The 115,343-nt window shown below is 37.1% G+C and carries 121 protein-coding genes, 1 tRNA gene, 3 pseudogenes and 2 riboswitches (2 of these 127 cut by a window edge); of the genes and pseudogenes, 80 read left to right on the top strand and 45 right to left on the bottom strand.

All coding sequences use genetic code 11. From position 1 onward, the window contains the following. The 8 genes in view from BZK16_RS02310 to BZK16_RS02275 are tightly spaced (at most 16 nt apart) and all read right to left on the bottom strand, a layout consistent with a single transcriptional unit that may run on beyond the window. Positions 1-426: the 5' portion of a D-alanyl-D-alanine carboxypeptidase family protein gene (locus BZK16_RS02310; protein WP_077927273.1), read on the bottom strand. 741 nt of this gene lie to the left of the window's left edge; 426 of the gene's 1,167 nt are visible here — the first part of the coding sequence; the start codon lies at positions 424-426; its stop codon lies beyond the left edge, outside the window. A gap of 16 nt (positions 427-442) precedes the next feature. Beyond that, positions 443-1,285, bottom strand: a complete 843-nt coding sequence (locus BZK16_RS02305) for a septal ring lytic transglycosylase RlpA family protein (protein ID WP_077927272.1) — start codon at positions 1,283-1,285, stop codon at positions 443-445. A gap of 3 nt (positions 1,286-1,288) precedes the next feature. Then, positions 1,289-2,338, bottom strand: coding sequence for a lytic murein transglycosylase B (gene mltB, locus BZK16_RS02300; RefSeq protein ID WP_077927271.1), 1,050 nt, complete (start codon positions 2,336-2,338; stop codon positions 1,289-1,291). Beyond that, positions 2,335-3,477, bottom strand: a complete 1,143-nt coding sequence (rodA, locus tag BZK16_RS02295) for a rod shape-determining protein RodA (protein ID WP_077927270.1) — start codon at positions 3,475-3,477, stop codon at positions 2,335-2,337. The genes mltB and rodA overlap by 4 nt, the downstream gene beginning before the upstream one ends. Then, positions 3,477-5,396, bottom strand: a complete 1,920-nt coding sequence (gene mrdA, locus BZK16_RS02290; RefSeq protein ID WP_077927269.1) for a penicillin-binding protein 2 — start codon at positions 5,394-5,396, stop codon at positions 3,477-3,479. Before mrdA ends, rodA begins: the two co-directional genes overlap by 1 nt. A gap of 6 nt (positions 5,397-5,402) precedes the next feature. Beyond that, a complete protein-coding gene (gene mreD / locus BZK16_RS02285) occupies positions 5,403-5,885 on the bottom strand; it encodes a rod shape-determining protein MreD (protein ID WP_077927268.1) in 483 nt (160 codons plus the stop codon). Continuing rightward, a complete protein-coding gene (gene mreC / locus BZK16_RS02280) occupies positions 5,882-6,763 on the bottom strand; it encodes a rod shape-determining protein MreC (protein ID WP_077927267.1) in 882 nt (293 codons plus the stop codon). Before mreC ends, mreD begins: the two co-directional genes overlap by 4 nt. A 6-nt stretch (positions 6,764-6,769) precedes the next feature. Continuing rightward, on the bottom strand, positions 6,770-7,819 hold the full coding sequence (locus tag BZK16_RS02275; RefSeq protein WP_096777480.1) for a rod shape-determining protein: 1,050 nt from the start codon (positions 7,817-7,819) through the stop codon (positions 6,770-6,772). A 152-nt stretch (positions 7,820-7,971) separates the two neighbouring features. Here BZK16_RS02275 and tpiA point away from each other — a divergent pair, with 152 nt between their 5' ends. The 15 genes and pseudogenes from tpiA (at position 7,972) to BZK16_RS02190 (ending at position 19,231) form a co-directional block, all read left to right on the top strand. Next, positions 7,972-8,721: a triose-phosphate isomerase gene (tpiA, locus tag BZK16_RS02270; RefSeq protein WP_077927266.1), complete on the top strand. Its 750-nt coding sequence runs from the start codon at positions 7,972-7,974 to the stop codon at positions 8,719-8,721. Positions 8,722-8,736: 15 nt separating this feature from the next. Continuing rightward, entirely contained in the window at positions 8,737-9,048 is a 312-nt protein-coding gene (gene secG / locus BZK16_RS02265; RefSeq protein WP_077927265.1) for a preprotein translocase subunit SecG, read from the top strand. Between the two features lie 189 nt (positions 9,049-9,237). Then, positions 9,238-9,323 (top strand) — tRNA-Leu (locus BZK16_RS02255). Positions 9,324-9,350: 27 nt separating this feature from the next. Beyond that, positions 9,351-10,568, top strand: coding sequence for a type II secretion system F family protein (locus BZK16_RS02250; protein ID WP_077927264.1), 1,218 nt, complete (start codon positions 9,351-9,353; stop codon positions 10,566-10,568). Positions 10,569-10,584: 16 nt separating this feature from the next. Further along, positions 10,585-11,520 (top strand): prepilin peptidase, encoded by a 936-nt coding sequence (locus BZK16_RS02245; protein ID WP_077927396.1) that lies wholly within the window; start codon positions 10,585-10,587, stop codon positions 11,518-11,520. Then, positions 11,520-12,128 carry a dephospho-CoA kinase gene (gene coaE, locus BZK16_RS02240; protein ID WP_233145153.1) on the top strand — a complete coding sequence of 203 codons (609 nt, stop codon included), beginning with the start codon at positions 11,520-11,522 and terminating at the stop codon, positions 12,126-12,128. Before BZK16_RS02245 ends, coaE begins: the two co-directional genes overlap by 1 nt. Positions 12,129-12,149: 21 nt before the next feature. Next, on the top strand, positions 12,150-12,863 hold the full coding sequence (gene zapD / locus BZK16_RS02235; RefSeq protein WP_077927262.1) for a cell division protein ZapD: 714 nt from the start codon (positions 12,150-12,152) through the stop codon (positions 12,861-12,863). A gap of 11 nt (positions 12,864-12,874) precedes the next feature. Next, a pseudogene (locus BZK16_RS14455) lies at positions 12,875-12,985 on the top strand (SDR family NAD(P)-dependent oxidoreductase); the annotation flags it as partial. Positions 12,986-13,083: 98 nt separating this feature from the next. Further along, positions 13,084-13,818 carry a 3-oxoacyl-ACP reductase FabG gene (fabG, locus tag BZK16_RS02225; RefSeq protein WP_077927260.1) on the top strand — a complete coding sequence of 245 codons (735 nt, stop codon included), beginning with the start codon at positions 13,084-13,086 and terminating at the stop codon, positions 13,816-13,818. Positions 13,819-13,922: 104 nt separating this feature from the next. Next, entirely contained in the window at positions 13,923-14,162 is a 240-nt protein-coding gene (gene acpP / locus BZK16_RS02220; RefSeq protein ID WP_077926727.1) for an acyl carrier protein, read from the top strand. A gap of 123 nt (positions 14,163-14,285) precedes the next feature. Beyond that, positions 14,286-15,527, top strand: coding sequence for a beta-ketoacyl-ACP synthase II (gene fabF / locus BZK16_RS02215; RefSeq protein ID WP_077927259.1), 1,242 nt, complete (start codon positions 14,286-14,288; stop codon positions 15,525-15,527). Then, a complete protein-coding gene (gene mltG / locus BZK16_RS14515) occupies positions 15,527-16,717 on the top strand; it encodes an endolytic transglycosylase MltG (RefSeq protein ID WP_233145152.1) in 1,191 nt (396 codons plus the stop codon). Before fabF ends, mltG begins: the two co-directional genes overlap by 1 nt. A gap of 2 nt (positions 16,718-16,719) precedes the next feature. Beyond that, the gene (gene tmk / locus BZK16_RS02200; protein ID WP_077927258.1) at positions 16,720-17,337 is read left to right on the top strand and encodes a dTMP kinase; all 618 of its coding nucleotides are present in this window, start codon (positions 16,720-16,722) and stop codon (positions 17,335-17,337) included. Beyond that, positions 17,334-18,284, top strand: coding sequence for an AAA family ATPase (locus tag BZK16_RS02195; RefSeq protein ID WP_077927257.1), 951 nt, complete (start codon positions 17,334-17,336; stop codon positions 18,282-18,284). The genes tmk and BZK16_RS02195 overlap by 4 nt, the downstream gene beginning before the upstream one ends. Positions 18,285-18,673: 389 nt before the next feature. Next, entirely contained in the window at positions 18,674-19,231 is a 558-nt protein-coding gene (locus BZK16_RS02190) for a pilin (RefSeq protein WP_077927256.1), read from the top strand. Positions 19,232-19,314: 83 nt separating this feature from the next. Here the strand turns inward: BZK16_RS02190 and uvrB are convergent, their stop codons facing one another. After that, complete coding sequence (gene uvrB, locus BZK16_RS02185; RefSeq protein ID WP_077927395.1) at positions 19,315-21,309, bottom strand: excinuclease ABC subunit UvrB; 1,995 nt, start codon at positions 21,307-21,309, stop codon at positions 19,315-19,317. Positions 21,310-21,466: 157 nt separating this feature from the next. Here uvrB and lon point away from each other — a divergent pair, with 157 nt between their 5' ends. The 8 genes from lon (at position 21,467) to BZK16_RS02145 (ending at position 34,768) form a co-directional block, all read left to right on the top strand. Next, positions 21,467-23,941, top strand: a complete 2,475-nt coding sequence (gene lon / locus BZK16_RS02180; RefSeq protein WP_077927255.1) for an endopeptidase La — start codon at positions 21,467-21,469, stop codon at positions 23,939-23,941. A 106-nt stretch (positions 23,942-24,047) separates the two neighbouring features. Further along, a complete protein-coding gene (locus tag BZK16_RS02175; protein ID WP_077927254.1) occupies positions 24,048-24,356 on the top strand; it encodes an HU family DNA-binding protein in 309 nt (102 codons plus the stop codon). A 111-nt stretch (positions 24,357-24,467) separates the two neighbouring features. Beyond that, entirely contained in the window at positions 24,468-26,579 is a 2,112-nt protein-coding gene (gene cstA, locus BZK16_RS02170) for a pyruvate/proton symporter CstA (RefSeq protein ID WP_077927253.1), read from the top strand. Between the two features lie 59 nt (positions 26,580-26,638). After that, the gene (locus tag BZK16_RS02165; RefSeq protein ID WP_077926717.1) at positions 26,639-26,836 is read left to right on the top strand and encodes a YbdD/YjiX family protein; all 198 of its coding nucleotides are present in this window, start codon (positions 26,639-26,641) and stop codon (positions 26,834-26,836) included. A 23-nt stretch (positions 26,837-26,859) separates the two neighbouring features. Next, the gene (locus tag BZK16_RS02160) at positions 26,860-27,870 is read left to right on the top strand and encodes a CobW family GTP-binding protein (RefSeq protein ID WP_077927252.1); all 1,011 of its coding nucleotides are present in this window, start codon (positions 26,860-26,862) and stop codon (positions 27,868-27,870) included. 54 nt (positions 27,871-27,924) lie between these two features. After that, complete coding sequence (gene hrpA, locus BZK16_RS02155) at positions 27,925-31,905, top strand: ATP-dependent RNA helicase HrpA (RefSeq protein WP_077927251.1); 3,981 nt, start codon at positions 27,925-27,927, stop codon at positions 31,903-31,905. Positions 31,906-32,052: 147 nt separating this feature from the next. Further along, positions 32,053-33,180: a hypothetical protein gene (locus tag BZK16_RS02150; RefSeq protein WP_077927250.1), complete on the top strand. Its 1,128-nt coding sequence runs from the start codon at positions 32,053-32,055 to the stop codon at positions 33,178-33,180. Positions 33,181-33,454: 274 nt separating this feature from the next. Beyond that, positions 33,455-34,768: an MFS transporter gene (locus tag BZK16_RS02145; protein WP_077927394.1), complete on the top strand. Its 1,314-nt coding sequence runs from the start codon at positions 33,455-33,457 to the stop codon at positions 34,766-34,768. Positions 34,769-34,831: 63 nt separating this feature from the next. On the opposite strand, the gene BZK16_RS02140 is transcribed toward BZK16_RS02145, so the two are convergent. Continuing rightward, positions 34,832-35,503, bottom strand: a complete 672-nt coding sequence (locus tag BZK16_RS02140) for a tetratricopeptide repeat protein (RefSeq protein ID WP_077927249.1) — start codon at positions 35,501-35,503, stop codon at positions 34,832-34,834. A gap of 143 nt (positions 35,504-35,646) precedes the next feature. Between BZK16_RS02140 and BZK16_RS02135 the strand changes: the two genes are divergently transcribed. From BZK16_RS02135 to BZK16_RS02100, 8 genes are all read left to right on the top strand, one after another. After that, positions 35,647-36,099: a DUF441 domain-containing protein gene (locus BZK16_RS02135; RefSeq protein ID WP_077927393.1), complete on the top strand. Its 453-nt coding sequence runs from the start codon at positions 35,647-35,649 to the stop codon at positions 36,097-36,099. Between the two features lie 45 nt (positions 36,100-36,144). Further along, positions 36,145-36,411 carry an accessory factor UbiK family protein gene (locus BZK16_RS02130; protein WP_077927248.1) on the top strand — a complete coding sequence of 89 codons (267 nt, stop codon included), beginning with the start codon at positions 36,145-36,147 and terminating at the stop codon, positions 36,409-36,411. Between the two features lie 4 nt (positions 36,412-36,415). Then, positions 36,416-36,991 (top strand): disulfide bond formation protein B, encoded by a 576-nt coding sequence (locus BZK16_RS02125; protein ID WP_077927247.1) that lies wholly within the window; start codon positions 36,416-36,418, stop codon positions 36,989-36,991. Between the two features lie 56 nt (positions 36,992-37,047). Further along, positions 37,048-37,431 carry a rhodanese-like domain-containing protein gene (locus BZK16_RS02120; protein WP_077927246.1) on the top strand — a complete coding sequence of 128 codons (384 nt, stop codon included), beginning with the start codon at positions 37,048-37,050 and terminating at the stop codon, positions 37,429-37,431. After that, positions 37,431-37,799: a glutaredoxin family protein gene (locus BZK16_RS02115; RefSeq protein ID WP_077927245.1), complete on the top strand. Its 369-nt coding sequence runs from the start codon at positions 37,431-37,433 to the stop codon at positions 37,797-37,799. The genes BZK16_RS02120 and BZK16_RS02115 overlap by 1 nt, the downstream gene beginning before the upstream one ends. A 236-nt stretch (positions 37,800-38,035) precedes the next feature. Continuing rightward, positions 38,036-38,653: a histidine phosphatase family protein gene (locus BZK16_RS02110; protein WP_077927244.1), complete on the top strand. Its 618-nt coding sequence runs from the start codon at positions 38,036-38,038 to the stop codon at positions 38,651-38,653. After that, complete coding sequence (locus tag BZK16_RS02105) at positions 38,646-39,353, top strand: M48 family metallopeptidase (protein ID WP_077927243.1); 708 nt, start codon at positions 38,646-38,648, stop codon at positions 39,351-39,353. Before BZK16_RS02110 ends, BZK16_RS02105 begins: the two co-directional genes overlap by 8 nt. A 68-nt stretch (positions 39,354-39,421) precedes the next feature. Then, a complete protein-coding gene (locus BZK16_RS02100) occupies positions 39,422-40,630 on the top strand; it encodes a chromate transporter (RefSeq protein WP_233145151.1) in 1,209 nt (402 codons plus the stop codon). Here the strand turns inward: BZK16_RS02100 and BZK16_RS02095 are convergent. From BZK16_RS02095 to BZK16_RS02080, 4 genes are all read right to left on the bottom strand, one after another. Continuing rightward, positions 40,598-41,368 carry a transporter substrate-binding domain-containing protein gene (locus tag BZK16_RS02095; protein ID WP_077927241.1) on the bottom strand — a complete coding sequence of 257 codons (771 nt, stop codon included), beginning with the start codon at positions 41,366-41,368 and terminating at the stop codon, positions 40,598-40,600. The genes BZK16_RS02100 and BZK16_RS02095 overlap by 33 nt on opposite strands. 87 nt (positions 41,369-41,455) lie before the next feature. Next, positions 41,456-42,787 (bottom strand): MATE family efflux transporter, encoded by a 1,332-nt coding sequence (locus BZK16_RS02090; protein WP_077927240.1) that lies wholly within the window; start codon positions 42,785-42,787, stop codon positions 41,456-41,458. A gap of 103 nt (positions 42,788-42,890) precedes the next feature. Next, positions 42,891-43,310: a DoxX family protein gene (locus BZK16_RS02085; RefSeq protein WP_077927239.1), complete on the bottom strand. Its 420-nt coding sequence runs from the start codon at positions 43,308-43,310 to the stop codon at positions 42,891-42,893. Further along, positions 43,310-43,606: a hypothetical protein gene (locus BZK16_RS02080; protein ID WP_077927238.1), complete on the bottom strand. Its 297-nt coding sequence runs from the start codon at positions 43,604-43,606 to the stop codon at positions 43,310-43,312. Before BZK16_RS02080 ends, BZK16_RS02085 begins: the two co-directional genes overlap by 1 nt. A gap of 142 nt (positions 43,607-43,748) precedes the next feature. Here BZK16_RS02080 and BZK16_RS02075 point away from each other — a divergent pair, with 142 nt between their 5' ends. The 8 genes from BZK16_RS02075 to BZK16_RS02040 all read left to right on the top strand — a co-directional run bounded on the left by BZK16_RS02075 (position 43,749) and on the right by BZK16_RS02040 (position 49,980). Then, positions 43,749-44,660: a LysR family transcriptional regulator gene (locus tag BZK16_RS02075; protein WP_233145150.1), complete on the top strand. Its 912-nt coding sequence runs from the start codon at positions 43,749-43,751 to the stop codon at positions 44,658-44,660. Positions 44,661-44,750: 90 nt separating this feature from the next. Continuing rightward, positions 44,751-44,874: riboswitch (FMN riboswitch) on the top strand. A gap of 88 nt (positions 44,875-44,962) precedes the next feature. After that, positions 44,963-46,090 carry a bifunctional diaminohydroxyphosphoribosylaminopyrimidine deaminase/5-amino-6-(5-phosphoribosylamino)uracil reductase RibD gene (ribD, locus tag BZK16_RS02070; RefSeq protein WP_077927237.1) on the top strand — a complete coding sequence of 376 codons (1,128 nt, stop codon included), beginning with the start codon at positions 44,963-44,965 and terminating at the stop codon, positions 46,088-46,090. Then, the gene (locus tag BZK16_RS02065; RefSeq protein ID WP_077927236.1) at positions 46,090-46,716 is read left to right on the top strand and encodes a riboflavin synthase; all 627 of its coding nucleotides are present in this window, start codon (positions 46,090-46,092) and stop codon (positions 46,714-46,716) included. Before ribD ends, BZK16_RS02065 begins: the two co-directional genes overlap by 1 nt. A 1-nt stretch (position 46,717) precedes the next feature. Continuing rightward, positions 46,718-47,923 (top strand): 3,4-dihydroxy-2-butanone-4-phosphate synthase, encoded by a 1,206-nt coding sequence (ribB, locus tag BZK16_RS02060; RefSeq protein ID WP_077927235.1) that lies wholly within the window; start codon positions 46,718-46,720, stop codon positions 47,921-47,923. A gap of 76 nt (positions 47,924-47,999) precedes the next feature. Beyond that, positions 48,000-48,467 carry a 6,7-dimethyl-8-ribityllumazine synthase gene (ribH, locus tag BZK16_RS02055; RefSeq protein ID WP_077927234.1) on the top strand — a complete coding sequence of 156 codons (468 nt, stop codon included), beginning with the start codon at positions 48,000-48,002 and terminating at the stop codon, positions 48,465-48,467. A gap of 26 nt (positions 48,468-48,493) precedes the next feature. Beyond that, complete coding sequence (locus BZK16_RS02050; RefSeq protein ID WP_077927233.1) at positions 48,494-49,129, top strand: YdcF family protein; 636 nt, start codon at positions 48,494-48,496, stop codon at positions 49,127-49,129. 8 nt (positions 49,130-49,137) lie between these two features. Further along, positions 49,138-49,329 carry a hypothetical protein gene (locus tag BZK16_RS02045; protein ID WP_077927232.1) on the top strand — a complete coding sequence of 64 codons (192 nt, stop codon included), beginning with the start codon at positions 49,138-49,140 and terminating at the stop codon, positions 49,327-49,329. 36 nt (positions 49,330-49,365) lie between these two features. After that, entirely contained in the window at positions 49,366-49,980 is a 615-nt protein-coding gene (locus tag BZK16_RS02040) for a hypothetical protein (protein WP_077927231.1), read from the top strand. 8 nt (positions 49,981-49,988) lie between these two features. Here BZK16_RS02040 and BZK16_RS02035 read toward each other — a convergent pair whose 3' ends face one another. Beyond that, positions 49,989-50,915, bottom strand: coding sequence for an AEC family transporter (locus BZK16_RS02035; RefSeq protein WP_077927230.1), 927 nt, complete (start codon positions 50,913-50,915; stop codon positions 49,989-49,991). Between the two features lie 81 nt (positions 50,916-50,996). Next, positions 50,997-51,758 carry an AraC family transcriptional regulator gene (locus BZK16_RS02030; RefSeq protein ID WP_077927229.1) on the bottom strand — a complete coding sequence of 254 codons (762 nt, stop codon included), beginning with the start codon at positions 51,756-51,758 and terminating at the stop codon, positions 50,997-50,999. A 106-nt stretch (positions 51,759-51,864) separates the two neighbouring features. Here BZK16_RS02030 and BZK16_RS02025 point away from each other — a divergent pair, with 106 nt between their 5' ends. Next, complete coding sequence (locus BZK16_RS02025) at positions 51,865-52,674, top strand: sulfite exporter TauE/SafE family protein (protein ID WP_077927228.1); 810 nt, start codon at positions 51,865-51,867, stop codon at positions 52,672-52,674. On the opposite strand, the gene BZK16_RS02020 is transcribed toward BZK16_RS02025, so the two are convergent. Both BZK16_RS02020 and BZK16_RS02015 read right to left on the bottom strand, forming a co-directional pair. Further along, entirely contained in the window at positions 52,671-53,375 is a 705-nt protein-coding gene (locus BZK16_RS02020; RefSeq protein WP_077927227.1) for a GNAT family N-acetyltransferase, read from the bottom strand. The genes BZK16_RS02025 and BZK16_RS02020 overlap by 4 nt on opposite strands. Beyond that, entirely contained in the window at positions 53,341-54,114 is a 774-nt protein-coding gene (locus BZK16_RS02015; protein WP_158076787.1) for a GNAT family N-acetyltransferase, read from the bottom strand. The genes BZK16_RS02020 and BZK16_RS02015 overlap by 35 nt, the downstream gene beginning before the upstream one ends. 201 nt (positions 54,115-54,315) lie before the next feature. On the opposite strand from BZK16_RS02015, the gene BZK16_RS02010 reads away from it, so the two are divergent. From BZK16_RS02010 to BZK16_RS02000, 3 genes are all read left to right on the top strand, one after another. Then, entirely contained in the window at positions 54,316-54,912 is a 597-nt protein-coding gene (locus BZK16_RS02010) for a TetR/AcrR family transcriptional regulator (protein ID WP_158076786.1), read from the top strand. An 88-nt stretch (positions 54,913-55,000) separates the two neighbouring features. Continuing rightward, positions 55,001-55,639 carry a type A chloramphenicol O-acetyltransferase gene (gene catA, locus BZK16_RS02005; protein WP_077927225.1) on the top strand — a complete coding sequence of 213 codons (639 nt, stop codon included), beginning with the start codon at positions 55,001-55,003 and terminating at the stop codon, positions 55,637-55,639. Between the two features lie 111 nt (positions 55,640-55,750). Next, on the top strand, positions 55,751-56,269 hold the full coding sequence (locus tag BZK16_RS02000; protein WP_077927224.1) for a dihydrofolate reductase family protein: 519 nt from the start codon (positions 55,751-55,753) through the stop codon (positions 56,267-56,269). Between the two features lie 5 nt (positions 56,270-56,274). Here BZK16_RS02000 and BZK16_RS01995 read toward each other — a convergent pair whose 3' ends face one another. Then, complete coding sequence (locus BZK16_RS01995) at positions 56,275-57,114, bottom strand: helix-turn-helix domain-containing protein (RefSeq protein WP_077927223.1); 840 nt, start codon at positions 57,112-57,114, stop codon at positions 56,275-56,277. Positions 57,115-57,274: 160 nt separating this feature from the next. On the opposite strand from BZK16_RS01995, the gene BZK16_RS01990 reads away from it, so the two are divergent. Next, entirely contained in the window at positions 57,275-57,820 is a 546-nt protein-coding gene (locus BZK16_RS01990; RefSeq protein ID WP_077927222.1) for a GNAT family N-acetyltransferase, read from the top strand. Here the strand turns inward: BZK16_RS01990 and BZK16_RS01985 are convergent. Next, positions 57,817-58,530: an SDR family NAD(P)-dependent oxidoreductase gene (locus BZK16_RS01985; RefSeq protein ID WP_077927221.1), complete on the bottom strand. Its 714-nt coding sequence runs from the start codon at positions 58,528-58,530 to the stop codon at positions 57,817-57,819. The two genes, BZK16_RS01990 and BZK16_RS01985, sit on opposite strands and share 4 nt — an antisense overlap. A 120-nt stretch (positions 58,531-58,650) precedes the next feature. Here BZK16_RS01985 and BZK16_RS01980 point away from each other — a divergent pair, with 120 nt between their 5' ends. Then, positions 58,651-59,061 (top strand): hypothetical protein, encoded by a 411-nt coding sequence (locus BZK16_RS01980; protein WP_077927220.1) that lies wholly within the window; start codon positions 58,651-58,653, stop codon positions 59,059-59,061. A 69-nt stretch (positions 59,062-59,130) separates the two neighbouring features. Here the strand turns inward: BZK16_RS01980 and BZK16_RS01975 are convergent, their stop codons facing one another. Then, positions 59,131-59,697 (bottom strand): YceI family protein, encoded by a 567-nt coding sequence (locus tag BZK16_RS01975; RefSeq protein ID WP_077927219.1) that lies wholly within the window; start codon positions 59,695-59,697, stop codon positions 59,131-59,133. A 547-nt stretch (positions 59,698-60,244) separates the two neighbouring features. Beyond that, a riboswitch (M-box (ykoK) riboswitch) is annotated at positions 60,245-60,425 on the top strand. A 148-nt stretch (positions 60,426-60,573) separates the two neighbouring features. On the opposite strand from BZK16_RS01975, the gene BZK16_RS01970 reads away from it, so the two are divergent. The 4 genes from BZK16_RS01970 (at position 60,574) to BZK16_RS01955 (ending at position 64,126) form a co-directional block, all read left to right on the top strand. Then, a complete protein-coding gene (locus BZK16_RS01970) occupies positions 60,574-61,506 on the top strand; it encodes a magnesium transporter CorA family protein (RefSeq protein WP_077927218.1) in 933 nt (310 codons plus the stop codon). Between the two features lie 15 nt (positions 61,507-61,521). Continuing rightward, positions 61,522-62,472 carry a magnesium transporter CorA family protein gene (locus BZK16_RS01965; protein ID WP_077927217.1) on the top strand — a complete coding sequence of 317 codons (951 nt, stop codon included), beginning with the start codon at positions 61,522-61,524 and terminating at the stop codon, positions 62,470-62,472. 39 nt (positions 62,473-62,511) lie between these two features. Continuing rightward, the gene (locus BZK16_RS01960) at positions 62,512-63,459 is read left to right on the top strand and encodes a magnesium transporter CorA family protein (protein WP_233145149.1); all 948 of its coding nucleotides are present in this window, start codon (positions 62,512-62,514) and stop codon (positions 63,457-63,459) included. A gap of 91 nt (positions 63,460-63,550) precedes the next feature. Then, entirely contained in the window at positions 63,551-64,126 is a 576-nt protein-coding gene (locus BZK16_RS01955) for a hypothetical protein (protein ID WP_077927216.1), read from the top strand. 118 nt (positions 64,127-64,244) lie between these two features. Here the strand turns inward: BZK16_RS01955 and BZK16_RS01950 are convergent, their stop codons facing one another. From BZK16_RS01950 to BZK16_RS01935, 4 genes are read right to left on the bottom strand one after another with little or no spacing between them, the layout of a single operon-like run. Beyond that, positions 64,245-65,267 (bottom strand): siderophore ABC transporter substrate-binding protein, encoded by a 1,023-nt coding sequence (locus BZK16_RS01950; protein ID WP_077927215.1) that lies wholly within the window; start codon positions 65,265-65,267, stop codon positions 64,245-64,247. A gap of 24 nt (positions 65,268-65,291) precedes the next feature. Next, the gene (locus BZK16_RS01945; RefSeq protein ID WP_077927214.1) at positions 65,292-66,050 is read right to left on the bottom strand and encodes an iron ABC transporter ATP-binding protein; all 759 of its coding nucleotides are present in this window, start codon (positions 66,048-66,050) and stop codon (positions 65,292-65,294) included. Continuing rightward, a complete protein-coding gene (locus BZK16_RS01940; protein ID WP_077927213.1) occupies positions 66,050-67,036 on the bottom strand; it encodes an iron chelate uptake ABC transporter family permease subunit in 987 nt (328 codons plus the stop codon). The genes BZK16_RS01945 and BZK16_RS01940 overlap by 1 nt, the downstream gene beginning before the upstream one ends. Then, entirely contained in the window at positions 67,033-67,989 is a 957-nt protein-coding gene (locus tag BZK16_RS01935) for an ABC transporter permease (RefSeq protein ID WP_077927389.1), read from the bottom strand. Before BZK16_RS01935 ends, BZK16_RS01940 begins: the two co-directional genes overlap by 4 nt. A 167-nt stretch (positions 67,990-68,156) precedes the next feature. Between BZK16_RS01935 and BZK16_RS01930 the strand changes: the two genes are divergently transcribed. The 5 genes from BZK16_RS01930 to BZK16_RS01910 all read left to right on the top strand — a co-directional run bounded on the left by BZK16_RS01930 (position 68,157) and on the right by BZK16_RS01910 (position 71,862). After that, positions 68,157-69,521: a hypothetical protein gene (locus tag BZK16_RS01930; RefSeq protein WP_143691122.1), complete on the top strand. Its 1,365-nt coding sequence runs from the start codon at positions 68,157-68,159 to the stop codon at positions 69,519-69,521. A gap of 38 nt (positions 69,522-69,559) precedes the next feature. After that, positions 69,560-70,414: an EamA family transporter gene (locus tag BZK16_RS01925; protein ID WP_077927211.1), complete on the top strand. Its 855-nt coding sequence runs from the start codon at positions 69,560-69,562 to the stop codon at positions 70,412-70,414. Between the two features lie 230 nt (positions 70,415-70,644). Further along, entirely contained in the window at positions 70,645-70,989 is a 345-nt protein-coding gene (locus BZK16_RS01920) for a DMT family transporter (RefSeq protein ID WP_077927210.1), read from the top strand. Then, positions 70,982-71,410, top strand: a complete 429-nt coding sequence (locus BZK16_RS01915; protein WP_077927209.1) for a DMT family transporter — start codon at positions 70,982-70,984, stop codon at positions 71,408-71,410. Before BZK16_RS01920 ends, BZK16_RS01915 begins: the two co-directional genes overlap by 8 nt. A gap of 131 nt (positions 71,411-71,541) precedes the next feature. Next, entirely contained in the window at positions 71,542-71,862 is a 321-nt protein-coding gene (locus BZK16_RS01910) for a Dabb family protein (protein WP_077927208.1), read from the top strand. Between the two features lie 71 nt (positions 71,863-71,933). Here BZK16_RS01910 and BZK16_RS01905 read toward each other — a convergent pair whose 3' ends face one another. Together BZK16_RS01905 and BZK16_RS01900 are read right to left on the bottom strand one after the other, a co-directional pair. Next, a complete protein-coding gene (locus BZK16_RS01905) occupies positions 71,934-73,502 on the bottom strand; it encodes an AbgT family transporter (RefSeq protein WP_408645558.1) in 1,569 nt (522 codons plus the stop codon). A gap of 264 nt (positions 73,503-73,766) precedes the next feature. After that, a complete protein-coding gene (locus tag BZK16_RS01900; RefSeq protein ID WP_077927206.1) occupies positions 73,767-74,873 on the bottom strand; it encodes a glycerol dehydrogenase in 1,107 nt (368 codons plus the stop codon). A gap of 296 nt (positions 74,874-75,169) precedes the next feature. Between BZK16_RS01900 and BZK16_RS01895 the strand changes: the two genes are divergently transcribed. After that, complete coding sequence (locus tag BZK16_RS01895) at positions 75,170-75,979, top strand: MetQ/NlpA family ABC transporter substrate-binding protein (protein ID WP_077927205.1); 810 nt, start codon at positions 75,170-75,172, stop codon at positions 75,977-75,979. Between the two features lie 72 nt (positions 75,980-76,051). On the opposite strand, the gene BZK16_RS14510 is transcribed toward BZK16_RS01895, so the two are convergent. The 9 genes and pseudogenes from BZK16_RS14510 to BZK16_RS01855 all read right to left on the bottom strand — a co-directional run bounded on the left by BZK16_RS14510 (position 76,052) and on the right by BZK16_RS01855 (position 86,148). Further along, on the bottom strand, positions 76,052-76,222 hold the full coding sequence (locus BZK16_RS14510) for a VF530 family DNA-binding protein (protein ID WP_233145168.1): 171 nt from the start codon (positions 76,220-76,222) through the stop codon (positions 76,052-76,054). Continuing rightward, positions 76,211-76,411, bottom strand: a pseudogene (locus BZK16_RS14505) (VF530 family protein); the annotation flags it as partial. The pseudogene BZK16_RS14505 and the gene BZK16_RS14510, both read right to left, overlap by 12 nt. A 2-nt stretch (positions 76,412-76,413) precedes the next feature. Continuing rightward, on the bottom strand, positions 76,414-77,475 hold the full coding sequence (locus tag BZK16_RS01885) for a PIN domain-containing protein (protein WP_077927203.1): 1,062 nt from the start codon (positions 77,473-77,475) through the stop codon (positions 76,414-76,416). A gap of 148 nt (positions 77,476-77,623) precedes the next feature. Continuing rightward, a complete protein-coding gene (gene dnaJ, locus BZK16_RS01880) occupies positions 77,624-78,769 on the bottom strand; it encodes a molecular chaperone DnaJ (RefSeq protein WP_077927202.1) in 1,146 nt (381 codons plus the stop codon). A 144-nt stretch (positions 78,770-78,913) separates the two neighbouring features. Further along, positions 78,914-80,842, bottom strand: a complete 1,929-nt coding sequence (gene dnaK, locus BZK16_RS01875; RefSeq protein WP_077927201.1) for a molecular chaperone DnaK — start codon at positions 80,840-80,842, stop codon at positions 78,914-78,916. Positions 80,843-80,943: 101 nt separating this feature from the next. Then, entirely contained in the window at positions 80,944-81,603 is a 660-nt protein-coding gene (locus tag BZK16_RS01870; RefSeq protein ID WP_077927200.1) for a tetratricopeptide repeat protein, read from the bottom strand. A 1-nt stretch (position 81,604) separates the two neighbouring features. Further along, positions 81,605-82,309 carry a YggS family pyridoxal phosphate-dependent enzyme gene (locus BZK16_RS01865; protein ID WP_077927199.1) on the bottom strand — a complete coding sequence of 235 codons (705 nt, stop codon included), beginning with the start codon at positions 82,307-82,309 and terminating at the stop codon, positions 81,605-81,607. Next, positions 82,306-83,685 carry a sigma-54-dependent transcriptional regulator gene (locus BZK16_RS01860; RefSeq protein WP_077927198.1) on the bottom strand — a complete coding sequence of 460 codons (1,380 nt, stop codon included), beginning with the start codon at positions 83,683-83,685 and terminating at the stop codon, positions 82,306-82,308. Before BZK16_RS01860 ends, BZK16_RS01865 begins: the two co-directional genes overlap by 4 nt. Before the next feature lie 3 nt (positions 83,686-83,688). Continuing rightward, complete coding sequence (locus tag BZK16_RS01855; RefSeq protein ID WP_077927197.1) at positions 83,689-86,148, bottom strand: DNA topoisomerase I; 2,460 nt, start codon at positions 86,146-86,148, stop codon at positions 83,689-83,691. A gap of 195 nt (positions 86,149-86,343) precedes the next feature. Between BZK16_RS01855 and BZK16_RS14445 the strand changes: the two genes are divergently transcribed. From BZK16_RS14445 to gatB, 16 genes are all read left to right on the top strand, one after another. Beyond that, positions 86,344-86,487: a hypothetical protein gene (locus BZK16_RS14445; RefSeq protein WP_198932422.1), complete on the top strand. Its 144-nt coding sequence runs from the start codon at positions 86,344-86,346 to the stop codon at positions 86,485-86,487. Continuing rightward, positions 86,484-86,852 carry a diacylglycerol kinase gene (locus tag BZK16_RS01850; protein WP_077927196.1) on the top strand — a complete coding sequence of 123 codons (369 nt, stop codon included), beginning with the start codon at positions 86,484-86,486 and terminating at the stop codon, positions 86,850-86,852. Before BZK16_RS14445 ends, BZK16_RS01850 begins: the two co-directional genes overlap by 4 nt. Before the next feature lie 23 nt (positions 86,853-86,875). Further along, the gene (tsaD, locus tag BZK16_RS01845; RefSeq protein WP_077927195.1) at positions 86,876-87,904 is read left to right on the top strand and encodes a tRNA (adenosine(37)-N6)-threonylcarbamoyltransferase complex transferase subunit TsaD; all 1,029 of its coding nucleotides are present in this window, start codon (positions 86,876-86,878) and stop codon (positions 87,902-87,904) included. Continuing rightward, complete coding sequence (locus BZK16_RS01840; RefSeq protein WP_077927194.1) at positions 87,901-89,226, top strand: deoxyguanosinetriphosphate triphosphohydrolase; 1,326 nt, start codon at positions 87,901-87,903, stop codon at positions 89,224-89,226. Before tsaD ends, BZK16_RS01840 begins: the two co-directional genes overlap by 4 nt. Before the next feature lie 23 nt (positions 89,227-89,249). Further along, positions 89,250-89,573: a hypothetical protein gene (locus BZK16_RS01835; RefSeq protein WP_233145148.1), complete on the top strand. Its 324-nt coding sequence runs from the start codon at positions 89,250-89,252 to the stop codon at positions 89,571-89,573. Positions 89,574-89,732: 159 nt separating this feature from the next. After that, positions 89,733-91,193 (top strand): cytochrome-c oxidase, cbb3-type subunit I, encoded by a 1,461-nt coding sequence (ccoN, locus tag BZK16_RS01830; protein ID WP_077927192.1) that lies wholly within the window; start codon positions 89,733-89,735, stop codon positions 91,191-91,193. A 22-nt stretch (positions 91,194-91,215) separates the two neighbouring features. After that, positions 91,216-92,016, top strand: coding sequence for a cytochrome-c oxidase, cbb3-type subunit II (gene ccoO, locus BZK16_RS01825; protein ID WP_096777488.1), 801 nt, complete (start codon positions 91,216-91,218; stop codon positions 92,014-92,016). A 23-nt stretch (positions 92,017-92,039) separates the two neighbouring features. Next, a complete protein-coding gene (locus tag BZK16_RS01820) occupies positions 92,040-92,264 on the top strand; it encodes a cbb3-type cytochrome oxidase subunit 3 (protein WP_077927190.1) in 225 nt (74 codons plus the stop codon). Positions 92,265-92,297: 33 nt separating this feature from the next. Beyond that, the gene (ccoP, locus tag BZK16_RS01815; protein ID WP_077927189.1) at positions 92,298-93,236 is read left to right on the top strand and encodes a cytochrome-c oxidase, cbb3-type subunit III; all 939 of its coding nucleotides are present in this window, start codon (positions 92,298-92,300) and stop codon (positions 93,234-93,236) included. 151 nt (positions 93,237-93,387) lie between these two features. After that, positions 93,388-94,797, top strand: coding sequence for a cytochrome c oxidase accessory protein CcoG (ccoG, locus tag BZK16_RS01810; protein ID WP_077927188.1), 1,410 nt, complete (start codon positions 93,388-93,390; stop codon positions 94,795-94,797). A gap of 79 nt (positions 94,798-94,876) precedes the next feature. Then, positions 94,877-95,677 carry a FixH family protein gene (locus BZK16_RS01805; protein ID WP_077927187.1) on the top strand — a complete coding sequence of 267 codons (801 nt, stop codon included), beginning with the start codon at positions 94,877-94,879 and terminating at the stop codon, positions 95,675-95,677. 12 nt (positions 95,678-95,689) lie between these two features. Beyond that, complete coding sequence (locus tag BZK16_RS01800) at positions 95,690-98,140, top strand: heavy metal translocating P-type ATPase (RefSeq protein WP_233145147.1); 2,451 nt, start codon at positions 95,690-95,692, stop codon at positions 98,138-98,140. Beyond that, on the top strand, positions 98,137-98,343 hold the full coding sequence (gene ccoS / locus BZK16_RS01795; RefSeq protein WP_077926238.1) for a cbb3-type cytochrome oxidase assembly protein CcoS: 207 nt from the start codon (positions 98,137-98,139) through the stop codon (positions 98,341-98,343). Before BZK16_RS01800 ends, ccoS begins: the two co-directional genes overlap by 4 nt. Continuing rightward, complete coding sequence (gene gatC / locus BZK16_RS01790) at positions 98,340-98,630, top strand: Asp-tRNA(Asn)/Glu-tRNA(Gln) amidotransferase subunit GatC (protein ID WP_077927186.1); 291 nt, start codon at positions 98,340-98,342, stop codon at positions 98,628-98,630. The genes ccoS and gatC overlap by 4 nt, the downstream gene beginning before the upstream one ends. A gap of 33 nt (positions 98,631-98,663) precedes the next feature. Next, the gene (gatA, locus tag BZK16_RS01785; RefSeq protein ID WP_077927185.1) at positions 98,664-100,109 is read left to right on the top strand and encodes an Asp-tRNA(Asn)/Glu-tRNA(Gln) amidotransferase subunit GatA; all 1,446 of its coding nucleotides are present in this window, start codon (positions 98,664-98,666) and stop codon (positions 100,107-100,109) included. 30 nt (positions 100,110-100,139) lie between these two features. Then, positions 100,140-101,567 carry an Asp-tRNA(Asn)/Glu-tRNA(Gln) amidotransferase subunit GatB gene (gene gatB / locus BZK16_RS01780; RefSeq protein ID WP_077927184.1) on the top strand — a complete coding sequence of 476 codons (1,428 nt, stop codon included), beginning with the start codon at positions 100,140-100,142 and terminating at the stop codon, positions 101,565-101,567. Positions 101,568-101,619: 52 nt separating this feature from the next. Here the strand turns inward: gatB and BZK16_RS01775 are convergent, their stop codons facing one another. Then, on the bottom strand, positions 101,620-102,180 hold the full coding sequence (locus BZK16_RS01775) for a hemerythrin domain-containing protein (RefSeq protein ID WP_077927183.1): 561 nt from the start codon (positions 102,178-102,180) through the stop codon (positions 101,620-101,622). A gap of 123 nt (positions 102,181-102,303) precedes the next feature. On the opposite strand from BZK16_RS01775, the pseudogene BZK16_RS01770 reads away from it, so the two are divergent. From BZK16_RS01770 to gltS, 3 genes and pseudogenes are all read left to right on the top strand, one after another. Next, positions 102,304-102,528: pseudogene (locus BZK16_RS01770) on the top strand (NADP-dependent isocitrate dehydrogenase); the annotation flags it as partial. A gap of 98 nt (positions 102,529-102,626) precedes the next feature. Then, on the top strand, positions 102,627-104,849 hold the full coding sequence (locus BZK16_RS01765) for an NADP-dependent isocitrate dehydrogenase (protein ID WP_077927181.1): 2,223 nt from the start codon (positions 102,627-102,629) through the stop codon (positions 104,847-104,849). An 88-nt stretch (positions 104,850-104,937) separates the two neighbouring features. Continuing rightward, positions 104,938-106,197, top strand: coding sequence for a sodium/glutamate symporter (gene gltS / locus BZK16_RS01760; RefSeq protein WP_077927180.1), 1,260 nt, complete (start codon positions 104,938-104,940; stop codon positions 106,195-106,197). Between the two features lie 87 nt (positions 106,198-106,284). Here the strand turns inward: gltS and BZK16_RS01755 are convergent, their stop codons facing one another. The 4 genes from BZK16_RS01755 to BZK16_RS01740 all read right to left on the bottom strand — a co-directional run bounded on the left by BZK16_RS01755 (position 106,285) and on the right by BZK16_RS01740 (position 108,113). Continuing rightward, positions 106,285-106,746, bottom strand: a complete 462-nt coding sequence (locus tag BZK16_RS01755; RefSeq protein ID WP_096777478.1) for a DUF411 domain-containing protein — start codon at positions 106,744-106,746, stop codon at positions 106,285-106,287. A gap of 72 nt (positions 106,747-106,818) precedes the next feature. Further along, positions 106,819-107,142: a hypothetical protein gene (locus BZK16_RS14105; protein ID WP_143691119.1), complete on the bottom strand. Its 324-nt coding sequence runs from the start codon at positions 107,140-107,142 to the stop codon at positions 106,819-106,821. A gap of 62 nt (positions 107,143-107,204) precedes the next feature. Then, positions 107,205-107,861: a substrate binding domain-containing protein gene (locus BZK16_RS01745; protein ID WP_077927178.1), complete on the bottom strand. Its 657-nt coding sequence runs from the start codon at positions 107,859-107,861 to the stop codon at positions 107,205-107,207. Between the two features lie 9 nt (positions 107,862-107,870). Beyond that, a complete protein-coding gene (locus tag BZK16_RS01740) occupies positions 107,871-108,113 on the bottom strand; it encodes a LysR family transcriptional regulator (protein WP_077927177.1) in 243 nt (80 codons plus the stop codon). A 104-nt stretch (positions 108,114-108,217) separates the two neighbouring features. Between BZK16_RS01740 and BZK16_RS01735 the strand changes: the two genes are divergently transcribed. Together BZK16_RS01735 and BZK16_RS01730 are read left to right on the top strand one after the other, a co-directional pair. Continuing rightward, positions 108,218-108,484: a hypothetical protein gene (locus tag BZK16_RS01735; RefSeq protein WP_077927176.1), complete on the top strand. Its 267-nt coding sequence runs from the start codon at positions 108,218-108,220 to the stop codon at positions 108,482-108,484. Further along, entirely contained in the window at positions 108,454-109,410 is a 957-nt protein-coding gene (locus tag BZK16_RS01730; protein ID WP_077927175.1) for an MFS transporter, read from the top strand. Before BZK16_RS01735 ends, BZK16_RS01730 begins: the two co-directional genes overlap by 31 nt. A 37-nt stretch (positions 109,411-109,447) precedes the next feature. On the opposite strand, the gene glnA is transcribed toward BZK16_RS01730, so the two are convergent. The 4 genes from glnA to BZK16_RS01710 all read right to left on the bottom strand — a co-directional run bounded on the left by glnA (position 109,448) and on the right by BZK16_RS01710 (position 112,423). Beyond that, the gene (gene glnA / locus BZK16_RS01725) at positions 109,448-110,857 is read right to left on the bottom strand and encodes a type I glutamate--ammonia ligase (protein ID WP_077927174.1); all 1,410 of its coding nucleotides are present in this window, start codon (positions 110,855-110,857) and stop codon (positions 109,448-109,450) included. 74 nt (positions 110,858-110,931) lie between these two features. Beyond that, positions 110,932-111,261, bottom strand: a complete 330-nt coding sequence (locus BZK16_RS01720; protein WP_077927173.1) for an AzlD domain-containing protein — start codon at positions 111,259-111,261, stop codon at positions 110,932-110,934. After that, positions 111,262-111,963, bottom strand: a complete 702-nt coding sequence (locus BZK16_RS01715) for an AzlC family ABC transporter permease (protein WP_077927172.1) — start codon at positions 111,961-111,963, stop codon at positions 111,262-111,264. A gap of 85 nt (positions 111,964-112,048) precedes the next feature. Continuing rightward, positions 112,049-112,423, bottom strand: coding sequence for a hypothetical protein (locus BZK16_RS01710; RefSeq protein ID WP_233145146.1), 375 nt, complete (start codon positions 112,421-112,423; stop codon positions 112,049-112,051). A 139-nt stretch (positions 112,424-112,562) separates the two neighbouring features. On the opposite strand from BZK16_RS01710, the gene BZK16_RS01705 reads away from it, so the two are divergent. The 4 genes in view from BZK16_RS01705 to BZK16_RS01690 are tightly spaced (each overlapping or abutting the next) and all read left to right on the top strand, a layout consistent with a single transcriptional unit that may run on beyond the window. Further along, a complete protein-coding gene (locus BZK16_RS01705) occupies positions 112,563-113,252 on the top strand; it encodes a phosphoethanolamine transferase domain-containing protein (RefSeq protein WP_077927171.1) in 690 nt (229 codons plus the stop codon). Beyond that, positions 113,209-114,390, top strand: a complete 1,182-nt coding sequence (locus BZK16_RS01700) for a phosphoethanolamine transferase (RefSeq protein ID WP_158076785.1) — start codon at positions 113,209-113,211, stop codon at positions 114,388-114,390. Before BZK16_RS01705 ends, BZK16_RS01700 begins: the two co-directional genes overlap by 44 nt. Then, positions 114,390-115,058: a response regulator gene (locus tag BZK16_RS01695; protein ID WP_077927169.1), complete on the top strand. Its 669-nt coding sequence runs from the start codon at positions 114,390-114,392 to the stop codon at positions 115,056-115,058. Before BZK16_RS01700 ends, BZK16_RS01695 begins: the two co-directional genes overlap by 1 nt. Further along, positions 115,055-115,343, top strand: partial view of an ATP-binding protein gene (locus BZK16_RS01690; protein ID WP_077927168.1) — the start only. The gene runs 746 nt beyond the window's last position; the window shows 289 of its 1,035 coding nt (coding positions 1-289); the start codon lies at positions 115,055-115,057; the stop codon falls past the right edge of the window. Before BZK16_RS01695 ends, BZK16_RS01690 begins: the two co-directional genes overlap by 4 nt.

Genomic DNA, 115,343 nt, shown 5'->3' with positions numbered 1-115,343 from the left:
CATTTCCATGGCAAAGATAGATTCGCTACCGTGTAGATATTCAGCTAAAGCGATCGAAGAATCATTGCCTGATTGAATGACCAAGCCCAATACTAAATCATGGACAGTTACTTTTGAACCAGCTTCTGCAAACATGCGTGAGCCTTCTTGTGACTGAGCGTAAGGTGAGATTGTCACTTGTGCATCTTCTTTGATGACACCGTTCTCAATTGCTTCTGCCACTAAGTAACTTGTCATGACTTTTGTTACGCTAGCTGGTTCTAGGCGTTGGTTGCCGTTGTAATCTGCTAATACTTCACCAGTATCATAATCCATGATGACCCATGCTTTAACTGGTAGATTAACAGGAATAGGGGGTAGTTGTTGCGCAAATCCAGCTCCGCTTGTTGAAAGAACTGAAAGGCACACTAAAAGAATTTTTTTCATAAAACTACTCTATGCTCTATGGTTGAAGATTAAAAGTTTTTGCAGAAAGCCCTTGATTCTTTAACGAAACAGCGGCTGATTCTGCATCACGTTGGTTATTATAGCGATGAACAATCACGCGGTAAAATTGACCGTCATAGTGAACTTCAGCAGGCAAGCTGTAAGCTTGTCTGATTTGGTCTTGGTAATTGCTGGCATTATATTCACTGCTATAAGCATTCAGTTGTACTGTATATGATCCATTTTGATTAGAAGGTGGAATGTAAGTATTTTCATTCGTCACTTCAATTTTGTCACCACGAGAATCAGAAAATGATGTTTCTATCGGTGGTGGCGTATATGTATGTCCATAAGCGGCTTTACTACCACTCAGATATTGATAAGGTTTCAAAGCTTCTACTTTAACTTTTGCAGTACCTTTCGCAATGACGCCTAAATCTTTTGCAGCTTGATAAGATAGATCGATGATTCTACCTTTTGAGAATGGACCGCGATCATCCACGCGAACATTAATAGATTTACCATTTTCTAGGTTGGTAACTTTAACATAAGTAGGAATGGGTAAAGTTTTATGGGCAGCAGAATAGTTATGCATATTATATGGCGTGCCACTTGAAGTGCGTTTGCTATGAAAATCTTTGCCATACCAAGAAGCAATACCTACTTCGCTATAACCTTTAGATGTTTCTTTGACTTTATAGGTTTCGCCCATGACTTTATAGCTTTTGGGGTTACCATATTTGCTCACAGGCTCTTCTTTGGGGATAGCACCATTTTTAGATGCTTTACCGTCAGAGCTGCTACATCCAGCGATAAAGAGAGAAAAAATAATTAATAATATAAGATTGCGATTAGGCATAAATTATTTTCTTTCGTTGATAGCATTAGCTAGTTGAGAAACAGCAAGTGCATACATATTAGAATGGTTATAGCGTGTGATGACATAGAAATTATAGAAGCCAATCCAGTATTCATTATTGCCAGGCGAAACTTCAAACTGCATTAACGTTACAGGATTTGTCGTATTAATCGAAGTTTGAACGCCCAATTGTTTCAAAGTTGCTAAATTGGTTTTTGGAGGGCGAACTGGGCCACGTTGGAAATATGGGCTTGCAGCACTAACATTCGTCACATTAACCTGTGCAATTAATTCGCCATTACGTTTCCAACCATGTTTTGCTAAATAATTAGCAACAGATCCAATAGCATCTACAGGGTTATTCCATAAATCTTTAATGCCATCACCATCAAAGTCAACAGCATATGCCGTATAGCTTGATGGCATAAATTGCGGATAACCCATTGCGCCAGCATAAGAGCCTCTGAAGCTGAATGGGTCACGATTCATATTGTAGGCAATCACTAAGAATTTTTGTAATTCGTTAGAGAAGAAATCTGCACGACGAGGATATTCAAAGCTTAATGTTGATAATGCGTCAACGACTGCCCAATTACCACGATTTGCACCATAGCTTGTTTCTACACCGATGATTGCAGTGATGACAGCAGCTGAAACACCATATTCTGCTTCAGCACGCTGTAATGCAGCTTTATGTTGGTGGTAGAAATCAACACCACCTTTAATTCTATTTTCTGTCATGAAAATCGGGCGATAACGGCCCCAATTCATTTTTTCAGCAGGGCGGTTCATTGCATCTACAATACTTGGCTTGATGGATGATTTATTCATAGTATCCGTTAGCCATTGCTTATTAATGCCCGTTGCATTATGTGTTTTTTCAATAAAATTTGCGACATCAGAGCGCTGAGCAAGATTTGTTTCTGCACGTACTGAATGAGTTGCTTGATTGTTATTGTTATTAGCTTTTTGTTGAGGTGCAGTAGGGTTACTCGTACAAGCTGAGATGAATAGGATTGTAGAACTGGCTAACCATAGATTTAGTCGTTTCACGTAGTGTATTCCTTTTCTTTTTTAGGCTCTGGGTGGGCAAATATGCTCATTATTATACCAAACGATAGGAACAAGGTCACAACGGAAGTTCCGCCGTAACTAATAAAGGGCAATGGTACGCCAACGATGGGAAGTAATCCACTTACCATACCAGCATTGACGAAAATGTAGAAGAAAAAACAGGAGGTAATTGCAGCACCAATTAATTTATTAAAAGGGTCTCGTGCACAATTAATGAGATAGAACGATCTTAAAATAATTAACAAATATAAGCTTAATAAAATGGTAATGCCGACAAAGCCAAATTCTTCTGCTGTAATGGCGTAAATGAAGTCGGTAGATGATTCTGGTAAGAATTTTAAAGAGGCTTGCGTACTGTTAAACCAACCTTTGCCGTACATTCCGCCTGAACCTATGGCAATTTTGGATTGGATGATTTGATAACCTTTACCTAAAGGATCAGATTCAGGATCAAGCAATGTTAAAATACGGCCCTTTTGGTATTCTTGTAAGCCAAATTCCCAAACCATAGGCAATGCAACTGCAACTAGAGCGCCAGCTAAAATAATATAGCGCCATTTAAGTCCGCTAAAAAATATTGCGGTAATACAGGCAAATAATATCAATAGGGCAGTGCCTAAATCGGGCTGATATAAAACTAATGCAAAAGGTGCGACAGTAATGATTAAAGCAGCAACTGTGACTAAAAAGCTAGGTGGTAAATTTCTATTGCTTAAATAGTAAGCTACCATCATTGGTGCTGCTAATTTCATGAGCTCAGAAGGTTGGAAGCGAATCACTTTCAAGTCTAACCAGCGATGCGATCCATTCACTTCTACACCAATGAAATAAATGAGAACAAGTGCCACAATGCTGATGGCAAAGAAATAAGGCGTTAGGCTTTTAATCACATAAGGTGGAGTGAAAGCAATGATCAGCATTGCAAAAATCCCAATTCCCATTCTGACAGCTTGTGCTTGTACAACTGCGAAATTACCACCTGACGCACTATATAATATTGTTAATCCACAAGCACAAACTGCTAGTAGTAGTAAAAATAAAGTTGTATCCAAATGAAAGAATGCAAGTAAGCCTCTTGGTTTGATGGATTGAGTTTTTGTTTCTTCGTAATAACTCATTATTCACCTGCTCTGACATTGGTGGATGGTGTTTGTGCTGGTGCTTTAAAGCCTGACATCCAAGCATTGATAACCTCTTTAGCAAGAGGTGCGGCAACGCCAGAGCCAGAGTTACCATTTTCAACGAACACAGTGACCACAATAGAAGGATCATTAGCAGGCGCAAAAGCAGTAAACCAAGCATGATCATGATGCTTTTTAGCTAATGCGGCTCTGTTATAAACAGCATTTTGAGCAATTGATTTAACTTGTGCAGTGCCTGATTTACCTGCGATTTTGTAATTGATACCAGTACCAATACGTCGTGCAGTACCTTGGCTACCATGAACTACGCCCACCATGCCATCAATGACACCTTGCCAATATTCTGGCTTGCTAACTTTAACAGGTTCAATAGGGACAAGTTCATTGCTGGTTAATTCTTGTGTTGCTGGATTACGAGTTGCTTTCAATATATGAGGAATGAAGGCTTTACCACGTTGCGCCACAATTGTGGTTGCTTGGTTAACTTGTAACGGTGTTGTTAACCAATAACTTTGACCAATACCTGCTGTTACTGTTTCACCATCATACCAAGGTTGGTTAAACACTTGGCGTTTATAGGCTGGTGTTGGTGAAACACCATGGCTTTCACCCAATAAATCAATACCTGTAGGTTTGCCTAAAGAGAACTGCTTTAGGTAATCAGTCATTGGCGTAATGCCTATTTTATAGGCTAAATCATAGTAATAAATATCACACGATTGAACGAGTGATAAATAGAGATTTACTTTACCATGTCCCCAACGACGCCAATCGCGGAATTTATGTTTACTACCAGGTAATTGATAATAGCCTTGGCATGAGACTGTTGATGTTGGGGTAATAATACCTTGCTCTAAACCAGCCAATGCTATTTGTGGTTTGATAGTTGAGCCAGGTGGATATCGGCCTTGCATTACACGATTTAAGAAAGGTTTTTCTGGATCATTATTAAGATTGCTAAAATCAGTATGACTGATACCATTTACAAATAAATTGGGGTTGTAATCTGGTTTAGATACGAATGCAAGCACTTCACCTGTTTTTGGGTCAAAGGCGACGATTGCACCAGTGTGATCGCCTAACACTTCTTCAGCAATGCGTTGTAGACGAATGTCTAATGTTAGATAAATATCTTGGCCAGGTGTTGGTAACGTCTGTTCTAATCTACGGATAATGCGACCGCTTGAGTTTGTTTCTACTTCCTCAAAGCCCATTGTGCCACGTAGAATATCTTCAAAACTTTTTTCAGCGCCTTTTTTGCCGATATGTGTGAGTGTTAAATATTGGTTTTGAATATTTTTGGCTTCAATATCTTTAACATCACTAGCATCAATTCTGCCAACATAACCTAATGCATGGACTGCGCTATTGTATTCAGGGTAATGACGAGTTAATTGTGATGTGATTTCGACACCATCCAACTGATACAGATTAACTGATAATGTATGAATCTCTTCCTCAGTTAGTTGTTCCTTGATTGGTACGGGAGTTTGTCGTGATGTGACACGATCAATGCGCTGATATTTATTGATTTCTTGCTCAGAAATAGGGATCCATTGTGATAAAGTTTGAATGATTTCATCTGTTGGTTGTGAAATATTCTGGCGCGTAATTGTGAGATTAAATGATGGGATGTTAGTTGCTAAAACAACACCGTTGCGATCAAAGATATGGCCACGAGTTGGTGGCATTGGAATGAGTTGAATTCTATTGGAGTCGGATAATGTGGAATATTTTTTGTGTAGGTTAACTTGCAAGTGAAATAGCTGAGTCAATAGCAAGCTAAAGCATGCCAATATCAATAGAATGACAAAAAAAGTTCGATTGCGAAAGATGCTCTGCAATTGTGCTTTGCTTCTTTTTTTTCGCTCAATTGTCTTTGAGAAGAATGACATAACTATTTATTTTGATGTTATTTTAAGGATATAGCATAACTCATAAAGCAATGTATATACTAATGGCCAGAGTAAGATTGAAGAAACAACAGAGCCAAAAACCCAGAAGTTGAATCCAGTTGTATATCCAATCATGTTGTTCAGAATTAAAGATAGAAATATTTGTAGAATGTAAAAGCCAGCAAAAGCTGCTGAGATTTCTGTAATAGATAGTTTAGATAACCATTTTTGATTACGTTTAGTGATATAAGCAGTAATTGCAAAAGTTAATGCATTAATACCTAGTGGATAAAGCAACGCAACATCCATTAAAAGTCCAACTAGCCAAGCTGAACCAACGCTGAATTGAGTTTTAGTAGAGTAAAGCCAAAAAAGCACAATCATTAATAAAAAATGAGGGCGAAATGGCTCTAGATAATTTGAAATAGAAACGAGCTCTAATGTTAAGCCAAATAAAATAGAAATAATGAGTGCGACATAATATCTCATGGTACTACCTCCTTAATTGTTGTTGCTGGAGGTTGTGCAATGATAGATTTTAAGACTAAAACTTCTCTGATTTTATTCAATTCAGCAGTAGGTTTAGCTGTGATTTTTGCAAAGTGATTAGTTGGATCATGCTCAATATTGCTCACAACTGCAACAGGATAGCCTTGAGGAAAGCGTTGATCTAAACCTGATGAAATGAGTAAATCTCCAACTTTAATATCTTCCTCGATGGGAATATTTAATATGTTAAGAGATTGGAAGCTGCCTGTACCTTGAGCAAGCCCACGAATGCCATTACGATTCACTTGCACTGAGAAGATATGTTGTGGATCAGAAATTAACAAAGCTTGGCTGGATAATGGGCCGATATCGATGATTTGTCCAACAACACCGGATGTGTCAATAATCGGTTGATTGATTTTTACAGAATCTTGAGTGCCGCGATTTAACTCAACAATATGACGATAAGGATTAGTATTAGTTGAAATAATTTCAGCAATGATGGATGGATATTGCAGATTATTGGATGAGCGCAGTAATAACCTTAAACGGCGGTTTTCTGCCAATAATGAAGCATTTTTCTGTACTTCAAACTCCAATGTATATTGGCGATCTTGCAGTTTATTGATGGTATCAATTAATTCTGCTTTATCACTGAACCAAATTTTTAAATTTTTACCTGCAGAACTAGGTAGTTCTGCCAATAATTTAATGGGGTAAATCCCTGTATTCACAATAGATTTGGCGGGTTTTGTATAATCTGTTTTTGCATCTACATATAATAAAACGATAGAAAACAGAACAATCAAAACCATTTTAATGGTTAGGATGCTCTGAGTCGGTAATAACTGCTTTTTCTGTGTAGATACAGTATGCATTGAGGTTTATTCAAGCGCAAAAGCATTTAAGCCATATAAACCTTGCATTTCCAAGGCTTTACCCCCGCCACGTACAACGCACGTTAATGGATCATCTGCAATGATTGCATCCAAGCCAGTTTCTTCAGAAATTAACTTATCAATGTTACGGAGTAATGCACCACCGCCAGTGATGACAATACCTCTTTCAGAAATATCAGCTGCTAATTCTGGAGGAGTTTGTTCCAATGCTAAACGAACAGCACTTACGATGCCTTGTAGTGGCTCCATTAACGCTTCTAAAATTTCATTGGAAGTTAATGTGAATGTACGAGGAATACCTTCGCTTAAGTTACGACCACGAACTTGAGTTTCTAATACTTCATTCAATGGATAAGCTGTACCGATGTCTTGTTTAATGCGCTCTGCTGTTGGCTCACCAATTAACATGCCGTAGTTACGACGCACATATTGGATGATTGCTTCATCAAAGTGATCACCACCAATGCGGATTGAGTTTGCATAAACAATGCCTGTTAATGAGATAACAGCAACTTCTGATGTGCCACCACCAATATCTAAAATCATAGAGCCTGCTGCTTCGTGAACAGGGATACCTGCTCCTAATGCTGCTGCCATTGGTTCTGGGATTAATTTAACTTCTAATGCACCAGCCGTTTCTGTAGCTTCTTTGATGGCACGTTTTTCAACATGAGTAGCACCTGACGGAACGCAAACAATAATGCGAGGCGTTGGGCGAACAAAAGCACGCTTTTGTAATACACGACCAATAAAATTACCTAACATATCTTCTGTACGCTCAATGTCAGCAATCACACCATCTTTCAATGGGCGATAAGCTTCGATGCCATCAGGAGTTCTACCTAACATGCGTTTTGCTTCATGACCTACAGCGGCAACTCTTTCACGGCCTGTTTTTTTATCTTTTTCCATCGCAACAACTGATGGTTCATTTAAAACGATGCCTTGTCCGCGAACATATATAAGAGTATTGGCTGTCCCTAAGTCGATTGAAAGGTCACATGAAAAAAGAGACTTTAGTCGTTTTGGTATCATAATTAGTCCATCTGCCATTAGGTTAGGTTAAAGTAAGAGAGCCATTTTACATGGTTTTATGCGAATATAAACTATGTGTGCTATAAAAAAAAGTCACAATGCGTTAGTATACAGCACAATATATATATCGCTCGTTAAAGTAAAGGTTGTGTATGAAAAAGAAAATAATTGCTGGTAACTGGAAGATGAATGGTGATACAGCTTCTGCTACGGAAATTGTTGAAGGTATTTTAGATGCTGCAAATGCAAGTAGTCATGATGTAGTGATTGCGCCACCATTTGTATATTTATCATCCGTTGCAGAAAAAATTTCTGACTCTAAAATTCGTTTAAGTGCACAAAATTTGGCTGATCATGAGAGTGGGGCTTTTACTGGTGAAATTTCAGCGAAAATGCTTTCAGATGTTGGTTGTACTTATGTTTTGGTTGGTCATTCTGAGCGTAGACAAATGTATGGTGAAACAAATACTGTTGTTGCACAAAAAACAGCGTTAGCTTTATCGAATGGTTTAACCCCTATCTTGTGTGTGGGTGAGACATTAGAAGAGCGAGAAAGCGATCAATGGAAGGATGTGATTTTGGCTCAGATAAATGCTGTGATTGAGCATTGTGGCATTGAAATATTTCAAGAAACTATTGTTGCTTATGAGCCAGTATGGGCAATTGGCACAGGCAAATCTGCAAGTGCTGAAATTGCGAATGAAGTGCATGAGTTTATTTACTATACATTAACTAGTAAAAGTGATAAGATTCGCCCTTCATTAAAGGTTCTTTATGGTGGAAGTGTGGCTGCTGATAACTCGGCGCAGTATATGTCTCAGACATATATTGATGGAGTATTGGTCGGTGGTGCTTCTTTAAAACCAAGTGTGTTTTCGGAAATTATCCGAAGTGTAGAGTAAATTTGAAGGTCTAATATGGTATTAACAACAATCATTACAGTAATACATGTTTTGGTAGCAGTTGCTATTATTTGTTTGGTTTTAGTTCAGCATGGTAAAGGTGCTGATGCTGGGGCTGCATTTGGTAGTGGAGCTTCAGGTACGGTATTTGGTGCAGCAGGTAAAAGTAACTTCTTGGCTAAATTGACTAAGTGGATGGTTGTTGTATTCTTTGTGACAAGCTTTTCTATGATGGTTTTATATGGCAAAGCAGCAACAACTCAAGTAGAGAGTGTATTAGATGCACCTGCAACATCTTTAGTTCCAAATATTGATGATGCAAAATGAGTCTCGTGCATAAAATATACAGACAAAAAAAATAATTAAGATATACTATTGAAATTCATTGCCGGCGTGGTGGAATTGGTAGACACGCTACCTTGAGGTGGTAGTGCCTGAAAGGCTTCCCGGTTCAAATCCGGGNGCATAAAATATACAGACAAAAAAAATAATTAAGATATACTATTGAAATTCATTGCCGGCGTGGTGGAATTGGTAGACACGCTACCTTGAGGTGGTAGTGCCTGAAAGGCTTCCCGGTTCAAATCCGGGCGTCGGTACCATAATAATAAATATATGGATGTATCCTTATGGCTTTAGATAATCGTAAAGAAGTCGACTACAATTGGGTTGGTCGAGACAAGCTGGGGAATCGTGTTGAAGGAATTTTAAAAGGTTCCTCACCAACGAAAATTAGAGCATTATTGAATGCTCAAGGTATTCAGCCATTAAAAATTGTTAAGGCAAAAGTTAAAAAAGGCAAGGGCGGAAAAGTTAAGCCTGAAGATATAATGCTATTTACGCGTCAGCTCGCAACAATGTTGCAGGCTGGTCTGCCGTTATCTGAAGCATTGGCAATGCAGGCCTCTGGCGCAGGTAAGATTGCATTAAGTGAATTATTGTATGCTGTTAAAATAGATGTCGATCGTGGTGGTGGTTTATCCAATGCTTTGGCAAAACATCCATTGATATTTGATCGCACATATACTGGTTTGGTTGCCGCTGGCGAACGTTCAGGTACTTTGGAAAAGATTCTAACTCAATTAGCTGATTTTTTAGAAAAGAACAGTAAGATTAAGAAAACAATTAAAAAAGCTTTGGTTTATCCAATTATTGTTATATGTATTGCTTTAGGTATTACAGCCTTAATCCTTTGGAAGGTTGTTCCTGTCTTTGCGGATATGTTTAAAGAGCAAGGTCGAGAATTGCCTGCGGCAACTCAGTTTGTTGTGAATTTATCTGAAGGTATTCGTTCTTGGGGGTTTGTTTATACAGTCATGGGGATTGGTGTCTTTATTTTTCTATTTAAACGAGTATTACGAACCAATCAAGCCTTTAAACGTAAATTTGACCAGCAGGTTTTAAAATTACCAATTTTTGGCAATTTAATCGTCTTGTCTAACAGTGCAAATTTTGCCAGTACCTTATCAACCATGTATGAAGCAGGTACGCCAATTATTGCTTCATTAAATACTGTATCTAACTCTACAAATAATACCGTGTTTCAAGATGCAATTGAAAAAATTAAAGGTAATGTTGCAATCGGACAGGAATTAAATTTTGCCATGCGCCAATCTAAAATGTTTCCTGATATGGTAAGCTATATGATTGGTATTGGTGAGAAATCAGGTAACTTATCAGAAATGTTGAACAAAGTTGCTGAACTATATATGGAAGATATCGATAATGCTGTTGGTGCAATGATGTCTATGATTGAGCCTATTTTGATTGTAATTTTGGGTTCATTGGTGGGTGGTATTGTTGTTGCCATGTATTTACCATTGTTCAGTATGGCAGAAGGTACTTAGTTTGAGTTTAGAGCCAATGGTTTTTATATATAGTATCGTTTTTATTTTAGGAGCTGCCATTGGCAGCTTCCTTAATGTAGTGGCTTATCGTTTTCCAAAAATATTATTTGATCGAAATTATCAGCTGATTTCTGAATTTTTGATAGAGGAATCTCATAAACCTTGTAGGTTCCTAAGTGGTATAAAATTATTCGATAAATTATTATCACGAAAAGATGCGACATTGTTATTAGAAAAAAAAGAAATATTACCAGCTAACGGCTTATGGTATCTATCAACGCCTCAATCATCTTGCCCTAATTGTGATTATAAAATTAAGTTTTATGAGAACATTCCTATTTTTGGTTGGTTATTTCTCAAAGGTAAATGTTCCGGTTGTCATCAAAAAATTTCTGTTCAATACCCTATTGTTGAATTTTTAACAGGGCTTTTATCTGTTTTAGTAGTTTATGTATTGGGTGTAAATATTGAAGCTTTATGCTTTGTATTTTTTACATGGATCTTGATTTCTTTAACACTTATTGATCTAGAATTTAGAATTTTACCTGATGAATTAACGGGCCCAATGATTTGGCTGGGGTTAATACTCAGTTATTTTGGTGTAATCTCTTTGTCATTTAAAACTGCATTTTTAGGTGCAATCATTGGTTATCTCTCTTTATGGTCAATTAATCAATTGGCTTTGTTGATTTTGAAAAAAGAAGGTGTTGGTGCTGGGGATTTTAAATTATTAGCAATGATTGGTGCATGGCAAGGTGTTGGTAATCTATTTAATGTGATTTTAATTTCTTCAATTGCAGGTGCTATTGTTGGGGTTGTTGTGCAGATTTTGCGTAGAAAAAACAATAATCAAGATGATGCAATACCTTATGGGCCATTTTTAGCATTAGGCTCTATAATTGTTTTATTATGCGATTTGAATGCTGAATCATTTTTCTATCTCGCTAGATAATGAAAAATAATATTGTATTAACGGGTGGTATTGCTTCGGGTAAAACTTTTGTTTCTGATTATTTAGCATCACTGAATGCGCATGTTATTGATACTGATGTCATTGCTCGAGCGCTATTAATGCCAAATCATCATAAATATTCAGAAATTGCATTAAAAGCTGTGCATGTTTATTTTGGTGATCAAATATTTGATGATGGTGTTTTGAATAGAAAAAAACTGCGTGAGATTATTTTTAGTAATCGTGATGCTAAAAAGCAGTTAGAAAATATTATGCATCCTTTGATTTTGAAAGCTGTTCAAGAGGATTTATTAGTAGATCATGGATTATATAACGTGATTTCGGTACCATTATTGCATAAAGGTTCTCCATATTTAACATTAGCAGATCATGTGTTAGTGATAGAAGTTAATCCTGATATGCAATTGCAGCGTGTTATGGCTCGAGATCGGATTGATGAACAATTGGCAAAAAGCATTATTGCATCACAAGTGAGTAACCAAGAGCGCCGTAATTTAGCTAGCACAATTATTATTAATACGAATGAATTACACACTCGAAATATATTGAAACAATTAGATAAACAGTATAGTCTAACTCCATTCTAAGAGGGGATGGTGAAATAGTTTATGGTTTATGAATTTCCATTGAGTGAAGGCGTTCGTCGCTTATTAAGAGCTGAGATGCTGTTTAAACAAAGTAAAGCGCACATCGAATATGATGATCCGTACAGTACCATTGCTGCGCTTGCTGCTTTAGTGGATTTGGTTGAGATTATTTCAAAGAATAACTTAAAAATAGAAATGATCAAGCAATTGGAAAAATTGCAATTTAAAGAAGAAGTGACTGATGAACAGCGTTTAGTGATTAAAGATTTAACACAGAATTTAGTTTTTGGTAGTGTTAAAACTTTTGACGAAATCAAAGAAAATATTTTCTTGAACGTCATTCGCCAACGATTAAAAGTCATGGGCGGTATTGGAAGTTTTGATTTGCCTAATTTACACCATTGGTTACGATTTTCTCATGAGTTGCGCAGTGAACATATTGAGCGCTGGTTCTCATTATTTGAGCCAACAGAGAGTGCGCTAACGTATTTATTGTCTGTATTAAGACAAATGAAAGATGAAGAAGTATGCCAATTTAAGCAGGGTTTATTCTATAAAACTGTTAAATGGGATGCAGAATTGGTCAGAATTGATGTGAAGGATGAATTAATTTATCCTGAGTTTAGTGGTAATAAACAGCAGTTAAGTATTCGTTTAATGGAACAATCATCGCCATTTGATCCTGTTGTGCAGGTGAAAAAGGATGTGGAGATGATTGTTGAGCGTTGTGGTTAAAAGAGGACATTATGAGTCAAGAAAAGAAAATCGCATTAGTGACAGGTGCAACACGTGGAATTGGTAAAGCCATTGCAGAGTCATTAGTTGCCGCTAATTATTTTGTGATTGGTACANTAAGTATTCGTTTAATGGAACAATCATCGCCATTTGATCCTGTTGTGCAGGTGAAAAAGGATGTGGAGATGATTGTTGAGCGTTGTGGTTAAAAGAGGACATTATGAGTCAAGAAAAGAAAATCGCATTAGTGACAGGTGCAACACGTGGAATTGGTAAAGCCATTGCAGAGTCATTAGTTGCCGCTAATTATTTTGTGATTGGTACAGCAACCTCTGAAAATGGTACAGCAACCATTCAATCTTTTTTGGGTGAGAATGGTGATGCATTTGTGCTAAATGTATCTGATGCAGAAAGTATTGAAACTGTATTGAAAGCTATTTCTGAAAAGCACGGTGCAATCTCAGTTTTAGTCAATAATGCAGGGATTACAAAAGATCAATTGTTGATGAGAATGAAAGATGAAGATTGGTCTGATGTAATTACAACAAACTTAACAAGCATTTATAAGTTATCGAAAGCAGTAATGCGTGATATGATGAAGGCTCGTTTTGGACGTATTGTGAACATTACATCTATTGTGGGTGTGACTGGTAATGCAGGGCAAACAAACTACGCAGCAGCAAAAGCAGGTGTCATTGGATTTACAAAATCTATGGCAATCGAAGTTGCAAGCCGTGGAATTACAGTGAACTGTGTTGCACCAGGTTTTATTGATACGGATATGACAAAAGATTTACCTGAAGCAGTGAAGGAATCATTACTGAAAAGTATTCCTATGAATACATTGGGTAAACCAGAAGATATCGCTAATGCTGTTAGATTTTTAGCAGCAGAAGAAACAAGTTATATTACTGGTGAAACTATCCATGTAAACGGTGGAATGTTTATGCCTTAAAGGCAAGATGTTAAAAAGTCTTGGACTTTAGCAAACATTTTTTTTAAAATACAGATTGGTAATTTGATACCTATTTTTTTATTAAGTTAAGGATTTTTAAAATTATGAGCGATATCGAAGCACGTGTTAAGAAGATTGTTATTGAACAACTTCAAGTAAAAGAAGAACAAGTAAACAACTCATCTTCTTTTATTGATGATTTAAGCGCGGACTCTTTAGATACAGTTGAATTGGTAATGGCTCTTGAAGAAGAGTTTGATTGTGAAATTCCAGATGAAGAAGCTGAAAAAATCACAACAGTTCAACAAGCAATTGACTACGTGACAGCAAACTTAGATAAATAATTTTATTCAATGTCATAATTTGAATAATCTGGTCAGAATTTGTCAATAGAGCGGTTCTCATAGGACGATTAAATGTCCTACGAAGCCGTTTTATTTTTTTATGGAATCAAAAAAGGAATAGTTATGAAGCAGCGAGTAGTTGTCACAGGCTTGGGTATCGTTTCTGCATTAGGAAGCAGTGTAGATTTAGCTTGGACGAATATTTTAGCTGGAGTAAGTGGTGCAGCGCCAATCACTGCATTTGATGCAACTGGCTATCCTGTTACTTTTTCAGCATCCACAAAAGATTTTGATGTATCAAAATATATGAATCCAAAAGATGCTAAGCGCATGGATCTCTTTATTCAGTATGGTATTGGGGCTGCGGTTGACGCAATTAAGGATGCAGGTTTAGAAATTACGGATCAAAATGCTGATCGTATTGGTGCAATGTTAGGTTCAGGTATTGGTGGTTTGCCAGGTATTGAAGAGAACTGTGAAACTTTATTGAATAAAGGTCCAAATAGAATCAGCCCTTTTTATGTGCCACGCTCAATCATTAATATGCTACCAGGTCAATTATCCATTTTAACTGGATTTAAAGGACCATCAATTTCAGCAGTAACAGCTTGTGCTTCAGGCACACATTCCATCGGCATGGCTGCAAGAATGATTGCTTACGGTGATGCGGACGTTATGATTGCTGGCGGTGCTGAAATGGCAACTACGCCAACAGGTATTGGTGGCTTTGCTGCGGCACGAGCATTATCTAATCGAAATGATGAGCCAACTAAGGCTTCTCGCCCTTGGGATAAAGATCGTAATGGTTTTGTTTTAGGTGATGGTGCTGGTGTTTTAATCCTAGAGTCTTATGAGCATGCTGTGAAACGTGGTGCTTGTATTTACTGTGAATTGGTTGGCTTTGGTGCTACAAGTGATGCATATCATATTACTTCTCCAATGGAAAATGGTGAAGGTGCAGGGCGCTGTATGCAAATGGCATTGAACGATGCAAAAATGAATGTAGATGCTGTGGATTATATTAATGCACATGGTACATCAACAAAATTGGGCGATATGGCAGAGTTAACGGCTGTAAAATCTATTTTTGGTGAGCATGCATATAAATTAGCAATGAGTTCTACAAAATCTATGACGGGGCATTTGTTGGGTGCTGCTGGTGGTATTGAAGCTGTATTTGCTGCTTTATCTATTCGTGATAATGTTGCGCCACCAACCATTAACTTAGACAACCCTGATGAAGGTTGTGATATAAATCTTGTGCCTCATACGCCACAAGAAAGACAGATTGATGTTGCAATCTCTAACTCATTTGGATTTGGTGGTACAAACGGCACATTAATTTTCCAAAGAGTTAAAAGTTAATGAAGCTTTTAAATTATCTTAAGAAAGTACTGCTTTTTTTTGTGAAGTATGTGCTTTCTCGAGCAATTCTTTTAGTATTATTTTTAGGTCTATTTATTGGCCTTGCACAATTTGGATATAATTTTTTAAATTATATGAAATCGCCAATGTTGGCGACAGATAAAAGTATCTTGATTGATGTGAAATCTGGCATGAACGCTGATTCAGTATTGCGTGCATTAAAATCAGAATTGCCAAATACTAATACAAGCTTTTTGAAAATTTATGGTCGCTTAACAGGCACGTTGAGTGACATTAAAGTGGGCGAATACGAAATTACTGAAACTATGCGTCCCACAGATTTTTGGGCAATGGTCACCAAAGGGCGCAGTGTTCAATACAGTTTTACCATTGTGGATGGTTGGAGTTTTAAACAAATGCGCGAAGCATTGGCTAAATCCCCTAATGTTGTCCAAACACTATCTGGTAATGAAACACCTGAAGAAATTATGACATTGATTGGCTACGAAGGTCAGCCTTATGAAGGCTACTTCATGCCTGAAACATATTTATTTCCACGTGGTTATCAAGATGTTGAGGTTTTAAAACGTAGCTATGAATCTATGAATAGTTTTGTGGATGAAGTTTGGCAAAATCGAGATTTAGATTTACCCATTCAGAATAAACATGAATTATTGACGTTGGCTTCTATTATCGAAAAAGAAACAGGTGTTGCGCATGAACGCCCTGAAATTTCAGGTGTATTTGTTCGTCGTTTGCAAAAAGGCATGCGNCAGAATAAACATGAATTATTGACGTTGGCTTCTATTATCGAAAAAGAAACAGGTGTTGCGCATGAACGCCCTGAAATTTCAGGTGTATTTGTTCGTCGTTTGCAAAAAGGCATGCGTTTACAAACGGATCCTACAGTCATTTATGGTTTAGGTGACAAATATCGCGGTACAATTTATCGCAGTGATTTACAGCGCGATACGCCATACAATACTTATACAAGAGATGGTTTACCACCAACACCAATTGCCATGCCAAGTGTTGCAGCAGTTTATGCTGCTGCAAACCCTAAAGAAGGCGATAGCTTATATTTTGTGGCAAAAGGTGATGGCTCAGGCGAGCATGTATTCAATGCAACATTAGATGGACATAATAAATCAGTGCGTGAATATCGTGCACGATTGAATAATGGAAAATAATCATGTCAAAAAATCTTGGACGTTTTATTACGTTTGAAGGTACAGAAGGCGCTGGTAAAAGCACTCAAATTCCAGTCATTAAAGATTGGTTATCAGATCAAGGTATTAATGTTGTCACAACTCGTGAACCTGGTGGTACAGATCTTTCTGAAAAAATCCGTCATTTATTATTAACAGAAAATATGTGTGCTGAAACAGAGTTGTTATTGATGTTTGCAGCACGTAAAGAGCATATTGAACAAGTGATTAAGCCTGCATTGAAGCGCGGTGATTGGGTTTTGTGTGATCGCTTTACAGAAGCAACTTATGCATATCAATCTGCAGGCCGAGCGATCGATCGACAATATATTGCATATTTAGAATCTTGGTTGCAAGGCGAGTTAAAGCCTAATTATACTTTCTGGTTTGATATTGAAGTGGTAGATGGTATTGCGCGCGCCAAAAAACGTCAGGCTTTGGATCGCTTTGAAAATGAGCAAATAGAGTTTTTTGAAAAAGTTCGTTCAGGTTATGCAAAATTAGCTGAAGAGCGTCCTGGCCAGTTTGTCAAAATCAACGCGGCATTATCCATTGATGATATTACATTGCAGATTAAAACTGCATTGCAGAAATTTCTATGAATAATTCAGTGACAAAATTTGAATGCTTGCCTTGGTTTGAAAATCAATTGACAGAAATGGTCAATCGTTATGATGTCAAAATATTTCCTCAGTCATTATTAATTACGGGTGAGCAGGATATTGGTAAATCAATTTTTGCCAATGATGTTGCAAAAAGCATTTTATGTTTAGATCGTAAAAGTCATCATGCTTGTGGGCAATGCCAAAGTTGCTTATGGATTGGTAAAAATAGCCATCCAGACTTTATGAATGTTGCTTCAGAAGAAAAGAGTAATTTTATTAAGGTTGACCAAATTCGTCAGCTCATTCAATTTGCACAAATGACGAGTGAAACAGGCAGGAAGGTCATTGTGATTCATGACGCGCATGAAATGAATCTCAATGCTGCGAACGCTTTATTAAAAACATTAGAAGAGCCTGTCAATAATTGTTACTTAATTCTAGTGACAAGTTATCCTAAGAAATTACCCATTACCATCACAAGTCGTTGCCAAAGACAATTATTGTCAATAGTTGGTCAGAAAGAAGGCATCTTTAATTGGTTGCAACGTGCTGTGAGTGATACAAATGATGCAGATATTCAGCAGATATTAACATTAAGTTATGGACGACCAGTTTTGTCGTACCAATTTTTGTCAGCTGATGTTTTATCAGTTATGAATGAGTTAGAAAGGCTCTGTAGTCGATATTTACAGCACAAAAGCAATTTGGATGAGCTGTCTGATTTCATTGTCAAAAATTGGCAGTTTGCATCTCATTTGATTTTATATTGGTTAATGAGTGCAATTAAAGGCGCTCAGAATCAAGAGAATGTGATGGTATCGTTGGTTAGCCTATCATCTACTGCGCTTTTTGAAAGCTATGAATCATTTGTGAAAATTATTGAATTATCATCAACAAGTGTTAAACAGGAGTGGATGGTTCAAGAATGGCTGATGAAACTATAAAATTTAATTTTATAATGTATTGAATTTTAATGATTTTATTTTAATGGTATCTATTTTGCTTATTTGTAATCATGTAAAAAGATATAAATAAATTTTACAGAATTATAAATAATAATAGCATCTCCACTTCAGCCCACATCCATTTGGATGTGGGCTTTTTTTATGGCTTTTTGTAATTATGATATAGTTGTGCCTGAAGAGATTTTATAAAGTGACCATTTAAGTCATATCATTCAAAATTATCTTCGGCTAAAGCTTAGTGGTGATGTTAATATAAATATATTTTTATATATGTAATTGATTTTATTGTATTGTTTTTAATTTGGCATGTGTTTTGCTTTGTATCAAACGTCACTAGACAATAATAATTAATTTTTGGAGAGAAAATTATGTTACAGAAAGGTTTTACATTAATCGAGTTAATGATCGTTGTTGCTATCATCGGCATCTTATCAATGTTCGCATTGCCTGCTTATCAAGACTACACTAAGCGTACTTATGTATCAGAAGGTATTGCTTTAGCAACTGCTGCTAAATTAGCGGCGACTGAAGTATTCTCAACTACTGGTACATGGCCAACAACAAATGCATTAGCAGGAATTTCACCTGCTAATACTATTGTTGGTCAATCAGTATCTGGTGTTGAAATTATCTCAGGAACAGGTTACAACGGCAGTAATACTAAAGTTAATTCTTCATTGACTTTAGTACCTGGTAGTAATGTAACTAATATTTTGATTCACTATAATCAAAAAGTTACAGGGGCTTCTGCTCAAAATACATATACTGCAGGTAATGGTGCAGGTGTTTTGACTATTGCTCCAGTGTTATTTGGCGCTGCTGAGCAAGGGTCTGTTAAATGGGCTTGTATGCCACGTGCAGCTACAAATACTAATGCTATTGAATCAAAATGGTTACCGGCTAACTGCCGTACAGAAGCTCACTAAAGATTTAGTGGCAATCCAAAAAGAGCCCCGCTTGCGGGGTTTCTTTTTATCTATAGAATTTTGAATGGTTACAAAATAAGAAACTAAATAAAATGTCTTTTTAAATAATCAATCTCATCACGCACTTTAGCAGCCTCTTCAAATTCTAAATTCTTTGCATGTTCCATCATCTGTTTTTCTAGGGCTGCAATTTTTTCAGTGACGATTTTAGGATCTTTAATTTGATTTAAGTCAATATTTGATGTCCAGTTTTGTCGATCATCACCATTATCCTCTATATCACGGGCTTCACTCATAATATCTGCAACTTTCTTGTGGACAGTTTTGGGCGTTATGCTATGCAATTCATTATATTCTTCTTGTTTTGCTCTGCGTCGTTCTGTTTCGCCAATCGCGGCTGCCATTGCCTTAGTGATTTTATTGGCATACAAAATTGCTTTACCTTCAGAGTTACGTGCTGCTCGGCCAATGGTTTGAATCAATGATCTTTCAGAGCGTAAGAATCCTTCCTTATCTGCATCCAATATTGCAACTAAGGAAACTTCAGGAATATCTAAGCCTTCACGCAATAAGTTAATCCCAACTAAAACATCAAATACACCTAAACGAAGATCACGGATGATCTCTGTACGTTCTACAGTATCAATATCTGAATGGAGATAACGAACTTTTACTTGATGCTCATTCAAGAAATCTGTGAGATCTTCACTCATGCGTTTCGTCAACGTTGTGATTAATACACGCTCACCTTTAGTGACGCGTTTATAGATTTCGCTTAATACGTCATCCACTTGTGTGTCCGCTGGGCGGACTTCTAAAATAGGATCTAATAACCCTGTAGGTCTCACAACTTGTTCTGCAATATTATCTGCATTGTCTGCTTCATAAACACTTGGTGTTGCGGAAACAAATATAGATTGTGGCATGAGTTTTTCAAATTCATCAAATCTAAGTGGACGATTATCTAACGCTGAAGGTAAACGGAAGCCATAAGTTACCAAGTTTTCTTTCCGTGATCGATCACCTTTATACATTGCACCCAATTGTGGAATGGTTACGTGAGATTCATCGATGAAAAGTAGTGCATTGGCTGGCAAGTAATCAAATAGCGTTGGCGGTGCATCGCCTGAATTTCTCCCCGATAAATAGCGCGAATAGTTTTCAATGCCTTGGCAATAACCTAATTCTACGATCATTTCGATGTCAAATCTTGTACGTTGCTCTAATCTTTGTGCTTCAACTAATTTGTCATTGGCGCGAAGGTATGCTAGTTGTTGAACCAATTCTTCTTTAATCTCTTCAATGGCTGCCAATAATGTCTCTCTTGGTGTGACATAATGGCTCGAAGGGTAAACAGTTAAGCGTGGCACTTTACGCTCAACATGACCAGTTAATGGATCAAAAAAGCTTAAACGTTCTACTTCATCATCAAACAATTCGATGCGAACAGCATAGCGTTCACTCTCAGCAGGGAATACATCAATGACATCTCCACGAACTCTAAAATTACCACGTTCAAGTACAACATCATTTCTTGTATATTGGAGTTCTGCTAATCGTTTTAAAATACTGCGTTGATCAATCATTTCACCCACTGAAAGATGTAGAATCATCTTCATATAGTGATCTTTATCACCCAAGCCATAGATGGAAGAAACCGTTGCCACAATGATTGTATCGTTACGCTCCAAAATTGCTTTGGTTGCGGATAATCGCATCTGTTCAATGTGATCATTCACAGAAGCATCTTTTTCAATATAAGTATCTGAGGCTGCAACATAAGCTTCGGGTTGGTAATAATCATAGTAGGAAACAAAGTATTCAACAGCATTATTTGGAAAGAATTCTTTCATTTCCCCATAAAGTTGAGCAGCTAATGTTTTATTGGGCGCAAGAATAATGGCAGGGCGCTGTGTCTGAGCAATAATATTTGCCATGGTAAAAGTTTTACCCGAGCCAGTTACGCCCAATAATGTTTGAGATGAGAGACCATTTTCTAAGCCATTCACTAAACTTTGGATGGCGGTTGGTTGATCACCCGCGGGTTTGTAATCACTTTTTAGCTCAAATAAGTTCATTTTTAATAAATATTTAATAACAGGATTGAATTTTAATGGTGGCGCCTCCATTGATAAACAAGTGTGAAATTTTAAATTGTATGATTTAAAAAATCAGTTACGATGGTACAGTTTACCAGTCGTTATCTAAAAATTATTTTGGAGTCGTTATTATATTATGTCACATTCCCAAGAAATTCATCAGCGTCCAATTATTGCGATTCGTGATTTAGTGGTATTCCCAACATCAACAGTGCCACTTTTGATTGGTCGTCCGCTTTCTATGGGCGCATTGCAAGCAGCCGAAGATTTTAACAATGAAGTGTTGCTCGTGACTCATATATCTATGGATAGCGAAATTGTAGACATGGAAAGTGTTTATGGTACAGGTGTTATCGGTCGTATTATTCAAAAAGTTCAAATTGAAGATGGCACATATAAAGTGCTCGTGGAAACGGATGAGCGCATTAAATTACAGGCGATCAATAAGGTTGTAGCAGATGATAGCGAAGAGGATTTGGATTATTGCATTGCAGATTATTCATTGGAACCAATTGAAGAGGATTTATCAGAAAACTTATCTAAAGTTTATGGCAATGTGATTCGTAACTTATTCAATAATATTTCTACATTGACGAAAATCCCTGAAGATTTATTAAAAAATATTAAACATGAAGATGATTTGAAACAGTTGGCAATTAAAGTCATTAATTATTTGCCTGTTTCGATTGCGAAAAAACAAGAAGTTTTAGAAGAGCCTGCATTGGGTCAATTGGTGAAAAACTTAGTATCACAATTGACTTATGAAGTGGATGTTTTAGAAACGCAAAATCGTATTCAAGCTTCTGTACAAAAGCAGATGAGCAAGAATCAGCGCGAATATTATTTGAATGAACAGATCAAAGCGATTCGTACTGAATTGGATGATTTGAATGAATCTGGCTTGTCTGAATTGGATCAATTGGAAGAGAAAATTCTTGAAACAAAAATGCCAAAAGAAGCAGAAGAAAAAGCATTAACAGAATTGAAACGCTTGAAATCTATGCCAGCCATGTCATCAGAAGGTACAGTTGCGCGTACTTATATTGATTGGTTATTGAAAATGCCATGGAACAAACGTTCACGTTTGAAATATGACATCGTGAAAGCGGAAGATCGCTTGGATAAAGATCACTCTGGTTTAGAAAAAGTGAAAGAGCGCATTTTAGAATATTTAGCAGTAACTAATCATACGAAAAGTGTGAAAGGTAATATTTTATGCTTAATTGGTCCGCCGGGTGTTGGTAAAACAACATTGGCGCGTTCAATTGCAGATGCCACTGGCCGTGAATTGGTGCGCATGAGCTTGGGCGGTGTGCATGATGAATCAGAAATTCGTGGTCATCGTCGTACTTATATTGGAGCTTTGCCAGGTAAAATCGTACAAATGTTGTCTAAAGCTAAAACTAAAAACCCATTGATGTTATTGGATGAAATCGATAAAATGGGTTCGGATTATAAAGGTGATCCTGCTCATGCAATGTTGGAAGTTTTAGACCCCGAGCAAAACTCTACGTTCAATGATCACTATTTGGATGTGGATGTGGATTTGTCTGAAGTGATGTTCATTGCAACAGCGAATAGCTTTAACATTCCTGGCCCACTCCGTGATCGTATGGAGATCATCGAATTATCAAGCTATACAGAACTTGAAAAATTAGATATCGCTAAGAATTACTTGTTGCCAAAGCAGTTGAAAGAGCACAAGTTGAAGGAAGATGCGATTAAGGTTTCTGATGCAATCATGTTGGATATCATTCGTTTATATACGAAAGAAGCTGGTGTACGTTCTTTAGATCGTGAAATTGCAAAAGTTTGCCGTAAAGTGATTAAAGAGATCATGAAGAAATCTGATGGCAAAAAAGGCAAAGCTGCAACGAAAGTGAATGATCATAAGCCTGTCACTCTAACGAAGAAAATGTTGGAATCATATTTAGGTGTTCCACGTTTCCGCTTCGGTGTGAAAGAGAAAGAAGATCAAGTGGGCTACGTGAATGGCTTAGCTTGGACGCAAATGGGCGGTGAATTGTTAGGCATTGAAGTTGAAGTGATGCCGGGCAAAGGTAACTTAATCACAACAGGTAGTTTGGGTGATGTGATGAAAGAATCTATGCGTACAGCAATGAGTTTGATTCGTTCACGTGCGAGATCTTATGGTTTAGCGCATGATTTTGCAGATAAATTGGATATTCATGTGCATGCACCAGAAGGTGCTGTGCCAAAAGATGGTCCAAGTGCTGGTGGTGCAATTACCGTTGCAATTTTGTCTGCATTATTGAATCAAGCGATTCGCTCAGATATCGGTATGACGGGTGAAGTAACGTTGCGTGGTAACATCTTGGCGATTGGTGGATTGAAGGAAAAATTGTTGGCAGCCGCACGTGCTGGTTTGAAAACAGTTCTGATCCCTGAAGAAAATATCAAAGATTTAGAGGATATTCCTGCTGAAATTAAGAAGCAATTAACCATTATTCCAGTGTCACATTTCGATGAAGTGATTCAGCACTCTTTTGTGAAAAATATCGAAAAAGATGATGAATTTCAAGGATATAATGCATTGGAAGACTTTTCAGTACCTATGAGCAACATCAAGAGTACAGAGAAACACTGCTAAAATTTCTTGACTACCTAGGAATTGCAACGTATAAAGCATATTGTATCCCCTAAAAGCTGGGGATCAGTATGTTTGAACTTGTATATAATAACTAGGTAGGTAATTTATGAATAAAACAGAACTAATTGCAGCAGTTGCAGAAAAAGCAGACATCAGTAAAGTAGCAGCAGCTAAAACAGTTGATGCAGTGATGGAAACAGTTAAAGAAACTTTGAAAAATGGTGACAGCGTTACTTTAATCGGTTTCGGTACTTTCTCAGTACGTGATCGTGCTGCACGCGTAGGCCGTGACCCACGTAACCCAGAAAAAACAATTCAGATCAAAGCATCTAAAGTACCAGCGTTCAAAGCAGGTAAAGGCTTGAAAGATGCAGTAAATGGTCCAGAAGCTAAAAAAGTAGCTAAGAAGAAGTAATTGCTTCTCTAAAGAACTCTAAGTCAGATGTGATTTAGAGTTTTTTTATATGTAGATGATGTTGTCGTACTGTAGTTATTTGCTGAAAAAAATAAATATAAGGTGGCCATTATGGTTGTATCATCGGAAAACAAACTTGCGAAACATGCAATATGGATCGTAATTGCAATATTAGGGGCAATTAGCCTTGGTTATGTCGCCTTGAATCGTGGCGAAACAATTAATGCAATGTGGGTATTAGTTGCATCAGTGTGTATTTATCTCATTGGTTATCGTTATTATGCGTTATACATTTCTAATAAAGTTTTAGGTGTTGATAAAACTCGTTTAACGCCAGCGTATCGCCATAATGACGGTTTGGATTATGTTCCAACTCGTAAATCTATTTTATTTGGTCACCACTTTGCAGCAATCGCAGGTGCAGGGCCATTAGTCGGACCAGTATTAGCTGCGCAAATGGGGTATTTGCCAGGTATGCTTTGGTTATTAGCAGGTGTTGTATTCGCTGGTGCAGTACAAGACTTTATGGTTTTATTTGTTTCCACTCGCCGTGATGGTAAATCATTGGGCGAGCTCATTAAAATGGAAATGGGGACAATTCCGGGCATCATTGCTTTAGTTGCGTGTTTTATGATTATGATTATCATTTTAGCTGTATTAGCGATGATCGTTGTTAAAGCATTGACTCATAGTCCATGGGGTACGTTTGCTGTTGTCTTTACAATTCCATTAGCTGTCTTTATGGGGCTTTACATGCGCTATATCCGCCCAGGTAAAGTCATGGAAATTTCTATTGTGGGCTTTATTTTGTTAGTGGTTGGCATCATTTATGGCCAAGATGTTGCAGCGCACCCTGTGATGAAAGAGTGGTTTGATTTATCAGGCGTTGGTTTAACATGGGCATTGATTATTTATGGTTTCATTGCTGCTGTATTACCTGTTTGGTTATTATTAGCACCACGTGATTATCTATCAACATTCTTAAAAATTGGTGCAATTTTTGCATTGGCAATTGGTATTGTTGTGATCATGCCTGAAATGAAAATGCCTGCAATTACAAAATATGCAATTGAAGGTAATGGCCCAGTTTGGTCAGGTGATCTGTTCCCATTCTTATTCATCACAATCGCTTGTGGTGCTGTTTCTGGTTTCCATGCGTTGATTTCCTCAGGTACAACGCCAAAAATGTTGGAAAATGAAGATCAAGCGGCATTGATTGGTTACGGTGGTATGTTGATGGAATCATTCGTTGCGATTATGGCTTTGATTTCAGCAGCGATCATTGATCCAGGTGTTTATTTCGCAATGAACAGCCCAATCGCTTTCTTGAATCCTACAGGGATGGAAGATTTAGTATTAGCAGCATCTCAAACTGTGAGTAATATTGGCTTCCAAATTACACCTGAAGATCTTCGTCAGATTGCGGCAGATGTAGGTGAAGAAAGCATCATTTCTCGTGCAGGTGGTGCGCCAACACTAGCAGTTGGTATGGCGACGATTTTACATGGTGCAATTGGTGGCCTTGTTTCTATGTCATTCTGGTATCACTTTGCGATCTTGTTTGAAGCATTGTTCATTTTGACAGCGGTAGATGCTGGTACTCGTTCAGCACGTTATATGTTCCAAGGTTTATTGGCAATCATTCACCCATCTTGGGGTAAAACAGATTTCTTACCTGCAAATTTACTCGCAACGGGCATTGTAGTTGCAGCTTGGGGCTACTTCTTGTACCAAGGCGTTGTGGATCCATTGGGTGGTATTAACACATTATGGCCATTATTCGGTATTGCAAACCAAATGTTAGCGGCAATTGCGTTAATGTTGTGTGCGGCAGTATTGTATAAGATGAAACATCAACGCCATGTTTGGGTTGCGATTTTCCCAACAGCATGGTTATTGTTAGCAACAATGTGGGCAGGTGCTGAGAAAGTATTCTCATCAGATCCTAAAGTAGGTTTCTGGGCAACTGCGGATAGCTTACAAGCTAAATTCATCGATGTTCCATTTGTGCCACAAGGTACTTTCAAATCAGTGGAACAAGTTCAACAAGTTATTTTCAATAACAATTTGAACGGTGGTTTAACATTGTTCTTCATGATCGTTGTGGTTGTATTAGGTTTCTATTCCATTAAAACTGCACTGTCAGGTTTGAGAAACCCGAAACCATCAGCGAATGAAGTCCCTTATGAAGCATTTCCAGAGAAATTACCTGCATCACATTAATGTGTAATATTTCAGGCTAATCTTTGGATTAGCCTGAATTTTATTAAAGGAGATTGTAGATGTTTAATAAATTAGCTAAAGCTGGTAAATATCTAGGTCAAATGGCCAATTTGATGGTGGGCATTCCTGATTATGATAATTATGTTCAACATATGAAGTTGAATCATCCTGATAAAACGCCAATGACTTATGAAGAATTCTTCAGAGAGCGCCAAGATGCGCGTTATGGTGGTAAAGGTGGATTTAAGTGTTGTTAAATAAGGATTAAAAAGGTGGGGCGATGTTACCAGTTACAATATTGACTGGGTTTTTAGGTTCAGGCAAAACAACTTTCATTAATTATTTGTTAACGAACAATCAGGGTGAAAAGCTTGCGATTGTTGAAAACGAATTTGGCGAAGTGAGCATTGATAGTGCTTTATTGAAACATAGCCAAACGATGGAATTAATTGAGTTAAGCAATGGCTGTATTTGTTGTAGCGTTCGTGGTGAATTAACTGAAGCTCTGCATGAACTCCTCGATAAAATTGAACGTGGTGATGTGGCGATTGATCGCTTAATTTTAGAAACAACGGGATTGGCAGATCCTGGACCGATCATTCAAGCTTTCTTTGTGGATGAACGAATCCGTAATTCTGTCTATTTAGATGCAGTGATCACATTAGTGGATGCAGAACATGCATTGATCCAGCTCGATGAACATCGTGTCGCTTCTGCGCAAATTGGCTTTGCTGATCGCATTGTATTGACGAAAGTTGATCGTGTAGATAGTGAGCAAAAAGAAGCTGTATTGAATCGCTTGAATCGCATCAATCAGAAAGCAGAAATATTAGAAGCAGTTTTAGGTGCATTGCCTAAAGCATCTTGGTTGGATATTAAAGCCTTTGAAATTGATAATAATCTCAATGTCCAAAAGGGCAGTTATCAATTTGAATCCACAGAAAGCCAAATGAGTTTTCAGCCATTTTCATTTGATCCTAATGAACGCTCATGGAATGATGACATTAAATCCTACGTATTTCGTGGCAAGCGAATGGACATTGATGCCATTGGCAGCGTGATGGAGCAGATGATCGAAAATTATGGCAATGATATGCTCCGCTATAAAGGCATTTTAGCAATTGCCAATAATGAAGAACGCTTAATTATTCAAGGTGTTTATAAAGTTGTGGGTTTTGATTATGGTGATGAATGGCAAGCTCATGAAACTGCCGAATCAACTCTAGTTGTGATTGGTAGAAATTTACCTTTTGAAGAATTAGAACAACAGTTTCTATCAGCAGAAGCGTAAAATAAACTGATTTGTGATAACCTATGACACTATTTTATTTTTACTGAATATGTCATGAGTCAGAATTCTTTGTCATCGCTGTTTGAGTTATTACCGCAAGTTGAGCTAAAGCGTGCTCACTTTTTTCGTCGTACCTTGCATCAATTTAAGAAAAAGGATGCATCACCAGAAGAGATCGAAAAACTCGCAGCTGAGATGGCAGAATCTTGTGCCAATGTTCAGGCTAAATTAAAACAATTCCCTGAAATTACATACAATGAAGCATTGCCAATTGCACGTGCGCGGGATGAAATTAAAGCTGCATTGGCTGATCATCCTGTGGTTGTGATTTGTGGTGAAACAGGCTCAGGGAAAACAACGCAATTAGCAAAATTCTGCTTAGAATTGGGTTTAGGCGCGAAAGGTTTAATTGGCCACACGCAACCAAGACGATTAGCGGCAAGAAGTGTTGCTGATCGCATCGCAGAAGAACTCAAAGTGCCAATTGGTGGGTTTGTGGGCTATAAAATGCGATTCTCGGATCAAACAGTGTCAGAAACCACTGTGAAATTAATGACAGATGGTATTTTATTGGCAGAGCTCACAAAAGATCCTTATCTAAATCAATATGAAGTCATCATCATCGATGAAGCGCACGAGCGCTCGTTGAACATTGATTTTTTATTGGGAATTTTAAAGCGCATTTTAGAAAAGCGTAAAGATCTCAAAGTGATCATCACATCAGCAACGATTGATCCTGAAAAGTTTGCAAACTTCTTTTCTACGCCTAAATCAAAAGTTCCCATCATCAATGTTTCAGGTAGAACTTATCCTGTAGAAATTCGTTATCGTCCATTATTGCAAGATGATGATGGCGATGATCAAGATATGATCGAAGGCGTTGCAACGGCTGTGCGTGAGCTGTCACAAGAGCAACCGGGTGATATTTTAGTATTCTTGCCAGGTGAACGTGAAATCCGAGATGCAGCGGATGTTCTGCATAAAGAATTTTCTCGTTATTATGATGTATTGCCCCTATTTTCTCGCTTAAGCAATGCAGAGCAAAATCGTATATTTGCCCCACATCATAAGCTTCGCATTGTATTGGCAACAAACGTTGCAGAAACATCCTTAACAGTACCAGGCATTAAATATGTGATCGATACAGGCGTTGCTCGTATTAGTCGCTATAGTCCAAGATCCCGTTTACAGCGTTTATTGATAGAGCCGATCGCACAAGCTTCTGCAAATCAACGAAGTGGTCGATGTGGCCGTGTGAGTGAAGGTATTGCCATTCGTTTATTTAGTCAGGAAGATTTTGATAATCGTCCATTATTTTTAGATCCTGAAATTAAGCGCACACAATTGGCTTCTGTAATTTTACAGATGGCACATTTGCGCTTGGGTAATCCTGAAGATTTCACATTCATTGAACCGCCAGAGCTTCGTCAAATTAAAGAAGGCTACATGGCGCTTCGTGAAATTAAGGCGATTGATGAAAATTCTTACTTAACTCAATTGGGTAAAAAGCTTGCATTATTACCATTGGATCCTCGTTTTGGTGCAATGATCTTTAAAGGCATTGAACATGGCATTGGGCAAGAAGTTTTAATTTTAGTTGCTTTGCTATCCATTCAGAATCCGAATGAGCGCCCGATTGATAAACAACAAGCAGCCGATGAAAAGCATCGTTTGTTTAAGGATAAGCAGTCAGATTTCATTGGTTACTTGAACTTATGGTTCTGGTATCAAAATCAAGTGAAAGGCAATTCACAGTCCTATTTGCGTGAATTGTGCCGTAAACATTTTATCTCATTCATGCGTATGCGTGAATGGTTTGAGTTGTACCAGCAAATCAAAGATATGCTCAAAGCTTCTAAAATTACATTGAATGATTTGCCTGAAATTTCAGGTGAGCAAGAGAGTAATTATCAGTTCCCAACTTTTGCCACAGATATGATCCATCAATCTTTATTGGTGGGCTTATTGGATCACATTGGTGCGCTTGGGGAAGATAATGCTTACCAAGGTGCAATGGGACAAAAGTTCCGCGTGTTCCCAGGATCAAGCTTGTATAAAAAACCACCGAAATGGTTAATGGCGATGGAGATTGTAGAAACTTCACAAGTTTATGCGCGCATGTGTGCGGGCATTAATCCTGAATGGTTGGAATCCATCGGTTCTCATTTGATCAAAAAGCAATACAACGAACCCCATTGGAGTAAGAAGCAAGGGCAGGCTGTTGCAGATGAAACGGTGTTCTTGTTTAACCTCGCGATCATTCGCAATCGCCCTGTGAGCTTTGGACGTATTAATCCTGAATTATCTCGTGAATTGATGATCAAAGAAGGATTGATTCAAGATGACATTGCAACGCGTGCGCATTTCTATCGACAGAATCGAGCTACGATTGAAAAAGTGGAAGAGATGGAAGATAAAACGCGCCGCCGTGATATTTTGGCAGAAGAAGTTGTGCTTTATGAATGGTACGATTCGCGTTTACCAGCGGATTGTTATTCGGTACAAAAGCTCGAAAAATGGTGCCAAGTTCGTAAAAATAATGATGCTTTGATCTTCACTGAATCAGATATTCTCGCGCACGATGGAGATCTGAATCTCGATGATTTTCCTGAAGTATTGGAATTGAATGGATTAAAACTCAATACACAATATCTATTTGATCCTGCACATCAAGATGATGGTATGACGTTGCTTGTGCCAATTGCAGCGCTCAATTTATTGGATCAAACACGATTGGATTGGTTATCACACGGTTTGATTTTAGAAAAAATTACGGAATTACTTCGCACTTTGCCAAAAAGTTATCGTCGTCAATTTGTGCCGCTGCCTGATTTTGCGGATAAGATTTTTAACGAGATCGAATTTGCAGAAGGTAATCTCTATTATCAATTACAAACCATCATTAAAAAGCTTCGTCAGATTGAAATTGAACCACATGAATTTGATGAATCAGCACTCGATAAACATCTGCGTATGAACATTCGCATCATCGATGCAGGTGGTAAAACATTAGGGCAAAGTCGTGATTTAGAAAGTTTGAAGCAGCAGTTTTCCCATAAAGCGGAAACAGCTTTCCAAGCATTGGCAGCTTCCCCAAATAAGCCTAAAAAACAGAAGCAAAAGCAAGTTGATACTAGTGAAAATAGCTCAGTAACACAATCACAATCGGCTGAGAAAGTATTCACAACAGATGATTGGGCGATTGAATCAGAAGTTAAATTCACAAGAAACGGTATTCAATTGGTTGGATATGTTGCGTTAGAAGAAGTTGAAAATGGCGTGAAGGCAAAATTATATGATCGCCAAAGTGAAGCGAACCGTGCACATTTGCAAACTCTGATTGATTTGAGTTTAAAAGAGCTTCGCCAAGAAGTTAAATATCTACAAAAGCAGTGGCCTCAATTTGGCAAATTGGCTTTGATGTTCCGCCAAGTAGGTAACGAAGCGATCCTCAAAGATGATTTGATGAAAGCTTTGATTCGCGATTATTTGGATGAAGCAAAATTGCCAAAAGATGCAGCGACATTCAATGCATTGCTGAATAATATGCGTAAAACAATCGTGAGTGAAGCAACGGACTTAACGAAGCTTGTGATCGAAATTTTTATGGAAAGTGAAAAGGTTTCCGATGCACTTCGTGCAATGCATCCGATGAATCGAGCTATGATCGAAAAGCCGATTCAAAAAGCGAAAGATCGCTTGATTTATGCAGGTTTTATTAGCAATACGCCACAAGAATGGCGCAAGCAATTGCCACGTTATATGAAGGCAATGGTAGTTCGCGTGGAGCGCTTTAGCCAAAATATGAGCCGTGATGGTGATCATGCCAAAATCATTGATCAGCATTTATCTCAGCTCAAAACAGCGACCATGAAAGTTGGTGAGATTGTGGAAGTTGTGGAGTATCGTTGGATGATTGAAGAGCTAGCCGTTTCACTGTTCGCGCAACCTATGAAAACGGTCGTGCCTGTTTCTGAAAAGCGCTTAGAGAAAATTTGGGAAAAGCTTGATTTGATGATGAAGAATCAGAGGTAAATTCAAATAGCTTTTATGTCAAAATAAGCAACTCAATTGAGTTGCTTATTTTTGTTTGATAGCTTTATCAATAAATCCTCTTGTATAATGCCAATCTAATTTAATCGACTGAAAAATAAGTATTAAAAAGTAAAACAAAGGATTTGAATGGATTTTATATTATTAGTTGGGAAGTTTATTGGTGCGGCGATTGTGGCTGTGATTATTGTTGTTTTGTTGGCGATTATTGGCTTTCGTTTTTGGATCAGCCGAATGATGAAAAAAGCGATGACAATGCCAAATTATGGCATACCAATCATCAATCAGCCACGAGTGAAATTAACTGCATATCGTGGTGAAACTGCACATCAAGCTATGATTGATCAATTGATCCATGAAGCTGAGCATCTAGACTTTCATTTAGTTCAGCCGAATTATTTATTTGTGTCAGATTTACCTGCGGGTATTTATGTTTATTTCCTGCAAAACCGCATTAAAACTCAACACATTGCGATTTATGATAGCGAGCAACTAGATAAGCCAATGATCGACATGATGCAGTGTTATCAAGATAAAACCATTCGCGGTGTTTCCAATAGCCCATTTGCATCTTTGCCGTACCCAAGCAATGTGAAAACAGAAAAATTGCCACCAGAAACATCATTGACAGAATTATTGCACTATATGTCTACAGAGTTTTCTCAAGATGGCATTTTTGCTGTACAAGGCGAGAAGTTAAGTTCTATCATTGAGCAATTATATGCGATGCAACAGGACTATTTGATTCATCTAAACTTTGCGGATTATGCTTATGCAAAGTCTCAAGTGGACAAATTTGCTCAAGATAATCCTAAGCAAAAGCAAAGCCCAGAAGAGCTTCAAGAGATGATCCAAATGATCCAAGATAATATGCGCGAAGGTTATGAGCATAATATTCCTTTCATTGTAAAAGATCGTTTTTTGAAAGAGAACAAAATGGATGCCGCAGAATGGCAGAATTATGATGACAATATTGTGATCGTGCATGAAAGGCAAACAGCAGAAACATTGTGGGATGAGCACTTTCAAAATTATTTCATCGAATATGTGCATGATGAAAAAGAAGATGATTGGGTAGATCAACCTTTAGTGGATGAGACTGTGATGGCGCAATTGAATGATCTGAAAGATCGATATATCCATCGCCCATTTGATTATGTGAATGCAGTATTGCCATTGTTACCCAAAGAGCGACAATTTAAAAAGCTTGGCGGTATCAAATATCCCATCAATGCAGAGCTATATTATTTCGCATAAGTTGTGCCGATTGAAGTAATTAGGAAGCTAGAAATTTATCTGGCTTTTTTATTGTGAAAATATTATTTATCAGTATTATCCTTCATCTTCCCAAATATATGTGATATACCATTAGTACTATTGGTCATAAAACCCATAAGGTTACTAATGTTCAAAGCACGCACCCTTGCTTTACAACGCCAATAGGTTTAGCGAATTTTATAAATATAAAAAAGACGTTATTCCGTCTAAAGGGTGTTTTATGTCGACAGTTTTTGAAGATACTTTCGAGCCCATGGATGAAACCATGGCAACAGCAAAAGAAGCAGAACCAAGAAATTCTTATGTTCGTGTAGCATTTGCAAGCTTCATTGGTACAGCAGTTGAGTTTTATGATTTCTATATTTTTGGCTTAGCGACGGCATTGTTTATCGGTCCATTGTTTTTCCCATCTACGAATCCTGAAGCACAAACGCTGTTAACATTTTTAACCTTTGGTGTCGCATTTGTCGCGCGTCCTGTAGGTTCTGCACTGTTTGGTCACTTTGGTGATCGCATTGGGCGAAAAACTACATTGGTGGCTTCATTGCTCATTATGGGCATCAGTACAACTTTGATTGGTTTCTTGCCAACGTATTATTCTATAGGGTTCATTGCCCCAATCTTATTATGCATTTTGCGCTTTGGGCAAGGTTTAGGTTTAGGTGGCGAATGGGGTGGGGCAGCATTATTAGCCACAGAAAATGCACCGAAAGGTAAACGAGCATTGTTTGGCATGTTTCCACAATTAGGTCCGCCAATTGGCTTTGTAGCAGCGTGCGGAATCTTTATTGCGATAGAGCAAATGTTAACGACAGAAGCTGTGAATTCATGGGGCTGGCGCATACCATTTATTTTAAGTTCTGTATTAGTGATTGTTGGTTTATATGTGCGTTTAAGCATCATTGAAAGCCCTGCCTTTAAGAAATTAGAGCAATCAGAAGAACAGGTGCAAATTCCATTAATGGAAATGTTCACAAAACACACAAAAATGTTGGCAGTTGGCTCGATTAGTATGGTTGCTTGTTATACGTTATTTTTCATCATTACAGTATTTTCATTGCAGTATGGCACAGTAACAACGCATGTTTATACACGCACAGAATATTTAGTGATGTTATCCATCGCAGTTATGTTTATGGCAATAGCTTCACCCATTTCAGCTTTATTATGTGATCGTTATGGTCGTAAACCGATTTTATTGTTGAGTTATTTCATTATCATGGCAGCGGGTTTGTTATTTGGCATGTCTGTAACGAGTGGTAATGTTGCACGGACAACAATCTATTTATCGTTTGGCTTATTTGCAATGGGTTTTAACTTTGCACCGATGGGGGCATTTTTATCGGAAATTTTCCCTACGCAAGTACGTTATACAGGCGCATCGATGACCTATAACTTAGGTGGGATTTTAGGCGGATCATTGCCACCATTTGCGATCACATATTTAATGGGCTTTGAGAAAGGTATTTATTATGTGGGCTACTATTTAGCTGTGGTTGGTATTATCAGCTTTATCGCGATTACTTTTTCTAAAGAAACGAAAGATATTGATTTGATGGAGAATTAGTTTAATATTTACAAAATATTAGTATTAGAAAAGCCACTCAATTGAGTGGCTTTTCTATAGTTGTTATTTAGGTTCTGAACTTTTGAGCTCTAATTTACCGCTATTAATCGCTTCAATGAGTTGCTTAGCACGATCATCTTTTGGATAGCTTTTTTGATAAAGCTTTAATTCTTTTAAAGCTTCTTCTGCATTGCCTTCAAATAGATATGACATAGCAATTGACCAGCGAGCAGCTTCATTACCTAGCTCTAATGCTTTGTCTAAATAAGGTCGACCTTCTTTGACTTTTCCTGATTCGGATAAGAATGCGCCCATGAAGAAATAACCAGTGGAATCATCAGGTGTTTTTTCTATGAAACGATCTGCATAACTGATAGCTTGTTCTGCCGCACCTTTAATATCTAAATTATGTCCAATGCGCGCAATCTGCATGGATAAATACAGTGTACTTGGCTCATCGGATGCTTCTGTCATTGTTTTGGCAATTTCCAATAAAACCTGAGCTTCTTTGGCTGCTTCAGTTTTATCAGTTTCTGAATCAAATTGTGTTGGATATGTGCCTGCATTTTTAGATAATTCTGCAATGCGATCTTGTAAATATTGAAGGTTAATTGTCGCGCCTTGCTCTTTTTTAACCAGTAATTGATCAATATTTATTGGCGCATAAGGCACAGCATGGCTGAATGATAGTAATAATATGGATGTGATTAATAGTTTTGTCCAAGATAATGTCATGTTAAGCCCTTATCATTGATATTAAAGTAAATGGTTAATCCAACATATTATGAACCATTTTGCTTAAGTGGTAGCATACTTTATATTATATTTGATCGATATCGTTCAATGGATGATGCATGAAACAAGGATTACAGAAATTAATGGAAAACATAGATTTTACACTGCTATTTTTATTAGTCATTGCAGGATTAGGCTTACTCAGCAAAAACGATACAGTGCTGATTGCAATGCTTGTATTAATTGTGATGAAAGTTACGCCCTTAAATCAATTTTTACCATTAGTAGAAAAGAAAGGTTTATGGCTTGGGGTGATTATTCTCACAATTGGTGTAATGGCTCCTTTAGCCAGTGGCAAAATTAATTTTATGGAAGTACTTGGCTCATTGAAGAATTGGCAATCCATTGCTGCCGTTTTGATGGGCATTGCAGTTGCATGGCTTGGTGGAGAAGGTGCTTCATTGTTGGAAGTTCGCCCAATGTATGTACCTGAATTATTGATCGGCACAATTATTGGTGTTGCGGTCTTTAATGGTGTACCAGTTGGCCCATTAATTGCAGCAGGATTATTATCTTTATTGGTACGATGGAGCTAATCTTTCGCGTATAATGATGACTTTATTGAAAGTTGTGAGGGCGTTATGCCAAAAGATTTTTTACAAAATATGGCAGGTAAAATTCAGGAATCATTGCCAGAAGGTTTAAAAAACACTCATGCAGAGATTGATCGAGTTGTGAAAGAGCAGCTTGAAAATGTTTTGCCAAACTTTAAATTCGCGAAACAAGATGAATTTGAAATCCAACAGAAGATTCTTTTAAAAACACGCAGCGAAGTGGATGATTTAAAAGCGCGTGTTACAGAATTAGAAGCTGTGATTCGTACATTACAAACTTCAAAAGAAGATTAAAATTATGTCTAAGCTCAATCAAAAAAACTCATGGTGGCAAACTGTTGCCAAATGGCAAGATCAACGCTGGTTATGGATTTTAGGTGGATTCATTGCATTAGCATTGGAGTTGATTGCTGTCTTTTATTTCCAAGAGCATTTAGGACAAAGGCCTTGTGAAATGTGCGTTTATATTCGCTTTGCAATGATCGCAATAGCAGTATTTGCATTTATTACGGCACTTTATCCAAAGAATATTATTTTAAAACTGATTGGTTATATTGGTGCATTTTGGGCGATTGTTAAGGGCTTTTTATGGAGCTTGAATTTGGAAATGATTACATTGGATCGTTTGCGTCCAGATTATAATCCTTTCACAAGTAGCTGCTCTATGACAGAAGCATCATTCCCATTTGGTCTGCCAATGCACAGATGGTTCCCATCGCATTTCATGCAAACAGGCATTTGTGGTGAGGATACATGGTCATTGTGGGGTTTAAATATGGCTGAATATATGATGATCATTTATGGCATATTTGCATTAGTTCTAGGTATTATGATGACTTGTTGGTTAAGTAGACTATTCTTAAAGAAAGCCTAGTTTTTTATTAATCGAGAAAAGCCTCAGATTGGGGCTTTTGTTTTGTGGAGAAAAGTATGAAAAAGACTCTGTTATTGATGATATGTCTATTTACTTTGCAATTGGGTTGGAGTGATGATGTTAGCTATTTACGTGATCCTGCAACTTATGATGAATTAATGAAAGACCATTCAATTCAATTAGTGGATGTGAGAACTGCTGACGAGTTCAATGAAGGTACAATTGGTAAAGCACAAAACATCGATTATTTGTCAGAAGATTTCACAGTGAAATTGAAAGGTTTGAATAAAGATGAACCTGTTTATATATTTTGTCGCTCAGGTAATCGCAGTGAAAAAGCACGCAAAATCATGTTGGATCTAGGCTTTAAAGAAGTTTACGATTTACAAGGTGGTTACAATGCATGGCAACAATGGGAAACAGCTAAGGAGCAAAAATAATGAAAGTAATTCGTTGGATTTTAGGCAAAATCATTTTAGGTTTGGATAAATTAACAGCGCCAGCACCAATGATTCGTGCAGTGGAAGAGCAAAAGAAATTGGATGAAGCAACAGCACAATTAAAATTGTATCAATTTCACGCTTGTCCATTTTGTGTGAAAGTTCGCCGTGAAATTCGCCGTTTGAACTTAAAAATTGAATTGGTGGATGCATTGAATGATAAAGCTGCTGAAGAGCGCTTGATCAATGAGGGTGGCAAACGCCAAGTACCTTGTTTGTATATTGTGAATGAAGATCAATCTGTGACTTGGTTGTATGAATCCAATGCTATTATGCTCTATCTTCAAACATTGGCAAAAAGCGAATAGTTATCCTCAGCACCTTTTTAAATTTGTTAGATATTTATCTAGAAGCTTTCTCGCCGTAGGAGAGAAAGCAGAAATTTGAAGTTGTTTGGAGTTATCCCATTTTATCCAAATAACCTGTGGATAAAATTGTGAGGAAAAAGTGAAGATCTTTTTATAACTATATTAATTGTTTGAAATATAAGTAAATAAAAGATCTTCTTTTTATTTGATCACTAATTAAGCAATGAGGATAACTGATGAAAAAGATTATATTTGCGCGCCATGCAGAAAGTGAAGCGAATGCAGGTGGAATCAGTAAGCCGAATGAGACTGTTGAATTAACAGAGACAGGTTTGGTGCAAGCGCAATTATTGGCAGATGAATGGTTGGAAAAGCCATCGAAAATCTATGTTTCTAAGTTTATTCGTACAACACAAACAGCAATACCATTGATGCAAAAATATGATATGAAGCCTTTGCAGTTCTCAGGATTGAATGAGTTCAATACTTTTGGTTATGAATTTGTGGAAGGTTTAACAGGTGAAGAACGCTTGCCATTGGCAATTGCTTATTGGGAAGAAGCTGATCCTAATGCAAGACGCGGTGAAACAGGGCAAACATATAATGAGTTCTGTGCACAAGTTGAAGATTTTATACCAACATTATTCACATTAGAAAATAACAGTGCCATTGTTGGGCATGGTTTGTGGATTACTCAACTTATGTGGCAAACATTGGGCTTTGGTTCACGAGTTTCGGATTCTCAATCCATGAAAGCTTATATGAAATTTCACATGGCTTTACATGTTGGTAATACTCAGAAATTTAATCTATATTTAACGGATTATAAAGTTTTTGTTCAAAAACATGACTAAACATAGTAGTGTAATTATCGAGGATATTGAGTTTATTTTGGATGTAAAAGCCATTAAAAATCTCTATATCCGCGTGAAAAAAGATGGCAAAGCTTACGTCAGCGTGCCGAAAAGGTTACCCCAAACACAAATTCAAATGACTCTGTTAAGCCATTTGCCTTGGGTAAAAGCACAATTAGCTAAATTATCATCTTTGTCAATAAAACCAGAACTGGAATATCAATCAGGTGAAATCCATTGTTTATGGGGAAAATCCTATCCATTGCTATTGGAAACTGATCACAAAAAAGCAGAAGCTTTTATGCGAGATGACCAGATGATTTTGCAAAGCAATGGTGATTTAACTCTTGAGCAAAAAGTTAAGTTATTAGATAACCTTTATCGCATGGAAATCCAAAAAATCATGCCTACATTGATCCTGCAATGGGAAGAAACTATGCAAGTGCAATCATCAGAATGGCGATTGAAGAAAATGAAAACACGATGGGGCACTTGTAATACTCGAGCCAAAAGGATTTGGCTCAACACGGAATTAGCCAAATATCCTTTAGAGTGTTTGGAATACGTACTCGTGCATGAATTAGTACATTTATTGGAACGCAGCCATAATCACCGTTTTAAAGCATTCATGACTACATTTTTACCAGATTGGCCTGTACGCAGAAAACTGTTGAATAGTTTAGCGATGAAGATGTACTAGTTTAATATTTCTGTCATATTTAATAGTTATACTGTTAGATCGTTTTCTGATTCATAAGGGCAATGATTGTGTCTCAATCTATTTCTGCTTGGCAGGTGTTTCTAATCTTCTTAAAGTTAGGGTTAACATCATTTGGTGGGCCAGTCGCACATTTAGGCTATTTTAGAGAAGAATTTGTCAGTAAAAGACGTTGGCTGAGCGATGCGCAATATGCCGATCTTGTTGCTATTTGTCAGTTTTTGCCAGGTCCTGCGAGTAGCCAGGTTGGCATGGCAATTGGTTTATCTCAAGCAGGATATAAAGGCGCATTCTCAGCGTGGTTAGGGTTTACACTACCTTCAGCAATTTTTTTGATTATTTTTGCATTGGGTGTAGCGCAATATAGTGATATTGCAACATCAGGAATTTTGCATGGATTAAAAATTGCAGCTGTTGCCATTGTTGCTCAAACAATTTGGGGAATGGCAAAGAACCTTTGCCCTGATAAAGCTAGGATTACCATTATGGTGATCACAACATGTTTTGTCTTGGCAGTTCCATCGGCAATCGGGCAGGTTTTAGCAATTATCATTTCGGGATTTGTAGGTTGGAAATTATTTCAGCCTAATCTTGATGATACTCATCAAGTTTTAAACGTCCCAATTTCAAAAAAATCAGGCGGTATTTGGCTATTAATGTTTTTTGTATTATTGATAATTTTACCTATGATTGTATGGATTTGGCCAAATACTACAGCCATCATGTTCGATGATTTTTATCGTGCAGGGTCTTTGGTTTTTGGTGGTGGACATGTAGTTTTGCCGTTATTGCAAGCCGAAGTTGTGGAAACTGGTAGAGTTAGCAATGACTTGTTTTTAGCAGGTTATGGCGCAACACAGATTGTACCTGGACCATTATTCACATTTGCAGCATTTTTAGGTGCAAGTATGAATGAATTTCCTAATGGGTGGGTGGGTGGAATGATTGCTTTGGTGGCAATTTTCTTGCCATCTTTTTTGTTGGTTGTGGGGGCTTTGCCATTTTGGGAAAGCTTACGTCATCATGCTCAAACAAAAGCAGCATTAATTGGGATCAATGCTGCTGTAGTTGGTTTGTTATTAGCGGCTTTCTATCAACCCATTTGGATAAATACAATTTTCAATGCCACAGATTTTAGTTTAGCGCTAATCGCATTCGTTGCATTAATGTATTGGAAATTGCCAATATGGTTAGTTGTCATTGCAAGTGGGATGGTAGGTTGGTTATTACATTCCCCATTTATCTTGGAAAGTTTTTAACTCAGTATTTTGCAACCAACCATTAAGGCTATTGAGTAGTTTGCCATCATCTTGATTTACCATATAAGCTTTGTAGCTTGCAGTACCAGTGAATGGCTCAGTTGTTGCCATACATAGAACATTCGGTTCATTGTGTTGGTAATATTTACCTTCAATTAAATCTGTAATCATGACATCAGCAGTTTGATCACGTAGTGCTTGGATGTTATCGAAGTTATCTTTAACACGCACAACATTAGCTTTATCTATACGTTCATTGACGAATGATTCATTAGTTCCTCCAGGATTGACAACTAAAGTCACTGTTGGTTGATTAATTTTTTCAAAGTTACCAATTTCTTGTGAGATTGTGCAACGAGCTAAAGCTATTTTGCCATTGGGTAGAATTTCTTCTGTGAGAAAAAATTCTTGTGCGCGTTGATCTGTGAATGTAATGCCGCCAATTGCCACATCAAATTGATTGGCTTTTAAATCTTGGCTAACAGTTGGCCAAGAGGTTGGTACAAATTCAACAGTGAGATTTTGCTTTGCAGCATAATCTTGGATGAGATCAACATCGAAGCCCACAAGATTTTTATCTTTATCGTAAAATGCTAAAGGCGCATAATCTCCAGGTACGCCAACTTTTAGGGTACCAGAAGCTCGAATTTCATCCAATGGGCGTGCTTGGCTCATATTTGTGACTGCTAAAGCAACAGCAATGCTGAAGCTTAAAATTATGGTGGTGCGAGAGTTCATCGTACATCCTTATATATTAAATTTAATCAATACTTTGATAGTACGCAAAGATTGCATCATTGTTAACCATTATTATGTGAATAACTCTTATGAGATTTTTTTATAACGTAAATATGCCCAATAAATCACAGGTACAGCTAGTAATGCAGAGCTTAATGGCATTGCAACCCAAACGCCATCTAGTTGATAGAATTTAGGTGCGATGAATAGGAAAGGAATCTGAATCACTAAATTACCAATGGAAATTACTAAAGCTTTTGTACCTTCGCCAATGGCTTGGAAGAAGACTGTGACCATGACAAATGCACCTTCTAAAAAGAGCAGTGGCAAATGGAAATTAATAGCATGAATGGTGACTTTGGAAAGTTCCAGTTCATTGGTAAAGAGTGCTGTAAAAAACTCAGGGAATATCTGTAAGAATATTGTTAGTGTAATGCCATAAGTCATGCCCACAAAAGCCATCATACGAATGATTGCGCGTGTTGAAAGATAATTTTCACGGCCATATAAACGACTGATGATGGGTTGCACACCGTTGGCAATGCCTTCCATGCCTAAATAATAGATCGTGATGATATAGCCTGTAATTGTATAAGCAGAAACAGCAACTGTGCCACCATATTTTACGAGCATTTTATGATGCAACATCATGATAAAGCCCACATAAATGTACATAAAGAATGTGGATGCGCCATTGACCATAATATTTTTAATCAACGTGAAATTAGGCTTAAAGTGATGAGGTTTAAGGGGTTCACCACTTTTGAAAAGGATGTAATATAAACCTAAAAACATAGCACATGATTCACCTAAAATATTGGCAACAGCAGCACCAAAGACAGACATTTCCCATACAACAATGAAGAGATAAGAAAATAAGACGTTGATGGAAACGCCGATTGCCATATAGAGCGTTGCATAATAAGGTTTACCCATATTGCGAACGAGGAATGGTAAGGCTAAGCTACCAATCACTAATGGTGAACTGACTGCAAATACTTGGATGAAATCAATTGCCATATAAGCAGTTGTAACGAATTTTTGGCTCACACGATATTCTGCATCGCTCAACATATAAACCAATGTGGGTGCTGAAAGATAGAGAATGATGCCGAAGATTAACCCAGGAATAAGAATTAATGTAATGGATTGCCCAATGATTTTTCGGGCTTCCTTATCATCTTCTGCACCTTTGGCAATGGAATATAAACTGCCTGTGCCAACGCCGACCAACAAGCCAAAGCCTAATAAAACTGTGATGTATGACCAACCAATATTAACAGCGGCTAAGCCTTCAGCACCTATAAAATGCCCGATAAAGAAACCATCAATTAATTGGTAAGCACCGCTGATGAGCATAGCGCCCAATGTTGGAATAACGTAACTAATGAAGAGTAAACGTAATGTTCTTTGCTTCACAAAAATCCTGAGGTTAGGGAGATAGTGAAATTATAGGTCATATTACTGATTTTTGGGCAAAAAAATGCCATTCGGGGGAATGGCATAGATAATCAGAGAAAAATTATTTTTTCGTTAGGAAACTATCAATGCTGAATTTTCCAGCGCCTTGCACAAGGATATAAATGAATCCACCTGCCATCGCTAAATTTTTCATTAAACTGGTTGCTTCTTCTGGTGCACCATGGAAAATTAAACCTGATGCAATACAGAAAAATGCTAAAAAGAACGCAACAATGCGCGTTTGGTAGCCGATTAATAATGCCAATCCACCACCGAATTCTAATAGAATCACTACATAGACTAAGCTACCTGGAATACCTTGAGATTCCATGTAGGCTGCTGTGCCAGCATAGCCTGAGATTTTATTCCAACCTGCGATGATGAATAAGTATGCCATCAAAGCTCTGCCCGCAAGCATTAACGAGTTGTTAATGCTTGGGCGATTGATCAATGTTTCAATATGACGATCAAACGTTAACATTATTTGCTGTCCATATTGAAGTTGAAATCGTTAGAGTTAGATGACGTTCTTGGACCATACATTTTTGAAGTGTATTCTGCATTTTGTGCTGGTGTTAAAATGCTTTGCACTTTTGCTTCATATACAGGGTTAATCGGATTATTTTCAGAAATGCGACCCAATTGTTTCAACTGTGTTACTTGTTCTGCACTTAAGTCATTCAATACTTGATATGCAGGATAAGGTTGAGCAACTGCGATACTTGTTACCATTGTTGCTGATAGGGAAAGAATAGCCAATTTAGATAATGTTTTCATGTGAAACTCCTTTTAAAAAATATAATGAGATAGTTGTTTGTGTGTTAGCCATAACTTCAAACTGATTGCTATGTTAATGAAATCAGTTTTTTGTTACTATCGTTAACAGGAAAATCATTTGTGCCTCACAGGAATAAATAGAATGAATGCGAACATGAAACCATTACAATCGTTAGAGTTAGATGATATTCAAGTATTTTGCCGAGCAGCGGAGAGTTCAAGCTTTACAGATGCGTCAATTTCATTGGGTGTAACGCCATCAGCTGTGAGTAAAGCTGTGCAGCGCCTAGAGAAAAAATTAAAACTAAAATTGTTTTATCGTTCAACACGTTCTATTCGTTTGACAGAGGAAGGGCGAAGTTATTATGAAACTTGCCGTAAATCTCTAGAAAGTATTCAGGAAATTGAAAACCATCTATTGAATAATTCTGTACCACGTGGAACATTGCGCATTAGCTTGCCTGATAGTTTGGCGATTAATAAATTGATTCCTGTGATCAATGGTTTTATGGAAAAGTATGATGAAACATTGAAAATGGAAGTATTCTTGAGTACAGCTTATGTGGACTTTATGCGAGAAAACTTTGACTTAGCAATTCGAATTGGCGAAGTGACGGATTTAAATTTAGTTGCAAGATTATACGCAAGGATTGAACAGAAAATTGTAGTATCTCCAGAGTATTTAAGAAAATATGGCACACCAAAATCCCTCAGTGATTTGAAAAATCATAAATGCATTGGACTGAAATTTCCTAGTGTTAGTACGCCATTGCCATGGAAAGTAAAAGGTGAAAATGCATTAAATTTAGATTTTGCAATGTTGTATAACGACCCTTTTGGTGCAGTGATGAGCGTGATTAATGGCTATGGCATTATTCAGTTATTGGACTTTACCGTAGATCATGCCATTGCAAGTGGCGATTTAGTGGAGCTTTTTCCTGAGCATCGTTTAGAGCCATTGGATGTTCATATTGTTTATCCAAGCACGAAGTATGTGCCAGCAAAAGTACGGGCTTTCATTGATTATCTCTTTGAGCATAAGCCTCTTTTATAATTCTATTTTTGAAAAACCTCATTTCGGACAACTTGTAGCATGTGATTTGATATCGAAAATTATATGTGATAGAGTTTTGCCAATTGAAAAATTTATCTTTGGGGCAGGGTGCGAAGCAATTCAATTCCCGACCGGCGGTGATAGTCCGCGAGCGAAAGCTGATCTTGGTGAAATTCCAAAACCGACAGTATAGTCTGGATGGTAAAAGATAAATCACAACTCTATTCACGTGCCTATTATTTGGCATGCTGTCTATGCTGTGTTTTTTTGTGCCCCAAAATAAATCTAATGATAGAGGGTATATGAACAAGCTAACTGAATCAGATCATCAATTTTTGGATAAAGCCATTGCATTGGCAACGATTTCTATGGGATTCGTTTCACCAAACCCTTATGTGGGCGCTGTGATTGTGAAAGATGGCAAAATTATTGGTGAAGGCTTTCATGCAAAAGCGGGTACAGCACATGCTGAAGTGGTGGCGATTCAAAATGCTCAAGACAATCACGAAAGCACAATCGGTGCGACGATTTATGTTTCGCTAGAACCTTGTTGTCATCATGGTAAAACAGGTCCTTGTACAGAGGCAATCTTAAATGCTGGCATCACAAAAGTTGTGTATGCAACGCAAGATCCTAATCCATCAGTGGCAGGCAAAGGTGAAGCTTTCCTAGTGGCAAATGGCATTGAAGCTATTTGTGCAGATTCTGATTCAGCTCGCCAAATCAATCATATATTTTTTCATAATCAATTAACACAATCACCTTTTGTGACATTGAAAGCCGCTATGAGTTTGGATGGTAAAACTGCATCTCAATCAGGTGATTCACAATGGATTACAGGCGTTGATGCACGATTAAAAGGGCATGAATTACGTGCAAAGCATGATGCGATAATCATTGGTAAAAAAACATTATTGAATGATGATCCAAGTTTAGCTGTGCGTATTCCTGATCAAAATTATCCCAATCCTATTCGTGTGTTACTGCTTCGTAATTTCAATGGTATTGAGCATTCAAATTATCAATTATTTGATACAGCAGTTGCACCAACTTGGATTATCTATCCTAAAAACCAAGCTATCAATGCAGGTTTAAAGGCCGAATTAATAGCTAAGAATGTGCATTTAATTGAATTGAATGATGATGAAATTACCGTAGATTCAGTGTTGATTAAACTCTATGAAGAAAAAGTCATGAGCGTGCTATTGGAGGGCGGCAGCAGTATTTATAATGCTTTTATCAGTGCTCAAAAAGTGAATGAGTTTGCACTGTTTTATGGTCCAAGATTAATTGGTGATGCCAAAGCGCCAAGCTTGTGGGATCACAGCAATATTACAGATTTATCAGAAGCACCAATTTTATCCATTCATGAAACGGAAAAATTAGGCACTTCTATTTATGTACGAGCAACCTTGAAGGAGGTTGAATAATGTTTACAGGCATCATTGAAGAAATAGGTGTATTGCAAGCTAAACAGCATCGTGGGGATGTTATCACGATCAAAATTGGCTGCAAAAAGGTGCTAGAAAACGTCAAGATCGGCGATAGCATTTCTAGCAATGGCGTGTGTTTAACTGTGACAAAATTTGATGATTATGGTTTTTGGGCAGATTTAACGCCAGAGAGCTTAAAGCGTAGCACATTTGCAAGTAGCACAATGGGCAGTCGTGTTAACTTAGAGCGCGCAATGCTTGCCAATAGTCGATTGGATGGTCACATTGTTTCTGGACACGTAGATACGATGACGACATTGCAATCCTTGCAGAAGCTTCAAAATAGCTATGTTTTAAGTTTTGCTTTAGCGAGAGACTATCAAAAATTAGTGGTTGAAAAAGGTTCAATTGCAATCAATGGAATCAGTTTAACAGTGACGGATGTAACAGCGAATGCGTTCAGTGTCAGCGTGATTCCACACAGTTTTGAAATTACCAATCTTCATCAATTGAAAGAGGGTAATCGTGTGAATATTGAATTTGATCAGCTCGGCAAGTACATCTTGAAAGAGAAAGAGCAATCAACTTTGAGTTATGACAAATTAGCAGAATGGGGATATTAAGATGAAAGCAATGATTCAACGTGTTGAAGCTGCGCTAGATACATTAAAACGTGGCGAAATTATCATTGTAATGGATGATGAATCTCGTGAAAATGAAGGTGATATGATTGTTGCCGCAGAGCATTGCTCTGATGCGCACATGAATACGATGATCAAAAAAGCAGGTGGGTTAGTTTGCTTGCCATTGACTGCACCAATTGCTGAACGTTTCGATTTCACGCCGATGGTTGTGCGTAATGAAGATAGCTACCAAACAGCATTCACTGTCACTGTGGATTATATCTCTACGCATACTGGGATTTCAGCAGGCGAGCGTGCTTTAACTTGCCGTAAAATTACGGATGACAGTACAACAGCGGCAGATTTTAAAAAGCCTGGTCATATTTTCCCATTGATTGCGAAAGATGGCGGCGTTTTAGTGCGTCGTGGGCACACTGAAGCCGCGGTAGATTTAATGGAATTGGCAGGATTGAAGCCCGTTGCTGTGATCTGTGAAGTATTGAATGAGGATGGCACAATGGCGCGCCGTAAAGAATTAACTGCATTGAGCGCTAAAGAAGCAATGCCATTAATTACGATTCAAGATATTGTCGATTATCGTAATTACCTCATCGAGAAAGCGACGAAATTAGAAGTGATGAGCCAAGCACATTTGCCAACAGCTTATGGCAATTTCACAATCTATACTTTCCCAAATAGCGAAGGTAGCGAGCCACACGTTGTATTGCGTAATGAAAATTTTGATGCAAGTAAACCACTCACAATGCGCATTCATTCAGAATGTTTAACAGGTGATATTTTCCATTCTATTAAATGTGATTGCCAAGCACAGTTGAATTTTGGCTTGGAAACGATTGCGAAAGCTGAAAATGGCATGATGATCTATCTTCGCCAAGAAGGCCGTGGTATTGGTTTAGCTGAAAAAATTCGCGCTTATGCATTGCAAGACCAAGGGCAAAATACGATCGATGCCAATTTATCTTTGGGTCATCCAGTGGATAGTCGTGATTTCACAATTGCTGCGCGTATTTTGCAATATTTCGAGCAATCACAAGTGAAACTCATTACAAATAACCCTGAGAAAGTGGAAGTATTGCGTAAAAATGGCATTGAAGTTTTAGAACGCATTCCAACACCTAAATTTGTGACAAAAGAGAATCAAGATTACTTGGCAACTAAAGCTACTCAAATGGGGCATTACTTATAGTTTGAGTTCAGGTAATTAAGAATTAGTATTTCAGTGAAACAGTTTGATTAAATATTTTTTTATTAGGAGATTTATTATGCAAGTTATCGAAGGCCAATTATCCATTCAAAATAAGAAAATTGCTATTGTTGCAGGTCGTTTTAATAGTTTAATTTCAAAGCAATTAATTGATGGTGCAGTGGATGCATTGAAACGTCACGGTTTAAGTGAAGACAATATTCAGTTGGCTTGGGTGCCAGGTGCGTTTGAAATTCCTTTAATCGCACAACAATTTGCGAAAAAAAATGATATTGATGCTATTATTTGTCTCGGCGCTGTCATCCGCGGATCTACACCACACTTTGATTTCGTTGCTAACGAAGTTTCTAAAGGTATCGCACACGTAAGTTTAGATCATCAAAAGCCAATTGCATTTGGTGTATTAACAACAGATAGTATCGAACAAGCTTTAGAACGCGCAGGCACAAAAGCAGGGAATAAAGGTGCAGATGCTGCGGTAACAGTGATTGAAATGCTAAGCTTAATGGCTCAAATTGATAATTAACTGGTAAAGATTTATGAGAAGGGTAAATGACAAATAATAATAAAAAAACATCCACACAATCATTTGCCCTTTTTTGCTTTCGCAACTTTCGTTGCGGCGTTTTTCTATTTTTCTTAATGTGTTTAGTTGTCATTTGTGTGGGCAATGGCATTATTCATTCTCAAGTTAAGGATATCCATGCAACTGACAATGCTGATGCTGTGATTGTTTTAGGTTATCAAATTGAAGGTGATCCACTTGAGCCAACAAAAGCATTGAAAAATCGCTTGGATATGGCTTATCAATATTGGTTGGAAGCACCACAGGTTAAAGTTATTGTTTCTGGTGGTAAAACGCAAGGCTTAGAAAAAAGCGAAGCAGAAGTGATGCAGGAATATTTAGTAAAACGTGGCATTCCAGAAGAAAATATTTTATTGGAAGATGATTCCACTCGCACAGCGCATCAATTTATTAATTCTAAAAAATTGATGGATATTCACAATGCAGTTGTTGTGACAAATGATTTCCATTTACCAAGATCATTAATGCTGGCAGCACGTTCAGGCATTGAACATGTTTCAGGATTAGCTGCAGCAACGCCGACAGATACTCGCTCTATTTTTGTTGCTTATATTCGCGAGCCTTTTGCTTTGTTAAATTCATGGTTATTTGATTATCCATAAGGTTTACAATGCCCATCTTTCTAGTTTTAATAGTGATTGTTTTAGCAATCGTTTGTGCACCGTATGTTCTGTTATTTGGGTGGTTAAAACCCATTACTATGATGGGCTATTTTGGAGTATTTGCGTTGGCTTCTGCAATTTTATTATTGCTCGTGATCTTCATTGGCTTAATTCATAATCATCGCGCTAATAAATTATAATCATAAGAATTCCTATTAAAATAAGGTGTTTTTTAGATGGATAAATTTACATATTTAATCTTATTTGTTATCGTTAGTGGATGCTCTTCTACAGGTGATTTGTGTCTCTTGGGACGGACAGATAATTCTTATAGTCCACCAGTCGATTATGATAGGCCTGTTTATGTGGATAAAAATAATAAAATTCTTTCCAATATGGATAAAAATATTATTATTCAGCAAGGTAATAGCTATGCTCGAAAGATCGTTAATCAGAATTATGATATTGCTAGAGATCTTTGTGATAACAAAGAGATAACTTTAAAAAATAATCAAGGTATTGTCGATATATCATATATTTATGCAAAGTCACGCGCTGCACCTTGGATGGAATGGAACGATAAAAAGAGACTTTATACATCTGGTTTGTATCGCGCTTTATATGAAAAGAATTTAGATAAAGTCATCGATGAAAATTTATGTGTCATTGGTTTGTGTAATAAAAAAGATATTGCTCAGTTTTGTGCAACTAACCAACGTCCATATCTTAAAAAAGAGAGTTTTATTAGTAAGTTAAGGGATCATTATATTCGTGATCATGATATTGAGATTACATACCCACATAGGAAAATAACATATTATTGCAAACAACCTAAGTTACTTGGTAAGTAGTAATATGATCATGTCGGGATTGAAACATCTAACAGCCACATCACAATCGGTAAAGTTATTAAGCTTAAAATTGTGCTGATGAATGTTGAGCTAGAAACTAGTTTAGGTTGTGTATTGAAGAATACCGCTTGTAAAGTTGTATTGGCAGCTGCAGGCATTGCGGCTAAGATGATTAAGATGGTTTTATAAGTTTCTGGCAAAGGCAATAGCATCACTAAAAAGTAAGCCAAGATTGGTGAAATCACCATTTTTACAATTAAAGAAATGGATAATTTGGGTAGGTCAATTTCTCTAATATGAATCATTGCCAATTGCATACCTAGAATAATCATAATCACAACGATGGACGAATCACCAATCATGGCAATGGATTTCATCACGGAATCACCAATGGGAATATTGATAAGTTGGAAAAGAATGCCGAGCAATGCGCCATAAGCGACGGGCATTTTAATCACACGAATCAATGCATATTTAGCAGAAGATGCTTCACTTTGGCGATCACTACCTTTAGCAGCATAGTAAATACCAATGGTACTCATCACAAATTGTTGAAGCACCAACATAATGATAGCAAGGTCAAATCCCTGTGCGCCAAAGAACATTAAAATCACAGGCACGCCATAATTCCCATTATTCATGAAACAGGCGCTTAAAATCATGCCACAGCGGATATTTTCAGAATAGCGCATAAGCTTTGACCATAGGCTGATGATCAGCACTAATCCTAAACAGAGTGCAAATACATAAAAAGCTAAGTAGAAATAATCGAACGTTAATTCATGAGTGTAAAACGTACGAAAGGCCAGAAATGGTGAAAGTACATATAAGGACATTTTGGATAGATTCTGAATATCAAAGCGCAGTATCTTTTGTGCAATGAATCCCACAACAAAAATAGAAAAGATGGGGAAGAGAATCAAAAAGAAATCCATGATAAACCTTTGTGTGTTTCTAAAAATGAAATAAAGTGCCTAGTTACAATAACATTATCAAGCTAGAAATTGTATGATTGATTATTCACGATTTTGCAAGAATATAAATTCACTGGGTGAATAATTCAGAGATTTCTTAAACATGGCAGAAAAAGCGCTGATGCTTTCATAGCCCAATGACAACGCGATATTAGTGATGGATTGCTGTTTTGTTAATTCAGTTAACGCATACAATAAACAAATATGTTGTCGCCATTGGCTGAACGTCATTCCCGTTTCTTTCTGAAAGAATCGAGAGAATGTTCGTGTGCTTTTATGGCTTAAGCTTGCCCATTTTTCTAATGATTCATGGATATTGGGCGATTGAATGAAGTTTTGGCATAGCGCTAATAAAGTAGAATCTTGTGGCAAAGGAATATGAAAAGGCAAAGCTTCTGCTTTTTGAATTTCATACATTAAAAGTTGAAGCAAAGTTGCATCCCGCCCTTGAGATTCATATAAGCGAGGAATATCTGTCGCTGCTATTAAAAGTGAATGCATGAGTTTTGAAACTTTCACGACTTCACATTGATTACGTAATGATAATTCAGGTGAAATGTATAAGCTTCGTGTTGAAGCATTAAGCATCCTTACAGAATGTAGTGTTTGTGGCGGAATCCAAACGCCACTATCAGGGAAAACAAGCCAACGGCCATGATCTGTGGAAACTTCCATCATGCCACGAATGCTATATAGAAATTGTGCTCGTTGATGTTGGTGCGTTGGTAGAAATGTACCATCTTCATAATCAGTTGCAAGGGCAATGATTTCTCTAGGCGTGTCTTCAATGTCATAAATCACCATATAAACTCCTTTGGCATATATTCGATAATATATGTCACTTTGCCGTAAGTTTGCCAGTTGTAATTTCAGTATGATGCGATTATTCGCCATCAATGTAGAGATTACGATGTTATTACTATTAGGTTTTTTCGGAATTATTTCAGGGATTACAACGGTGTTATTTGGCTTTGGTGGCGGTTTTGTCACAGTGCCTTTGTTGTATTCTTATTTATCATTAACCGTGCATGATCAAGGTTTGATCAGTGATTTTGCCATGCAAATTTCTGTGGCAACTTCTGCATTTATTATGATTTTTTCAGCATCCTTATCGAGTTACCAACATTATCAAAAGGGGAATTTAAACTTTAGTCACATTTGGTCATTATTCATTTCTATTTCTATCGGTGGGTGTTTTGGTGCTTTGATTGCTGCATTAGTAGATGGTGATTGGATTCGTTGGTTATTCATGTTTTATTTAGTAATCACGATTATTGATTGCACTGTGAGAAAAGGTTTTATGAACCCCAAAACAATTGAAATTCAAACAGTTACTCGTAAGCGTGATGGTTTGGTTGGCATTGTCATAGGCATTGTGGCAGCATTTCTAGGCGTTGGTGGCAGCATTATGACTGTGCCATTGATGAGAAGGCGTGGCGCAAGTATGAAAGAATCTGCTGCGATGGCAAACCCGTTGACTTTACCAATGGCGATCACAAGCAGTGTCGTTTATTGGTTATATGCAAAGCATGATCAATTGGATTTTGGTGAAGGCTTTGTTGGGTTTTTATACATTAAGGGCGCAATATTATTAATCATTAGTGCCTGGATTGGGATCAAAATAGGTACTCATTTAATGAAATACCTACCTGATCATATTCATGCTAAAGCTTATCCAATCTTGTTGATGATAGTCTTGGCTGTGATGTTTTGCATTTAATTTGCAAGCACAACATCCCATTGTAATAATGGTGTCAAACCTGCTGATTGCGCTAATGCTAAAGAACCATGATTATCCAATTGGCAACGATATTGTGGTTCATAACCAGCAAGAATTGCTGCTTGGCTAATGGTTCTAATGACTCTTTTAGCATGACCTTGTTGGCGAAATTCTGGCAAAGTAATCACGCCAATATCAGCAATTTTATATTCATCTTTATCCCATGAATACATACTTGCAGCCGCTACTAATCTGCCATAAACAAATACGCCATAAACTAAACAATGATCCAATGCGACAAAAGCATTTTCTAAATCTTGAGAGGGCGCATTTTGGCAAAACTCATCAAAAATTTGCTGATCATCGTGTGTTAATGGACGAATTAAATATAGTTTGGGTAAATCTTTCACAACGTCTAATTGCTGTTCGTTGTAATAGAATATTTGATCTGCACCATGCCAGTTTAAATTATCCCAATTAAATTGATCATTCATGTTATTTGATTGTGCAAAACGAGGTGAAACCATAAGGATTGTTTGTGCTGCCAATGTTAATTTAACAATTTGATAATCTTCATCTAAATTTGGATTGATGACAATAGATAAATCTTCTGACTTAAACACATATTCGCAGTTCTGATACTGATTGTGCCAATAATTTAAAATGCTATTCGAGAATTGAGTGTGATTTAAAGTAGGCATGGTAATTCCATAAAGGTTTGAAACCTAATTTTTGATAAACAGATAAGCCATCTGAAGATGCTTCTAAGACACAATATTCAGCACCTTTATTTTGTGCGAATGCTAATGCATATTGAATTAAAGCAGTTGCGTAGCCTTTGCCTTGATGGTGAGTGTCTGTGCCAATATCATCTAAACGTGAACCTTCATTCATAATTGTTAATGTGAGATTACAGACAGGTGCATTATTCAACATTAAAACGAAGTGATAGAGTGGCTGATTTTGTTGTAAAGCAAGTTCATGAGCTTTTTGATATTGCTGGATAATAATCGCATCTTGCAATGTATTGCCAGAACCAAATGCAGTTAATAATGGATAACTCCATAGAGCCAAATTGTCATTGACTAAATTAATAGTAAAGTTATTTGTACGATTAGCGATAGGTTGCCATTCATTCAAATTTAATTGCATCGCTGTGGTTGGCGCTTCATCTTCTAACTGCCATTCTGTTTGATGAGATTGAATGATCGAATGAGTTTGACCTTCAGGGCAAATAATCATGCAATCACGAGATTTTGCATCATACCAATTTAAAACATTGGTGATTTCATTGATATCTGCACCATCATAGATGTAACAAAGATTAAAACTCTGAACTTCTGTCACAGGGCTAATGTAAGCTTTGACATTTTGAGATGCATAGTGATCTACACTGATGCTTTGCCAGAATGCTTGCTCTAAGGAATGAAAACTGATCATGCAAAACCTCATTCAATTATTTTAAAGAACGTATTACTGATAGGTGTGGTAGCATATTATTTTTAGACTGATTAGTCTATATGTAATTTGTAAATTTACAATTTCATCATCATGTGTAGCGAAGAGTTGATAGAATAGATCTGTAAATACTGTGGTTCAGCCAATTTTGGCTGATTATTTTTCATTCAGTGGATGAGTAACATGACAAAAGAAAAAACAGCAAAACAGAAAGAGAAAATACAGCATATTTTGGATGCTGCAGTTGTCTGTTTTGCGAAAAAAGGATTCCACTCAACAACGACAGCAGAAATTTGTCGTGAGGCAGGAATGAGCCCTGGTCATGTTTTTCACTATTTTTCAAGTAAGCAAGAGATCATTGAAGCAATTGCTGAAAATGATCGCGTTATTTTTGCGGATATTTTTGCTGAAAATGTGAATGAATCAAAGGTTGTTGATTCTATTGTTGCTATCATTCGTGCAGTGGTGAAATACATCACGGTTTATCATATTTCAGCGCGATTATGTATTGAAATCAATGCTGAAGCTACTCGCAACCCAGAAATTATGAAGATTTTTTTAGAAAATGAAAAGTGGAATAAAAAAGCCCTAACAGATTTAATTACCATTGGTATTCAAAATGGTGAAGTCGCACAAGATTTACAGCCAGGCATTATTACTGATTGGCTATTCATTTTAACTAATGGCATTTTATGCTATAGCGTGACTGATCAAAGTTTTGATTGGGAAGTTCATACGGATTTTTTAGAGAAGATCATTCGTAAAACATTATCACCATAAATTATTGGAGCTTTGATGAAAGAAAAGAGAGCAGTGGATTTAGCCCTTTTAACAAAATAGTTTTTTAATTTTTTAAAAGGGCAGGCATATGCAATACCAAATCATTGATTTAGCATCTTGGAACCGCCAAGAGCATTATAATTTTTATCGTCAAATACAATGTAATTTCAGTTTAACTACAGAAATTGATGTTACTAATGTTGTTGCTTTCTATAAGCATTATCATTACAAATTTTACCCTGTGATGATTTACTTGATCACACAAGCTGTGAATCAGGTGCCTGCACTAAAGATGGCATTGAAAAATGAACAGTTGATTGAATGGGAAACTGTATTACCCAGTTACACAATTTTTCATCCTGAATCAGAAACATTTTCATCATTGTGGACTGAATATCATTCAGATCTCACAGAATTTATGCGCGCTTATGAAGAAGATTTTGCAGAATATCAGTATAATTTAGCATTATCACCCAAGCCCAATTTGCCAGAAAATCACTTCAATATTTCAAGCTTGCCTTGGATGAGCTTTAGTGGATTCAATTTAGGCTTTTCTGAAGTGAATGATCATTTTGCACCAATTTTTACGATGGAAAAATTTAGTGAAAAGGATGGAAAGCTTTTATTGCCTTTAGCAATACAAGTTCATCATGCTGTTTGTGATGGCTTTCATATTGGGAGGTTTATTGATCTTTTACACGAATGTATTGACGAATTAATATATTAGGGGAAATCCTTTTAGTAAGTTTATTATTTGTGATTTTCAGGATAAATTTAATATATTTATATTTATATTTATATTTATATTTATATTTATATTTTTAGTTGGGAATAACATATGATTTATGGATACATTGCGACAACGATTGATGGCTATATTGCAGATGAACAAGGTAATATTGATTTTTTGAATGATTTTCAAAATATTGATTGTGGTTATGATCAGTTCATTCAGAAAATTGACATTATTGTAATGGGCAGAAAAACATATGAATCCATTATGGGTTTTGGCATTGATTGGCCATACCCACATCAGAAAACTTGGATAGTGACCTCACAAACTGATTTGAAAACTACCGATACTAATGTAGAAATTTGGCAAGGTGATTTATCTACATTGATGCAAATGATACGAAGCGAAGAAGATAAAAATTGTTGGATTTTAGGTGGTGGGGAATTGATTTCTTCTACTATTGCACTCGGTTATATGGATCAACTAGAAGTTTACATTACACCTGTATTATTGGGCACAGGCATTCCATTATTCACACAACAAAGTTATGCGCCAATTAAAGCGCAGAAAGTTGAATCTAACCTCATTGACAACACAATCACGCAACGAATTTATACTTTTTAGTTAATCTACATTAGCCCCGTTTTTCGATATTGGCTCAATGAAATACCCGTGTGCCTTTTAAAATAGCGGCACAAATAGGATGGATCATTGAAGTTCATTGTATCTGCAATGGCTTCGATGGATTGTTTTGTTTGTGTGAGCTGTCTTTTAATTTCTAAAATTACTTGTCGATCAATCAATGTTTTCGGCGCATCATTGAATAAATCTTGGGTTAATTGTGATAAATAATAGGGCGTGATTGATAATAATTTTGCGTAAAAAGCAACAGCTCTTTCTCGATGACAATGTTGATGAATTAACTCCCAAAATTGCCAACAAATCATCTCTTTTCGGTTATGTTTTGTGGACTCTATGATCTTTAAATCCTTAGCTTGTTTCGCCATGATCAGAAAGAAGTTTTGCAAATGGTTACACAAAGTTGTGCGTGCATAATTGCCACTATTTTGGGTTAAAAAGCTGATTTGCTGTATCCAATTCTGCATAAAGCTTAAGTAATCATGATTGGGTTTAAAATGAGGATGATCTCTGAGATACGAAAATAGATCTGAAGGTAAAACATAAGCCACTTCGGAAGCAAATGATCTCGCCATTAAACAAAAAAAGACAGAAAAATCAGATGAGCATTGATGAATGATGACAATAGAATCATCAGAGACAAATAAGATATCGCCTTGTTGATAATCATATTGTTTAAAATTTACAGAAATTTTCGCGGTGCCTGATTGGCAAATCCATAGATTGGCATAAGGTAATTGCAAAGGCGCATGATCATGCTGCTGAATTGTGTGATTGCCAATCCAATAATCATTTGTAGATTGCTCTGTAATATTGAATAATGGAAACATGATATTTTTAATATTGAATGTTTTTTAGGTGTTTTATTATTGAATAATTACCATTAGTTGTCAAAAGTACCGAAATTGCGAAAGTAATGCCATTATCAAAGTGAGCTGATTTATTTAAACTGTGATGCATTCATTAACTGAATTGTTGAAAGGAAAGAAAATGACAGTAACAACAGAACGTATGGTATTACGACCATGGAAAGAAACAGATGCAGAATCATTATATGAATATGCCAAAGATGAAAGAGTAGGACCAATCGCAGGCTGGCCAGTTCATCAAAACGTAGAAGAAAGCTTACAAGTGATTCGTGAAGTATTTATGCGACCACATATTTTTGCCATTACATTGAAAGGTGAAGATAAAGCTATCGGCTTAATTGGCTATCTTGTGGGCGAGGATGCAAATTTCAAAATTGGTGACAATGATGGTGAAATTTCTTATTGGATTGGCGTGCCATATTGGGGGCAAGGTTTAGTACCTGAAGCAACAAAAGCTATGATTAATTATGGCTTTGAATATATGGCTTTAGACAACTTATGGTGTGGTTATTATGCGGACAATGAACAATCTCATAAAGCACAAGCGAAATGTGGTTTCCGATTTCATCGTACAGAGGAGAATATTTATAATCCTGTGATGAATGATTATCGAAAAGAGCACATTACGCGATTAACTAAAAATGAATGGTTAGAAATGGATCGCTAAACATTCGTATCCATCATTGCAGGCATATCAATCTCTTTTACACATGTTGCGTTGCTTGTGCTGAGGATGAACTGAATAGCAGACATGACATCTTGCAATGGAATCAATGTGCCTTCTGTTTCTGAAATGACAGTTTCAGCGGGCACTTCAATTGGGTATTCTGTCGCTAAATAACCTAAGTTCAGCACAGAAACGCCAATTTTATCATTACGTAGATTTTCACGAAGCGATTGTGCAATGCCACGCAATGCATATTTAGATGCAGAGAATACAACTTCACAACCATTGTGATTATCTAAACCCCAAGTAGAGCCAATGAGGATAATTTTTGCCTGATTGGCTTTTTTTAGATTTGGCAACAATGCTTGAATATGTAATAAACATGCACTGATATTCACTTGCACCATGTTTAAAATCTCTTGTTGAGACATCGCTTCAAAATCATATTCATCCGAAAAAGCTGTAGATTCCCAAATACCAACGTTATAAATCAAGCAATCTATTGCTTCATCTTGAATATTTTCCGTGACTTGAGCAACAGACTCGATTGTCTTACTGAGATCAGCCAATATCCATTTAATGTTTTTATTGCGTGTTTCAGAAGGGTTTCGTGCAATTGCAAAAGTATTGTCTTGTTCAGATGGTATCGATTCGATGATGGCTTTGCCAAGCCCTTTGCTTGCGCCATAGACTAGAAAATTACGTGACATAATAGGCTCCTATAAAGAATGAACGCATAATATCATTAAAATTCAAGATGATAATAAATTTATTGGCATTTAATTTTCAAATAACATTAAATCTCGTTTATATTTGTAAAGGAGAGAATTATGTCTTTTAAAGTTTTATCCGTTGAGAATTTTCCATCCGTAGAAATTCATCAATTTCCATCATCAGTTGAAGAAACAATATTATGGTTAAATGAATTGGATCAATTATTTATAGAAGGAAAACCCTTTGTGTTAGTTTATCCCGTATTTGATCCTGTGAAGTTTATGGCGATTGATGAAAAAGTTTCACAAGAATCTCGTAAAAAGACTATTTTGTGGCTTAAAAGCCAGCGGGCTTTATTTGAAGAAAAGTGTAAAGGTATTTTGCTACAACTTAAGCCAGATGGTAGTGATGTCGATTTAGTGGAAGGGCAGAGAAAACAAGTGGAAACCGTTTATCGTGTACCTGCAAAGATTTTATATCCGGATCAGGATCAAACTACAGTAGTGAATGATCTACTATCTCAATAATAGAACAAAAAAAGCCCCCAAATCTTTGGGGGCAAAATCAGAGGTAAGGGAAAGTTGGGACTGGAAAAATTACTGCTTAACTGCTTCTACTTGGATCTGTAATACAACATCTTTTGTCATACCCATATCTACTAAGAAATCAACGCCCCATTGTGTGCGATCGATTGTTGCAGTGAAATCACCACCACAAACTTCTGCTTTAAACATTGGGTTGTCATAACAGCTGAATTTAGTTGCTTTCAATGTTACAGGGTTTGTTTTGCCCATCATTGTTAATTCACCTTTGATTTCAGTAGGTTTATCACCATTGAAAACCCATTCAGTTGATTTGAATGTGATATTGGCAAACTTAGCAACATCTAAAAGATCAGCACTTTGCATGTGATGATCAAAATCTTTGGAGCCAGTATTCAATGATGCAACTGGAATCTCCACTTCTACAGAGCCAGTTTTATTGGCTGGATCAAATGCTACATTGCCTTCAATACCATAAAAACCGCCATGATTTGTTGTTGTACCAAAGTGATCAATGTTGAAACGAGCATTAGTGTGCATAGGATCTAATTTGTAATCCGCAGCCATTGAAGCGCCTGCAAATATTGATAATGCTAAAGCTGATAATACGAGTTTTTTCATGAGGATAATCTCCAAAAATTAAGGTATAAATAACTTCATGAGAAATACTATATCAAGCAATAAAACAATGAGATAGCAAAAAAAATGGTAATGAGTGTTCTGAATTTAGAATAATTTTGATCTATTTATTCATATAAATGGCTAAAGAAATTTGAAATTAAAATGTTAATAAAAGAAATTAAATGTAAAAAATATCTTTCTTAGGTGCGATATGTTTTTGTATATTCTGGTCGATTTTTGAATGCTTTTTATGCAGATTTATTTTGAAGTAAACAATAAAGGCTATTTGTGGTTAAAAATTATGAAAGGCTTATTATAATATTTTATACAGAATATATATTTAATTCATTGAATATATTGATATTAATTGTGATTCTATCAATATTTTGAATTCTTGTAAGAAAATAATTTTTAGATGAGAAATATATCAAATGGGATGAGATGTTTACTAGCTTTCTATCACTGAATCAGTGTCAGCTTAAAATATATTTACAGTTTTAAGGGTTGCCATAAAAATTTTATGGGCTATAATGCGCCCTGATTGCAAATCTAACCTCGTTAGGTGAGGCTCCTGTACGGAGACATGCTACTGCCCAGAAACGTCCAAAGACGCCAACGGGTTTGAACAGAAACTATCGAATTAAGGTGGTTTATAACGTAGCTAGCAGTGAATATTTATTCACGTCTTATGCCGTACAGTGCTAAAACTCAACGATTTGAGGGAAGTAGATATCACTGTGTGTGCGTGCTTGTGTGCGTAAATCATAGTGATACTCGTGTGACATGTATTTGTTCGCCAAAAGAATAACACATGCGCCTCTTTTCGTTAGAGGCGCATTTTTTTTGGCTTTAATACTGTTATTTCGGAGGTTATCTATGCTTAAAACATTTGATATACAAGCAAAAGATAAGTTGAATCGCGTTAAACCTTCTAACAATTTGTGGATTCAGCTTGTTAACCCAAGTCAGAATGAGCTTGAGCGTATCGCTAAAGACTTTTTGATTCCTTTTTCAATGCTCAATATGCATCAATCAGATAAACGCAGCACGGCGATCGAGCGCCATTCTGATCTATTTGCATTTGTGATTGAATTGCCCATTGCTAACGAAGCAGGTTCGAAAGTACCTTTCTCCATCATGAAATTATCCATCATTGTGATTGGTGATGTAGTGATTACGATTGCTGATCAAGCACATCCAATTTTGGAAGATATGCAAAAAGAGTATGCTGCATTGTTTTCTACAATGGGTGTGACAAGCTTTGTGAATCGTATTTTTGAATTAACCACAGGTTATTTCTTAATTTCAATTGCTCAAATCAGTGACATTGTGGATGAAGTGGAACGCCGCTTACAAGTTTCTATCAGCAATAAGCAAGTGTTTGATTTATTGAATAATAATAAAAGCTATTTATTCTTCATTCGTTCATTGAAACACAATGGCATCATTTTGGATGATTTGGCAAAGAAGCGTTTATTGGCAAGTGATCATCGTACTGATGTTCAGATGATCGACATCATTGTGGCAAATCAGCAAACGCAAAAGAAAGCAGAAATCTACAATGCTAACTTGCGTAACTTGATGGATGCCTATTCAGCAGCCATAGAAAACAACTTGAGCTTGGCTGTTCAATACTTAACTATTTTTGTCACAATTGCAGCCATTCCAATGGCAGTTGCGGGCATTTATGGCATGAATACGCCATTGCCATTCCAAGATGAACCTTATGCTTTAGCTGCATTGGCAGGCATTACAGTTGCAATTGCTGTTGCTGTGATTTCATTCTTTAAAGCACGTCGTTATATTTAGTTGTGGGGAGAAAACATGTTTACAATTTATAAAAGTGATATGAATGGCCAATTGGCCCAAACAAATGCAATCGAGCACAATAGCTTAATCAATATGGTTAACCCAACAACCGATGAAATTCAATTCATGGCAAAAACCTTAGAATTGCCGACAGATTTTTTCAGCAATTTATTGGATAAGGATGAAAGACCGCGCATTGAAAGACATGCCAATGGTTTATTAATGATTTTGAATGTGCCTGTCAAAGTAGAAGGTGCCGAAGATTTAAAACAAGCACCTTATCATACTGTGCCAATGGGCATCATTCATGCGCAAGATCATCTAGTGATCGTGAGCCGTGAAGAATTGAATGTGGTGAAAGAAGTGATCGAAGGGCAATATGGTGATTTCCAAAGCTATATGAAAACGCGAATTTCTTTATTGCTGTTCAAAGCAGTTTCAGAATCTTATGAAGATTATTTGGCCTTAGTGAATCATCAAGTGTGTGATTTACAGAAAAAATTACGTGTTTCTTATCGCAACACTGAGCTATTTGGCTTGATTAATTTGAATAAAAGCTTGGTATTTTTCTCCACAGCATTAAGTGCAATGGCAATTTTATATAAGCGCATTGCGGATGGTGATACTTTCAAAATTCATGAAGATGAACGCAAGCGTTTGCAATCAATCTTGGTGGATTTAGAGCAATCAGCAGAAGTGATTGAAATGCGCCGTGAAAGTTTAAGTAACTTGATGGATGCTTATGCAACGATCATTCATAACAACTTAAATTCAGTATTAAAAATGCTCACAACATTAGCAATTGTGATGATCATTCCAACAATGATTGGCAGTATTTTCTCCATGAACGTGGCTTTGCCAGGTGAAGAAAACCCTATTTCAACGGTAGTTGTTGGCGTTGGCATGGTTGTGATTAGCGTAGTGTTACTCATTGTATTTTATAAGAAAAAATACTTACGCATGTAAAACCAATCATTCACAATAAAATTAATGAGGAACATAATTATGATGACAATTTATAACCGCAATGCAGGCCAAGAACTCACAAAAGCAGATGCATTGATACAAAACAACTGGATTGAAATGATCGCGCCAACGGCGAATGAAATAGCAAAACTTACAGCAGAATTATCATTGCCTGCATATTTCTTGGAGGAAGCAACTGATAAAAATGTTCGCCCAAAAATTGAAAGCGAAGGCACAGATCAGCTATTCATCATTCATTTACCATACAATGATCCAAATATTGAACACAGTGGATTGGATGTGAAATATCGTACGATTCCATTCGCAATCATTTTGACAGGCACACATTTCATCACTGTTTGCCAAGAGGAAACGCCATTCACAGCAAAGTATTTTATGAGCCAAAATTTGAATTTTGGAGCAGCGTATCATACGCAAAATACATTGAATATTCTGAATAAAACAGCGGATGATTACATTGTATTGACTCAGAAAATTGAGCATGAAATCACTGCAGCTGAAGATGAACTATCTCGTTCTTATCGCAACCCAGAGCTGTATACATTATTGTATTTGAATGAAAGCTTGCTCTACATGGCAACTTCTTTAAAGCAAATGTTACACACAATGCGAAAAATTGAACAAGATGGTGCTTTGGAAATGCATCGTGATGATCGTGAAATCTTCGTAGATGCATTGGTGGAATTAGAACAGGCTTATGCTGTGACCGAAATCAATCAGTTGAACTCCAATAACGTGATGGATGCTTATGGCAACATTATTCAAAACAACGTGAGTCATGTTGTTAAATTATTAACAGCAGTAACAATCGTGTTATCCATCCCAACAATGATTGCGAGCATTTATGGTATGAACGTGCCATTACCATATCAAGATGAACCAGAAGCATTTGCGGTATTGATTGGTGTAATGGTTGTGATGAGCGTTGTCGTTGCGATGATCTTCCGTAAGAAAAATTATTTCTAAACCATAAAATTTTTAAAGCACAATGAAAAGCAATAGTCATGAGCCATTGCTTTTGTGTATCATAAGGCTGAATCCATCAGGGAGAAATACCATGAAACAATTAGTATTATTCAGCAGTTTAGCTTTAGTTTTAAGCATCGCGACAGCACAAGAAAAAGAAGGTGGTTTTAAAGAAGGCTTTAAAATGATGACTGAAAGCGTTGGCTCTAGTGTGAAAGAAGGTTGGGATGTCACAAAAGAGAAAACGAGCGAATTATCAAAAGATGCTAAAGAAGGTTTAGATAAAGCTGGTGATAGCATTATGAATACTATTGATGATATGCAAAATAGCTATGAAGTTTCAGATGCATCAAGCTTGAGAAAATATCTTGTAGTGAGCGATGTGAAAGTTAAAGCATTGGAAAACAACTCATACTCTGTAAGCGCGATTTTAAAAAATACAGCGAAAAAACCTGTGAAATTTAAGCGTAAAATGAAAAAATTAGAATTGATCGCTTTGGATACGAATGGCATTGCTCATTTTGCAACCAATGAATCTTTAAAAGAGAGTAGGGAATTAGTTGTACCTGCTGATTCAGGTATCAAAATGACTTGGACATTCAATGATGTGGATAGCCCATTAACAACATTCCGTTTGTTTAATGTGGATTATTCATTAGTACCGTAATTATACTCACTGCCTTTTAATATTATCTGGAAGGTAGAAGTTCGGTGATTTTGGATATAGATATTGAAATACAAAAAAGCCTCTGAATTTCAGAGGCTTTTTCAATGCTTAGAGTGAATTATTGTGCTAAAGCACCTTTAATATCATTCACCATTGATTGAGTTGATTTCAATCCGCCACCTGATAAATACCAAACGTTAGGATCTAAATAAACGATTTTGCCATTTTTGAATGCTTTAGTATTTTTCACTAAGTCATTTTCAATCAAATCTTTTGCTGCTGTTTCGCTGTTACCCACAACTGCGCTACGATCGATTACGAAAATGTATTCAGGATCTAAATTCATTACATATTCAAATGTAATGTTTTGACCATGACGAGATACTTCAATTTTATCGTCAGCAGGTTTGAAACCTAAAGTATCGTGAATGAAACCAAAACGTGAACCTGGACCATAAGCACTGATTTTGCCATCATTTGCTAATACAATGATTGCGCGATCTGGCATATCTTTCGTTTGTGCTTTGATTGTTTCGATTTGAGATTTCAAATCATCTAATTGTGCTTTTGCTGTATCTTCTTTACCGAATAATTTACCCAAAGCCATTGTATGATCTTCTAAAGAAGCCATGTAGTTATTGATATCGATATTAAAGTTAACACTTGGTGCAATTTCAGAGAATTGATCATACAAGTTCACTTGGCGATCTGATAATACGATGAAATCTGGTTTTGCTTTGTATACAGCTTCGAAATCAGGCTCTTTCAAACCACCGAAGTTAGCGTATTTATCATCTTTATATTTAGATAAATAAGCAGGAATATTTGCTTTTGGAATACCGATAACTTCAACGCCCAATGCTTCTAAAGTATCTAGAGAACCAAAGTCAAATGCAGCAACGCGCTGAGGATTCATGTTAACAACAGTTTCACCAGCATTGTGTTTGATTGTCATTGTTGCAGCTTTTGTTTCTGTCACTGGTGCAGTTGTTGCAGGAGCAGAAGTTGCTGGTGCTGGTGTTGATGTTTGAGTTTCTGTTGTCGTTGGTGTTGTTGTGTTTTCAGCAGGTTTATCATTACCACAAGCTGCCAATAAGAGAACTAACGTTGAAGCGATTGCTGCTTTTTTAAATGACTTCATTCTAACTCCTTTCAATTTCGGATTTTAAGAAAAATAGACGCAAATGCGTTGATCATTGATTAACTGTATCGGAATATCCATGTCATAAATATCTTTTAAGACATGAGAATCGATAATTCTCCCTGTTTCTCCCTCATGAACGAGTGCGCCATTCTTGAGAGCTATTATGTGATCGGAATAACACGATGCGAAGTTAATGTCATGAATGACAACAACAATCGTTTTATTCTTCTCGCGCACTAATTTTTGTAGCACTCGCATAATTTCTACGGAGTGTTTCATATCTAAGTTGTTGAGTGGTTCATCTAAGAAAATTACATCAGTATTTTGAGCAACCACCATCGCGATGAAAGCACATTGTCTTTGCCCACCACTTAATTCACCAATGTATTTATGCTGAAGATCAGTTAAGCCCATATATTCAATCGCTTGATCAATATAGTGTTGATCTTCTTTCGTTAAGCGACCTTTGCAATGGGGGAATCGACCAAAAGATACCAATTCTTTGACTGTAATACGCAAATTCAAGTGATTCGCTTGCTTCAGAATGGAGATTTTTTGTGCCAAAAGATCATTGTTCCAGCTTTTGATGTTTTGACCATCAATGATGATTTCACCTTGATCAGGCGTTGATAAACGGCTCATCATGCCAAGCAAAGTACTTTTGCCTGCACCATTTGGGCCAATCAACGATGTGATTTTATTCGATGGAATCGTGATGGAAACATCATCAACGACTTTGCGTTGACCATATGATTTGGAAACATTTTTAACTTCTACCATTATTTGCTTCCTCGTAATAGTAAATAGATAAAGTAAATCCCACCAATGAAATTGATAATGACTGATAAAGTGGTGGAGAAAGTAAAGATTCGTTCAACGATCAGCTGCCCAAAAGCGAGCGCTATGATGCTGACTAAAATCGAACCAATGATTAATACTGAATGTTTATAGGTTTTAAAAATTTCGTAGGTGAGGTTCACAACGAGCAAACCTAAGAATGTGATCGGACCAACAAGTGCAGTTGAAAGCGCGGTTAAAATAGCTACAACTACTAAAGAAATGCGTACTACAGCTTGATAAGATACGCCTAAGTTCACTGATTGATCACGACCTAGCGATAGGACATCCAAATAACGAATGAATGGAATGAAGGCAATGCATGTCACAACAAGAACAATAGCAGCCCAGACAATGAGTTTGACTTGTACGTTATTGAAGCTCGCAAACATTTTATCTTGCGCGATTAAAAATTCGTTGGGATCAATCAACACTTGCATGAATGTGGACAAGCTATTGAAAAGCGCGCCCATGATGATGCCCATCAATAATAAGAAGTAAACGGAGCGACCTTCTTTACCCAGCATGATTTTGAACAGAATCACTGAGAAAGCAACTAAAGTACCAATAGAAATGACAAACATCCATTCATTACTGATCATAGCGTAATTACGACCGCCCAAGAAATAGATCAATAATGTTTGTACTAATAGGAAGAGCCAATCTAAACCAATGATGCTGGGTGTTAAGATTCTATTGTGTGTCACGGTTTGGAAAATAACAGTGGAAAAGGCAATGGCACTGCCTGCGATCACCATTGCTATGATTTTGTACCAGCGCTTATTAAAAGCATAAGCAGAATCCTCTGTGAACTTATCCCAATCGCTGAAGAGATATTCCCAATGCAATCCTAACTTAAATAATAAAAAGAATAGAATGCTGGCAATGGTTAAACCCAATAGAAGCATTAACTTTGTGCGATTACTCATGATGTTGACGCCTTCTTAAAGAGTAACCAGATAAATACTGTACTGCCTAAAATACCAATGGTAACGCTGATTGGAATTTCAGCAGGTGCAATCAATATGCGGCCAATGATGTCACAAGCAAGAATAACAATGGCGCCCAATAAAGCTGTGTAGGGCAGAGTATCGCGTAAATTATCACCACGATATAACGAAACAATATTGGGTACGATTAAGCCTAAAAATGGAATCATGCCCACAGTTAAAATCACACAAGCTGTAATCATCGCAACGATGGCTAAGCCAATGTTGATGACTTGTTGATATTTTAATCCTAAGTTTTTAGCAAAATCTTCGCCCATGCCAGCAATGGAGAATTGGTTAGCATAGAGATAAGCAATGATCATCAATGGAATGGATAAATACATGAGCTCATAACGGCCTGCTAAAACCATTGAGAAATCACCCATCAACCATGATGAAATGTTTTGAATTAAGTCATGCTTGTATGCGATGAATGTTGCGATTGAACTGATAATGCCACCAAACATCAAACCCACTAATGGGACAAAAACCACATCTTTATAACGGATGTGATTCAATATTTTCATGAAGATGAAAGTGCCTAAAAGAGAGAAGATGAAAGCTAAAGACATTTTAACGAGCATGCCAGAGCTTGCAAATAAGAGCATGGAGATCAGAATGCCAAGCTTGGCTGATTCCATTGTGCCTGCTGTTGTGGGGGATACGAATGAATTTTGGCTGAGTTTTTGCATGATTAAACCTGCAATACTCAAGCTAGCGCCCGCAATTAGAATAGTAATTAAACGCGGCACGCGGCTTACAAAGAATACTTGTAACTGTCTTTCAGTTAATTCTAAGCGTAATACTTCACTCACAGAAATGTTTGTGTCACCAACAAATAGGGAAATCACAGATAAAATTACGAGAATGAGAAAAAGATGCCATTTTCTCATGCTAAGTGGTTGTCCTTCATAAATGAAACTCATGCACGAATGATAATGATTGTATTTTACATGATATTTAACTTTTTCATAGATGCGGGGTAATAATTGAAATGATGCTGTTGTAAAATATAAAAGACGAAGCTGTATAACAATGAATAATAAAAAGGCCAACCATGATGAAACAGCAATTTCTTATGATGCTCATTTTTCTAACATTTAATGCATCTACATTTGCAGAAACGAATGCAAATCAAACTTCTGATTTACAGCGAGAGATCGAGGAATTCTATGATATTCAGCCATTACCTAAACGTAGTCTTGAGCAAAATTTGTACATTTGGGGTGTGGGATTGAGTTACCCAAATGATGATTATTATGAAGTTGGGCGCAAAATTGCGGAGAGTAATTATCTGTTAGGTCAGGAAATGAAATCGAAGCAACTTGAAAACTGGGATTTGAAACAAAATATTCGATACGTGAACGATTATCTTGTGGATGATGAAGCTTTGTTAAGATTCAATCATCTTTTTTCAGAGCAGAATGGCCGAAAAAGAATCAATGTTTGTAATCGATACGATGATAAAAATTGTATTAGAGTCACAATTGCAGATGCTGAACAAATTTGGGCATTGAATGTTGAAAATGAAATATTGCAAAAACGTTATGAAAGTTTCCCTTTGTTGGTTAATCAATCTACAGGATATTTTCATCCTTATAGCTTTGCGGATGCTGCATATCCAGACATTACAAGTTTGATCAGCTTGATTGATTTAGATGCAGCAAATGCTGTACTTGATTTATCTTCAGGCAATAGAGATAAAGGTATTGAACGTTTAGAGCGCATTAGCTTTTTAGCAAGCCTTCCACATAATGGCACGTTAACTTTTCCATTATTACAATTGAATATTCAGCAAGCATTGAATCAAACCATCAATGCACTATTGAATGAAAAATTATTGAACCCTAACGATCCGTTTTTAACACAATTATATAGAGAAGATGTTAATCGATTTGATCATAAAATTAGAGCCGCATTGAAATGGCAAGCCAAAGCGATGATGCAAAATAATCTATATCTTTATCAAGACTACAAAGCCAAGTTATTAGATGTAGTGAAAGATGAAAAGATTGATTTAGAGGATGAAAAAAAGGTCGCTGAGTTTTTGTATCAATATTATAAAAATTACGAAGCATCATTAGCACAGGAAAATCTTGATCCTAAAATTTTTCAGCAAGCGATGCCTAACATTGAAGGATTGCCTTTTAATATTTATTTGGCATCGCCTTATGAATATTTAATGCAAGCTAAATATCAAAAAGCGTATGAACTTTTATTAAGAGCAAAGATTAAAGTGTTAAAGGGGGAAGCTTTAAATGCTGATGATCAAGTGGAATTAGATACAGAAAATTCAATCCTTTATATTGATTTTGATGAAGGGTTAGAAGAAGGTTCTCCACTTCTGCCACAGCCTATCCGTTGGTTCAATCAAGGCCGACAATTTTTAGGTCGATTAGAGGTTGCTATTCCAAAAGTTAAATAGTAATTTGTACGGTCGGATTCATTTTAAAGTTGCTGTGTATGGAAAATAAAGACTCTTTTGCACCTTGGGCTGTTGCCGTATTTTTATTGGCAGTTTTGACAGTTCAATCAGGTGCTGTATTTGCGAAAAAGCTATTTGAATTGGTTGGGGCAGAAGGCGCAACATCCATGCGTTTAGGTTTTGCTGCGATTATTTTATTGGTGGTTTTTCGTCCATGGCGCATTGACTTTAAAAAAGGCAATATTAGAAATTTTTTAGTTTATGGCTTAGCGTTAGGCGCTATGAACTTTTTCTTTTATAAAGCTTTAAAAGAAATTCCAATTGGCATTGCTGTGGGCATTGAATTCACAGGACCCTTGGCGGTTGCGCTATTTTATTCTCGCCGCCCGATAGATTTTATCTGGATTGCATTGGTGATCTTAGGTTTGATACTTCTATTGCCCATTGGTGATGAAGTGAATAATGTGAATTTTAAAGGTGTATTGTTTGCATTAGTTGCAGGCTTTTGGTGGGCGATTTATATTATTTTTGGCCGTAAAGTTGGTAAAGATTACGGTTTACCAATCGTTTCTGCGGGGATGATTGTGGGTGCTATTCTATTCGCTCCGATTGGCATCATTACAGAAGGCGCTAATTTATTCACGCCAACAATCTTAATGTATGGTTTGATTGTGGCTTTATTATCTTCAGCCATTCCATTTGCGTTGGAATTAATTGCTATGACGCACATTCCTTCTAAAACTTATGGAATGCTAAGCAGTGCAGAACCAGCTGTGGGTGCGCTCTTTGGGATTGTGTTCTTGGGTGAGCATTTGTTTACGATACAATGGAGTGGATTGGCAGCCATTATCATCGCTTCTATTGGTGCAACATTAACAGCTCGTGGAAGATAACAATTAGTTATCTTTTAAAATAACAAGTTGAAATATTGCCATTGACCAATGAAGGTTGGGCGGTTAACATATTTGAGTGTTCCACTACCAATTATTTTATGCTTGTTATACACAAAGATAACACCACACACTTCTTAACTTCACAATTCTTATTGCTACTCTATTAGCGTTTCTATCTTTCATTTCACTTAAAACAATATTATTTAAATTTTAGAAAGATAGAGGAAATCATGTTTAATAAAGCTTGGATATACGTTGGGCTCACTAGCATTTTTGAGCTCATATGGTTATATGGCTTTAATCGTGCAGAAAGCGCATTAGAATGGGCAATTGTCATTGGATTTATCGTATTAGATCTCAATTTTTTAGCTAAAGCTTGTCAATATTTGGCCGCAGGTACTGTTTATGCTGTTTTTGCTGCAACAGGTACTGTTGGTACTATTTTAATGGATACATTCTTATTAGGTACTAGCATTTCTGTTGGGATGATGGCTTGTATGGCTTTGATTTTGATTGGCGTCGTTGGTTTGAACTTATCTGATCCATCTTCAGATGAGGAGGAAAGCCATGGATAACTATCAAAGTATGATCGGCTGGGGCTTAGTTGCCTTAGCCATCGCAGCTGAAATGGTTGGGATATTTGGCTTGAGCTTATATAGCCGAGGCAAAACGATCGTAAATACTATTCTATATTTTGGCGGCTTAGCTGCATCATTTGTTGCATTGTATTTTTCATTTCAATATTTACCTGTGAGTATTGCTTACACTGTATTAACGGGTGTTGGTACAGCAGCAGCTGTTGCTATCAACATTATGTTTTTCAATGAATCAAAAGACATTAAACGCTTAATCAGTTTAGCTTTGATCATTGCAGGTGTATGTGGTTTGAAACTCTTATATACAGAAGATGATACAAGTGCACAAAATGCCATTCAGCAAGAACATACTGTGAATGTGTCAAAATCACATGTACTAGCTGGAAAAAGTGATGTTTAATCATCATTCATAATGTTATAGATTAAAAAGAAAACCACTCAAAATTATGAGTGGTTTTTTGTTATGGATGCAATATATTAGATGAATGGATTTTTATTCAAATAATCGTTATCAATAGAGGATATGAAGAGATGATTAAGCACATTGTATTAGTGCGTTTTGCTAAAGAAGTGACAACGCAAGAAATCGAAGCAATTTTTAAAAAGATTGGTGCATTAGAATCAGTATTACCAACAATGAAGTCATTTGATTATGGTAAATATAATGGCTCAATGGCTCGCCACAAAGGCTTTGATTATGCATTTTATATGGAATTCAATGATGCCAAAGAACGTGATGAATATTTGATTCACCCTGAGCATGTGAAAGTTGGCACGGAATTACGATCACTCTTGGATCAAGAAGGTACGGATTCATTCATGGCATTTGATTATGATACAAATTTAATCTAATAAAAAAGTGTGCTTTGTTGAGTAACAAAGCACGCTTCAATTAATTTTGATTAACTTGGTTTAAATGTAGATTATTGCCCAGTTGCAGGTGAGAAATAAGTTTCAGAACCAGGGCCAACAGGAATACCTAATACAAATACCCAAATACAGAAGATGATTGTCCAAGCCACTAAGAAGATCACAGAATATGGCACCATCATTGCAAGAATTGTACCGATACCCGCATCTTTCTTATATTTAATTGCCATTGCAACGATTAAGCCAAAGTAGCTCATCATTGGTGTGATGATATTTGTTGCTGAATCACCAATTCTATAAGCTGCTTGAATTGTTTCAGGCGCATAACCAGCTAACATCAACATTGGGACAAAGATTGGTGCTGTTACAGCCCATTGTGCTGAAGCTGAACTCATCATTAAGTTGATGAATGCACAGATCAAAATGAAGCCAATGAATAACAACATACTATTGATTTTGATGCTTGTTAAGAAGTTAGAGCCATGAACAACAATGATTTGGCCTAAGTTTGTCCAGTTAAAGAATGCAATGAACTGTGCTGCAAAGAATACGATGACAAGATACAAGCCTAATGAGCTCATTGAGCCACTCATAGCATTCACGATATCTTTACTGCTTGTGAAATTTTTCGTCACAAAACCATAAACAGCACCAGGAATTGCGAAGAAGAAGAAAATGAAGATCACAATTGATTTAAAGAATGGTGAGTTCGCTACTAAACCTGTTGTTTGATTACGTAAAATACCATCTGCAGGAATGATTGTTACCGCAACAATTGCCGATAAAACTAGGAAAGATAAACCAGCCCAAACTAAGCCCTTTTTCTCTAAAGAAGTGACTTCAGCAGAGGAAACCATTGTGCTTTCTTCTTCACTCATGTCGGATTGATTGTATGGTCCCAACTGTGGCTCTACAATTTTTGCTGTTACAAACCAGCCTAAACCTGTGACGATGAATGTACTGAATGCCATGAAGTACCAGTTTGCTTCCGCACCTACGATGTAAGTTGGATCAACAATGCGTGCAGCTTCCTGTGTGATGCCTGATAATAAAGGATCAACAGTGCCTAATAATAAGTTTGCTGAATAACCACCTGAAACACCTGCGAATGCAGCTGCTAAGCCTGCCAATGGGTTTCTGCCTAATGAATGGAAGATTACAGCAGCTAAAGGAATTAATACAACATAGCCTAATTCACCCGCTGTATTGGACATAACACCTGCAAATACAATCGCTGGTGTCGTTAATTGTGTGGGTGCCTTTAAAACGATTAAACGCATTGCAGAAGAGAATAAGCCAGCTTTATCTGCAATACCAACACCTAACATTGCAACCAATACTGTGCCTAATGGCGCAAAGCCTGTGAAGTTGGTGACAACATTGGATAAAATTTTACGAATACCTTCTGCATTTAATAAGCTTTTAGCATAGATAATGCCACCAGGCACTCGACCAGGTGCGCCTTCTGGTCTTGGATCAGCAACGCTTAAACCAAAATATGCACCCAATGCAGATGAAACTAAAATGGCTGCAATTAAGATTGCAAAAAGTATTACAGGATGAGGCAGGGCATTACCTAGCCATTCCAATGTATCCAGAAGTTTATTCTTCTTGGCTTTCATTTCCATAACAATGTTTCCTTTATTTGTTGAGCTACTACATAATTATTATTGTAATAACTTCTTGATATTATTTGATTTGGCAGGTTTGCCCATCAAAATGCTTCGCAAAGATATCAAAAGATGAACTACATTTGTAGTGAAAATGTAATATTGTTCTAATTTTATACATAATGTAATTTGATAATTTTATCGGTAATTATTTTAAAATATAAAAAAATGCCCGAATTAATCGGGCATTTTCTGTGAGTAGAAATTTAATGAATCTTATTCATCTAACCAATCTCGACCCATTTTATCTGCAGTAATAATTGCAGCATAAACATCTTGTGCTGTGACTTCAAATGGCATGTTATGAATTGTTTCGCCTTTTGCACAGCTGAGTTCAGCAGCTGCTTTTAACTTATCATGATAATGTGGTGCTGTTGCTTCAAAGCCGAGTTGAGCGATTGTGACTGGCAAACCTACTTGAGTACAGAAATCTAAAACTTCATCAATTTCATCCAATGGTGCATTTTCTAATACCAATTGCACCAATGTACCAAAGGCAACCTTTTCACCATGATACATGCCGTGGCACTCTTCAATGACTGTAAATCCATTATGAATTGCATGTGCTGCTGCTAAACCTGCGCTTTCAAAGCCTAATCCGCTCAATAATGTATTGGCTTCGATGATATTTTCTAATGCTTTAGTACTGACTTTTCCTTCTGCTGCTAATTTAGCTTTATAGCCTTCGGACAATAGTGTTTCATAACACAGAAGTGCCAATGATTTTGCAGCCAATGTGCTGTATCCGCCTGCCATGGTTGTTTTATTAGCTTCAGCACAAGCACGAGCTTCAAAATATGTGGCTAAAGCATCGCCCATTCCCGCGACAAGTAAACGAGCAGGCGCATTGGCAATAACAGTTGTATCCATCACTACAACATCAGGATTTTTAGGATAAAAGAGATAGCTTTCGAACTCGCCATTATCAGTATAGATTACGGATAATGCACTTGTTGGTGCATCTGTCGAAGCAATTGTTGGGACAATGACAATAGGAACATGAGCATAGAATGCTACTGCCTTTGCAGCATCCAACGTTTTACCACCACCAATACCAACAACGATTTTTGCACCACTTTCTTTAAAGAGCTCACCTAAGCGATTGATCTCATTTTGTGAACATTCACCTTGGAAAATGGCTTCATTGAATTTAACATCTTCTTTTTTGAAGCTCTTTGTGATGGTTTCTTCCACTAAACCAAATACGAAATGATCTGCAATCACAAAAGCGTGATCGGCTAAGGGTTTAACATGTTCTGCTAAGTGTTGAAGTGCATCTGGACCTTGAATATATTTACCTGGGGATTGCATTACTTTTAACATCAGTATCTCCTTATCATTAATAAAACAAAAGAACCAAAACTTATTGATAGACTCAGTATAACCATGGGAAACGTAAAAATGTTTGATATGTGTCACAAAGCCACAACATAGTGAAATAGGGGATTTGTATAGAAATTTATCATATTTATATGACAGAATTATCTCGTGTTATGAAGATATTGACCAGCCTTCTTTTTATATTGATCTATTGACAGAAATATCTCAATCGTGAATACTAATCAGTAAAATATATTAAACATATATTTATAGTATGTTAATTGAATTGAGAATGAATTATGAAAAAAGCAATGAAAGTTATCTTGTGTATTATGGTTTCAGTGGCAATATTAGCGGGCTGCGGGAAGGATGAAGCATCAGAAAAGATCATCAAAATGGGTGTTTCTGCAGGGCCTTATAATGAATTATTTGATGTAGCGATTACACCGATTCTAGAGAAAAATGGTTATAAGGTTGAAAATATTGAGTTCAGAGCATTGCTGGATTCCAATATTGCGATGCTAGAAGATGGTGTGGATGTTGTAGTTGCACAGCATGCAGGTTACATGAAGGTATTCAATGAGCAACGTGGCACAGATTTGGTTGCGATTCAAAAGATTCCAACAGTGCCAGCCGCTGTGTTTTCTAAGCGTTTTGAATCATTAAATGATGTTAAAGAAGGAATGACTATATTGATCCCGATGGACGCATCGAATGCTGCACGTGCTTATGGCTTATTGCAAAAGATTGGTTGGATTCAATTAACGGAAGGTTTGGATTTGATGAAAGCTTCTAAATTGGATGTGATCAGCAATCCTTATAATTTAGAGATTAAAGAGATTGATTCAACATTGATTCCACGCGTATTGGAAGAAGCTGATTTTGCTGTAATTCCAGGCAGTATTGTTTGGCTAGGCAAAATGGATCCAAGTAAAGCATTGGCACACGAAGAATTATTGCCTGATCTGTATTTACAAGTTGTGGTGAGAGATAAAAACAAAGATTCTGAATGGGCAAAAGCAATCATTGATGCTTATAACTCAGAAGAATTTAAAGCATATTTATCTAAAAATAACCCCAACAATTATTGGGCTGTACCAAAGAATTAATTTTAAATATCTCGCCAATGGCGAGATATTTTTTTATGAATATATTAATTGAATCAAAATGTATTTAAGTTTTTATTCTTCTGATTTTTGTTGTTGGATATAAAGATATAAGCTTTCAACTTTTTCTCTTGCCCATGGTGTTTGGCGTAAAAATTTAAGGGATGATTTTACACTCGGATCATGGGTAAAACAGCGAATGTTGATCTGTTCGCCCAATGCTTCAAACCCATCATAGTAATCCACTNCTTTTTCTCTTGCCCATGGTGTTTGGCGTAAAAATTTAAGGGATGATTTTACACTCGGATCATGGGTAAAACAGCGAATGTTGATCTGTTCGCCCAATGCTTCAAACCCATCATAGTAATCCACTAATTCTTCAATGATGTTTGCGAGTTTTTTACCATGTAATGGATCATTGGATGTGTGTTGCATGTTTACCTCATAGTTTTGTTGTTTTTCTTGAGCAGTTTAAAAATTTCAACGGCCTCAGAGTTTGTGCATTTTACCCAAGATTTAATCGAAGCAATGTATTTTTCTTCTGTAGTAGGGCGACTGCGTTCATTAATCTTATTCAAAATCTTTTGGCACTTTTCATAATTTTGATTCAACAAAGGCTGTGAAATCGGTGTTTGGTAGCTCACTGAGCCTGCATGAATTGATATAGTTTTAGCCAATTGCAAATACTGAATGACATCATTGGTTGTGAGCTTGGATAGATTATCTTTTTGCGTAATCACAGAACTTTCAATCACAGCTTTTAGGCTTGCTTCTTTCGATGGGCGATTGGCTTTGCTAAAGATATTCTGAATCTGTTGTTCCATTTTGGGTGATAAAACTTGTGTCATCTGTTTTTTAACAGATTGTGCAGCTTGTGGTGATGATTGCACAGGTAGGGAATAGCGTACTTGCATTTGTGTGATTATGAAAAAGCCTAATGATTCTAAATGCTCTAAGAAATCTGTGATATCAGGTAAGTCATTTCGAGATTGTCGGCCAAATACAGCGCTACTTTTAATAAGATTGATGAGCTTTTCTTTGTGTTTCGGGCGATTACTTCTGGATAATGCAGTTTTGGCTAATTTCACCAATTCTGGATCAATATCATGATTTAAAACAGGCTTAGCTTTTATTTGTGTTTGATTATGCTTGCGGGCAATGCGATCAATTTTTTGACCTGAATCTGTTAAATGATCAATGAGCGGATCATAGCCTTTATCATTGGAAATAACATGAAAATGCAATGATCCATCATTAGAAAGCTTACCGATGTAATAGGAAATGAAAAAATCTAAAGCGTTATTGGCTGATTCTTTAAGCTGCACAATGTGCAATCGTTGGCCTAATTCAATGGCAATTTTTACCCAAAAGGCAGGGAAGTTATTTTGATGAGCACCATGAAAGAGATAGATTTCGCAGTTGTCATCTATAAAGCTTGTGAGTTCTTCCTCTGTGGATTGTAGATTTTCAAAATCTAAAAAATAGATATGTTTTGTCATAGTTATAATTATCCATTGATCACGTTTAGTATTGCTCCCTACGGGAGCAATACAGGTTATTTCATGTGGCGTAATTGTAATCAGGTTTCACTATATAAAAAATCCCGATATAAAGATCGGGATTAGGATTATTGATTCAAAAGATTAATTATTTTTTTTTAACATCATCAAAGAAATCTTTAACTCTGTCTAACCAACCTTTTTCTTGAGGATTATGCTTTTCGCCCAATGTTTCACCAAACTGCTTTAAGATATCTTTCTGCTCGTTGGTTAATTTCACAGGTGTTTCGATATTCACTGTGCAGAGCAAATCACCTTGATGATCACCACGGATAGATTTCACACCTTTACCACGTAAACGGAATACTCGACCAGTTTGTGTTTCAGCAGGGATTTTGAGGCTCACGCGACCATCTAATGTTGGTACTTCGATTTCACCACCTAAAGCTGCTGTGACAAAGCTGATTGGCACGATGCAATGTAAATTTTGACCATCACGTTTGAAGATTTGATGTGGGCGAACGTTGATTTGAACATACAAATCACCATTAGGGCCACCATTACCACCAGCTTCACCTTTACCTTCTAAGCGGATATTGTTGCCAGTATCTACGCCCGCTGGAATTTTAACTTCCAATGTTTGTGTTTTGTATTCAGTACCTGAACCACGGCAAACTTTACAAGGGTTTTTGATGATTTTACCGCGACCATGACATGTTGGGCATGGTTGTTGAACAGAGAAGAAACCTTGTGAACGGCGAACTTGGCCAGCACCATGACATGTATCACACGTTGTGATTGAAGTGCCAGGTTCAGCGCCTTTACCATCACAGTGTTCACATGTGCTACGGATATTAGTTTGAATGCGTGATGTTGTGCCAAATACAGCTTCTTCTAGTGTGATATCTAATTGATAACCGACATCGTCACCCTTGTATGCACGTGGACCAGAACTACGACCGCCACCAGCACCACCAAAGAATTGAGAGAAGATATCATCCATATCGCCAAAGCCACTGAATCCACCAAAGCCACCGCCACCAAATCCACCAGCACCGCCTTGGCCATTGACTGCATCATGGCCATATTGGTCATACATGCGGCGTTTTTCTTCATCCGATAGAACTTCGTAAGCGCCTTGAACTTCTTTAAATTTCTTTTCTGCTTCTTCTTCTTTACCAATATTTTTATCTGGGTGATATTTACTTGCCATTCGACGATAGGCTTTTTTGATTTCGTCTTGTGTTGCTGATTTAGCAACACCTAGGATTTCATAATAATCGCGTTGTGACATATTTTTCGACTTCCTTAAACTATAAAACCAATAATTTATAAATAATAATTCGCAAGATTACTCATAAGTTATGAGTTTCTGACTTGAAGAAAGCAATATCCCAAAGTGGGATATTGCTTCATTAAGGTAGTTTATTGAGACAAATTATTTCTTGTCATCTTTAACTTCTTCGAACTCTGCATCCACAACATCATCTTGCTTGTTGTCAGGGTTTTGGCCTTGTGCTGCATCTGCTTCACCTGCTTGTTGCTGTGCTGCATATGCTTTTTCAGCTACTTTACCTGCAGCTTCTGTCAATGCTTCAGTTTTCTTCTGAATTGTTTCAAGGTTATCGCCTTTGACAGCTTCTTGAAGTTCAGAAATTGCTGATTCAATTGCAGCTCTTTCGTTAGCATCAACTTGTTCACCCAAATCTTTCAAAGATTTTTCTGACATGTGAATCATTTGTTCAGCAGAGTTACGTGCAGCAACTAATTCTTGGAATTTTTTATCTTCTTCAGCATTCATTTCTGCATCTTTGATCATTTTGTCGATGTCTTCCTGAGATAAACCTGAGTCAGACTTGATCACGATAGATTGTTCTTTATTAGTTGCCTTATCTTTTGCTGATACGTTGATTACGCCGTTTGCATCAATGTCAAAAGTTACTTCGATTTGTGGTGTACCACGTGGTGCTGGTGGAATGTCTGATAATTCAAACTGACCCAAAGTTTTATTTTGAGAAGCTTGAGGACGCTCACCTTGCAATACGTGAATTGTTACAGCAGGTTGGTTGTCTGTTGCAGTTGAGAATGTTTGGCTTGCTTTCGTTGGGATCGTTGTGTTCTTGTCGATCAACTTAGTCATTACGCCACCCATTGTTTCGATACCCAATGATAATGGAGTAACGTCTAACAATAATACGTCTTTAACGTGACCGCCTAAAACACCACCTTGAACTGCAGCACCAGATGCTACTGCTTCGTCAGGGTTAACGTCTTTACGAGGATCTTTACCAAAGAATTCTTTAACTTTTTCTTGAACCTTAGGCATACGAGTTTGACCACCAACTAAGATAACTTCGTCGATTTGTGAAACTGTCAAACCAGCATCTTTCAATGCAATTTTACATGGTGCCAAAGTGCGCTCGATCAAATCTTCTACTAAAGATTCTAATTTTGCACGCGTTAACTTGATATTCAAGTGTTTTGGACCAGTGCTGTCAGCAGTGATGTAAGGTAAGTTGATTTCAGTTTGTTGTGCTGAAGACAACTCAATTTTTGCTTTCTCACCAGCTTCTTTCAAACGTTGCAATGCTAAAGGATCGTTACGTAAATCAATACCTTGTTCTTTTTGGAACTCTTTAACTAAGTAATCAATTACTGCAGCATCGAAGTCTTCACCACCCAAGAATGTATCACCATTTGTAGACAATACTTCGAATTGTTTTTCACCATCAACATCTGCGATTTCAATGATAGATAAGTCGAATGTACCACCACCTAAATCGTATACAGCGATTTTAGCGTCTTTCTTAGCGCCTTTATCCATACCGTATGCTAATGCAGCAGCTGTTGGTTCGTTGATGATACGTTTAACTTCTAAACCAGCAATACGGCCAGCATCGATTGTTGCTTGACGTTGTGAGTCATTGAAGTAAGCAGGAACCGTGATAACAGCTTCAGTTACTTTTTCACCCAAGAAATCTTCAGCAGTTTGTTTCATTTTCATTAAAACACGTGCGGAAACTTCTGGCGGCGCTAATTTTTTATCGCCCAATACGCTCACCCAAGCATCGCCATTGTCAGCTTTGATGATTGAGTATGGTACTAAATCGATATCTTTTTTAACTTCAGCGTCTTCAAACTTACGGCCGATTAAACGCTTGATTGCAAATAATGTGTTTTTGGGGTTTGTGACAGATTGGCGCTTAGCAGGTTGGCCTACTAAAATTTCACCGCTTTCTGTGTAAGCGATGATGGAAGGTGTTGTACGATCACCCTCTGCATTCTCGATTACGCGAACTTTTTCGCCATCCATTACAGCCACACAAGAGTTAGTGGTTCCCAAGTCAATACCAATAATTTTACTCATATTCAGTTGCTCCTAAAAATGCTTTAAATAAACTGTAAATTTCCAATGTTTATTAAGATGGGGCAGGGTTTTAGGATTTCAAGTAAAAATACAAAATTTATTTATTGATTATTTCTTATGATGTGAAGGACTTCACAACCTTTTTGTTCACCTTGAGTACACGCTTTATTTAGGTAAGTTTGGGCTTCATTAAGATTTTGAGGAACAATTTTGCCTTTAGCGTACATTAATCCTAAATTAAAACTAGACCCTGCGTATCCTTGTTCTGATGCTTTTTTATAATAAATAATTGCGTTATTTAGGTTTTCTTCAACACCAAAACCTTCTATGAAATTAACTGCAACATTATGCTGTGCGGCAGGGTGCCCTAAATCTGCAGCTTCTTTATAGTAGTAAAAAGCATCTTCGGGATTATATTCTGCATAAAGTTCTTCTGATAATAAATTACCTAGATGAAATAAAACTTGTACATCATTATTTTGTGTTTGAAGCATTTTTTCAAGCCAGTATCGAGCTTTAGATAAATTTTGTGGGTTTTGGCTCTCAATATAGAGAATAGCTAGGTTATTTTGAGCGCGATAATGATTTTTTTTCGCTGCTTTTTCATAATATTTTATTGCTTTTTTGCTATCTTTTGAGTGAAGTGATAGCCCTTTGCGGAATAAAGTATCTGGCTGATTTTGTCGGTCGTAGTATAGGTATCCTACAATGCACAAGGCAATTATTAAGATCGTGCTGGTTATTATATTTCGTTTATTCATTTTATTTTCTTTCTCCAAATATTGCGCTACCGACGCGAATCATGGTTGCACCTTCAGCAATTGCCCATTCTAAATCGTGGCTCATGCCCATGGATAATTCTGTGGCTGTATTTGGCATTAAACCTTGTGTGATGGCTTGTTCATTTAAGGCTCTTAAATGTGCATAACCTTCGCGGACGGATTTTTCATCATCGGCGTTTAAGCCAATTGTCATTAGCCCACGGATTTTAAGCATTGGAAGCTCTTGTAAAGTTTCTAGGAAAGGGAAAAACTGATCTGTTGCTAAGCCTTGTTTGCTTTCTTCTTTAGAGACATTCACTTGAACAAATATTTCACGTGTTTCATTGTGTTTTTCGCATTCAGCATGTAATTTTTCAGCCAAAGATGCGCGATCCATAGATTGAATACATTGCACATAAGGGAAAATAGCGCGAACTTTATTGGTTTGTAAATGACCAATAAAGTGCTGTTGATAAGGCATAACGGCTTTATCTGAGCGTTGAATATGAGGAAATTTATCCGTCACTTCTTGTGCACGATTTTCACCAATTAAACCAAAGCCTAGATCAATTGCCTCTTGAATACGTTCAATTGGCTGAGTTTTTGTTGCCAATAGCAATAGAATATCTTCAGGTTTTCTACCCAAAGATTGTGCTGCTTTGGCAATGCGATCTAAGATTTGGTTTAAATTATTTTGAATGCTCATGAGATTTTTTTAGGATCAATGTCTAACGATTTCAATTTGCGATATAAGTTTGTACGTTCCATACCAACTTTATCGGCCAATTTAGCAATATTACCTTCACATGCTCTGAATTGTGCTAGTAAATACGCTTTTTCAAATTGTTCACGGGCTTCACGCAACGGTAAATCTAATGGCAATAAATCTTCTGAAATAGCACGAGTTTGATTTTTCTTTGTCAGTAATTCATTGACTTCATTCAATGTGACTTCTTCGCTTTTACCCAAAATGAGAAGTTGTTGAACAATAGATTTCAGCTCTTGCACATTACCATGCCAAGTATGATTGCGTAGGCGGTTTTGCACTGCAATTGGGAAATGGCGATATTGTAAATGTTCTTCTTCCACAAAATGGTGAATGTAGAATGCAATTAAATCAGGCACATCTTCGGGATGTGAAGAAAGCGATGGAATATCTAAAGGCAAGATATTTAATTTGTAGTAAAGAGCTTCACTGAACTCTTTTTCATCCACTAGGACAGATAAGTCATCACGTGAAATCGCAATAAAGCGCACATCTTGGGGTAATAGATTCTTGCCATTCACACGGAAATAATCATTATCATTGATGATATTTGCGAGCTTGTTTTGAGCTTCTAAGCTGAGCTGTGCAATATTTTCTAAGATAACACTGCCACCATTAGCTTGCTCTAAAATGCCTTGTGTGATTAAAGAGCCATCTTCTTTACCTAGCAATGTTTCTTCGATGTTCTCTTCATTCAATTGCCCTAAATTCACAGCAATGATTGGGTTTTGATCGCGATCAGAGAGCGAATGAATGTAATGGGCAAATAGATGTTTGCCTGAGCCGAGTTCACCTTTCAGTAAAACTGTGCGATTGCCTGATTCTGCAATCTGCTTTGCTTTCGTGCGAAGTGATGACATTAATGGGCTTTTGCCCACAGGTTCAATCGTGAATTGTGGTGTTAAAGCTTGTGGTTTTAACGTTGGTTGAATGATCTGTTCTTTGAGTGCGCGCTTGACAACGGCAACCAATTTCGCCAATGTTAATGGCTTTTCTAAGAAGTCAAAAGCACCCAGTTTTGTTGCTTCAATGGCATGTTCTAATGTGCCATGTCCACTCATCATCACCACTGAAAATGGCAAACTTTGGTAAGTCTTTTTCCATTCATTCATCAAGGAAATGCCATCGATATCTGGCATCCATATATCGAGGAGAACTAAGTCAGGCTTGCTATCTTGAATGGCTTTTTGCGCAGAAGTACCATTCGATGCTGTGCGCACTGTAAAGCCTTCATCTTCCAAAATGTCTTTGATGAGGTCGGTAATATCCTCCTCATCATCCACCACTAAAATGTTCGTGTTTTTTAAATCACTCATATTTTATTCACTCGCTACTTTCTTGGTTGCGGTTTTCTTCGGTGCAGTTTTCTTTGCAGGTGCTTTTTTAGCTGTCGCTTTCTTTGGTTTTGCCTCAGAAGCATCCGCATCTTTTTTCGTTGTTTTTTTGGTCGTAGTTTTCTTCGTTGCAGCTTTTTTTGTGGTTTTCTTGCCACCTTTTTTAGCAGGTGCTTTTGCTAGCAACTCTTGGCACTCTTCCAATGTTAAGTTTTCAGGATCTTCGCGATCTTTCGGAATTCGCGCATTTTTCTCGCCATCTGTGACATAAGGACCCCAACGACCATTCAATACTTGAATGCCTTCAGCTTCAAATGCTTTGATGAATTTTGCAGCTTCAGCGGCTTTATGCGCTTCAATGATTTCTAAAACGCGCGGCAATTCAACAGTATAAGGATCATCTTCTTTCAATGAAACGAATTTCTTACCATATTGAATGTACGGCCCGAAGCGACCAATGTTCGCACGAATCAATTCATCTTCTTCTGTGCGACCTAAATCACGAGGTAAAGTGAACAGTTCTAAAGCTTCGTCCAATGTAATCGTATTGATGCGTTGATCTTTACGAAGAGAAGCAAACTTTGGCTTATCTTCATCATCTTTATCACCAATTTGTGCAAAAGGTCCAAAGCGGCCGATGCGCACAGAAACTGGCTTGCCAGATTGTGGATCAATCCCTAGTTCACGCGCTTGTGCAACATCGGCACGAGAAACTGATTCTTCTTTTTCTTTGCATAGTTGTTGGAAAGGTGACCAGAATTCATCCATCAGTGGAATCCAAGCTAATTTACCTTCAGCTACTTCATCCAAATCATCTTCCATTTTTGCTGTGAAATCGTATTCTACGTAGCGCGTGAAATGTTCAGTCAAGAAACGCGATACAATTCGTCCAACATCAGTTGGGAAAAATCTGCGTGCATCAACAGTGACATATTCACGGTTTTGCAATGTTGAAATGATAGAAGCATAAGTAGAAGGGCGACCAATACCATGTTCTTCTAATGCTTTAACCAATGAAGCTTCAGAGAATCGTGGTGGTGGCTCAGTAAAGTGTTGAGTTGCGATGATATCTTCAATGTTGATTAAATCACCCACTTCCATATTTGGCAGGATTTTTTCATCATCCGCATCATCTTTTTTATCATCAAAACTTTCTGTGTAAACAATGATGAAACCAGGGAAGAGAATGGTTGAACCATTTGCTCTGAATGTGTGTAATGATTTTTGACCTAAATCTACGGCAATTGTATCCATAATGGCTGAAGCCATTTGTGATGCAATGGTGCGTTTCCAAATCAATTCATATAAGCGGAATTGGTCAGAAGATAAATAGTTTTTCAATTCATCAGGATGGCGAAAGGCTGAAGTTGGGCGAATTGCTTCATGCGCCTCTTGTGCGTTTTTAGATTTAGTTTTATAAACGCGAGGTTCTTCTGGTAGATAATCATCACCATAACGACCTTTCACAAAAGCGGCAATTTCATCCACAGCTTCTTTTGCCAATGTCACAGAATCCGTACGCATATACGTAATCAAACCGACAGTTTCTGTGCCCGTATTGATCCCTTCATACAATGTTTGTGCCGTGCGCATTGTGCGAGTTGTCGAAAAACCTAGTTTACGTGCAGCTTCCTGTTGCATTGTGGAAGTTGTGAAGGGCGCAGTTGGGTTACGTTTACGCTGTTTGCGGTCAATATTATAAACAGGAATTTGCTTGCCAAACGTTTGGATTAATGCATTTTTTGCAGCAAATGCAGTCATTTCATTCACAAATGAAAACTGTTCAACTTTTGCACCATCAAATTCAGTTAAGCGACCTTTGAATTGTGATTCACTGTGTTTGAGTTGTGATTCAATGGTCCAATATTCTTCTGCTTTAAATGCTTCGATTTCATCTTCACGCTCACAAATCATGCGAAGTGCAGGCGTTTGCACACGGCCAGCGGATAAACCTGGGCTAATTTTCTTCCATAATAATGGTGATAAGTTAAAGCCTACTAAATAGTCTAAAGCACGGCGAGCTTGCTGTGCATTCACCATGTCCATTGAAATATCACGTGGGTGCTCAATCGCTTCTTTGATCGCATTTTTAGTAATTTCATGGAAAACAACACGGGCAACTTCTTTATTCTTAAGCTTACCTTTTTCTTCCAAATACTCTTTAATATGCCAAGAAATTGCTTCACCTTCGCGATCCGGATCCGTTGCCAATAATAAAGTATCAGCATCTTTGATCTCTTTAACAATCTCGTTGATGTGCTTTTGATTTCTTTCCACTACTTCATAATGCATAGCAAAGTTTTGATCAGGGTCGACGGCACCTGACTTAGGAATTAAATCACGAATATGGCCAAAGGAGGCAAGGACTTTATAATCTTTACCTAGGTACTTATTAATCGTTTTAGCTTTAGCCGGGGATTCTACGATAACGAGAGTTTTACTCATGAATGTTAAAATTCCTTCAATAGTAATTCAATATTAAAAGGTCAAAGCTTCAATAATTAGTTAGAATTTAGATGTAAGCTTTTATGGGGTTTCTCTGAAAATGTTGTGATAATACACTTTCGTGCACTTAATGAAAACTAAATAATAAGCTACAATGCTTAACTTAATCTTTCAAGTCATAGGATAAAAGATCAGATGCGTCGTCGTGAAGAAAAGCAAAAGAAATCGTTTGGATGGCTCTATATTGTTGTGATTGCTGTATTTATTGGTTGGGTCATGATGGATGATTATGGTGCAGGTGTCTTTGAAAATGAATCCATTGAGGTTCCGATGCCATGATGAACAAACCTGGCGCAACAGGATTGAAAAGATTGGCGAATGCCACTCAATATTCAATTAAAGGTTTAAAAGCAGCTTTCAAGCATGAAGAAGCTTTTCGTCAGGAAGTGTTTTTATTGCCAATCATTTTAGTATTGGCAATTTGGTTATCCAAAACAGGTTTAGAATTTGCTTTGTTGTTTGGGAGTTATTGGTTGGTGCTGATGGCAGAGCTTGTAAACTCGGGCATCGAAGCTGTTGTCGATCGAATAGGTTTAGAAAAGCATCCTTTATCAGGACAAGCTAAAGATATTGGTTCGGCAATTGTAATGTTAGCAATGGTATTAACGGTTGTGACTTGGATTTCAGTCACTGTTTTTCGCTAACTTAATCAAAATAGAAGGTAAAAGTGTTAGTACTTGGAATTGAAAGCTCTTGTGATGAAACAGGGGTTGCATTGTATGATAGCGAGCAAAAATTAGTTGCTCATCAAATTTATTCACAAATTGAGTTGCATGCTTTATATGGTGGCGTTGTGCCTGAATTGGCTTCGCGTGATCACATTCGTAAATTGCCATTATTGGTGGATGCAGCTTTAGAAGAAGCAGGCAAAGAATATAGCGATATTGATGGGATTGCTTTTACAGAAGGCCCAGGTTTAATTGGTGCTTTGATGGTGGGCGCATTGTATGCAGAAGGTTTAAGTTATGCATTGAAAAAACCTTTGCTTGGCGTGAATCACATGGAAGCGCATTTACAAGCCGTGCATTTGGAAGATGAAGTGCCTGAGTATCCATTCATGACATTATTAGTATCAGGTGGGCATTCACAATTAGTATTAGTGAAAGAGTTTGGTGAATACGAAATTTTGGGTGATACATTGGATGATGCAGTGGGCGAAGCGTTCGATAAAACTGCAAAGTTGATGGGCTTGCCTTATCCAGGTGGTGCAAAGCTCGCTAAAATGGCAGAAGTTGGTGATGAAAAAGCATATGATTTTCCTCGTCCAATGATCCATAGCGGCGATTTAAAATTCAGCTTCAGTGGTTTGAAAACTAAAGTTGCAATGACAATCAAAGATTCCACAGAAGCAGATTATCCTAATATTGCAGCCAGCTTCCAACGTGCTGTGATTGATACATTGGTTGCTAAAGCTAAGCGTGCAGTGAATGAATATCAAGTGAAATCCATTGTAATCGCAGGCGGTGTTGCAGCTAATAAATTATTAAGACAAGAATTGGCACGCATCATGGAACCAATGGGCATTCGTGTATTTTATCCGCGCCCATTATTCTGTACAGACAATGGTGCGATGGTTGCTTATGTTGGGCATGAACGTTTAGTTCGTAATCAAGGTAGTTTGAATTACGATGTGAAATTGAAAGCACGCTGGCCACTATCAGCATTATCCACAAAGCAAGAGAGTGAACAAGAATGATGAAAATGAATTGGCAGCATTTACTCACAAGAGAAAGATTAGGCGTTGCCAATTCAAATGATACGCAACAATGGTATCGTTCAACATTCCAAAAAGATTATGATCGATTAATCTTTTCTGCGGCGTTTCGTCGTTTACAAGATAAAACGCAAGTTTTTCCATTAGCACAGACAGATTATGTTCGTACTCGCTTAACGCACAGTTTAGAAGTGAGCAGTGTTGCTAGAAGTATTGGGATGTTGGTTGGACAACATTTATCGAATAATTTCAGTATTGGTGACTTCAGGGCTTCTGATATTGGTACTGTATTATCAGCAGCAGCTTTGGCGCACGATATTGGCAACCCACCTTTTGGCCATGCTGGCGAAGATGGAATTGGTCAATTTTTTGCAGATAGCCCAGTTGGGCAAAAAGCGCTAGAAGAAATGAATCCTGCGCAAAAGCAAGATTTGTTAAGCTTTGAAGGGAATGCGCAAGCTTTTCGATTACTCACAAAATTACAAAACGTCAATAATGATGGCGGTATGCAATTATCATTATCAACTTTAGCAAGTTTCATTAAATACCCTTGTGGCAGTTTAGAGCGAAAGAAATTAGATAATATTGCTTTGAAGAAATTTAACTATTTTCAAGCTGAGAAAGACTCTTTTCGCCATGTTGTAGAAACATTAGGTTTATTTCCATTATTAAAAGAGAATAATGAAACTGTTGCTTGGGCAAGACATCCTTTAGTTTATTTATTAGAAGCAGCGGATGACTTATGCTACTCATTAGTAGATATTGAAGATGCGTATCGTTTATCGCTGGTTTCCAGTGAGCGAGTGATTGAGTTTTATGAATCTATCATTAAACCTTATGGTGGATTTCCTAATAAAGTTAAACGCATATCAAGAGACAAAGATAAAATTGAATACTTAAGAGCGTTCGCAATGGGGCTCTTAATTGATGAAGTGGTTGCTGCATTCATAGAGCATGAAGATGAAATCTTAAAAGGGCAGTGCACAACTGACTTATTAGGTTTGATTCCATCAGCAACTGCTTTGACTGAAATCAAATCATACGCATATGATCACATTTATGTATCCAAACCTGTTTTAGAAGTTGGCATTGCTGGGCATGAAATCATCGAGGGATTGTTGAAAGCATTTGTCGGTGCAATCAATCAAGAGTATTATCTAGGTTCAACATCAAAATCTCGTATGTTGATCAGTTTTTTACCAGATCAGTTTTTAGGTAAAAACAGAAAGCTAGATGATGATCCTTATATAAGAATACTAAAAATAACAGATTTTATCTCAGGANGTGCACAACTGACTTATTAGGTTTGATTCCATCAGCAACTGCTTTGACTGAAATCAAATCATACGCATATGATCACATTTATGTATCCAAACCTGTTTTAGAAGTTGGCATTGCTGGGCATGAAATCATCGAGGGATTGTTGAAAGCATTTGTCGGTGCAATCAATCAAGAGTATTATCTAGGTTCAACATCAAAATCTCGTATGTTGATCAGTTTTTTACCAGATCAGTTTTTAGGTAAAAACAGAAAGCTAGATGATGATCCTTATATAAGAATACTAAAAATAACAGATTTTATCTCAGGAATGACGGATCGTTATGCAGTACATGTTTATCAAATGATCTCTGGGGTTCATTTGACTACCTAAAAGAATTAATTTCGGGTAGAATAGCCTCGTCTATAGCAGTGTGTGTATTGATTTTTGTCAATGTAATTATAGTAGCTTCGCGTAAAATAAAGCACATTGCTATATGTTGTAACTATATAGTTTTATTACATAGCCTTTTAATTTTATTTCGGGGGAAGTATGGGAGAAACCGTAGATATTAGGGATACCCAGTACAACTACAGCGTGATTCGTAAATTCGCAATCATGACTTTAGTATGGGGTGCGATCGGTATGACCGCTGGTGTTTGGGCAGCTTTAGAGCTCGCTTGGCCTGCGTTAAACTTTGATCAAGCTTGGTTAAGTTTCGGTCGTATTAGACCAGTTCACACAAACTTAGTAATTTTTGGTATGGGTGGATCTGCATTGATGGCGACATCATTCTACGTTGTACAACGTACATGTCAGGTTCGTTTAGCATACGGTAAAGTTGCTGAATTTGTATTCTGGGGCTGGACAATTGGCGTTTTTGGCATCATGTTGAGCTATCCTTTAGGTTTCACACAAGGTCAAGAATATGCTGAATTTGAATGGCCATTAGACTATGCAGTAGCAATCGTTTGGGTTTGTTATTTCTGGGTATTTTTCAACACGTTATTACGTCGTAAGCAAGAACATATCTATGTAGCAAACTGGTTCTACTTAGCATTTATCTTAGCAACAGCACTTTTACATATCTTCAACAACATCACAATTCCTGTAATTGATGGTTGGACAATTAAATCATATAACGTATTCTCTGGTGTTCAGAGTGCAATGGTTCAATGGTGGTATGGTCACAATGCTGTAGGTTTCTTCTTGACAGTTGCGTTCTTGGGTATGATGTACTACTTCGTTCCTAAAGAAGTTAACCGTCCTGTTTATTCTTATCGCTTATCAATTATCCACTTCTGGGCATTATCGTTCTTGTACATGTGGGCTGGTGCTCACCATTTACACTGGACTTCATTACCAGACTGGACTTCTTCATTAGCAGCAACATTCTCAATCATCTTATTGTTACCATCATGGGGTGGCATGATCAACGGTATCATGACATTGTCTGGTGCTTGGGATCAAGTACGTACTAACCCAATCGTTCGTTTCTTCGTAGTTGCGTTGTCTTTCTACGGTATGAGTACGTTCGAAGGTCCATTGATGAGCTTGAAATCAGTAAACGCATTATCTCACTACACAGACTGGACAGTAGGTCACGTTCACTCAGGTGCTTTAGGTTGGGTTGCGATGATTACATTTGGTTCTTTATACCACATGATTCCACGTATCTTCGGTGCTAAGTTATACAGCGAAAAATTAGTATTTGCTCACTTCTGGTTAGCAACTATTGGTATCGTATTGTATGTTGCAGCATTATGGGTTGCGGGTATCGGTCAAGGTATGATGTTGCGTGGTTTCGATCCTAACTACGGTACTTTAACTTATAAGTTCATTGAAACAGTTCAATTCATGCACACACCTTATATCTTACGTGCATTGGGCGGTAGCATGTTCTTATTAGGCGGCTTAATCATGATTTATAACTTCATCATGACTATGAAGCAAGGTACAAAAGCACAAGCGGACAAACATGCAGTAATTCCTGCTGTTGTTGCTCATGCTTAATACGGGGAGAAACTAAATTATGATTAGACATGAACAAATTGAAAAAAACTCTGGATTGATGTTGGTTTTAACATTAGTCATAATCAGTATTGGTGGCTTGATTGAAATCGTTCCATTGTTTTTCATTAACGACACAATTGAAGTTGTTAAAAAAGAAATCACTGAAACAACGCGTGATGCAAATGGTAAGCGTGTACGTACTAAACGTGAAGTAGATGCAATTCGTCCTTATACTCCTTTAGAGCAATTAGGCCGTAACATCTATATCAGAGAAGGTTGCTACGCGTGTCACTCACAGCAAATCCGTCCAATGCAAGATGAGTACTTACGTTATGGTTACTACTCATTAGCAGCTGAATCTCAGTTCGATCACCCATTCCAATGGGGTTCTAAGCGTACTGGTCCAGATTTAGCACGTGTTGGTGGTAAATATAGCAATCGTTGGCAGTCTGAACACTTGAAAGATCCAAGAAGTGTTGAGCCTAAGTCAATCATGCCTGGCTATCCATACTTAAGTAAAAATGATCTTTACTATAAAGATGTTAAGTCACACATGAAAGCATTGCGTATTACGGGTGTTCCATACTCTTCAAACGAAGAAGAGTACAAAGCTAACGTAGAGCGTTTTGGTGCAAACGTTGCTGATCTTCTAGTGATTGATACAGCTATCGAAAACTTGGAAAAACAAGCTAAAGATGGCAACTATGATCCAGGAAGAGAAGGTATCTCAGAAATGGCTGCCTTGGTCGCATATTTACAAGTGTTAGGTACTATGTATCAGTTTAAAGACGATGATGGTATCGAGTACAGTAAATTCCGTTAATAAAAATAAGTTGAGGGCATAAAATGTTAGATTTTCTCTATTGGTTTACAGATCACGGTAATAGCAAGATTGCAGCTGTAGTTATCTTCTTCATAGTATTTGTAGGCATCATATTTTATGTCTTCACTAATAAAGACCGTAAGGCTCGTTACGATGCATATCGCAGTATTCCGCTCATGGATGAAGAGGATCTCAGCGGTTTAAATCAGGCTCGTAGCGATCAGAGTAATATCAGTAATAATCGTTAATTTGATTATTACAGTTAATTTTGGGGACTTTTTATGAGTGAAAATATTGATAAAAAACAAGAAGTAGAAACCACCGGGCACGAGTGGGATGGTGTAAAGGAGTTTAATAACCCTCTACCAAGATGGTGGTTATTATCTTTCTACGGCACAGTAATTTTCAGCTTGATCTATTGGGTACTTTACCCAACTTGGCCTCTACCAAATAACTGGACAAAAGGTATTAAAACTGTTCAAGTTAAAGAAGGTGGCGAAGTTAAAGAGTTGAACTGGAATACTCGTACTTTGCTAGCAGAGCAATTACAGTCTTCTACAGAAGCTAAAAACCGTGATGATTTCTACGGTAAATTGGGTGCTTTGACGAAGTTAGAAGATATCCAAGCAACTGAAAATGAAGGCTTGAAAGAGTTTGCTTTAAGTACTGGTGCGGTAATGTTCGCGGATAACTGTGCAACATGTCATGGTGCTGGTGGTGAAGGTAAATTTGGCTTGTATCCTAACTTAACTGACGATGCTTGGTTATGGGGTGGTCACTATTCAGAAATCGAAAAGACTATCACTATGGGTCGTACAGGTAACATGACACCAGCATCTTTAACTGGCTTGACTGATGATGAAATTACAGATGTATCTAAGTATGCTTTGACTTTGTCTGGCAACTATACAGCTGATGAAGGATCTGAACGTGGTCAAGCTATCTTTGAAGGTAAAGGTACTTGTTATACATGTCATGGTGCAGATGGTAAAGGCGTGATCACAATGGGTGGTGCGAACTTAACAGATCAAATCTGGGAATTAGTACCTGTATTTGATGCAAAAACTGATGATGAAAAAGTTGCGATGATTCGTACACAAGTTATCAACGGTGTAACACCTGCAACAGATCGCGTAATGCCTACTTGGAAAGACCGTTTAACAAAAGAACAAATTAGAGCGTTGGCTGTATATGTTCATGAGTTAGGTGGTGGTCAGTAATTACTGATTCAAATTAAGAAAGTAGTAAAAATTGAAGGGCTCACATCAAATGTTGAGCCCTTTATTTTTATTCGCAATTAAAGAGTAGTACAATATACATGGGAGTAAGAATCAAGAGTAACCATTAAGATTAAGTCAGAGGGAGGGAGCTGTGTCAAATCAACAGCCAGAATCGCTTTATCAAAAGCGTATTCCAATCTTTACAAGAGAAGTAAAAGGTAAATTCCGCACATTCAAGTCTGCGGTTTTGTACTTTGGGTTAGCTGTATTCTATTTACTGCCATGGTTGCCGTGGCCAAGAGGGGAAAACATTCCAAATCAAGCTGTATTATTTGATTTGGCAAGCCAGCGATTTTATGTTTTGGGTTTAGATGTTGATATTCAAAATATCATGTGGTTGGCGGGTGTGTTAATGCTTTTTGCATTCTTCTTGTTCTTCATCACCAATATTGCAGGTCGAGTATTCTGTGGATATTTCTGTTTCCAAACAATTTGGACAGATTTATTCATTAAAATTGAAGGCTGGATTCAAGGTGGTCGTAACAAACGTCAAAAATTATATGATATGCCTTGGAATGCTCAAAAAGTACTTCGAGTTGGTGGCACTTGGTTTACTTGGCTAGCTGTAGCAATTTGGACGGGCTTTACGTTCACAGCATATTGGACGCCAGCAACTGAGTTGATTGTTACATTCTTTAGTGGACAAGCACCATTTGCAGCATATGGTACAACTTTATTCATCACAACAACAACATTCATCATGGCAGGCTTTGCACGTGAGCAAGTATGTTCATATATGTGTCCATATGCGCGTTTCCAAGGTGTTATGTTTGATAAAGACACATTGGTTGTAGCTTATGATGAAAAACGTGGTGAAGGCGTTAATGGCCGTGCAAAACCAGTTAAAGAGTTACGTGATTTAACTGCGCGTCATGAAGCGGGTCATGGTGATTGTGTTGACTGTGATTTGTGTGTGCAGGTATGTCCAGCGGGTATTGATATTCGTGAAGGTCTAAACTACAAATGTATCACGTGTGGCTTATGTATCGATGCATGTAATACGATGATGACAAAAACGGGCTTTCCAACAGGTTTGATTCGTTATGACTCATTGAATGGTTTAGAAGGGAAGAAAACTCACTTCGCAACGCCACGTAATATTGGTTATGGTTCAGTGATTTTAGTAGTCATTGGTATTTTGGCATGGAGTATTATGACAAGTGCTCAAATGTCTTTCTTGTTAGAAAAAACAAGAACGCCAGCGTTTACTAGAATGAGTGATGGTTTGATTCAAAACCGTTACACATTGAAGTTGAACAACTTAACAATGACACCAAAAACGGTAGAGCTCAAATTAGCAGATTCGAATGGTATTTCATTGAATGTTCCTGAAAAGAATGAGACATTAGCACCGGGTATTCGTAGAAACTGGTCAGTGTTGATTCATCAAACAATCAAGGATGCACCAAGTCAACCTGTAAATCTTGAAATTTTAGTTAAAGATGAGAAAGGAAATGTTATTGAAACACATAATTTATCATCTACATTTGTGACTAAATAAAATATAATGGGCAAGATAAAAATAGAGCGAAAGCTCTATTTTTGCTTATTAAAAAACTTGAATTAGGAGAAAAGCAAACATGCATGACGTATTAACCATAACAATCATTGGAGTTGTCGGTGTTTTAATTGTAACCCTTCTTTTACATCATCTGTTTCGCTTTACTCGTTTGCAAGCATCAGTTATTTCGGGATTAATGAGTATCGCAGTACTTGTGCCTTATCTAATTTTGAATTGGAAAGGTGGGGATGTTGCTGCACTTTATTTCTCATGTAACCTTTTAACAAGCTATGCGTATTATTTGATTGGGCAGAAGAAAAATGCTCTTAAAGATAAAGATGGTAAAAGAACACACTGGGTACCCATTGCAATTTTTGGTTTCTTTGTTGTGTTAGTGATCGTAGATGGTGCTTTTGTATTCATGGCAGAAGCAGGTTTACGTGTTGAATACTACGATAAAAACGGTAGCTTAAAAACTGTGAATACTAGATTCCCAGGCGAAGTACCAAATGCTTATCATAAGCAAGAAGCATATTTCAATGAACATAAAGCAAACATGCGTGTGCAAGCAGAGCGTGGTTGGAAAGTTCGTTACCAATTTGATACGAATCCACCTAAAATCTCAGAAGATAATGTTATGAGCTTTTTAGTGGTGGATAAAGATGGTGCGCCAATTGATGGTGCAACAGTGGAAGTAAAATTAAAGCGTTTAGCAGAACAAGAATTGAATCGTAATATTACTTTCAAAGGTGTTGGTGAAGGCATCTATGAAGCGCCAGTGAATTTTGAACGTTTAGGCCGTTGGGATTTTGAAATTCATGTTGTGCGTGGTGATGATACTTACCAAGACGTGAATGATAATGTGATTGAAGTAATTTAAGTTGAGTGAATAATGCCAAAAAATATTTCGCAACAGTGTTTTCACTGTACCCAGCCTATTGTTGGCAGTGTTCCATTTGTTGTTAATATTAATGGCAAAGATGAACCTATGTGTTGCGTCGGCTGTAAAGCCGTCGCAGAAATGATCTGTGATTCAGGGTTGATGCATTATTATGAGTTTCGTACAGAAGCTGCAATGCGCCCTGATTCATTGAATGATTTGGTGCCCGCAGAATTAAGGCAAGAGCTTGATTTTTACGATCACCCAGAAATTTCAAAGCAGTTCATTAGTAATCAGAAGTCAGGCAATGAAAATGTCGCTAAACTGAGCTTAATCATTGATAAAATTGTATGTGCCGCATGTGTTTGGTTGATCGAGCATCAGATCAAACGCATTCCTGGTGTACAAAAGTTTGATATCAACTATTCAACACACAGAGCTTATTTGGAATTTGATCCAGAAAAAATTCAGCTCTCAAAAATTCTTTTGGCAATTTATAATTTGGGTTATGAAGCAACGCCATACGATGAGCAAACTCAACAAAAGAAATTAAAAAAAGAGCGCCAAACACTATTTTTAGAGTTTGGTGTTGCTGCTATATTCTCAATGCAAGTCATGATGTTCTCATTCGGCTTGTATTTTGGTCACTATCAAGGCATCAGTGAAGAAGCGCGATTAATTCTGCGCTGGGCAAGTTTATTGATGTCCATTCCTTGTGTGACTTATTCAAGTTGGACTTTCTATAAGTCGGCTTTTTATGATTTGAAAAATAAACGATTGACGATGAACGTCAATATCTCGCTAGCCATTATATTGGGTACATTAGCGAGTACTTGGAACACCATATTTAATATTGGTGAGATCTATTTTGAATCTGTCACGATGTTTGCATTTTTGTTATTGGGTGCTCGCTTAATAGAGATGAATGCACGCCACAAAGCATTGATGATGACAGATCATATTCTTAAACTAAAACCACACATTGCTGAACGTATGATTGATGATCAAAACAGTGAATTGATTGCGGTTAGCCAAATTAGTGTGGGCGATGTATTGCGTGTTAAGCCAGGTGATTCGATCCCAACTGATGGTGTTTTGTTACAAGATTCAGCGTGGGTGGATGAATCATTATTAACAGGTGAAAGTTTGCCTGTTGAAAAGCGTAAAAATGAAGAAGTGATTGGTGGATCTATTAACCAAGAACAAGCTTTATTGATGAAAGTGTCCAAAATTGGTGGCGATACTGTTTTCTCACAAATGACGTTAATGATCGAACGTGCTATGAGTGAAAAGCCAAAATTTGTAAAATTGGCAGACTTAGTATCTACATGGTTTGTATTAATTTTATTATTGGCTTGTGCAGTCACTTACATTGCATGGTTATATGTGGATGCATCACGCGCATTTGAAGTAATGCTATCTGTATTAGTGGTTTCTTGTCCTTGTGCATTAGCTTTGGCAACGCCTGCCGCAATCAGCTCTGGCAACCAAGCTATGATTGAGAAAGGCTTGATTGGTACAAGATCAGGCACAATCGAAGCTTTAGCAAAAGTGACCGATATTGTATTTGATAAAACAGGAACATTAACACAAGGCAATTTAACGCTTGTTCAAGAGAAAAATTTAACAAATGATATAAGCAATGCTGAACTCATGCAAATCATCTGTTCATTGGAAGCAAGCTCTAATCACCCAATTGCAGCTGCGTTTCATCGCATTCATCAGAAAGATCCTTTAGAACTTTTGAGTGTTTATGATCTAGATAACATTGTGGGCAAAGGTTTGGAAGGCACAATCAATGGCGAGCAATATCGTGTGGGGCGCATTGATTGGTTTGAAACCAATGAACAACATGATTTGGATGAAGGTATTTGGATTGCATTAGGCAAGGGTGATACTTTATTGGCATTGTATTGCTTAAAAGATGAGTTAAAAGCAGATAGTGAAGCGGTTGTTCAGAAGCTGAAGGAAGAAGGTTATCGCTTACATATTTTAAGTGGTGATCGCATTGAAACAGTTCAAGCGATGAATCATCGTTTAGGCATTGAAAATATTCATGGTGATCAAACACCTGAAGATAAATTATCTTATGTCACACAATTGCAATCAGAAGGACGAATTGTTGCGATGTTGGGTGATGGTATCAATGATGCGCCAGTTTTGGCACAAGCTGATGTTTCTATTGCGATTGGTCAAGGTGCGTTGTTAACACAGGCAACTGCCGATATGATTTTGATGCACTCCACAGAAATGAACCCATTATTGGATGGCATAAATGTTGCAAAACGGACCAATAAAATAATTATTCAAAATTTAGGTTGGTCTTTACTATATAATATTTTAGTTCTGCCAGCTGCAATGATGGGTTATATTGTGCCTTGGATGGCGGCTCTAGGTATGAGTTTAAGTTCACTATTAGTGATTGGTAATACATTACGAATCCGAGAGGGGGAAAAAGAGTGAAGATTCTATACTTTCTTCTACCATTATCCTTTTTATTGCTTGTATTTGTAGCCATCGCATTTGTTTGGGCGGTTCGATCAAAGCAGTTTGATGATATGGAAGGACCAGCACACCGTATTCTATTCGATGGAGAAGATGATGATTTCTATCGTTTGGGTAAAGATAAAGAAAAGACTTTAGAAGAGAAGGATGAGAAAAAATGAGTCAATTGAAAGCCTCTGATATTAAGAGAATTGCACAATTGTCACAGATTGCGATCAGTGATGATGAAGTTCCAATGATTGAAGAAAAATTGGAAAGCACTTTGGCGATTTTGAATCAGTTGCAAAATGTGGATACAACAAATGTAGAGCCAATGAGCGATCCATTTGATCGTACGCAACCTTTTAGAGAAGATATTGTGACAGAAAGTAATCACAGAGATGATTATCAGGTTGTAGCACCTTCAGTAGAGAAGGGCTTATATTTAGTGCCTAAAGTTATTGAATAATCATCCATTATCGACGAGTCAGAATTAATCATTATGAAAAATTATAGTATTAAAGAATTACGTAATGCATTGGATACAAAAGAAGTATCGAGTGTGGAAGTGTTTGAACACTTTAAATCAGAAATCGAAACGCATGATCATAAGATCAATAGCTTTATCACAAAAACTTATGATCAAGCTTTAGCGCAAGCACAGAAAGCAGATGAAGCAATCGCAAAAGGCGAGCAAACAATGCTGACTGGTATTCCTATTGCGCACAAAGATTTGTATTGCACAAAAGGTGTGAAAACAACAGCGGCATCTAAAATGCTAGAAAACTTTGTATCACCTTATGATGCAACAGTTGTAGAAAAATTAGACCAATCTGGCGTGATGGTTTTGGGTAAAGTGAACATGGATGAATTCGCAATGGGTGGTACAAACCGTACAAGCCATTTCGGTACAGTTCACAATCCTTGGAACTTTGATCATGTTGCAGGTGGTTCTTCAGGTGGTTCAGCAGCAGCTGTGAGCGCAGGATTTGTATTGGCTGCAACAGCTTCTGATACAGGTGGCTCAACGCGCCAACCAGCAAGTTTCTGTAACTTAACAGGAATCAAAGCAACCTATGGTCGTATTTCTCGTTGGGGCATGATTCCATTTGCTTGTTCTTTTGACCAAGCTGGCGTGATTGCTAAAACAGCAGAAGATTGTGCTTATATGTTTGAATCAATGGCGGGTTTTGATGCTAAGGATTCAACATCACACAATATTTCAGTACCAAAATATTCAGGTTTATTGAACCAATCCATCGACGGATTACGCATTGGTATTCCTAAAGAGTTTTTATCGCCAGATTTAGATCCTGCAATTGCTGATGTGATCCAAACAGCTTTGAAGCAATATGAAGCAATGGGCGCAACTTTAGTTGAAGTGACATTGCCAAATACAGATGTGGTTGTGCCTGTGTATTACACAATTGCACCTGCAGAAGCATCTAGTAACTTGGCTTGCTTTGATGGTGTTCGTTACGGTTATCGTTGTGATGATCCCAAAGACTTACAAGATTTATACATGCGTTCACGCGCAGAAGGCTTTGGTGACGAAGTTAAAAAACGTATTTTCATGGGAACATATGCATTGAGTGCAAGCGCTTATGATGCTTACTATGTGAAAGCACAGAAAGTTCGCCGTTTGGTTGCCAATGACTATAACTCAGTATTGAGCCAAGTGGATGTGATCATGGGGCCAACAGCACCAGAATTACCATTCAGACAAGATAGCACAGGCAGTACGCAAGTTTACTTGAGCGATATCTTTACTGTGGGTGCAAACTTGGCAGGCTTACCTGCAATGTCAATTCCAGCAGGTTTTGTGAATGGTTTGCCAGTAGGTTTACAAATTATTGGCCGTGCATTTGATGAAGCTAAAATTTTGAATGTGGCACATGCTTATCAAAGAGAAACTGATTGGCATACAAAACAACCAAAGTTTGATTAATTAGCAACCAAAGAATATAAGGAATAGACCATGACTTGGGAAGTTGTCATTGGATTAGAAGTACATACACAGCTCACAACAAAAACTAAGCTATTTTCAGGTTCAAGCATTCAATATGGTGCAGAGCCAAATAGCCAAGCAAGCTTGTATGATTTAGCAATGCCAGGTACTTTGCCTGTGTTTAACCGTGCTGTATTGGATAAGGCTATTTTGTTAGGCTTAGCAATCGATGCGCACATTGCACCAAAAACAGTATTTGAGCGTAAAAACTATTTTTACCCTGATCTACCAACAGGTTATCAAATCAGCCAATTGGCGTTGCCAATCGTACAAAATGGCCATTTGATGATTGAAATGGAAGATGGTAGTGAGAAGAAAATTCGTATTAACCGCGCGCACATGGAATGTGATGCAGGTAAATCATTGCATGATGAAGTTTATGGCATGACTGGCATAGACTTGAATCGTGCAGGTACACCATTATTGGAAATCGTATCTGAACCTGATTTAAACTCAGCCAAAGAAGCGATTCAATATTTACGTAAGTTACACCAATTAGTCACTTGGTTAGGTATTTGTGACGGTAACATGCAAGAAGGTTCATTCCGTTGTGATGCGAACGTTTCTGTGCATAAGCCCGGTACACCATTTGGTACACGTGCTGAAATCAAAAACATTAACTCTTTCCGTTTCATCGAAGATGCAATCAATCATGAAGTTGAACGTCAGATCGAAATCATTGAAGCGGGCGGAGAAGTGGTTCAGGAAACACGTTTGTATGATCCTGATAAAAATGAAACACGTTCAATGCGTACAAAAGAAGAAGCAAATGATTATCGCTACTTCCCAGATCCTAACTTGTTACCAATCGTTGTAACAGATGAAATGATCGACAATGTCCGTGAAATTTTCCCTGAATTGCCAGAAGCATTGGCTGCACGTTTAGTATCAGAGTTTGGTTTATCTGAATATGATGCATCTGTATTGATTCAATCTCGTGCAATGTGTGATTACTTTGGCGCAATGGTTAAATTAGGTTCTGAGCCAAAAATGACTGCAAATTGGTTATTGGGTGAAGTCTCTGCAACATTGAACCAAAAAGGTGTATTGATCGATGAGTTCTCTGTAAATGCAGAGCAATTAGCAGGCTTATTAGCGCGCATTCAAGATAAAACAATCTCTAATTCAATTGCTAAGAAAGTGTTTGAAACAATGGCTGAATCAGGCGAAACAGCTGATGCAATCATTGAGTCACAAGGCTTGAAACAAGTAACTGATACTGGCGCAATCGAAGGCTGGGTGAATGAAGTGATTGAGAAGAATCCTAAGCAAGTTGAACAATACAAAGGTGGTCAAACTAAATTATTGGGCTTCTTTGTGGGTCAAGTGATGAAATTAAGCCAAGGTAAAGCTGATCCTGCTGTGATCAATGAATTGGTTGCTGATAAATTGAAATAGTTTCTAATTAAAAATTTATCTTAATTTTTAAAAGCCTAGTTGATCTAGGCTTTTAATATTTCTGGGAAAGCAAAATTTCATATAAGGGATACAACGTGCTTTCCTCTAACTCAATGCGCGCCGACATGGTGTAGAGCAATTTATCATATTCATTGATGAAGGCATTTTTATTGATCTCTTCTATAGGTATCTCACTATATTTATCGATAAACCCTATCAAATCAAAGCCAACAGCAGCCATCTCTTTACGGATAAACTTGATCATTTCCACTTCTTCAGATTCTGACAGATGTATTTGCTCAAGGATCTGATAAAGCGTCACTGTTTCGGCGTTCATGTGCGCATGAATCAATGATAATAGGTGTTTGAGCTGATCTTGCGCTTTTTTCCATTCATGATGATGAATCAAATTTTTAATAGAATAACTGACTTTAACGATATCTTTGTGCTCTTTGATCAAAATTGCTATCAGTTCTGGGTTATAATCTGTGCGGGTTGTATTATCATCAATAGTGGTTTTAGTTGAGAAAATATCGCTATTGAGCTTTAACTGACTTAATGTTGTATCCCTTTTGGGAAATGCAATAAGCTTTGATAAAAAGCGTAGCAGCATATAGTCTCCAGACAAGTTAGTGAAAGATAATAAAGTATTACTAATGTTAGTATTTTATTATAAATAGGCATAAAAAAGGAACAATTCTTTGAATTATAGTCATCGATATAACGGAGGATGGAAATGACTAATCGTAACAACACAATTTATTACACGAAAACAGATGAATCACCACTATTGGCAACGTATTCATTTTTACCAATTGTTAAAGCAATTGTTAAACATGCAGACGTGAATGTTGAGTTAGCGGACATTTCTTTAGCAGGTCGTATCATTGCATTATTCCCAGAGCGTTTAACGGCTGATCAAAAAATTGATGATGTATTGAGCATGTNCAAGTTAGTGAAAGATAATAAAGTATTACTAATGTTAGTATTTTATTATAAATAGGCATAAAAAAGGAACAATTCTTTGAATTATAGTCATCGATATAACGGAGGATGGAAATGACTAATCGTAACAACACAATTTATTACACGAAAACAGATGAATCACCACTATTGGCAACGTATTCATTTTTACCAATTGTTAAAGCAATTGTTAAACATGCAGACGTGAATGTTGAGTTAGCGGACATTTCTTTAGCAGGTCGTATCATTGCATTATTCCCAGAGCGTTTAACGGCTGATCAAAAAATTGATGATGTATTGAGCATGTTGGGTGATTTAACAAAAGTGCCTGAAGCAAATATCATCAAGTTACCAAACATTTCTGCATCCATCCCTCAATTGAAGCGTGCAATCAAAGAGTTGCAAGCTAAAGGTTATAACGTTCCTGATTATCCTGAAGCGCCAGCTAATGCTGATGAAGAAGCAATCAAGAAATCTTATGCAAAAGTATTGGGTTCAGCAGTAAATCCTGTATTGCGCGAAGGTAACTCAGATCGTCGTGCACCAGAAGCTGTCAAAGCTTATGCGCGCCAAAATCCACATCGCATGGGCGAATGGAAAAAAGATTCTAAAACTGATGTTGTGAGCATGACTTCTGGCGATTTCTACGGCTCAGAAAAAGCTGTAACAATTGATGCAGCAACTGAATACTCAATCGTTTTTGAAAATGCACAAGGCGAAGCAAAAACATTGAAAGCATTTGCACCATTACAAGCAGGTGAAATCATCGATTCATCAGTAATGAATGTGAAGCAATTGAAAGCATTTGCGAAAGAAGCGATTGCACGCGCTAAAAAAGAAGGTGTATTGTTATCTGCTCACTTGAAAGCAACAATGATGAAAGTATCAGATCCAATCATTTTTGGTGCTTTAATCGAAGTTTATTTTGAAGAATTATTTGCAAAATATGCTGCTGAGTTTAAAGCATTGGGCGTAACTGCTCGCAATGGTTTGGGGGATTTGAATCAGAAAATTGCAGGTCATGCAAAAGAAGCTGAAATCAAAGCTGACATCCAAAAAATTATTGATGAATCAGCGTTGTTAGCAATGGTTAACTCTGATTTAGGTATCACTAACTTCCACGTTCCTTCTGACGTTATTGTTGATGCTTCTATGCCAGCAATGATCCGTGCAGGCGGTAAAATGTGGGATAAGAATGGCCAAACAGCGGACACAATCGCGATGATTCCTGATCGTTGCTATGCATCTATCTACAAAGTGACTGTAGATGACTGTAAAGTAAATGGCGCACTAGATCCTAAAACAATGGGAACAGTGCCAAACGTTGGTTTGATGGCACAAAAAGCACAAGAATACGGTTCACATGATAAGACATTTGAAATTACTGAAAATGGCACTGTAAAAGTGATCAACAAAGCAGGTGATGTTTTGATGGTGCAAGCTGTAGAAACAGGTGATATCTTCCGTATGTGCCAAGTGAAAGATGCTCCGATCCAAGATTGGGTTAAATTAGCTGTAACACGTGCTCGTTTGTCTGGTATGCCAGCAATCTTCTGGTTGGATGAAGATCGTGCACATGATCGTGAATTGATTAAAAAAGTAGAGAAATACTTGAAAGATCACGATACAGCAGGTTTAGATATCACTATTCTTTCACCAGAAAAAGCAACAGCAAAAACATTGGAAATCATTCGTGCAGGTAAAGATGTGATCTCTGTTACAGGTAACGTTTTACGTGACTATTTAACAGATTTATTCCCAATCTTAGAATTAGGTACATCTGCAAAAATGCTATCTATTGTTCCATTGATGCAAGGTGGCGGTTTATTTGAAACTGGCGCTGGTGGTTCTGCACCAAAATTAGTGGAAGATTACATTGCAAATGGCCACTTGCGTTGGGATTCATTGGGTGAATTCATGGCATTGGCTGAATCATTGCATCATTTAGCACGTACAAATGATAATGAGCGTGCAGCAGTGATCGCAAGAGCATTGGAAAAAGCAAATGCTGATTATTTAGTTGAAAATAAATCACCACAATCAAAACGTGGTCAATTAGATACTCGTGGTTCTCATTTCTATCTAACTTTGTACTGGGCGAAAGCATTGGCAGAGCAAAATGATGATGCAGAGTTAAAAGCTTTATTCACTGATTTCTATAAGAATTTATCTGGAAATGAAGCAAAAATTGCACAAGAATTGATTGATGCTCAACAGCCAAATCAAGATTTGCAAGGTTACTATTTGCCAGCAGATGAAGCATTAAATTCATTAATGAGACCGAGTTCTACTTTAAATCAATATGTTACGATCTTATAATTTGGTTTAAATTAAGGTAAAATGTTGCCGCCGCCACTATGCTGTCTGAACACGGTATAGTGGCTTTTTTTATATTGGAGGTCGCATTTTGGAAGCTGTAAAAACTATTACAGAAATCCCAGTAGATATCTATAACACCCTGCTTGCAGCAAGCTTAGTGTTAATGTTGGGAAGCTTTTTAACTAAGAAAATCGCTATTTTTAACCGCTTGACATTACCACCACCAGTTGTGGGCGGCTTATTGGCTGCTGTTGTATTGTTAGGTGTAAGAAGTTATGGTGACGTACAGATTAACTTTGATGGTAGCTTAACAACACCATTGATGTTGATGTTCTTTGCAAGCATCGGTTTGAACGCGAACATTAAGCAATTAATGCAAGGCGGAAAGATGATCGCAATCTTTTTGATTGGCGTTGTGGGTTTATTGATCATTCAAAATGGTGTGGGCGTGGGGTTAGCAACAGCATTGGGTGAGAACCCATTATTAGGCTTATTAGCAGGTTCTATTACTTTATCTGGTGGTCATGGTACAGGTGCAGCTTGGGGCGCAGTTTTCTCTGAAAAATATGGCTTTACAACTGCAACGGAAATTGCAATGGCTTGTGCGACATTTGGTTTGGTTTTGGGTGGTTTGATCGGTGGCCCAATCGCTAAATTCTTGATCAACCGTGAACCTAACAAAATAGAAATTGATCCTACACAAAGTGCAGAAAGTTTATCAGCATTTGACCGCCCAACAGTTCGCCGTGCAATCACCGCAACTTCAATGTTAGAAACAATTGCAATGTTAGCGATCTGTTTAAGTGTTGGTACTATGATTGCTGGTATGTTGAAAGGTTCAGCAGTTGAATTACCTACATTCGTGTGTGTATTGTTCGTGGGTGTTATCATCAATAACTTGGTGAACTTTATCCCTAACTATGAAATCTTCGAACGTGCGGTATCAATCGCAGGTAACGTTTGTTTATCATTATTCTTAGCAATGGCTTTGATGAGCTTGAAATTGTGGGATTTAGCAACATTGGCGATTCCAATGTTAGTGATTCTATCAATCCAAGCAGTAATCATGGGCTTATATGCAATCTTTGTAACGTATCGTTTGATGGGTAAAGATTACACAGCAGCCGTATTAGCAGCAGGTCACTGTGGCTTCGGCTTGGGTGCAACACCAACAGCAGTTGCGAACATGCAAGTTGTGACTGAGAAATATGGCCCAGCACCAGTAGCATTCATAGTTGTACCAATGGTGGGTGCATTCTTCATTGACTTAGTGAATGTGATCGTGATTCAAGGCTTCTTGAAATTACCAATGTTTACATCAATGTTGACAGCAGTACCAACACCATAATTATCAATTAATTTTAGATTAAGCACGAAAAAGCCACTTAGATTTTTAAGTGGCTTTTTGTTGTGATCAAAGTAAATATTTTAAGATTTATTCAACATTAAATATTTTGGTTACGCTGTTATCATTGCTCACTTGCATAATTTTGAGTGAACCTTTCTTTTCAGGGCCCATGCCAGGAGAATTATATGGCATACCTGGCAAAGCTATGCCTTTAATGTCGGGTTGTTCAGCCCATAGCTTCTTAATAGAAGCAACAGGTACATGACCTTCGATCACATAACCATCCATGACAATCGTGTGGCAGCTAGCACCTTGTAAAGTGCCATATTGTTGCTTAATTTCAACAATATTTGGATGATCTACCATTTTAACTTTAAAACCATTCTCTTTAAGATAATCTGCATGTGCTGTACAGCAACCACAATTTGGGTCTTTGTATAATGTCATTTCAGGTAATTCATCTGTGTTTGCATGTGCAAAATTAGCCGTTAACATTACAGCCATTGTTGCTAAAGTAGATGCGATCATTTTGTTTTTATGTGTGAACATAGTCAAACCTCATACTTGAAAAATATTAAAAATAAATGTGTTAGAAATTAATAATAAAAAAATCAGAACAAATTATTTTATGGGAGGTTTGAGTTCAACAGTTGCATAAAACTGAAAGATTGCTTGATCATCTGCTAAGAGTTTCGGGGAGTTTTGGGGAGAAAGCTCTTTCTTAAAAGAAGGCGGGATGATTATAGACAATGCTTCACAATGTTTAATGCAATTAGTCGCAGGTTGTTGGAGATTACACGAATCACCATTATAAGGCATCAATTGCATAGAAGTTTCATGATGAATGGAGTTATTCAACGACATTGAAAATGAAGGCGAGACAAAAACAGACCAACTTAATAGCAGGACTACAATGCTAATGATGTTTAATCTGAATCTCTCCATATCGACTAAAATAGCCTCAATAAGTTTTCAAGGTAGTTCGCTAAGGATAACATCATTCTCGTCTAATATTGATGATTTACATCATATTTACAATGGCTGATGAGTGATTCAATTAAGACTCGAACAGATGCTGATGCATATTTACGACTAGGATAAGCCAAAAGTAAATCTAGCGCAGCAGGTTGCTGATCTAGTTCAATGGCAATTAGTTGTTGATGATTTAATTCATTTTGGCATGCTTGTTTAGCTAGAATTGCAAATCCTAAGCCTTTCAATGCTGCTTCTTTGGCAAGCATGCCACTATCAACACAAAATCTGCCAGAAACGTTCACGACATCATATCCACCTTGAGAATTACAAAATAACCAAGGTTTTTGATTGAGTATTGTTGATGTGGTAATGCAAGGTACTTGCAGTAATTGTTGTATATTTTTTGGCGCTGAAAACTTTTTGAGCAAATCAGGTGAAGCAACAACAATACTTTGGAATGAATGTACTTTTCTGACAATCATTGTGCTGTCATTTATTTCACCACGATGAAAGAATAATGCAATGTCTGCATTGTTGTGTAAATTTTCTAATCCTAAAAAATTGGTTTGAATTTTAATCTGTAGATCAGGATGTTGAAGGGCAAATGCAATCAAAATCTCACCTAATAATAGTGGACCTGATTCATTAGGAATAGAAATGGATAATTGACCAATCAATGTATTTTGCATTGCAGCTAATTACGATTGTGCTTCATTCATACCATTGATCAGAGGTTTTGCAGATGTAAATAATACATCACCGAACTCTGTTAAACGCAGTTGTCGAGTGCTTCGTACTAATAACTGATATTGTAATTGCTGTTCTAACTGAGTCACAGCTCGGCTGATATTGGAAGATGGAATATTTAAAGTGCGCGAAGCACCTATAAAACTACCACGTTCAACTACAGCCACAAAAATTTTCAAGGCATTTAAATTCATACAATTTATTATCCCATTTTTGATAAGAATAAAATCAAGTAATGCTATCTAGTTATCATTATATGGCTTAATTAAACTAGCTTTTTCATTTTATTGGACTTGCTGTGTTGATTTCTCAAAATAATAAAACCATTTTAATCGCTATGATTATATTCGGCGTGCAGTTTGCCAATACTTTGGAATATATGATGGTCAATCCTATTTTTCCATTTATGATTGATGATTTACAGACTGCTGTGAGTAATGCAGGTTATGTTGCCAGTGTATTTACAGGATCATCTGTGATTGCAGGGATATTGAGCTTTTTATTCATTGATCGATTCAATAAGCATCGTATTTTATGGGTTTGCCTACTATTCATCGGATATTGACATTGGCTATTCCATTACTGAATACATTCAGCCAAGTTTTATGGGTACGTTTAGTGACTGGTTTATTTGGCGGTGTTTCTTTGAATGTTGCCATGGCTGTATTGCTAGATTCAACGCCAGAGGATGCAAGAGGTAAAGTTATTGCGATTGTTTTATTAGCTTTTCCAATGGTAAGCATTATTGGTTTGCCATTAATGTTATGGCTCACAAATACATTCAGTTGGCACATCGCTTTCTATATTTTGGGAATATTGTGCATCATCTGTTGCGGATTAGTTTATTGTTTGATTCCTCAAAATCAGGCAAATATTGATACTCAATATAAAAGCTATTTACCTAAGGGATTAATTAGTCAAAGAATATTATTAGGTGCCGCATCCACTGGTTTATCTAATTTTAGTTCATTAATGTTGATCCCCTTGTTAGTGCCAATTTTTACGGATATTTTGTATTTATCAACACAAGATTTGCCTTGGCTATTTTTAGTTGGTGGTTTAGGTGCATTATTGGGTACAAAGTTTGCAAGTTGGCTGCATGATCAATTTTCTTTTAAAACTTTAATGCTGTGGAGCACAGCCATATTAATGATCAGTATGGCATATCTACTTTTGATGAGAGAAAACAGCTTATGGTTTGCATATAGTTTTATGTTTGGGATGATGTTTATGGTTTATGTCAGATTGATTTTAATCGCTATTTGGAGTGCAAATATTCCAAAGCCTGAGCAGCGGGGTGGATTCAACTCTCTACAATCAGCATTGAATAATTTATTTTCATCCATTGCCTTCATTATTCCATCCATATGGTTCAGTAATACAGCGCTCAATCAACAAGATTTGATGCCTATTATATATTTAGCAGTTTTTGCAAATCTGATTTTATTGCCATGTTTAAAAATGACAAAAGAAAAAAGCACTCAAAGATAATCTGAGTGCTTTGGTTTAATTATGGATCTAGGTGAATCTAGATTGCGTAATATAACTCAAATTCTGCAGGATGTGGAATTAAGTTTACATATTCGTGTTCTTTCATTTTTAAATTGATGTAAGCATCGATGAAATCATCATTGAATACATTACCTTGCTTCAAGAATGCACGATCAGCATCTAATGCATCCAATGCTTCTTTTAAACTGAAACAAACTTGTGGAATGTCTTGTTGAACTTCTTTTGGCAAGTCATATAAATCTTTATCCATTGCTTCACCTGGGTGAATTTTATTTTGGATACCATCTAAACCAGCCATTAATAACGCTGTGAATGCTAAATATGGGTTCGCTGTTGAATCAGGGAAGCGAACTTCAATACGGCGCGCTTTAGGGTTGTTGATGTAAGGAATACGAATAGATGCAGAACGGTTTTTCGCAGAGTAAGCCAACATTACAGGTGCTTCATAATGTGGTACTAAACGCTTATAGCTGTTTGTTGATGGGTTTGTGAAAGCATTCAATGCATGTGCATGCTTGATCACACCGCCAATGAAATACAATGCTGTATCAGATAATCCTGCATAGCCTTCACCTGTGAATAGGTTTTTGCCATCTTTCATCAATGAGATGTGAACGTGCATACCTGAACCATTGTCACCATGAATTGGCTTTGGCATGAATGTCGCAGTTTTACCATATTGATGCGCTGTATTTTTGATTGCGTATTTCAACAATTGAGTTTCATCAGCCTTAGCAACTAATGTATTGAATTTCACACCAATTTCACATTGACCAACCGCAACTTCATGATGATGAACTTCTGTAGGAATGCCCAAAGCTTCGATCATTTCACACATTTCTGAACGCAATTCATGTAAACGATCAATCGGTGCTAATGGAGAATAACCGCCTTTAACGCCACCACGATGCGCTAAGTTCTGTTCCATTTGGTCGCTGTTCCATGGCGCTTCTTCCACGTCTACAACGTAACCAACATTGCCCATTTGTGTGCTGTATGAAACATTTTCGAATACGAAAAATTCATTTTCTGGACCAAAGAATGCTGTGTCTGCAATGCCTGTTGAGATCAAATAGTTCTGTGCCAATTTAGCAATAGAACGAGGATCACGTTGGTAATGCTGTAATGTTGAAGGCTCAACAATGTCGCAGTACAACATTAACGTTTTGCGATTATAGAAAGGATCGATGCGCGCAGTTTTAGGATCTGGCATCAAAATCATGTCTGAATCTTCTACGCCTTTCCATCCCTGAAAGCTTGAGCCATCGAACATTTTTCCTTCTTCGAAAACATCTTCGTCAACTTGATGTGCAGGAACAGTTAAATGGTGTTCTAAGCCTTTAAGGTCTGTAAAGCGAAAATCGACATATTCGACAGATTCTTCAGCGATAAATTCTAGAACAGATGAAGCGGTAAACTCAGACATGGTGTGCATTCCTTTTAGATTGCGGAAAGAAATAATTGTAATCAAATTGTGCGGTTACGCCAAATTTTTTCCATTTATTGTAACAATAATAATATCCCATTGAGCGAGCCAATCCCGACTGCTAAGCTGATAAAAACATTGTGCCAACGAATGTACGATAGTAATACAAAGACAAGTGCAATAATTTCAGCACCTAAACGTGTCATTGTAAAATGTTCAGTGAAGAGATTAAGGCTAGCCATAATTAAAATTGTCATGACAGCCATTGGCAACGCGAAGTTTAAAGCCAGTAGCCAGCGTTGTCTTAATAATCTTTGGGGAACCAAAGTAGGGAAAGCTCTTAAAATTAGTGTGATGCCGCCCATTAAGATAATGCCAACTAATAGTAATGGGGTCGGTAACATTTATTCAGCTCTCTTGAAGGAAAAGTAATGAACCATAATGCCAATAATGGCAATGGTTAAAGCACCGATTAATAATATTTTAGGGAATATTAAATAGGCAATTAAAAATGCTGGTACAGCAATTAAAGCAGGGAAGTAGACTTTCTTCTGTTTCCATTGTTCGTACCATAAAATGACGAATAAGCAGGTTAAGGCAAACTCTAAATTAGGAATCAATTTTCCCAATTGGTGCCCTGCTAAAACGCCTAAAATTGTGCCAATTACCCAGTAGCTATGGACTAAGGTAGATATTTTTAGAAAGGGAGATTTTTGCTTCTCTTTCGGTAATGTTGTCATTAATGAGAATGCTTCGTCCGTTAAGCAAAATAGACAATATGTGCGTTTTAGTTTAGATTCAGGCAATGCATCCATCAAAGGCAATGCATAGAAAATATGTCGAAGATTGATGGCAAAAGTATTGATGGCTAAATCTAAAATGGATGCGCCAGTTGCCACAGGTTGCACAGCTGCATATTGTGCTGCGCCAGAAAATACCACAATACTGATGAAGATAGAGATCCAGTCCGGAATGTTAGCCGCACTAGATAAAACACCGAATGCCATTGCTGCTGGGAGATAGCCCATTGCGACTGGCATTGAAATTTTAAATGCTTCACGCCACGTTGAGGGTGGAATGGCGTTTTGCGTGGTTGTTTGTGACATTATTAATTCTATAAATGAATAAATGATGAACAGAGATTTTATTAAAGTTATTGCGTAATGTATAGCCTACTTCACGAGTATATTTTTATGACACAATAAATTTCGACGCCATTGTCTGAAAAATATTTTCATATTGCTCATGATCTGTAGTAGCAAAGGGGACTTTTTTTACAATAAGTCTTAGGATTAGAAACAGATCCATTTTTAACTCAGCATCACTGACATACTCTTTAATTCCTGCTGCATATTGAAATAGCGCATCCTTATTTGGGATTTCAACTATTTCAAAAGGTTTAAGATTATCTTCATCACTAGCCATAATTAATACTGAATCGCCAATGGGGCACTTTACTTCAATATTTTCCAATGCATCTATCAATGGCTGTAGATTAACCATTACTCGTTTAAATGCTTTTGTATGAGATCTATTTTTCGAGACAACAGCAATAGAGAAGTTCATATTAATGATCCAATGGGTGACATTATGAATTCTATTAAAGACGAATATATTTTTCAATGCCGTTAATTTTATTGCGTTAAGGTTATTTTAAGGTTCAGTTTTTATCATCTCAATATCAAATTATGTATTGAGAAAAACTATGAAAACTTTGTGGCATAAACTGAATCAAAAATATGAATTATCATGGCTAACAGCATTGGTTGCCTTCGCAGCTATATTTGTCTTTACGCAAAATATTGTATTTTGGCGCGCTGTTTTTAGAATAGTGCCATTCAATAATACACAAGATTATCTATTTGTCGGCGTTGTGTTGATTGTTTTATTGTCATTGATGGCAAGTTTATTTTCTTTGATCTTATGGTCCAGGCGATTAACTTTGGTTATTTTGATTGCCTTAATGAGTTTAAGCGCATCTTTTAACTACTTTTCATATCACTATCAGATCTATATGGATCGCGATATGCTTACAAATATTATCGAAACAAATACGTTAGAAGTTGTGAATCTATTGAGTTTTGAATTACTTGCATGGATAACTCTAGGGGCGATTGTGCCATTTTGGTTATTAACTCGCATTAAAATTAAACCAGTTATTTGGTGGAAAGGTTTAATGCAACGTCTATGTTTAATTACAGGCGCTTTAGCTTTGATTAGTGGCACATTGTTTGGTTTAAATTTTTATAAAGATTTTGCGTCATTTTTCCGTAATAACCGTCAAGTTGTGAAATTAATCATGCCAAGTAGTTTTGTGGCAAGTTATGTTTCATATGCAAAGAAANGGTTTAATGCAACGTCTATGTTTAATTACAGGCGCTTTAGCTTTGATTAGTGGCACATTGTTTGGTTTAAATTTTTATAAAGATTTTGCGTCATTTTTCCGTAATAACCGTCAAGTTGTGAAATTAATCATGCCAAGTAGTTTTGTGGCAAGTTATGTTTCATATGCAAAGAAAAACTATTCACAGGCGCAGCCTTTCAAATCTATGGGGGATGATGTAGTTCTCGTTAAACCTGAAGCGCAAAAGAAAACATTGATGATTATGTTTTTAGGTGAAACAGCACGTCGCCAAAGCTTTTCATTGAATGGTTATGATAAAAATACAAACCCTAAATTATCACTGCAAGAAAACTTAGTAAGTTTTCAAAATGTTGTATCTTGCGGTACTGCAACAGCTGTTTCTGTGCCTTGTTTATTCTCTAAAATGACACGTGCCGAATTTGATAAAGTGAGCGCAGAAAACCAAGATAATGTAATGGATGTCTTGCAAAAAGCAGGTTATAAAGTTTTATGGCGTGAAAATGATAATGGTTGTAAGGAAGTTTGTAATCGTATTCCAACACAAAATGTGAGTGATTATACAACGGCAAAACCATCAGCTGGCGCATTGTATTATGATGAATATCTATTGGAAGGCTTGGATGATTACATCATGGCGCAGGATAAAGATGATAATTTAGTGATTGTATTGCACATGAATGGTAGCCACGGACCAACATATTATCAACGTTATCCTGAAGCTTCTCGCATCTTTAAACCAACGTGTGATACTAATCGAATAGAAACGTGTGATACAGAAGTCTTAAAGAATACTTATGATAATACGATTGCTTATACAGATGATGTCATTAATCGCGGGATTGAATTATTGAAGCGTTATCAAGATCAATATGAAACATCGATGTTATATGTTTCTGATCATGGGCAATCATTGGGTGAAAAAGGTTTCTACTTACATGGTGCGCCTTATATGATTGCACCTGAAGAACAAACATCTATCCCTTTAATTTTTTGGGGCAATGATGAGTTTTATAAAAATCGTGGGTTAACATTGGGCTGTATTCAGAAAAAAGCACAGCAAGAAAATTATTCTCATGACAATATATTCCATACATTATTAGGATTGTTACAAGTACAAACAACAGAATATGATCCAAAACTTAATATTTTTACAGAGTGTTCGAACTAATGAAATTATTAGTGGTTGAAGATGATTTACTATTACAACGTGGATTAGAAAAAGCCTTAATTCAGGAAGGTTATGCTGTGGATATTGCAGGTAATTTAGAATCTGCACGCCAATTCTTAAGTAACAATGATGGTTTTTATAGCGCAATTTTATTGGATTTGGGTTTGCCTGATGGTAATGGCTTAACATTATTAAAATGGTTAAGAGAGTCTCAACAGAGCTTGCCAGTATTAATCATTACAGCACGAGATGCATTGAATGATCGTATTGTTGGTTTAGATTCGGGGGCAGATGACTACTTAGTGAAGCCATTTGAATTAGCAGAATTGTATGCAAGATTGCGAGCAATCATTCGTCGCCATTGTGGGCAAGCAGATAATTATTTAGAAATTGCCGATTTTATTTTGAATTTAACCAATAAAACCATTACACATTTAGGCAATTCTCTAGAATTAACTGTACGTGAATATGCGGTTTTATCGAGATTGTTATTAAAATATCAGCAGGTTGTGCCGAGAGAATTACTGCTACAAGATTTGTATTCTTGGCAGGATTCTTTTGGCTCTAATACTTTAGAAGTTTATATTCATCGTTTACGTCAAAAAATTGGCAAAGATCGAATCCAAACTGTGCGAGGTTTAGGTTATCAATTGGTGGATGCTGTATGAATTTAAAGAAACGATTATTAATCTCTTTTGGCGCTATTTTGGCCATTTCTTGGATCATCATTGTGGCTTGGATTTGGCATGAAACAGACGAGCAAATGGATATTTTAATGGATCCTAACTTAAGTGATGCTGAGAAATTCTCAATGATTCAGTTTGAGATTAAAGAGATTTTTGTTGCTGTAACGTTGCCTATTTCAATTGTCATGTTGCTGGCTTGGGTTTTGATTGTTTCTATCACTAATCGGTTTGTGAAGCCGTTTTTACAATTGGCGGAGCAATTACAAA

Source organism: Wohlfahrtiimonas populi, assembly GCF_002006795.1.
In the GTDB taxonomy this organism is placed as follows: domain Bacteria; phylum Pseudomonadota; class Gammaproteobacteria; order Cardiobacteriales; family Wohlfahrtiimonadaceae; genus Wohlfahrtiimonas; species Wohlfahrtiimonas populi.
This window is presented reverse-complemented; position numbering and strand designations above follow the sequence as displayed.

Coding starts and splice junctions, on each gene's coding strand:
- BZK16_RS02305 (WP_077927272.1), bottom strand. CDS start 1,285: ATGCCTAATCGCAATCTTATATTATTAATTATTTTTTCTCTCTTTATC.
- rodA (WP_077927270.1), bottom strand. CDS start 3,477: ATGAGTTATTACGAAGAAACAAAAACTCAATCCATCAAACCAAGAGGC.
- mrdA (WP_077927269.1), bottom strand. CDS start 5,396: ATGTCATTCTTCTCAAAGACAATTGAGCGAAAAAAAAGAAGCAAAGCA.
- mreD (WP_077927268.1), bottom strand. CDS start 5,885: ATGAGATATTATGTCGCACTCATTATTTCTATTTTATTTGGCTTAACA.
- mreC (WP_077927267.1), bottom strand. CDS start 6,763: ATGCATACTGTATCTACACAGAAAAAGCAGTTATTACCGACTCAGAGC.
- BZK16_RS02275 (WP_096777480.1), bottom strand. CDS start 7,819: ATGATACCAAAACGACTAAAGTCTCTTTTTTCATGTGACCTTTCAATC.
- tpiA (WP_077927266.1), top strand. CDS start 7,972: ATGAAAAAGAAAATAATTGCTGGTAACTGGAAGATGAATGGTGATACA.
- secG (WP_077927265.1), top strand. CDS start 8,737: ATGGTATTAACAACAATCATTACAGTAATACATGTTTTGGTAGCAGTT.
- BZK16_RS02250 (WP_077927264.1), top strand. CDS start 9,351: ATGGCTTTAGATAATCGTAAAGAAGTCGACTACAATTGGGTTGGTCGA.
- BZK16_RS02245 (WP_077927396.1), top strand. CDS start 10,585: ATGGTTTTTATATATAGTATCGTTTTTATTTTAGGAGCTGCCATTGGC.
- coaE (WP_233145153.1), top strand. CDS start 11,520: ATGAAAAATAATATTGTATTAACGGGTGGTATTGCTTCGGGTAAAACT.
- zapD (WP_077927262.1), top strand. CDS start 12,150: ATGGTTTATGAATTTCCATTGAGTGAAGGCGTTCGTCGCTTATTAAGA.
- fabG (WP_077927260.1), top strand. CDS start 13,084: ATGAGTCAAGAAAAGAAAATCGCATTAGTGACAGGTGCAACACGTGGA.
- acpP (WP_077926727.1), top strand. CDS start 13,923: ATGAGCGATATCGAAGCACGTGTTAAGAAGATTGTTATTGAACAACTT.
- fabF (WP_077927259.1), top strand. CDS start 14,286: ATGAAGCAGCGAGTAGTTGTCACAGGCTTGGGTATCGTTTCTGCATTA.
- tmk (WP_077927258.1), top strand. CDS start 16,720: ATGTCAAAAAATCTTGGACGTTTTATTACGTTTGAAGGTACAGAAGGC.
- BZK16_RS02195 (WP_077927257.1), top strand. CDS start 17,334: ATGAATAATTCAGTGACAAAATTTGAATGCTTGCCTTGGTTTGAAAAT.
- BZK16_RS02190 (WP_077927256.1), top strand. CDS start 18,674: ATGTTACAGAAAGGTTTTACATTAATCGAGTTAATGATCGTTGTTGCT.
- uvrB (WP_077927395.1), bottom strand. CDS start 21,309: ATGAACTTATTTGAGCTAAAAAGTGATTACAAACCCGCGGGTGATCAA.
- lon (WP_077927255.1), top strand. CDS start 21,467: ATGTCACATTCCCAAGAAATTCATCAGCGTCCAATTATTGCGATTCGT.
- BZK16_RS02175 (WP_077927254.1), top strand. CDS start 24,048: ATGAATAAAACAGAACTAATTGCAGCAGTTGCAGAAAAAGCAGACATC.
- cstA (WP_077927253.1), top strand. CDS start 24,468: ATGGTTGTATCATCGGAAAACAAACTTGCGAAACATGCAATATGGATC.
- BZK16_RS02165 (WP_077926717.1), top strand. CDS start 26,639: ATGTTTAATAAATTAGCTAAAGCTGGTAAATATCTAGGTCAAATGGCC.
- BZK16_RS02160 (WP_077927252.1), top strand. CDS start 26,860: ATGTTACCAGTTACAATATTGACTGGGTTTTTAGGTTCAGGCAAAACA.
- hrpA (WP_077927251.1), top strand. CDS start 27,925: ATGAGTCAGAATTCTTTGTCATCGCTGTTTGAGTTATTACCGCAAGTT.
- BZK16_RS02150 (WP_077927250.1), top strand. CDS start 32,053: ATGGATTTTATATTATTAGTTGGGAAGTTTATTGGTGCGGCGATTGTG.
- BZK16_RS02145 (WP_077927394.1), top strand. CDS start 33,455: ATGGATGAAACCATGGCAACAGCAAAAGAAGCAGAACCAAGAAATTCT.
- BZK16_RS02140 (WP_077927249.1), bottom strand. CDS start 35,503: ATGACATTATCTTGGACAAAACTATTAATCACATCCATATTATTACTA.
- BZK16_RS02135 (WP_077927393.1), top strand. CDS start 35,647: ATGGAAAACATAGATTTTACACTGCTATTTTTATTAGTCATTGCAGGA.
- BZK16_RS02130 (WP_077927248.1), top strand. CDS start 36,145: ATGCCAAAAGATTTTTTACAAAATATGGCAGGTAAAATTCAGGAATCA.
- BZK16_RS02125 (WP_077927247.1), top strand. CDS start 36,416: ATGTCTAAGCTCAATCAAAAAAACTCATGGTGGCAAACTGTTGCCAAA.
- BZK16_RS02120 (WP_077927246.1), top strand. CDS start 37,048: ATGAAAAAGACTCTGTTATTGATGATATGTCTATTTACTTTGCAATTG.
- BZK16_RS02115 (WP_077927245.1), top strand. CDS start 37,431: ATGAAAGTAATTCGTTGGATTTTAGGCAAAATCATTTTAGGTTTGGAT.
- BZK16_RS02110 (WP_077927244.1), top strand. CDS start 38,036: ATGAAAAAGATTATATTTGCGCGCCATGCAGAAAGTGAAGCGAATGCA.
- BZK16_RS02105 (WP_077927243.1), top strand. CDS start 38,646: ATGACTAAACATAGTAGTGTAATTATCGAGGATATTGAGTTTATTTTG.
- BZK16_RS02095 (WP_077927241.1), bottom strand. CDS start 41,368: ATGAACTCTCGCACCACCATAATTTTAAGCTTCAGCATTGCTGTTGCT.
- BZK16_RS02085 (WP_077927239.1), bottom strand. CDS start 43,310: ATGTTAACGTTTGATCGTCATATTGAAACATTGATCAATCGCCCAAGC.
- BZK16_RS02080 (WP_077927238.1), bottom strand. CDS start 43,606: ATGAAAACATTATCTAAATTGGCTATTCTTTCCCTATCAGCAACAATG.
- BZK16_RS02075 (WP_233145150.1), top strand. CDS start 43,749: ATGAATGCGAACATGAAACCATTACAATCGTTAGAGTTAGATGATATT.
- ribD (WP_077927237.1), top strand. CDS start 44,963: ATGAACAAGCTAACTGAATCAGATCATCAATTTTTGGATAAAGCCATT.
- BZK16_RS02065 (WP_077927236.1), top strand. CDS start 46,090: ATGTTTACAGGCATCATTGAAGAAATAGGTGTATTGCAAGCTAAACAG.
- ribB (WP_077927235.1), top strand. CDS start 46,718: ATGAAAGCAATGATTCAACGTGTTGAAGCTGCGCTAGATACATTAAAA.
- ribH (WP_077927234.1), top strand. CDS start 48,000: ATGCAAGTTATCGAAGGCCAATTATCCATTCAAAATAAGAAAATTGCT.
- BZK16_RS02050 (WP_077927233.1), top strand. CDS start 48,494: ATGACAAATAATAATAAAAAAACATCCACACAATCATTTGCCCTTTTT.
- BZK16_RS02045 (WP_077927232.1), top strand. CDS start 49,138: ATGCCCATCTTTCTAGTTTTAATAGTGATTGTTTTAGCAATCGTTTGT.
- BZK16_RS02040 (WP_077927231.1), top strand. CDS start 49,366: ATGGATAAATTTACATATTTAATCTTATTTGTTATCGTTAGTGGATGC.
- BZK16_RS02035 (WP_077927230.1), bottom strand. CDS start 50,915: ATGGATTTCTTTTTGATTCTCTTCCCCATCTTTTCTATTTTTGTTGTG.
- BZK16_RS02030 (WP_077927229.1), bottom strand. CDS start 51,758: ATGGTGATTTATGACATTGAAGACACGCCTAGAGAAATCATTGCCCTT.
- BZK16_RS02025 (WP_077927228.1), top strand. CDS start 51,865: ATGTTATTACTATTAGGTTTTTTCGGAATTATTTCAGGGATTACAACG.
- BZK16_RS02020 (WP_077927227.1), bottom strand. CDS start 53,375: ATGCCTACTTTAAATCACACTCAATTCTCGAATAGCATTTTAAATTAT.
- BZK16_RS02015 (WP_158076787.1), bottom strand. CDS start 54,114: ATGATCAGTTTTCATTCCTTAGAGCAAGCATTCTGGCAAAGCATCAGT.
- BZK16_RS02010 (WP_158076786.1), top strand. CDS start 54,316: ATGACAAAAGAAAAAACAGCAAAACAGAAAGAGAAAATACAGCATATT.
- catA (WP_077927225.1), top strand. CDS start 55,001: ATGCAATACCAAATCATTGATTTAGCATCTTGGAACCGCCAAGAGCAT.
- BZK16_RS02000 (WP_077927224.1), top strand. CDS start 55,751: ATGATTTATGGATACATTGCGACAACGATTGATGGCTATATTGCAGAT.
- BZK16_RS01995 (WP_077927223.1), bottom strand. CDS start 57,114: ATGTTTCCATTATTCAATATTACAGAGCAATCTACAAATGATTATTGG.
- BZK16_RS01990 (WP_077927222.1), top strand. CDS start 57,275: ATGACAGTAACAACAGAACGTATGGTATTACGACCATGGAAAGAAACA.
- BZK16_RS01985 (WP_077927221.1), bottom strand. CDS start 58,530: ATGTCACGTAATTTTCTAGTCTATGGCGCAAGCAAAGGGCTTGGCAAA.
- BZK16_RS01980 (WP_077927220.1), top strand. CDS start 58,651: ATGTCTTTTAAAGTTTTATCCGTTGAGAATTTTCCATCCGTAGAAATT.
- BZK16_RS01975 (WP_077927219.1), bottom strand. CDS start 59,697: ATGAAAAAACTCGTATTATCAGCTTTAGCATTATCAATATTTGCAGGC.
- BZK16_RS01970 (WP_077927218.1), top strand. CDS start 60,574: ATGCTTAAAACATTTGATATACAAGCAAAAGATAAGTTGAATCGCGTT.
- BZK16_RS01965 (WP_077927217.1), top strand. CDS start 61,522: ATGTTTACAATTTATAAAAGTGATATGAATGGCCAATTGGCCCAAACA.
- BZK16_RS01960 (WP_233145149.1), top strand. CDS start 62,512: ATGATGACAATTTATAACCGCAATGCAGGCCAAGAACTCACAAAAGCA.
- BZK16_RS01955 (WP_077927216.1), top strand. CDS start 63,551: ATGAAACAATTAGTATTATTCAGCAGTTTAGCTTTAGTTTTAAGCATC.
- BZK16_RS01950 (WP_077927215.1), bottom strand. CDS start 65,267: ATGAAGTCATTTAAAAAAGCAGCAATCGCTTCAACGTTAGTTCTCTTA.
- BZK16_RS01945 (WP_077927214.1), bottom strand. CDS start 66,050: ATGGTAGAAGTTAAAAATGTTTCCAAATCATATGGTCAACGCAAAGTC.
- BZK16_RS01940 (WP_077927213.1), bottom strand. CDS start 67,036: ATGAGTAATCGCACAAAGTTAATGCTTCTATTGGGTTTAACCATTGCC.
- BZK16_RS01935 (WP_077927389.1), bottom strand. CDS start 67,989: ATGAGAAAATGGCATCTTTTTCTCATTCTCGTAATTTTATCTGTGATT.
- BZK16_RS01930 (WP_143691122.1), top strand. CDS start 68,157: ATGAAACAGCAATTTCTTATGATGCTCATTTTTCTAACATTTAATGCA.
- BZK16_RS01925 (WP_077927211.1), top strand. CDS start 69,560: ATGGAAAATAAAGACTCTTTTGCACCTTGGGCTGTTGCCGTATTTTTA.
- BZK16_RS01920 (WP_077927210.1), top strand. CDS start 70,645: ATGTTTAATAAAGCTTGGATATACGTTGGGCTCACTAGCATTTTTGAG.
- BZK16_RS01915 (WP_077927209.1), top strand. CDS start 70,982: ATGGATAACTATCAAAGTATGATCGGCTGGGGCTTAGTTGCCTTAGCC.
- BZK16_RS01910 (WP_077927208.1), top strand. CDS start 71,542: ATGATTAAGCACATTGTATTAGTGCGTTTTGCTAAAGAAGTGACAACG.
- BZK16_RS01905 (WP_408645558.1), bottom strand. CDS start 73,502: ATGAAAGCCAAGAAGAATAAACTTCTGGATACATTGGAATGGCTAGGT.
- BZK16_RS01900 (WP_077927206.1), bottom strand. CDS start 74,873: ATGTTAAAAGTAATGCAATCCCCAGGTAAATATATTCAAGGTCCAGAT.
- BZK16_RS01895 (WP_077927205.1), top strand. CDS start 75,170: ATGAAAAAAGCAATGAAAGTTATCTTGTGTATTATGGTTTCAGTGGCA.
- BZK16_RS01885 (WP_077927203.1), bottom strand. CDS start 77,475: ATGACAAAACATATCTATTTTTTAGATTTTGAAAATCTACAATCCACA.
- dnaJ (WP_077927202.1), bottom strand. CDS start 78,769: ATGTCACAACGCGATTATTATGAAATCCTAGGTGTTGCTAAATCAGCA.
- dnaK (WP_077927201.1), bottom strand. CDS start 80,842: ATGAGTAAAATTATTGGTATTGACTTGGGAACCACTAACTCTTGTGTG.
- BZK16_RS01870 (WP_077927200.1), bottom strand. CDS start 81,603: ATGAATAAACGAAATATAATAACCAGCACGATCTTAATAATTGCCTTG.
- BZK16_RS01865 (WP_077927199.1), bottom strand. CDS start 82,309: ATGAGCATTCAAAATAATTTAAACCAAATCTTAGATCGCATTGCCAAA.
- BZK16_RS01860 (WP_077927198.1), bottom strand. CDS start 83,685: ATGAGTGATTTAAAAAACACGAACATTTTAGTGGTGGATGATGAGGAG.
- BZK16_RS01855 (WP_077927197.1), bottom strand. CDS start 86,148: ATGAGTAAAACTCTCGTTATCGTAGAATCCCCGGCTAAAGCTAAAACG.
- BZK16_RS14445 (WP_198932422.1), top strand. CDS start 86,344: ATGCGTCGTCGTGAAGAAAAGCAAAAGAAATCGTTTGGATGGCTCTAT.
- BZK16_RS01850 (WP_077927196.1), top strand. CDS start 86,484: ATGATGAACAAACCTGGCGCAACAGGATTGAAAAGATTGGCGAATGCC.
- ccoN (WP_077927192.1), top strand. CDS start 89,733: ATGGGAGAAACCGTAGATATTAGGGATACCCAGTACAACTACAGCGTG.
- BZK16_RS01820 (WP_077927190.1), top strand. CDS start 92,040: ATGTTAGATTTTCTCTATTGGTTTACAGATCACGGTAATAGCAAGATT.
- ccoP (WP_077927189.1), top strand. CDS start 92,298: ATGAGTGAAAATATTGATAAAAAACAAGAAGTAGAAACCACCGGGCAC.
- BZK16_RS01805 (WP_077927187.1), top strand. CDS start 94,877: ATGCATGACGTATTAACCATAACAATCATTGGAGTTGTCGGTGTTTTA.
- BZK16_RS01800 (WP_233145147.1), top strand. CDS start 95,690: ATGCCAAAAAATATTTCGCAACAGTGTTTTCACTGTACCCAGCCTATT.
- gatC (WP_077927186.1), top strand. CDS start 98,340: ATGAGTCAATTGAAAGCCTCTGATATTAAGAGAATTGCACAATTGTCA.
- gatA (WP_077927185.1), top strand. CDS start 98,664: ATGAAAAATTATAGTATTAAAGAATTACGTAATGCATTGGATACAAAA.
- gatB (WP_077927184.1), top strand. CDS start 100,140: ATGACTTGGGAAGTTGTCATTGGATTAGAAGTACATACACAGCTCACA.
- BZK16_RS01775 (WP_077927183.1), bottom strand. CDS start 102,180: ATGCTGCTACGCTTTTTATCAAAGCTTATTGCATTTCCCAAAAGGGAT.
- BZK16_RS01765 (WP_077927181.1), top strand. CDS start 102,627: ATGACTAATCGTAACAACACAATTTATTACACGAAAACAGATGAATCA.
- BZK16_RS01755 (WP_096777478.1), bottom strand. CDS start 106,746: ATGTTCACACATAAAAACAAAATGATCGCATCTACTTTAGCAACAATG.
- BZK16_RS14105 (WP_143691119.1), bottom strand. CDS start 107,142: ATGGAGAGATTCAGATTAAACATCATTAGCATTGTAGTCCTGCTATTA.
- BZK16_RS01745 (WP_077927178.1), bottom strand. CDS start 107,861: ATGCAAAATACATTGATTGGTCAATTATCCATTTCTATTCCTAATGAA.
- BZK16_RS01740 (WP_077927177.1), bottom strand. CDS start 108,113: ATGAATTTAAATGCCTTGAAAATTTTTGTGGCTGTAGTTGAACGTGGT.
- BZK16_RS01730 (WP_077927175.1), top strand. CDS start 108,454: ATGGGTTTGCCTACTATTCATCGGATATTGACATTGGCTATTCCATTA.
- glnA (WP_077927174.1), bottom strand. CDS start 110,857: ATGTCTGAGTTTACCGCTTCATCTGTTCTAGAATTTATCGCTGAAGAA.
- BZK16_RS01720 (WP_077927173.1), bottom strand. CDS start 111,261: ATGTTACCGACCCCATTACTATTAGTTGGCATTATCTTAATGGGCGGC.
- BZK16_RS01715 (WP_077927172.1), bottom strand. CDS start 111,963: ATGTCACAAACAACCACGCAAAACGCCATTCCACCCTCAACGTGGCGT.
- BZK16_RS01710 (WP_233145146.1), bottom strand. CDS start 112,423: ATGAACTTCTCTATTGCTGTTGTCTCGAAAAATAGATCTCATACAAAA.
- BZK16_RS01700 (WP_158076785.1), top strand. CDS start 113,209: ATGCAACGTCTATGTTTAATTACAGGCGCTTTAGCTTTGATTAGTGGC.
- BZK16_RS01695 (WP_077927169.1), top strand. CDS start 114,390: ATGAAATTATTAGTGGTTGAAGATGATTTACTATTACAACGTGGATTA.